General features: G+C 71.2%; 34 protein-coding genes. 19 read left to right on the top strand and 15 right to left on the bottom strand.

Annotated elements, in window-relative coordinates:
• The 3 genes from QFW96_RS27100 to QFW96_RS27090 form a co-directional block, all read left to right on the top strand.
• A partial coding sequence (locus QFW96_RS27100; RefSeq protein ID WP_281458572.1) for a type I polyketide synthase occupies positions 1-2,978 on the top strand: 2,978 nt, incomplete at its 5' end.
• Between the two features lie 57 nt (positions 2,979-3,035).
• The gene (locus tag QFW96_RS27095; protein WP_425524801.1) at positions 3,036-21,827 is read left to right on the top strand and encodes a type I polyketide synthase; all 18,792 of its coding nucleotides are present in this window, start codon (positions 3,036-3,038) and stop codon (positions 21,825-21,827) included.
• Positions 21,828-21,885: 58 nt separating this feature from the next.
• Positions 21,886-52,218, top strand: a complete 30,333-nt coding sequence (locus tag QFW96_RS27090) for an SDR family NAD(P)-dependent oxidoreductase (protein WP_425524800.1) — start codon at positions 21,886-21,888, stop codon at positions 52,216-52,218.
• Positions 52,219-52,900: 682 nt separating this feature from the next.
• Here the strand turns inward: QFW96_RS27090 and QFW96_RS27085 are convergent.
• The 5 genes from QFW96_RS27085 to QFW96_RS27065 are packed head-to-tail and all read right to left on the bottom strand — an operon-like array spanning position 52,901 to position 61,167.
• Positions 52,901-53,095, bottom strand: coding sequence for a ferredoxin (locus QFW96_RS27085; protein ID WP_281458569.1), 195 nt, complete (start codon positions 53,093-53,095; stop codon positions 52,901-52,903).
• Between the two features lie 37 nt (positions 53,096-53,132).
• On the bottom strand, positions 53,133-54,308 hold the full coding sequence (locus QFW96_RS27080; protein ID WP_281458568.1) for a cytochrome P450: 1,176 nt from the start codon (positions 54,306-54,308) through the stop codon (positions 53,133-53,135).
• Positions 54,309-54,313: 5 nt separating this feature from the next.
• Positions 54,314-55,693: a glycosyltransferase gene (locus tag QFW96_RS27075; RefSeq protein WP_281458567.1), complete on the bottom strand. Its 1,380-nt coding sequence runs from the start codon at positions 55,691-55,693 to the stop codon at positions 54,314-54,316.
• A gap of 28 nt (positions 55,694-55,721) precedes the next feature.
• Positions 55,722-56,744: an FkbO/Hyg5 family chorismatase gene (locus QFW96_RS27070; RefSeq protein WP_281458566.1), complete on the bottom strand. Its 1,023-nt coding sequence runs from the start codon at positions 56,742-56,744 to the stop codon at positions 55,722-55,724.
• Between the two features lie 25 nt (positions 56,745-56,769).
• Complete coding sequence (locus tag QFW96_RS27065; RefSeq protein WP_281458565.1) at positions 56,770-61,167, bottom strand: ATP-binding protein; 4,398 nt, start codon at positions 61,165-61,167, stop codon at positions 56,770-56,772.
• 562 nt (positions 61,168-61,729) lie between these two features.
• Here QFW96_RS27065 and QFW96_RS27060 point away from each other — a divergent pair.
• The 5 genes from QFW96_RS27060 to QFW96_RS27040 all read left to right on the top strand — a co-directional run bounded on the left by QFW96_RS27060 (position 61,730) and on the right by QFW96_RS27040 (position 65,107).
• A complete protein-coding gene (locus QFW96_RS27060) occupies positions 61,730-62,830 on the top strand; it encodes a 3-deoxy-7-phosphoheptulonate synthase (protein WP_281458564.1) in 1,101 nt (366 codons plus the stop codon).
• Positions 62,831-62,869: 39 nt separating this feature from the next.
• The gene (locus QFW96_RS27055; protein ID WP_281458563.1) at positions 62,870-63,142 is read left to right on the top strand and encodes an SH3-like domain-containing protein; all 273 of its coding nucleotides are present in this window, start codon (positions 62,870-62,872) and stop codon (positions 63,140-63,142) included.
• A complete protein-coding gene (locus QFW96_RS27050; RefSeq protein ID WP_281458562.1) occupies positions 63,135-63,413 on the top strand; it encodes an SH3-like domain-containing protein in 279 nt (92 codons plus the stop codon). The genes QFW96_RS27055 and QFW96_RS27050 overlap by 8 nt, the downstream gene beginning before the upstream one ends.
• Entirely contained in the window at positions 63,410-64,000 is a 591-nt protein-coding gene (locus QFW96_RS27045; RefSeq protein ID WP_281458561.1) for a nitrile hydratase subunit alpha, read from the top strand. The genes QFW96_RS27050 and QFW96_RS27045 overlap by 4 nt, the downstream gene beginning before the upstream one ends.
• 72 nt (positions 64,001-64,072) lie before the next feature.
• Positions 64,073-65,107 carry a zinc-dependent alcohol dehydrogenase family protein gene (locus QFW96_RS27040; RefSeq protein ID WP_281458560.1) on the top strand — a complete coding sequence of 345 codons (1,035 nt, stop codon included), beginning with the start codon at positions 64,073-64,075 and terminating at the stop codon, positions 65,105-65,107.
• Positions 65,108-65,111: 4 nt separating this feature from the next.
• Here QFW96_RS27040 and QFW96_RS27035 read toward each other — a convergent pair whose 3' ends face one another.
• On the bottom strand, positions 65,112-66,335 hold the full coding sequence (locus QFW96_RS27035; protein WP_281458559.1) for a cation:proton antiporter: 1,224 nt from the start codon (positions 66,333-66,335) through the stop codon (positions 65,112-65,114).
• Positions 66,336-66,614: 279 nt separating this feature from the next.
• Between QFW96_RS27035 and QFW96_RS27030 the strand changes: the two genes are divergently transcribed.
• The 4 genes from QFW96_RS27030 to QFW96_RS27015 are packed head-to-tail and all read left to right on the top strand — an operon-like array spanning position 66,615 to position 70,961.
• Positions 66,615-67,502 carry a hypothetical protein gene (locus tag QFW96_RS27030; protein WP_281458558.1) on the top strand — a complete coding sequence of 296 codons (888 nt, stop codon included), beginning with the start codon at positions 66,615-66,617 and terminating at the stop codon, positions 67,500-67,502.
• Between the two features lie 19 nt (positions 67,503-67,521).
• Entirely contained in the window at positions 67,522-69,090 is a 1,569-nt protein-coding gene (locus QFW96_RS27025) for a hypothetical protein (RefSeq protein ID WP_281458557.1), read from the top strand.
• A 4-nt stretch (positions 69,091-69,094) separates the two neighbouring features.
• Entirely contained in the window at positions 69,095-69,466 is a 372-nt protein-coding gene (locus QFW96_RS27020; protein ID WP_281458556.1) for an ATP synthase subunit B family protein, read from the top strand.
• Between the two features lie 19 nt (positions 69,467-69,485).
• Positions 69,486-70,961 carry a serine/threonine protein kinase gene (locus QFW96_RS27015; protein WP_281458555.1) on the top strand — a complete coding sequence of 492 codons (1,476 nt, stop codon included), beginning with the start codon at positions 69,486-69,488 and terminating at the stop codon, positions 70,959-70,961.
• Between the two features lie 71 nt (positions 70,962-71,032).
• Here the strand turns inward: QFW96_RS27015 and QFW96_RS27010 are convergent, their stop codons facing one another.
• Positions 71,033-71,254 (bottom strand): hypothetical protein, encoded by a 222-nt coding sequence (locus tag QFW96_RS27010; RefSeq protein ID WP_281458574.1) that lies wholly within the window; start codon positions 71,252-71,254, stop codon positions 71,033-71,035.
• On the opposite strand from QFW96_RS27010, the gene QFW96_RS27005 reads away from it, so the two are divergent.
• Entirely contained in the window at positions 71,156-71,527 is a 372-nt protein-coding gene (locus tag QFW96_RS27005; protein WP_281458573.1) for a GntR family transcriptional regulator, read from the top strand. The two genes, QFW96_RS27010 and QFW96_RS27005, sit on opposite strands and share 99 nt — an antisense overlap.
• 426 nt (positions 71,528-71,953) lie before the next feature.
• Here the strand turns inward: QFW96_RS27005 and QFW96_RS27000 are convergent, their stop codons facing one another.
• Both QFW96_RS27000 and QFW96_RS26995 read right to left on the bottom strand, forming a co-directional pair.
• Positions 71,954-73,411, bottom strand: a complete 1,458-nt coding sequence (locus QFW96_RS27000) for a carboxylesterase/lipase family protein (RefSeq protein WP_281458554.1) — start codon at positions 73,409-73,411, stop codon at positions 71,954-71,956.
• A gap of 110 nt (positions 73,412-73,521) precedes the next feature.
• Positions 73,522-73,869 (bottom strand): hypothetical protein, encoded by a 348-nt coding sequence (locus QFW96_RS26995; protein ID WP_281458553.1) that lies wholly within the window; start codon positions 73,867-73,869, stop codon positions 73,522-73,524.
• Here QFW96_RS26995 and QFW96_RS26990 point away from each other — a divergent pair.
• Together QFW96_RS26990 and QFW96_RS26985 are read left to right on the top strand one after the other, a co-directional pair.
• Positions 73,868-74,668 carry a DUF5753 domain-containing protein gene (locus QFW96_RS26990; RefSeq protein WP_281458552.1) on the top strand — a complete coding sequence of 267 codons (801 nt, stop codon included), beginning with the start codon at positions 73,868-73,870 and terminating at the stop codon, positions 74,666-74,668. The genes QFW96_RS26995 and QFW96_RS26990 overlap by 2 nt on opposite strands.
• Positions 74,669-74,690: 22 nt before the next feature.
• On the top strand, positions 74,691-75,080 hold the full coding sequence (locus tag QFW96_RS26985) for a DUF397 domain-containing protein (RefSeq protein WP_281458551.1): 390 nt from the start codon (positions 74,691-74,693) through the stop codon (positions 75,078-75,080).
• A 60-nt stretch (positions 75,081-75,140) separates the two neighbouring features.
• Here the strand turns inward: QFW96_RS26985 and QFW96_RS26980 are convergent, their stop codons facing one another.
• The gene (locus QFW96_RS26980) at positions 75,141-76,208 is read right to left on the bottom strand and encodes a glycoside hydrolase family 62 protein (RefSeq protein ID WP_281458550.1); all 1,068 of its coding nucleotides are present in this window, start codon (positions 76,206-76,208) and stop codon (positions 75,141-75,143) included.
• Between the two features lie 89 nt (positions 76,209-76,297).
• Entirely contained in the window at positions 76,298-77,284 is a 987-nt protein-coding gene (locus QFW96_RS26975) for a glycoside hydrolase family 10 protein (RefSeq protein ID WP_281458549.1), read from the bottom strand.
• Between the two features lie 947 nt (positions 77,285-78,231).
• Here QFW96_RS26975 and QFW96_RS26970 point away from each other — a divergent pair.
• Together QFW96_RS26970 and QFW96_RS26965 are read left to right on the top strand one after the other, a co-directional pair.
• Positions 78,232-79,104, top strand: a complete 873-nt coding sequence (locus QFW96_RS26970; protein WP_281458548.1) for a DUF3592 domain-containing protein — start codon at positions 78,232-78,234, stop codon at positions 79,102-79,104.
• 1 nt (position 79,105) lies between these two features.
• Positions 79,106-79,540 carry a DUF3592 domain-containing protein gene (locus tag QFW96_RS26965; protein ID WP_281458547.1) on the top strand — a complete coding sequence of 145 codons (435 nt, stop codon included), beginning with the start codon at positions 79,106-79,108 and terminating at the stop codon, positions 79,538-79,540.
• Positions 79,541-79,543: 3 nt separating this feature from the next.
• Here the strand turns inward: QFW96_RS26965 and QFW96_RS26960 are convergent, their stop codons facing one another.
• From QFW96_RS26960 to QFW96_RS26950, 3 genes are all read right to left on the bottom strand, one after another.
• On the bottom strand, positions 79,544-80,758 hold the full coding sequence (locus QFW96_RS26960; protein ID WP_281458546.1) for an acyl-CoA dehydrogenase family protein: 1,215 nt from the start codon (positions 80,756-80,758) through the stop codon (positions 79,544-79,546).
• A gap of 649 nt (positions 80,759-81,407) precedes the next feature.
• Positions 81,408-82,103 carry a DUF5710 domain-containing protein gene (locus QFW96_RS26955; protein ID WP_281458545.1) on the bottom strand — a complete coding sequence of 232 codons (696 nt, stop codon included), beginning with the start codon at positions 82,101-82,103 and terminating at the stop codon, positions 81,408-81,410.
• 219 nt (positions 82,104-82,322) lie between these two features.
• On the bottom strand, positions 82,323-83,450 hold the full coding sequence (locus QFW96_RS26950) for a DNA/RNA helicase domain-containing protein (RefSeq protein WP_281458544.1): 1,128 nt from the start codon (positions 83,448-83,450) through the stop codon (positions 82,323-82,325).
• Between the two features lie 264 nt (positions 83,451-83,714).
• Between QFW96_RS26950 and QFW96_RS26945 the strand changes: the two genes are divergently transcribed.
• Positions 83,715-84,143 carry a hypothetical protein gene (locus QFW96_RS26945; RefSeq protein ID WP_281458543.1) on the top strand — a complete coding sequence of 143 codons (429 nt, stop codon included), beginning with the start codon at positions 83,715-83,717 and terminating at the stop codon, positions 84,141-84,143.
• A gap of 121 nt (positions 84,144-84,264) precedes the next feature.
• The gene (locus QFW96_RS26940; protein WP_281458542.1) at positions 84,265-86,364 is read left to right on the top strand and encodes a tetratricopeptide repeat protein; all 2,100 of its coding nucleotides are present in this window, start codon (positions 84,265-84,267) and stop codon (positions 86,362-86,364) included.
• On the opposite strand, the gene QFW96_RS26935 is transcribed toward QFW96_RS26940, so the two are convergent.
• Positions 86,361-87,962, bottom strand: a complete 1,602-nt coding sequence (locus QFW96_RS26935) for a hypothetical protein (RefSeq protein ID WP_281458541.1) — start codon at positions 87,960-87,962, stop codon at positions 86,361-86,363. The genes QFW96_RS26940 and QFW96_RS26935 overlap by 4 nt on opposite strands.
• Positions 87,963-88,122: the final 160 nt, after the last annotated feature.

The following is an 88,122-nucleotide window of genomic DNA, read 5'->3' as shown; positions in this document are numbered from 1 at the left end:
TCCGGGAAGCGATCAGCGGGTTGGTGTTCCGCGAGCCTCGGATTCCGATCGCGGCTTCCGGGGACGTGACCAGCCCCGAGTTCTGGGTGCGGCACGTGCGGGAGGCCGTGCGGTTCGGGGACGTGGTCGCTCAGCTGGCCGCGTCCGGCGTGTCGGCGTTCCTGGAGGTCGGGCCGGACGGGGTGCTGTCGGCGCTGGTCGGCGAGCAGGCTCCGGACGCGGCGGTGGTCGTTCCGGTGCAGCGCAAGGACCAGGACGAGCGGGTGTGCCTGATCAAGGCGCTGGCCGGGTTGCACGTCGCCGGTGTCGACGTGGGCTGGGACGGGCTGTTCGCCGGGACCGGGGCGCGCCGGGTGGACCTGCCGACCTATCCGTTCCAGCACCAGTGGTTCTGGGCGACCCCGACCCAGCGCACCGGCGACGTGTCCCGGCTCGGGCTCGCGTCCGTCGGGCACCCGCTGCTGGGGGCGGCTGCGGAACTGGCCGGATCCGGGGAGTTCCTGCTCAGCGGCCGGGTGTCGCTCGACGAGCACCCGTGGCTCGGCGACCACGCGGTCATGGGACGAGTCCTGCTGCCCGGGACCGCGTTCCTGGACGTGGCGCTGCGCGCGGCCGATGAGCTCGGCTGCGACGGCGTCGAGGAGCTGACCCTCGCGGCACCGCTGGTGCTGCCCGAGCAGGGCGGCGCGGACCTCCAGGTGCGCGTGGGAGCCGAGGACGGCGACGGCCGTCGCTCCGTGACGATCCACGGCCGCCCGTCAGGAACCGCCGAGTGGACCGAGCACGCCGCAGGCGCGCTCGCCGCGCAGCGGCGGGGGACGACCTGGACGGCGGCGGAGTGGCCGCCGTCGAACGCCGAACCGGTCGACGTCGAGGCCCGTTACGCCCGCCTCGCCGAGCTCGGACTCGACTACGGCCCCCTGTTCCAGAACCTGCGCGCCGCCTGGAGGCGCGGCGACGAGGTGTTCGCCGAGGTCCGGCTTCCGGAGACCACCGACGGCTTCGCCCTGCACCCGGCGCTGCTGGACTCCTGCCTGCACGCCGCCGACCCCACCGAGACCGCGCTCCCGTTCTCCTGGCAGGGCGTGTCGGTGCACACCCCCGGCGCCACCGCCGTCCGGGTCCGCGTGACCCGCGACGGCGACGGCATGACGCTGGAGCTGGCCGACGGCACGGGCGTTCCGGTGGCCTCCATCGAGTCCCTGGTCACCCGCCCCGTCACGGCCCAACAGCTCGCAGGTCCGGGACCGGAGGACCTGTTCGCGCTGCGGTGGACCCCGGTGACTCCGGGGACCTGCCCCGAGCGCGACGCCGAGGTTCTGCACACGACACCGGCTGCCGACCCGCCCGGAATCCGCGCCGAGGTGCTGCGAGTCCTGGACCGGCTCCGCGACTTCCTCGCCCGCGACACCGACACGACGCTGCTCGTGACCACCCGTCAGGCGGTCGCGGTCGCCGGCGAAGACATCACCGACCTGGCGGGCGCGGCGGTGTGGGGGCTGGTGCGCTCGGCGCAAGCCGAGCACCCCGGCCGGATCGTGCTCGCCGACGTCGACGGGGACCTGGACGCCCACGCGGTCCTGGCCACCGGAGAACCCCAGGTCGCGGTGCGCGACGGCCGCTACCACGCCGCGCGGCTCGCCCGCGCGACCGACGACCCGGGCGCACCCGCCACGACCTTCGACCCCGGCGGAACCGTGCTGGTCACCGGCGCGAGCGGCAGGCTCGGCCGGCTGTTCAGCCGCCACCTCATCACCGACCACGGCGTCCGCCACCTCCTGCTCACCAGCCGCGGCGGCGACCCCGCCCTGCGCGCCGAACTGGAAGACCTGGGCGCCGAGGTCGAGTTCGCCGCCTGCGACGTCGCCGACCGCGACGCGCTGGCCGCGCTGCTCGACGGCATCCCCGTCGAGCACCCCCTGACCGGTGTCGTGCACCTGGCGGGCGTGATCGACGACGGCGTCCTGGAGACCCTGACCGGCGAGCAGGTCGAATCCGTGCTGCGGCCCAAGGTCGACGCCGCCCTGCACCTGCACGAGCTCACCACCGACCTCCCGCTGTCGGCGTTCGTGACGTTCTCCTCGGCGGCCGGAGCGATCGGCGGTCCCGGGCAGGGCAACTACTCGGCCGCCAACGCCTGCCTGGACGCCCTGATCCAGCACCGCAGGGCACGCGGCCTCCCCGGCCAGTCGCTGGCCTGGGGCCTGTGGTCGGACGGCATGGCCGGCGAGCTCGACGACGCGGCGCGGCAGCGCACCGCCCGCAACGGCGTCGGCGCGCTCACCGCCGAGCACGGGCTGCGGCTGTTCGACGCGGCTTGCGCGCGCAGCACCCCCGTGCTGGTTCCGATGCGCCTGGAAGCCCAGGCGCTGCGCGACTCCGGCGCTGTCGTGCCCCGGGTGTTCGCCGACCTGGTCCGGCCGGGCCACCGCCGCGCGACGGCCCCGGCCGGGCCGGTGCTGCCGGACCGGCTGCGCGCGGCCTCCGAGACCGACCGCGCGGCGCTGCTCGTCGACCTGGTGCGCTCGCACGCCGCCGCCGTCCTCGGCCACTCCGACGCCGAATCCGTCGACACCGCAGCGGGTTTCACCGACCTCGGCTTCGACTCGCTGACCGCCGTGGAGCTCCGCAACTCGCTGAGCAGAGCGACCGGACTGCGGTTGTCCGCGACGCTGGCCTTCGACCACCCCAGCGTCACCGCGCTCGCCGAGCACCTCAGCGCCGAACTCGCGCCGGTGGACGAGGACGCGGAAGCGCTCACCGAGAACCGCGTCCGCGACGTCCTGGCCGGTGTCCCGCTGCACCGGCTGCGCGACGCGGGACTGCTCGACGCGCTGCTGGAACTGGGCGGGGTGAGCGCGCCGGTCGAGAGCGACACCGGTGTCGGCGACGACATCGACGAGATGGGCGCAGAAGACCTGATCACGATGGCGCTGGAGGGTGCGAGCGCACCCGACGACGCCGCACGGGAAGCGTGAGGCTGAAACATGGCTGAGTCCGAGGACTTCGGAAACCAGGACAGGCTCGTCGGAGCCCTGCGGGCGTCGCTGAAGGAGACCGAGCAGCTGCGCGCCCAGAACCGGGAGCTCGTCGCCGCGGCCGGCGAGCCGATCGCGATCGTGGGCATGGCCTGCCGCTACCCGGGCGGGGTGAGCGGGCCGGACGACCTGTGGCGGTTGGTGTCCGACGGCGTCGACGCCGTATCGGAGTTCCCCACCAACCGCGGCTGGGACGTCGAGCGCCTCCACGACCCGAGCGGTGAGGAGCCGAACACCACCTACAGCCGCCACGGTGGATTCCTGCACGACGCGGGTGATTTCGACCCGGCTTTCTTCGGGATCAGCCCGAACGAGGCGGCCGCGATGGACCCGCAGCAGCACCTGCTGCTGGAGACCTCGTGGGAGGCGTTCGAGCGCGCCGGAATCGAGCCCGGAACGCTGCGCGGCAGCCGGACCGGCGTGTTCGTCGGCATGATGTACCACGACTACCCGGCCAACTCGAACTCCGGATCGGTGGCCTCCGGCCGGTTGTCCTACGTGTTCGGGCTGGAGGGCCCGGCCGTCACCGTCGACACCGCCTGCTCGTCGTCGCTGGTGTCGCTGCACGCGGCCGTGCGGTCGCTGCGCAGCGGCGAGTCCGATCTCGCCCTGGCCGGTGGTGTCACCGTGATGGCCACGCCGGAGGCGTTCATCGAGTTCAGCAGGCAGCGCGGGCTGTCCGCCGACGGCCGCTGCCGGTCCTTCGCCGACTCCGCCGACGGCACCTCGTGGTCGGAGGGCGTGGGCGTGCTCGTCGTCGAGCGCCTGTCCGACGCCCGCCGCAACGGTCACCAGGTGTTGGCCGTGGTGCGGGGGAGCGCGGTGAACCAGGACGGCGCGTCGAGCGGGCTGACCGCTCCGAACGGTCCCGCGCAGCGTCGCGTCATCCGCCAGGCGCTGGCCAACGCGCGCGTCTCGGCCGACCAGGTCGACGCGGTGGAGGGCCACGGCACGGGCACGTCGCTGGGCGACCCGATCGAGGCGCAGGCGCTGCTGGGCACCTACGGCACCGACCGGCCCGCCGACCGGCCGCTGTGGCTCGGCTCGCTCAAGTCGAACATCGGTCACGCGCAGGCGGCTTCGGGCGTCGGCGGCGTCATCAAGATGGTGATGGCGCTGCGCCACGGCGTCCTGCCGAAGACCCTGCACGTCGATCAACCCAGCACCCGGGTCGACTGGTCCACCGGCGCCGTCCAACTCCTCCGCGAGCCCACCTCCTGGCCGGACACCGGCGCCCCGCGCCGCGCGGGCGTGTCGTCCTTCGGCATCAGCGGCACCAACGCCCACGTCATCCTCGAACAGGCCCCGGTCGAGACCTCGGCGGACACCGAACGCCACCGGCTCCCGGCGACCCCCTGGCCCCTCTCGGCCCGAACCCCCGAAGCCCTCCGCGCCCGCGCCCGAAATCTCCTCGACCGCATCGACGAACACCCCCTGGACATCGGCTTCTCCCTCGCAACCACCCCCACCTTCGAACACCGCGCGGTCGTCCTCGACTCCACCGCAGAAACCCCGGAACACGACCACCCCCGCCCCCAGGACCCGGATCACGCCCGTAATCGGGTTCCGGAAAACGGGAGTAATCCGGGACCGGAAAACGGGAGTAATCCGGGGCCGGAAAACGGGAGTAATCCGAAAGCCGACAACGGGAGTGGTCCGGTGTTGTTGGCCGGGGTTCGGGCGTTGGCCGGGGGAGAGGACGTTCCTGGGGTGGTGGCCGGGCGGGTCGTTGCCGGTGGGACTGCGTTCGTGTTCTCCGGGCAGGGGGCTCAGTGGGCCGGGATGGGGGCTGAACTCCACGCTGCTTTTCCGGTGTTCGCAGCGGCTTTCGACGAGGTCGTCGACGGGTTGAGCCCGTTGCTGGGGCGGGATGTTCGGGAGGTCGTCTTCGGGGAGGCCGGGGACGAGCTGCTGGACGAGACCGCGTTCGCGCAGGCGGGCCTGTTCGCGTTCGAGGTGGCGCTGTACCGGCTGCTGGAGTCGTGGGGCGTGCGGCCGGATGCGCTGGCCGGGCACTCGATCGGTGAGATCGCCGCAGCGCACGTCGCCGGAGTGCTGTCGCTGGGTGACGCGTGCGCGCTGGTGGCCGCGCGCGGGCGGTTGATGCAGGAGCTGCCGCGCGGCGGCGCGATGGTCGCGGTCGGGGCGAGCGAGCACGTCGTGCTGCCGCTGCTGTCCGGTGACGTGGAGATCGCCGCTGTGAACGGCCCCGCCTCGGTGGTGATCTCCGGTACCGAGCGCGACGTCCTCGCGGTCGGCGAGCGGTGCGCCGAGAACGGCTGGCGGACCCGCAGGCTGCGGGTGTCGCACGCCTTCCACTCGCCGCTGGTGGAACCAGTGCTGGCGTCCTTCGAAGCCGAGATCTCCGGCCTGACCTTCGGAAACCCGCAGTGCCCGCTGGTGTCGGCCGTGACCGGCGAGCAGATCACCGACGAGATGTTCGGCCCCGCCTACTGGGTCCGTCAGGTGCGCGACACCGTGCGCTTCGCCGACGCGGTCACCACCCTGCGTCGCCTGGGGGCCTCCCGCTTCGCCGAGGTCGGGCCGGACGCGGTGCTGACCCCGATGGTGCTGGAGACCCTCGACGCCGAGGACGACCTCGGCACCTCCGCCCCGGTCGCGGTCGCGCTCGGACGGCGTCGGCGCAGCGAGCGGACCACCGCGGTCACCGGCCTGGCCGGGCTGTTCGTGTCCGGCGCCGACGTCGACTGGGCCGCGTTCTACCGCGACAGCGGTGCCCGCCGCGTCGACCTGCCCACCTACCCCTTCCAGCACCAGCGCTTCTGGCTCGACCCGCGCGAGCACCTCGCGAACTCCTGGCTCGGCGGCGACGTCGGCAGCCTGGCCGCTCGCGGCCTCGACCCGGCCGGGCATCCGCTGCTGGGCGCCGTCGTCGAGCAGCCCGACTCCGACGGCGTCACCTTCACCGGCACGCTGTCGACCAGCGCGCTGCCGTGGCTGGCCGATCACGTGGTGCTCGGCTCCGCGCTGCTGCCCGGCACCGCGTTCGCCGAGTTGGCCGCGCACGCCGCGCAGCGCGCGGACTGCGACGTCGTCGACGAGCTCACCCTGCGCGCACCCCTGGTCATCCCGCAGGACGGCGCCGTCGCCATCCAGGTCTCGGTCGCCGGTGCCGACGCGACCGGCAGGCGCCGGATCACCGTGCACGCCCGGCCGAACGGCGACGCGTCGTGGACGCTGCACGCCGAGGGAACCGTGGCGCCCGGCGGTTCGGTGCCCGACGTCGATCTCGCCGAATGGCCGCCGCCGCAGGTGGAACCGATCGACGTCGACGGCGTCTACGACACCCTCGCCGACGCCGGTTACGCCTACGGCCCGGTGTTCCGGGGCCTGCGCGCGGCCTGGCGGCGCGGCGACGAGCTGTTCGCCGAGGTCGCGCTGCCCGAAGGCGCGGGAGCGGAGGACTACGGGACCCACCCGGCGCTGCTCGACGCGGCGCTGCACGTCTCGCTGCTCGGCCGCGACGACGTGTCGCTGCCGTTCGTGTGGAACGGGGTCTCGCTGCACGCGACCGGTGCTGACGCGGTGCGGGTCCGGATGGTGCCCGACGGCAACGGCACCGCGACACTGCACCTGGCCGACGTGCTGGGCCGCCCCGTGCTGTCGGTGCGGGCCCTCGTCGGCCGCCCGGTCACCGCCGAGCAGCTCGGCCCGCAGCACCTCACCGACTCGCTGTTCGGCCTGGAGTGGGCCTCCCGGCCGCTCCCGGACCTCGAAACCGACTGCCCCGTAGTGGAAATCGAGGAGCTTCCCGCCCTGCTGGGCTCCGCCGACGTCCCCGAAGCCGTGGCCGCGCTGTGCCCGACCGGTGACGAGCCGCTGAGCGGTGTTCGCTCGGTCACCGAGGCCGTGCTGGCGGCGGTGCAGGCGTGGCTCGCCGACGACCGCTGCGCCGATTCCCGGCTGGTCGTGGTCACCGAGGGCGCGCTCGACGCCGAGGACGTCGACCTCGCCCAAGCCCCGGTGTGGGGCCTGGTCCGCGCGGCCGAAGCCGAGAACCCCGGCCGCTTCCAGCTCCTCGACGTCGACGACCGCGCCCGCATCCCGTCGGCGGTCGCGGCGGGCGAGCCGGAGGCCACCGTCCGCGCCGGAACCCTGCGCGTTCCCCAACTCACCCGCACCACCCCCGGAACGACCATCCGCCCGCTGGGCGAGGGCACGGTGCTGGTCACCGGCGGCACCGGCGGGCTCGGCGCCCTGCTGGCCCGCCACCTCGTCACCGCCCACGGGGCGCGTCGCCTGCTGCTGGCCGGCCGCCGCGGCCCGGACGCCCCCGGGGCCGAGGACCTGCGCGCCGAGCTGACCGAACTCGGCGCCTCGGTGTCGGTCGTGGCCTGCGACGTCGCCGACCGCGACGCGCTCGCCTCGGTCCTCGACGGCGTCGACGACCTGGTCGGCGTGGTGCACGCGGCCGGTGTCACCGACAACGGCGTGATCGAGTCCCTCACCCCGCGGCGCCTCGACCACGTCCTGCGGCCGAAGGCCGACGCCGCCTGGCACCTGCACGAGCTCACCCGCGACCGCGACCTCGCGATGTTCGTGCTGATCTCCTCGGCGGGCGGTCTCGTGCTCGCCGCCGGGCAGGCGAACTACGCCGCCGCCAACGTCTTCCTCGACGCCCTGGCCGCGCACCGCCGGGCCCGGGGCCTGCCCGCGCTCGCCCTCGACTACGGGGCGCTCGACATCGGTCTCAGCGCGGGCCTGGTGAGCACCGACTGGGACCGCATGCGCGAGCAGGGCTTCCTGCCGCTGTCGGCCGAGGACGGGCTCGCCCTCTTCGACGCCGCCCTGGCCACCGACACCGCCCAGCTCGTTCCGCTGCGCCTGGCCACCGGGACTCTGCGGGACCGGAACGGCGAGATTCCGGCGCTGCTGCGGGGTTTCGCGCGCGGCCCCGCGCGGGCCGCCCGGACCTCGCGGTTCGGCCGCGAGCTCGCCGGACTCGACGACACCGACCGGCGCGCCGCGTTCCTCGACCTGGTGCGCTCCACGACCGCTTCGGTCCTCGGGCACGCCACGGCCGAGGCGGTGGAACCCGACCGCGCCTTCCAGGAGCTGGGTTTCGACTCGCTGACCGCCGTGGAGTTCCGCAACCGGCTCGCCACCGCGACCGGCCTGCGACTGCCCGCCACGCTCGTGTTCGACCACCCGACGCCCCTGGCCGTCGTGCGGCACCTGGACGACGACCTGCGCGGGGTGGTCCGCCGTGACGAGATCACGCCGCGCAGCGAGGTCGACGACGACCCGATCGCGGTGGTGTCGACGAGCTGCCGCTACCCGGGCGGCGCCGCCAGCCCCGAGGACCTGTGGCGGCTGCTGGTCGACGGCACCGACGCGATGGGCGGGTTCCCCACCGACCGCGGCTGGGACGTCGAGCGCCTCTTCGACCCCGAACCCGGCAAGGTCGGCCGCACCTACGTCTCCACCGGCGGATTCATCGACGGCGCGACCGGTTTCGACCCCGGATTCTTCGGGATCTCCCCGGCGGAGGCCACCCAGACCGACCCGCAGCAGCGCCTGATGCTGGAGGTCGCCTGGGAAGCCGTCGAGCGCGCGGGCATCGACCCGCGCGAGTTGAAGGGCAGCTCGACCGGCGTGTTCGCCGGCGTGATGTACCACGACTACGCGCGCGGCACCGACGCCGCGACCAGCAGCGGCGGCAGCCTCGTCTCCGGCCGCGTCGCCTACACCCTCGGTCTGGAGGGCCCGGCGCTGTCGGTGGACACGGCGTGCTCGTCGTCGCTGGTGGCCCTGCACCTGGCCGTGCAATCGCTGCGCTCCGGCGAGTGCGACCTGGCGCTCGCCGGTGGTGTGACGGTGATGTCGACGCCGGAAGCCTTCACCATCTTCGGACGGCTCCGCGGCCTCGCACCCGACGGCCGCTGCAAGCCGTTCTCCGACTCCGCCGACGGCATGGGCTGGTCCGAAGGCGCGGGAATCGTCGTCCTGGAACGGCTTTCGGACGCGCGCCGCAACGGCCACGAGGTGCTCGCCGTGGTGCGCGGCAGCGCGGTCAACCAGGACGGCGCCTCCAACGGGCTGACCGCGCCGAACGGTCCCGCGCAGCAGCGCGTCATCCGCCAGGCCCTGGCCGCTTCCGGGCTGCAACCCTCCGACGTGGACGCTGTGGAAGCGCACGGGACCGGCACGCCGCTGGGCGACCCGATCGAGGCCCAGGCCCTGCTGGCCACCTACGGCCAGGACCGCGAGCAGCCGCTGCTGCTGGGTGCGCTGAAGTCCAACATCGGCCACGCCCAGGCCGCCGCCGGAGTCGGCGGGATCATCAAGATGATCCTCGCCCTGCGCCACGGGGTCCTGCCCCGGACCCTGCACGCCGACGAGCCGAGCAGCCAGGTCGACTGGTCAACCGGCGGCGTCCGGCTGCTCACCGAGTCGACGCCGTGGCCGGAGGCCGACCGCCCGCACCGGGCGGGGGTGTCGTCGTTCGGCATCAGCGGCACCAACGCCCACGTCATCCTCGAACAGGCCCCGCAGGCCGACGAACCTGCCGACGAGCCGACGACGCCCGAGGTGGTGCCGTGGGTGCTCTCGGCCCGCTCCGAGCAGGCGCTCCAGGCGCAGGCCGCCCGGCTGCGCGGCGTCGACGCGGCGCCGCTGGACGTCGGGTTCTCGCTGGTCACCACCCGTTCGACGTTCGAGCACCGGGCCGTCGTCCTCGGCGGCGACCGCGACGAGCTGCGCGACGCGCTGGACTCGCTGGCCGCCGACCGGCCCGACGCCCGCGTCGTGCGCGGCGAGGCCGGGCCCACCGGCAAGGTCGCGTTCGTCTTCCCCGGCCAGGGCTCGCAGTGGGTCGGCATGGGGCGTGCGCTGCTGGGCCGGTCGGCGGCGTTCGACGAGCGGATCGCCGAGTGCGCGGCCGCGCTGGAGCCGTTCGTCGACTGGTCGCTGCTCGACGTGCTCCGCGGCACCGACGGCGCACCGCCGCTGGACCGCGTGGACGTGGTGCAGCCGGTGCTGTGGGCGACGATGGTGTCGCTGGCCCACCTGTGGCGCTCGCTGGGCGTGGAACCCGCTGCGGTGGTGGGGCATTCGCAGGGGGAGATCGCCGCCGCCGCGGTGTCCGGCGCGCTGAGCCTGCCCGATGCGGCCCGCGTGGTCGCGCTGCGCAGCCTCGCCGTGGCCGACTCGCTGTCCGGGCGCGGCGGGATGCTCTTCGTCGCCGCCCCCGAGAGCTCCCTGCGGCTGGAGCCGTGGGGCGACCGTCTCGCGGTGGCCGTGGTCAACGCACCGCAGGCGACCGTCATCGCCGGTGACGACGCGGCGCTGGACGAGTTCGCCGCGCAGTGCGAGTCCGAGGGCATCCGCACCCGCCGGGTCTCCGTCGACTACGCCTCGCACAGCCCGCAGGTGGAGGCCGTCCGCGAGCGCGTGATCGACGAGCTGGCCGACATCCGCCCGCGCTCCGGCGACGTGCCGTTCTACTCCACGGTCACCGGTGAGCTGATCGACACGTCCGGCCTGGATCCCGAGTACTGGTACTCGAACCTGCGGCGGACGGTCCGCTTCGAGGACACCACCCGCGCCCTGCTCGCCGACGGCTTCGGCGTGTTCGTCGAGCCCAGCGCGCACCCGGTGCTCACCCACGCGGTCGAGCAGACACTCGACGACGCGGGTGCCGAGGGCGTCGTCCTCGGCACGCTGCGCCGCGACCAGGGGGAGTGGGAGCAGGTGCTGGCCTCGGTAGGCGAGGCCCACGTGCGCGGCGTCCCGGTCGACTGGACACCGCTGTTCGCGGGCGCCCGGCGGGTGTCCCTGCCCACCTACCCCTTCCAGCGGCGACGCCACTGGGAGGACCCGGTCGAACCGTCCGCGAACGCCGATCCGGTCGACGCCGCCCTCTGGCAGCTCGTCGACGACGGGAACCTGGCCGCCGCGCTCGACCTCGACCCCGACACGGCCGCCGTCGTGGCACCGGCGCTCGCCTCCTGGCGGGACCGCTCCCGCACCCGCGCCGCCCTCGACACCTGGCGCTACCGGGAGACCTGGGTTCCCGTCGCGTCCTCGCGAACGTCACCGGCCGGGACCTGGCTCGTGCTCGCCCGCCCCGAAGACACCGTCCCGGACCTGGGAACCGACGTCGTGCGGCTGGAGGTGGGCGACCGGACCGACCTGGCCGAGCGCCTGGCAGGGGTGGCCGTCGAGCCGGCCGGTGTCCTCTCCCTGCTGGGACTGGCGGATGACGCGCTGACCTCGACAGCGGAACTGCTGAAGGCGTTGGGAGAGGCCGGGATCGGTGCTCCGCTGTGGTGCGCGACCCGCGGCGCGGTGTCGATCGGGGACTCCGATCCGGTGCTCCACCCGGAGCGGACGGCGCTGTGGGGACTTGGCCGGGTCGCCGCGCTGGACCTGCCAAACCGGTGGGGCGGGCTGATCGACCTGCCCGCCGACCTCGACGAACGCGCCGCCGAGCACCTCGCCGCAGCCCTGGTCAGCGGCGAGGACCAGATCGCGGTGCGCCCCTCGGGGGTGTTCGGTCGACGCCTGTCCCGCGCCCCGCGCGGCAGCGCCGGGAGCGAGTGGCGGGCTCGCGGCACCGTCCTGATCACCGGCGGCACCGGTGCCCTCGGCGGGCAGGTGGCGCGCTGGGCGGTCGAGCGCGGCGCCGAGCACGTGCTCCTGCTGAGCCGTCGCGGTCCCGACGCGCCCGGAGCCCCGGCGCTGCGCGAGGAGCTGACCGCGCTGGGCGCCCGGGTCACCGTCGAGTCCTGCGACGTCGCCGACCGCGACACCCTGGCCGACGTGCTCGCGCGCGTGCCGGAGGACTGCCCGCTCACGGCCGTCGTGCACGCCGCAGTCAGCGGCGAGGGCGAAGCCCCCGTCGACCGGCTGACGGCCGAGGACCTCGACGTCGTGCTGCGCGCGAAGGCGACCGCGGCGCGCCACCTGCACGAGCTCACCGCCGGGATCGAGCTGGACGCGTTCGTGCTGTTCTCCTCGGGTGCGGCGAGCTGGGGCAGCGGCGGCCAGTCCGCCTACGCCGCCGCCAACGCCTACCTCGACGGCCTCGCGCAGCACCGCCGGTCCCTCGGGCTGCCCGCGACGTCGATCGCGTGGGGCGCGTGGGCCGGGGCGGGCATGGCCGGCGACCCCGAGCTGGCCGAACGCATGCGCAAGGTCGGCGTGCAGCCGATGGACCCGCAGCGCGCGCTGCTGGTGCTGCAGCACGCGATCGAGGACGGTTCGACGACCCTGACCGTCACCGACACCGACTGGCAGCGCTTCGCCCCCGGCTTCACCACCGGGCGGCCGAGCCCGTTGATCACCGGCATCCCGGAGGCCCGGCAGGCCCTCGACGATGCCGCCGACGACAACGCTTCCGACCTGCGACGACGCCTCTCCGGGAAGTCCGAGTCGGAGCAGGATCGGGTGCTGCTCGACCTGGTGCGCGCCGAAGCCGGGCGGGCCCTGGGCTACGAGAACCCCGGTGAGCTGCCGGTCGAGCGCGCCTTCCGCGAACTCGGCTTCGACTCCGTCACCGCCGTCGACGTCCGCAACCGGCTGCGCACGGCCACCGGCCTGGCGCTGCCGACGACGCTCGTCTTCGACCACCCGACCGCCAAGGCCGTGGCCGCGCACCTGCGGGAACGGCTGCTCGGCGAGACCCGGTCGGTCGCCGTGACGGTCATCGGCGCGGCCTCGTCGGACGACGAGATCGCGATCGTGGGCATGGGCTGCCGCTACCCGGGCGGGGTGTCCTCGCCCGAGCAGCTGTGGGACGTGGTGGCCGAGGGTCGCGACGTCATCGGCCCGTTCCCGACCGACCGCGGCTGGGACCTGGACCGGCTCGACAGCGCCACCGGCCAGGGCGGGTTCCTGTCCGGCGTGGCCGATTTCGACGCGGGCTTCTTCGGCATCTCGCCGCGCGAGGCGATGGCGATGGACCCGCAGCAGCGGTTGCTGCTGGAGGTCTCGTGGGAGGCGCTGGAACGCGCCGGCATCGACGGCACGTCGCTGCGCGGCAGCCGGACCGGCGTGTTCGCCGGCACCACCGGCCAGGACTACGGCGATCTGCTGACCGAGTCGACCGCGCGCGAGGACTTCCAGCTCTACGCCACCACCGCGTTCTCCGCGAGCGTGCTCTCCGGCCGCCTGTCCTACCTGCTGGGGCTGGAAGGGCCCGCGGTGACGGTGGACACCGCGTGCTCGTCGTCGCTGGTGGCGTTGCACCTGGCCGCGCAGTCGCTGCGCAGCGGTGAGTGCGATCTCGCCCTGGCCGGGGGAGTGCGGGTGATGGCGACGCCGAACGCGTTCGCCGCCTTCACCTGGCAGGGAGGTCTCGCCCCGGACGGTCGCTGCAAGGCGTTCGCCGAGGCCGCCGACGGCACCGGCTGGTCCGAGGGCGCGGGCGTGCTCGCCCTGGAGCGGTTGTCGGACGCGCGTCGCAACGGGCACCGCGTGCTCGCCGTGCTGCGGGGCAGCGCGGTGAACCAGGACGGCGCGTCGAACGGGCTCACCGCCCCGAACGGCCCGTCGCAGCAGCGGGTGATCCGCCAGGCCCTGGCCAACGCCGGACTCGAACCGTCCGATGTGGACGCCGTGGAGGCGCACGGGACGGGGACGACGCTGGGTGATCCGATCGAGGCGCAGGCCGTGCTGGCCACCTACGGCCAGGCTCGGGAGACCCCGGTGCTGCTGGGGTCGATCAAGTCGAACATCGGGCACGCGCAGTCGGCGGGCGGTGTCGCGGGCGTCATCAAGATGGTGTCGGCGATGCAGCACGGCGTCGTGCCGCGCACGCTGCACGTCGATGCCCCGTCGTCCGAAGTGGACTGGACGACCGGCGCGGTGGAACTGCTGGCCTCGCCGCGCGAGTGGCCCGACACCGGCCGAGCACGCCGCGCGGGCGTCTCCTCGTTCGGCGTCAGCGGCACCAACGCCCACGTGATCCTCGAATCCGTTCCCGAACTCCCGCCGTCCGAGGACTCGGACGTGACGCCCGCCGCGGTCCCGTGGCCGGTGTCGGCGCGCTCTGAGGAAGCCCTGGCGGCCCAGGTGGAGCAGCTCACGGCATTCGTCCGGGACAACCCCGACCAGGCTCCCACCGACATCGGCCGCACCCTGACCGAATCCCGCGCAGCCTTCGAACACCGCGCAGTCCTCCTCGCCACCCCCGACGGCACGACAGAGGCAACCCGCAACACCGCCCGCCCCCGCGCCCTCGGCGTCCTCTTCGCAGGCCAGGGCTCCCAGCGCGTGGGAATGGGCAGGGACCTCTACGACCGTTTCCCGGTGTTCGCCGGGGCTCTGGACGAGGTCCTGGCCCACCTGGATCCGATGGTCCGGGAGGTGATGTGGGGTGAGGACGAGGAAGCCCTGAACCAGACGGGCATCGCCCAACCGGCCCTGTTCGCCCTGGAAGTGGCTCAGTTCCGCCTCGCGGAGTCGTTCGGCCTCCGCCCGGACTACTTGGCGGGTCACTCGATCGGTGAGGTGGCCGCGGCCCACGTGGCCGGCGTGTTGTCCCTGGAGGACGCCTGCACGCTGATCACTGCCCGAGCGCGGTTGATGCAGGCCCTACCCGCGGGCGGCGTGATGGTCGCGGTCCGCGCGAGCGAGTCCGACGTCCTGCCGTTCCTGTCGGGTGATCTTTCCGAGGTCAAAAACTCCCATATTCAGGGGGACGAAAACTCCGGTATTCGACCCGCCGAAAACTCCGGTATTCGTCCCGATGAATTTGGCAGTTCTCGATCGGGTGTTGTGTCTTTGGCGGCTGTCAACGGTCCTGAGTCCGTGGTTCTGGCCGGGGACGAGGAGGCCGTGTGGGCGGTGGCCGAGCGGTGGAAGTCTAGGCGTCTGCTGGTCAGTCATGCGTTTCACTCGGCGTTGATGGACCCGGTGCTGGCTGACTTCCGCGAGGCGATCAGCGGACTGTCGTTCCAGGAGCCCAGCATTCCGATCGCGACCGACGGGGACGTGACCTCGCCGGAGTTCTGGGTTGCCCACGTGCGGGAGACCGTGCGGTTCGGCGACTCTGTCGCTCGGCTCGCCGACGCCGACGTCACGGCGTTCCTGGAGGTCGGGCCCGACGGGGTGCTGACCGCGATGGCCGCGGACTCCGCATCGCAGGACGCGGTCCTCGTGCCCGCGCAGCGCAAGGATCGCGACGGCGAGACGGCGCTGCTCGACGCGCTGGCGAAGCTGCACGCCAGCGGCGTCGACGTCGACTGGTCGCCGTGCTTCGCCGGGACCGGCGCGCGCCTGATCGACCTGCCCACCTACCCCTTCCAGCACGAGCGCTACTGGCCGGAGCGGCTGCAGCGCAACACCGGCGACGACCTGTTCTGGGACCTGGTCGACAACGGCTCCCTGGCCGCCGAGCTCGGCGTCGAGGAGCAGGCCGTGGCCGACCTCGTCCCCGCCCTGTCGTCCTGGCGCGAGCGCCGCCGCAACCAGTCCCGCGTGGACGCCTGGTCCTACCAGGAGTCCTGGACCCCGCTGACCCCGTCCACGACCCCGCTGACCGGGAACTGGCTGGTCGCGGTGCCCGCCGAGCTCGCCGACGACCCGTGGACCACCGCGATCGCCGGCTCTCTCGGCACCCGCGCCCGGGTGATGCGGATCGACGAGACCGAGACGCGGGGCGAACTCGCCGCGCGCCTCACCGACGAGCCGACCGGTGTCCTCTCGTTGCTCGGCCTCACCGGCACCGCTCTGCTGGTCCAGGCGCTCGGCGACGCCGGGGTCGACGCGAAGATCTGGGCGGTCACCCGCGCCGCCGTCTCGACCGGCGACGCCGACCTGATCGCCGATCCGACGCGCGCCGGCGTGTGGGGACTGGGCCGGGTCGCCGCGCTGGAACTGCCCGCCCGCTGGGGCGGCCTGATCGACCTGCCCGAGGAGCTCGACGCCCGCTGCACCGACCGGCTCGCCGAAGTCCTGGCTTCCGGTGACGAGGACCAGGTCGCCATCCGCGCGCACGGAGCCTTCGGTCGCAGGCTGCTGCCCGCCCCCCGCGCGCAGGCCGTCCCCGAGGGCCCGTCGGGGGCCGTGCTCATCACCGGTGGCACCGGTGCGCTGGGCGCCGCCGTCGCCCGCGACCTCGCCCGGCGCGGCGTCGACGAGCTGATCCTGGTGAGCCGACGCGGCCCGCAGGCACCCGGAGCCGTCGAACTGCACGCCGAGCTCGCCGAGCTGGGCGCGCGGGTGCGGATCGAGTCCTGCGACGCCGCCGACCGCGACGCGCTCGCCTCCCTGCTCACCGGCGTCGACCTGTCCGGCGTGGTGCACACGGCCGGTGTCGTCGACGACGGCGTGCTGGAGCAGCTCACCCCCGAACGCTTCACCGAGGTGTTCCGCGCCAAGGTCGACTCCGCGCTGCTGCTCGACGAGCTGGCCGGTGACCTGGACTTCTTCGTCCTGTTCTCGTCGGTGGCCGGTGCCGTCGGCAACCCGGGCCAGGCCAACTACGCGGCCGCGAACGCGGTCCTCGACGCCCTGGCCCAGCGTCGCCGCTCCACCGGCCGCCCCGCGACGTCGATCGCGTGGGGCGCCTGGGCGGGCGGTGGCATGGCCGCCCAGGACGAGGTGGCGCAGCGGCTGGAACGCGGCGGTGCCGGGACGCTGGACCCGGACCTGGCGATCACCGCCCTCTGGCAGGCCGTCGCCCGGCCTGCCGCCACGGCGATCGTCGCCGATCTGGTGAACCCGAAGACCCTCGGTGCGCTGCTGGAGATGCGGCCCCTGCCGCTGCTGTCGGAACTGCCCGAAGCCCGCGAGGTCCTGGCCCGCCGCGACACCGCCGAGCCGAGCGGATTCGCCGAGCGGCTGCGCGGCCTCGACGAGGCCGCGCGCACCGAGCTCGTGCTCGACCTGGTGCGCAGCCGCGTCAGCGCGGTGCTCGGGCACGCCGACCCGGCGGCGATCGGACTCGACAAGGCCTTCCGCGACCTCGGTTTCGACTCGCTGACCGGCGTGGAGCTGCGCAACCAGCTCGCCCGCGCCACCGGCAGGACCCTGGCCGCCGGCCTCGTCTACGACTACCCGACGCCGCGCGTCCTGGCCGAGCACCTGCTCGCCGACCTGCTCGGCGACCGCCCCGAGGTCGAGGTGGCGCAGCGCCGGGACCGGGTGGGCGAGCCGATCGCGATCGTCGGCATGGCCTGCCGTTTCCCCGGCGGCGTCACCTCGCCCGAGGAGCTGTGGCAGCTGCTGGTCGACGGCCGGGACGCCATCGCCGCGTTCCCCGCCGACCGAGGCTGGGACCTCGACGCGCTGCTGGGTTCCGGCGAGATCCCCGGTGTGGGCGGGTTCCTGACCGACCAGGCCGACTTCGACCCGCTGTTCTTCGGCATCTCCCCGCGCGAGGCGCTGGCGATGGACCCCCAGCAGCGGATGCTGCTGGAGACGTCGTGGGAAGCCCTGGAGCGCGTCGGCGTCGTGCCGGACTCGTTGCGCGGCAGCCGGACCGGCGTGTTCGTCGGCAACACCATGCAGGACTACGCCAACGTGCTGACCAGCTCCGACCAGGACACCGGTGGGCACGCGCTGACCGGTGTCGCGGGCAGCGTGATCTCCGGCCGGCTGGCCTACAACTTCGGTTTCGAGGGCCCGGCGGTCACCGTCGACACCGCTTGCTCGTCGTCGCTGCTGGCGATGCACCTCGCCGCGCAGTCGCTGCACCAGGACGAGTGCGACATGGCGCTGGCCGGGGGAGCGACCATCATGTCGACCCCGGCGACGATCTCGGAGCTGGAGCGGCAGGGCGCCTCCGCGCCCGACGGGCGCTGCAAGGCGTTCTCGGACGCCGCCGACGGTGCCGGGTGGGCCGAAGGTGTCGGCATCGTCGTGCTGGAGCGGCTCTCCGACGCGCGCCGCCGCGGCCACCAGGTGCTCGCGGTCATGCGGGGGAGCGCGGTCAACCAGGACGGCGCCTCCAACGGGCTGACCGCCCCGAACGGTCCCTCGCAGCAACGCGTGATCCGGCAAGCGCTCTCGTCCGCCGGTCTGTCCACATCGGACGTCGACGCGGTCGAGGCGCACGGCACGGGCACCGCGCTGGGCGACCCGATCGAGGTCCAGGCCCTCGCGGCCACCTACGGCCAGGACCGGGAGCGGCCGCTGCTGCTGGGTTCGATCAAGTCCAACATCGGCCACACCCAGGCCGCCGCGGGCGTGGCGGGCGTGATCAAGATGGTGCAGGCGCTGCGGCACGGCACGCTGCCCCGGACCCTGCACGCCGAGATCCCGTCCTCGCACGTCGACTGGGACTCCTCGGCGGTGCGGGTGCTGAACTCGGAGGTGGCGTGGCCCGAGGTCGGTCGCGCGCGGCGGGCCGCGGTCTCGTCGTTCGGCATCAGCGGCACCAACGCCCACGTCATCCTGGAGCAGGCCGAACCCGAGTCGCCCGCGGGGAAAACAGCCCCGAGCACGGCTCTGGGCGGGGTCGTGCCGTGGGTCGTCTCCGGCCGTTCCGAATCCGCCGCGGACGGACAGCTGGAGCGGGTCGAGACCTTCGCCGCCGAGAACCCCGAGATCAGCCCGGTCGACATCGGGCACTCGCTGCTGACCACCCGGGCTCAGTTCGAGAACCGAGCCGTGGCACTGCGTTTCGGCGGGGACGACGTCGGGGTCGTGCGCGGTGAGGTCGGCGAGATCGGCCCCGGCCCGGTCATGGTGTTCCCCGGGCAGGGAACCCAGTGGGCGGGCATGGCGCTGGAACTGCTCGACGCCGCACCGGTCTTCGAGCGGAGTATGCGCTCCTGCGACGAGGCCATCGCGCCGCTGACCGGCTGGTCGCTGCTGGACGTGCTGCGCGAGTCGGTCACCGACGCGGGCGCGGAGGAGCTGCAGCGGATCGAGGTCCTGCAGCCGGTGCTGTTCGCGGTCATGGTGTCGCTGGCGGAGTTGTGGCGCTCCTGCGGTGTCGAACCCGCCGCGGTCGTCGGCCACTCGCAGGGCGAGATCGCCGCCGCCCACGTCGCCGGGGCGCTGAGCCTGGCCGACGCGGCCCGCATCGTCGTCGTGCGCAGCCGGTTGTTCGCCGACGAGCTCGTCGGCACCGGCGGCATCGCCTCCGTCGCCGCCGGTCGCGAGGAGGTCGGCGCCCTGCTGGAGCGGTGGCCGGATCAGCTCTCGCTCGCCGGGATCAACGGCCCCGGCGCGGTCACCGTCGCCGGTGATCACGACGCGCTGCAGGAGTTCGTGGCCGCCTGCGAGGCGCGCGAGCTGCGGGCGCGGATCGTGGCCACCGTCGCCTCCCACTGCGCCCACGTCGAACCGCTGCGCGAGGTGCTGCTCGAATCGCTGGCCGACGTGCGGCCGAGCTCGACCGGCATCCCGTTCTACTCGACCGTCACCACCTCCCGCGTCGACGGCGCCGAGCTCGACGCCGAGTACTGGTTCCAGAACGCCCGGCAGCCGGTCGACTTCGCCGGTGCCGTCGGTGCGCTGTTCGCCGACGGTTACCGGGTGTTCGTCGAACCCAGCTCGCACCCGGTGCTCACGGTGAACCTGCAGCAGATGGCCGAGGACGCCGAGGTCGACGTCACGGCCGTGGGAACGCTGCGGCGCCAGCAGGGCGGACCGGTCCGGTTCGCGACCTCGCTGGCCGAGGCGCACGTGCGCGGCGTCGAGGTCGACTGGGCACCGCTGTTCGCCGGGACCGGCGCGCACCGCGTCGACCTGCCCACCTACGCCTTCCAGCGGCAGCGGTTCTGGCCCGAGGCGGCAACCGCGAGCCGGGCGGACCCGGTGGACTCGGCGTTCTGGGAACTCGTCGAGGACGGGAACCTGGCCTCGGCGCTGGGACTGGACTCCGAGACCGCGGCGACCATCACACCCGCCCTGTCGTCCTGGCGCAGCAGGCAGCGCGCCCACTCGCTCACCAACTCCTGGCGCTACCAGGAGAACTGGGTCCCGGTGGCCGGGCTCGCCGGGACCCCGACCGGCGTGTGGCTGGCGGTCGTGCCCGAAACACCGGACGCCTGGGCGGAATCGGCGCTCACCGCGCTCGGCGACGACGCGGTGCGGGTGGAGGTCTCGCCTGCCGCCGACCGCGACAAGCTCGCCGCGACCCTGGCCGAGGCCACCCGGGACGTCGAGATCGCCGGGGTGTTCTCGCTGGTCGGCGTGCCCGAGACGGCGCACCCGGTGTTCGGCGCGACCCCGGTCGGGATGCTCTCGACGCTGACGCTGCTGCAGGCGCTCGGCGACCTCGAACTCGACGCACCGCTGTGGTGCGCCACCCGGCGGGCCGCGTCCGTCGACGACACGCCGTGCAACCCGGCCCAGACCGCGCTGTGGGGGCTGGGACGCGTTGCGGGACTGGAGTTCCCGCGCCGGTGGGGCGGTCTCGTCGACCTGCCCGACGAGCTCGACCAGCCCGTCCTCGACCGGCTCGCGGCCGTGCTGTCCGGAGCCGGGGACGAGGACCAGCTCGCCATCCGCTCCGCAGGAGTGTTCGGGCGGCGCCTCAACCGCGCCCCGCGCGGGCCGCGCACCGACGAGTGGCAGCCCCGCGGCACCGTCCTGATCACCGGCGGCACCGGTGGTCTCGGCGCCGAGGTCGCCCGCTGGGCGGTGGCGCACGGCGCCGAACGCCTCGTGCTGGCCAGCCGTCGCGGCCCGGACGCCCCCGGTGCCGCGGAGCTGCGGGACGAGCTGGCGGCCTCCGGTGCGGAGGTCGCGGTGCGGGCCTGCGACGTCGCCGACCGCGACGCCCTGGCCGCCCTGCTGACCGACATCCCCGACGACCGGCCGCTGCGCGCGGTCGTGCACGCCGCGGGCGTGTTCGACAGCGGCGTCGGGCTCGGCTCGCTGTCCGGCGAGGACTTCGACGGGGTGCTGCGAGCCAAGGCCACCTCGGCCGCCCACCTGCACGAGCTCACGGCCGACGTCGAGCTGGACGCGTTCGTGCTGTTCTCCTCGGGTGCGGCGAGCTGGGGCAGCGGCGGCCAGTCCGCCTACTCGGCCGCCAACGCCTACCTGGACGGTCTCGCCCAGCACCGGCGGGCCCTCGGGCTCCCGGCGACGTCGATCGCCTGGGGCGCCTGGGCCGACGCGGGCAAGGCGGCCTCCGACGCCTCCGACGCCGAGCGGCTGCGCAAGCGCGGCGTGCTGCAGATGGACCCGGACCTGGCGATCCAGGTGTTGCAGCAGGCCGTGGCCGACGGCATCACGACCCTCACCGTCACCAACACGGACTGGCAGCGCTTCGCGCCCAGCTTCACCGCAGGGCGCCCGAGCCCGCTGCTGACCGGCATCCCCGAGGTCCGGGAAGCCCTGGCCGAGCCGGAAGCCGACGAGTCGGCGTTCACCCAGCGGCTGGCCGGTCTGTCCGAGGCCGAGCGGGGCCGGGTCGTGCTCGACCTGGTGCGCCGCGAAGCAGCCCAGACCCTCGGCTTCACCGACGTCGACGCGTTCCCGGCGCAGCGGGCCTTCCGCGACGTCGGCTACGACTCGGTGACCGCCGTCGAGCTGCGCAACCGGCTCAAGGCCGCCACCGGCCTCGCGCTGCCCGCGACGCTCGTGTTCGACCACCCCACGCCCGCCGCCCTGGCCGGACACCTGCAGCAGCAGCTCCTGCCCGGCGGCACCGACTCCGACGACCCGGACGCCCACATCCGGGAAGCCCTCGCGGCGATCCCGATCAGCCGGCTGCGCAAGGCCGGACTGCTGGACCTCGTCCTCGGGCTGGCCCACGACGACGGCGACTCCGCCGAACCCGCGTCCGACGAGATCGACTCGATCGACGAGATGGACGGCGAGAGCCTGCTGCGGCTGGTCAACGAGAACACCGCGAACTGAAAGACCCGGCGATCAAAGGAAACCGATGAGCAGCTCTGAGAAGCAGTACGTCGAGGCTCTGCGCTCGTCCCTGAAGGAGAACGATCGCCTGCGCAAGCAGAACCAGCAGCTCATCGCGGCCGCGGTGGAGCCCATCGCGATCGTGGGCATGGGCTGCCGGTACCCGGGCGGCGCGTCCTCGCCGGAGGAGCTGTGGGATCTGGTGGCCGAAGGCCGCGACGGCATCTCGGAGTTCCCGGACGACCGGGGCTGGGACGTCGACGGGCTCGCCAGCGCGACCTCCCAGGGCGGTTTCCTGTCCGACGTCGCCGGTTTCGACGCCGGGTTCTTCGGCATCTCGCCGCGCGAAGCGGTCGCGATGGACCCGCAGCAGCGGCTGCTCCTGGAGGTCGCGTGGGAGGCGATCGAGCGTTCGGGCATCGACGCCGCCTCGCTGCGCTCCAGCCGCACCGGGGTGTTCATGGGCACCACCGGCCAGGACTACAGCGAGCTGCTCGCCCGCTCCGCCGAGGACATCGGCCTGTACTCGACGACGGCGTTCGCGGCCAGCGTGCTGTCGGGCCGCATCTCCTACCTGCTGGGCCTGGAGGGCCCGGCCGTCACCGTCGACACGGCCTGCTCGTCGTCGCTGGTCGCCCTGCACAACGCGATGCAGTCGCTGCGCGGTGGCGAGTGCTCGCTGGCGCTGGCCGGTGGTGTGGCCGTGATGTCGACGCCGAACGCGTTCACCGCGTTCAGCTCGCAGAGCGGCCTGGCCTCCGACGGCCGCTGCAAGGCGTTCTCCGACTCCGCTGACGGCACCGGCTGGTCGGAAGGCGTGGGCGTGCTCGTGCTGGAGCGGCTCTCGGACGCCCAGCGCAACGGTCGTGAGGTGCTGGCCGTGCTGCGCGGTTCGGCGATCAACCAGGACGGTGCCTCCAACGGGCTGACCGCGCCGAACGGCCCGTCGCAGCAGCGGGTGATCCGCACGGCGCTGGACAACGCGGCCCTGACGGCCGGGGACGTCGACGTCGTCGAAGCCCACGGCACCGGAACGACCTTGGGTGACCCGATCGAGGCCCAGGCGGTCCAGGCGACCTACGGGCAGGACCGCGAGACGCCGGTGCTGCTGGGCTCGATCAAGTCCAACATCGGGCATCCGCAGGGCGCGGCCGGCGTCGCCGGTGTGATCAAGGTGGTGCTGGCGCTGCGCCACGAGCTGCTGCCCAAGACCCTGCACGCAGACAACCCGTCGTCCAACGTGGACTGGACGGCGGGTGCGGTGGAACTGCTCACCTCCGCCCGCGAGTGGCCGCGAGGCGAGCGCCCGCGCCGCGCCGCGGTCTCGGCCTTCGGCGTCAGCGGCACCAACGCGCACGTGATCGTCGAAGAGGCCCCGGAAGCGACCGAACCCGAGCGCGAGGTCACCGATCTCCCCGAGGTGCCGTGGGTCCTGTCCGGCCGCTCGGACACGGCACTGGCCGCCCAGCTCGACCGCATCGACACCTTCGCCCAGCGCAACCCCCACCTGACTCCCCTCGACATCGGCCACTCCCTGGCCACTTCCCGCTCCACCTTCGACCACCGAGCAGTCCACCTGCCCTCCGGCGACTTCCGAGACGTCGCCACAGACCGCACCCTCGCGGTCCTCTTCGCAGGCCAGGGCTCGCAGCGCCTGGGCATGGGCCGAGACCTCTACGAGCGTTTCCCGGTGTTCGCGCGGGCGCTGGACGAGGTCCTGTCCCACTTGGACCCGTCGGTCCGAGAGGTGATGTGGGGCGACGATCAGGAAGCCCTCAACCAAACGGGCGTCGCCCAACCGGCCCTGTTCGCCCTGGAGGTAGCCCAGTACCGCCTCGCGGACTCCTTCGGCCTCAACCCGGACTACGTCGCAGGCCACTCGATCGGGGAAGTCGCCGCAGCCCACGTAGCCGGCGTGTTGTCCCTCGAAGACGCCTGCACTCTCATCACGGCCCGAGCCCGGTTGATGCAGGCCCTGCCCACGGGCGGCGTGATGGTCGCGGTCCGCGCGACCGAGTCCGATGTCCTGCCTTACCTGACGGGTGAACCTTCTGAGACGGAATACTCCCGTATTCGGGGGGACGATTACCGGAGTATTCGTTCCCCCGAAAACTCCGGTATTCGGCCCCCCGAAAATGGCAATTCTCGATCGGGTGTCGTCTCTTTGGCGGCGGTCAACGGCCCGGAGTCGGTGGTTCTGGCCGGGGACGAGGACGCCGTGATCGAGGTTGCGTCTCGGTGGGAGTTCAAGCGACTCAAGGTTTCTCATGCGTTCCACTCGGCTCTGATGGAGCCGATGTTGGAGGAGTTCCGGGCGGCTCTTGGCGGGGTGACGTTCTCGGAGCCGAGCCTCTCGATCGTGGTGAGCGGGGAGGTGACGTCGCCGGAGTTCTGGGTCGAGCACGTGCGGAACGCGGTGCGGTTCGCCGACAACGTGACGACGTTGGCAGAGCAGGGCGTGGACGCGTTCTTGGAACTCGGGCCGGACGGGGTGCTGACCGCGATGGCGGCTGAATCCGCCGGTGAGGACGCCGTGCTGGTTCCGGCGCAGCGCAAGGATCGCGACGGCGGGTCCGCGCTGGTCGAGGCGCTGGCGCGGCTGCACGTGGCCGGTGTCGACGTCGACTGGTCGCGACTCTTCGCCGACACCGGGGCGCGGCGGGTCGACCTGCCGACCTACCCGTTCCAGCGGGAGCGCTACTGGCCGCGGCCCGCCACGACCAAGGCCGACGTGCGCTCCGCCGGGCTGGACTCCGTCGGGCACCCGCTGCTGGGCGCGGCGGCCGAACTCGCCGGGACCGACGGATACCTGTTCGCCAGCCGCTTGACGTCGCGCACCCACACCTGGCTCGCCGACCACGTGGTGCACGGCCGAATCCTGTTCCCCGGCACCGGTTTCCTCGAACTCGCGATCCGCGCCGGTGACGAGGTGGGCTGCGGTCACGTCGACGAGCTGACCCTGTCCGCGCCGCTGGTGCTGCCGTCGCAGGGCGACGTGCAGGTGCAGGTGACCGTCGGCGCCGCCGACTACTCGGGCCGCCGCCCGGTCGCGATCTTCTCCCGCCCCGCCGAAACGGGGCAGGGCGACTGGACCCAGCACGCCGGCGGCGTGCTGGCCGCGACGCCGTCCGAGCCGACGTTCGACCTCGGCGCGTGGCCCCCGGCCGAAGCCGAGGCGGTGGACGTCGCCGACTGCTACGAGCGCTTCACCGAGGTCGGCTTCGACTACGGCCCGATGTTCCGCGGCTTGCGCGCGGTGTGGCGGCTCGGTGACGATCTGTTCGCCGAGGCCGAGCTGCCGGACGACGCCGGAGCCGACGAGTTCGGCCTGCACCCCGCGCTGCTCGACGCCGGAATGCACGCCTCGGGCTTCGGTGACGTCGGCAACCTCAGCCGCGGAGGCCTGCCGTTCTCCTGGCAAGGCGTCTCCCTGCACGCCTCGGGAGCCTCGCGGGTCCGCATGCGGCTCGCCCCAGGCCCCGACGACACCACCGTCCTGTCCGTCGCCGACGCCACCGGTGCCCCCGTCGCCAGCATCGACGGACTCATCACCCGCGCCCCGCAGACCGACCGGACGCCGACCGTCACCCGGGACTCCCTGTTCCAGCTCGACTGGACACCCATCGCCCTGCCCGAGACCACCACGACGTGGGCACGACTCGACCCCGACGCCCGCGACCTGACCGGCGTCGACACCACCACCGTCGTGCTGCCGGTCTCCGGCGATGCCGACGACGTGGTGACCTCGGTGCACGCCGAGACCGCGCGCGTGCTGTCGCTGCTGCAGCAGTGGCTCGCCGACGAGCGCTTCGCCGATGCCCGCCTGGCGCTGGTCACCCGGGGAGCCACCTCCGGTGACGACCTGATCGGCGCCGCCGTGCGCGGTCTGGTGCGCTCCGCCCAGACCGAGCACCCCGGCCGCTTCGCGCTGATCGACGTCGCCCCGGGGACCGATCCCGAACCGCTGCTGGGACGCGCTCTGACCAGCGACGAACCCCAATTGCTGCTGCGCGGCGAGGAACTCCTGGCCGCCCGCATCGCCCGTACGACCGGGCAGGCGCCCGCCTTCGACATCGACGGGACGGTCCTCATCACCGGTGGGACCGGCGGTCTGGGCGCCGTGCTGGCCCGGCACCTGGTGACCGAGCACGACGCCCGCGACCTGCTGCTGGTGAGCCGCCGCGGCCCGGACGCCGAGGGCGCCGCCGACCTCGTCGCCGAGCTGACCGACCTGGGCGCCACCGCCCGGGTCGTGGCCTGCGACGTCACCGACCGCGCCGCGGTCGCCGACCTCCTGCAGCGGCACCCGGTGCGGGCCGTGGTGCACACCGCGGGCGTCGTCGACGACGGCGTGATCGCCTCGCTGACCCCCGAAGCCGTCGACACCGTGCTCGCCCCGAAGGTCGACGCAGCCTGGCACCTGCACGAACTCGCCGGTGACGTGTCGGCGTTCGTCCTGTTCTCCTCCGCCGCGGCCACCTTCGGCAGCGCCGGGCAGGGCAACTACGCGGCGGGCAACTCCTTCCTCGACGCCCTCGCCCACCACCGGCAGGAGCGCGGTCTGCCCGCCGTGTCGCTGGGGTGGGGCGCGTGGGACCAGTCGGTCGGACTGACCGGCGGACTCTCCGACGCCGACGTGCAGCGGATCTCGCGGATGGGCGTCCAGGCGCTGTCGGTCGAGCAGGGCGTGGCCCTGTTCGACGCCGCCCTGGGCTCCGGGCGACCGCTGCTCCTGCCGGTGCACCTGGACCTGCCGTCGCTGCGCTCCAGCGACGACGTGCCGCACCTGCTGCGCGGACTCGTCCGCACCCCGATCCGCCGCGCCACCGCCTCCTCGCGGGGCGAGACCGCCGCGCTGGTCGACCGGCTCGCCTCGCTGAGCGCGGAGGAGCGCACCGAGCGGCTGGTGGAGCTCGTCCGCGAGGAGGTAGCGGCCGTGCTCGGGCACGCCGGTGCCGGAGGAGTGGACCCCGGGAGGCCGTTCCAGGAGCTCGGTTTCGACTCGCTGACCGCCGTCGAGCTGCGCAACCGGCTCACGGCGGCGACCGGCCTGCGGATCTCGGCTACCTCGGTGTTCGACTACCCGACGGTCACCCGCCTCGCCGAGCACCTGCGCGACGACCTGTTCGGCGCGGCTCTCGACGTCGTCCCGGCGGTGCCGGTGAGCTCCGTCGACGACGACCCGATCGTGATCGTGGGCATGGCCTGCCGCTACCCGGGCGGGGTGACCTCGCCCGAGGACCTGTGGCGGCTGGTGAGCGAGGACGCCGACGCGATCACCGGGTTCCCCACCAACCGGGGCTGGGACCTGGACTCGCTGTTCGACTCCGACCCCGACAACGCGGGCACCTCGTACTCGAACTCGGGCGGATTCCTGCACGACGCGGGCGAGTTCGACGCCGACTTCTTCGCGATGTCCCCGCGCGAGGCCCTGGCCACCGACGTGCAGCAGCGGCTCGTGCTGCAGACCGCGTGGGAGGCCATCGAGCGCGGCGGCATCGACCCGACGTCGCTGCAGGGAAGCCGGACCGGGGTGTTCGCCGGTGTCATGGTGAACGACTACGGCACGCTGCTCGACGGCGACACCTTCGAGGGCTACCAGGGCACCGGCACCGCGCAGAGCGTGCTGTCCGGCCGCGTGTCCTACACCTTCGGGTTCGAGGGGCCGGCGGTCACGGTGGACACGGCGTGCTCGTCGTCGCTGGTGTCGATGCACCTGGCCGCGCAGGCGTTGCGGCAGGGCGAGTGCTCGCTGGCGCTGGCCGGTGGTGTGACGGTGATGTCGACCCCGGCGTCGTTCGTGGTCTTCTCCCGGCAGCGCGGCCTGGCCGCCGACGGGCGCTGCAAGTCCTACTCGGAGTCCGCCGACGGAGTCGGCTGGTCCGAAGGCGCCGGTCTGGTCGTGCTGGAGCGGCTCTCCGACGCCCAGCGCAACGGGCATCGAGTGCTGGCCGTGGTGCGGGGTTCTGCGGTGAACCAGGACGGTGCGTCCAACGGCCTGACCGCCCCGAACGGCCCGTCGCAGCAGCGCGTCATCCGCCAGGCCCTGGCCAGTGCTGGTCTGTCCACTTCGGACGTCGATGTGGTCGACGGTCACGGCACCGGAACGACTTTGGGTGATCCGATCGAGGCGCAGGCGTTGCTGGCGACCTACGGTCAGGATCGCGAGCGTCCGCTGCTGCTGGGGTCGGTGAAGTCGAACCTCGGCCACACCCAGGCCGCTTCGGGCGTTGCGGGCGTGATCAAGATGGTGGCGGCGATGCAGCACGGCGTCGTCCCGCGCAGCCTGCACGCCGAGGACCCGTCGTCCCACGTGGACTGGGAAGCGGGTTCGGTGCGGCTGCTGAGCTCGGCGGTGGAGTGGCCGGAGGCCGGCCGCGCCCGCCGCGCGGCGGTCTCGTCGTTCGGCGTCAGCGGCACCAACGCGCACGTCATCCTGGAGCAGGGTCCGGCCGTCGAGGAAGTCGCGTCGCAGTCCTCGGCGACGGTGGTCCCGTGGCCGGTGTCGGCGAAATCCGAGGCGGCGCTGGACGCCCAGATCTCCCGCCTGCGCGAGCTCGACGCCTCACCCCTCGACGTCGGCCACTCCTTGGTGACCTCCCGCTCGCTGTTCCAGCACCGCGCGGTCCTGCTCGCCTCGCCCGACGGCCTCGTCGAAGCCGCCCGCGGCGAGGCGGGCGAACAGCCCCTCGCGGTTCTCTTCGCGGGCCAGGGTTCCCAACGCCTCGGCATGGGTCGGGACCTCTACGACCGCTTCCCGGTCTTCGCGGAAGCTCTCGACGAGGTCCTGGCCCACCTGGATCCGATGGTCCGGGAGGTGATGTGGGGTGAGGACGAGGAAGCCCTGAACCAGACGGGCATCGCCCAACCGGCCCTGTTCGCCCTGGAGGTGGCTCTGTATCGCCTGATCGAGTCCTTCGGCATCACCCCGGACCACCTCGCAGGCCACTCGATTGGTGAGGTGGCCGCGGCCCACGTGGCGGGCGTGTTGTCCCTGGAGGACGCCTGCACGCTGATCACTGCCCGAGCCTCGTTGATGCAGGCCCTGCCCACGGGCGGCGTGATGGTCGCGGTCCGCGCGAGCGAGTCCGACGTCCTGCCGTTCCTGTCGGGTGATCTTTCCGAGGTCAAAAACTCCCATATTCAGGGGGACGAAAACTCCGGTATTCGACCCGCCGAAAACTCCGGTATTCGTCCCGATGAATTTGGCAGTTCTCGATCGGGTGTTGTGTCTTTGGCGGCTGTGAACGGTCCGGAGTCGGTTGTGCTGGCTGGGGACGAGGGTGCCGTGATGGCGGTTGCGGGGAACTGGGAGTTCAAGCGGCTCAGGGTTTCTCATGCTTTCCACTCGGCTCTGATGGAGCCGATGCTCGATGAGTTCCGGGACGTCGTTGAGGGTTTGTCATTCCGGGAGCCGGGGGTTCCGATCGCGGCGAGCGGGGATGTGACCTCGCCCGATTACTGGGTGCAGCACGTTCGGGAGGCCGTGCGGTTCGGGGACTCCGTTGCCGGGCTCGCCGAGGAGGGCGTGGGCGCGTTCCTCGAACTGGGTCCCGACGGGGTGCTGTCGGCGATGGCCGCTGACTCCGCGCCGGAGTCCGCGGTGATCACTCCGGTGCTGCGCAAGGACCAGGACGCGGAGACCAGCCTGCTCACGGCTCTGGCTCGGCTGCACGTCGCCGGTGCTGACCTGCGGTGGGAGTCGCTGCTGGAGGGCGGGCGTCGCATCGACCTGCCGACCTACGCGTTCGAGCGGCGCTGGTTCTGGCCCGACACCGCGGGCCGTGCGGGTGACGTGCGCGGGGCCGGTCTGGAGGCGGTGGAGCACCCGCTGCTAGGTGCGTCGGCCGAGCTCGCCGACGCCGACGGGTTCCTGTTCACCAGCCGCCTGTCGCTGCGGTCGCAGCCGTGGCTGGCCGATCACGTCGTGCACGGCCAGGTGCTCGTCCCGGGCGCGGCCCTGGTGGACCTGGCGATCCGGGCCGCCGACGAAGCCGGGTGCGAGCGGGTCGAGGAGCTGACTCTGTCCTCCCCGCTGGTGCTGCCGGAGCGGGGTGCGCTGCAGCTTCAACTGCGCGTAGGCCCGGAGGAGGACACCGGGCATCGCACGATCGCGATCCACAGCAGGCCCGAGAGCGACGCCGAACTCCCCTGGACGCAGCACGCGACCGGTCTGCTCGGCCGCGAGCCGCTGGCCCCGGCGTTCGACACCGCCGCCTGGCCGCCCGCAGGCGCCGAGCCGGTCGAGCTCGACGGGTTCTACGACCGCTTCGCCGCCGCGGGCTTCGACTACGGCACCGCGTTCCAGGGGCTGCGCGCGGCGTGGCGGTCCGGCGACGAGGTGTTCGCCGAGGTCGCGCTGACCGAGGACGTCGACACCAGGGGGTTCGGCCTGCACCCGGCGCTGCTGGACGCGAGCCTGCACGCCTTGGCGCTCGCGGGTCAGCGCGCCGGCGGCGTCGTGCCGTTCTCCTGGCGCGGCATCGCCCTGCACGCCTCGGGGGCCTCCGAGCTGCGGGTTCTGATGTCGGTCGCGGACGACGGGTCGATGGTCGTCGCACTGGCGGATGCCACCGGTGCTCCGGTGGCGAGCGTGGAATCCCTGGTCGTGCGCGAGTTCGCGCAGACCGAGCTCACCGACGCCCAGCGCACCCGCGACGCCCTGTTCGGCCTGGAGTGGATCCCGGTCGCGGGTGACGCGGTCGAGGTCGAGTGGGCGGTGCTCGGCCCGAACGCGTTCGGGCTGCCCGGCACGGTCCACGAAGACCTGAGCACGGTGACCGCGGACGTGGTGCTCGTTCCGGTGGTGGGCGAGGCCGACGCGGTGGCGTCCGCCCACGCCGCTGCCGCGTGGGCCCTGCTCCTGGTGCAGCGGTGGCTGAACGACGAGCGCTTCGCCGAGTCGCGCCTGGTGTTCGTGACCCGCGAAGGCGACGTGACCGCAGCAGCGGTGCGGGGTCTGGTGCGTTCGGCGCAGTCGGAGCACCCGGGTCGTTTCGGGCTGCTGGAGCTGGACACCGGTGACGTTGATTCTTCCGCTTTGGCAACGGCTCTGGCTTCCGACGAGCCGCAGCTGGCGATTCGCGACGGCGAGGTGCTGGCGGCGCGTCTGGCGCGGGTGATGCCGGAGGGTGAGCCGGTCAGCTGGGACGGCCGGGTGCTGATCACCGGTGGTACGGGTGGTCTGGGCGCCCTGGTCGCCAGGCACTTGGTCGTCGAGCGGGGTGTGCGGGATCTGGTGTTGGTGAGTCGCCGGGGTTTGGATGCCGCCGGTGATCTCCCGGCAGAGCTGGCAGGGCTGGGTGCCACGGTTGAGGTGGTCGCTTGCGACGTGGCTGACCGGGTTGCGGTTGCGAATCTCTTGGAGCGGCGCGAGGTTTCGGCTGTGGTCCACGCGGCTGGTGTTCTCGATGATGCCACGGTCGAGTCGTTGACGCCGGAGCGCGTGGATGCGGTTTTGCGTCCGAAGGTGGATGCGGCCTGGCACTTGCACGAGTTGACTGAGAATTTGTCGGCGTTCGTGGTGTTCTCTTCCGCTGCGGGTGTTTTCGGGTCTCCGGGTCAGGCGAACTACGCGGCGGGCAACGCCTTCCTCGATGCCCTGATCGAGCACCGCCGCTCCCTCGGCCTGCCGGGCACGTCCCTGGCCTGGGGCGCGTGGGAGCAGGGCATGGCCTCGGGCGTGGACGCCGACCGGCTCGACCGGTCGGGAATGCCCGCGCTGACCACCGAAGAAGGCGTGCGGCTGTTCGACGCCGCGCTGTCCACCGACCACCCGGTGGTGCTGCCGGTCCGCCTCGACCTGGCGACCCTGCGCTCGGCGGGCGAGGTGCCGCCGCTGCTGCGCGGGCTCGTCCGCACCAGGACGCGTCGCTCCCTGGCCGGATCACGCGCGGCGGAGTCCCTGGTCGCCCGGCTGAGCGGGCTCACCCCGGCCGAACGACGCGACGTGCTCCTCGACCTGGTGCGCGATGACGTCGCCGCGGTCCTCGGCCACGCCGACGGCAAGGCGATCGACCCCACCCGGGCCTTCCAGGACTCCGGCTTCGACTCGCTGACCGCCGTCGAGCTGCGGAACCGCCTCGGCGCCTCCGCCGGGCTGCGCCTGCCCGCCACGCTGGTCTTCGACTACCCGAACGCCCAGGCGCTGGCCGAGCACCTCGACGACGAGCTGTTCGGCTCGGGCGCGCAGGACGCCGCGAGCGTCCCCGCCCTGGTCAACACCGCTGACGACCCGGTCGTGATCGTGGGCATGGCCTGCCGCTACCCGGGTGGCGTGTCCTCGCCGGAGGACCTGTGGCGGCTGGTGTCCGACGGCGTCGACGCGATCTCGGAATTCCCCGATGACCGCGGCTGGTCGCTGGACACCCTCTACGACCCGGACCCCGACCACGTCGGCACCTCCTACACGCGCTCCGGCGGTTTCCTCCGGAACGCCGGGGACTTCGACGCCGAGTTCTTCGGCATGTCACCGCGCGAGGCGCTGGCCACCGATGCCCAGCAGCGCTTGCTGCTGGAGGTCGCGTGGGAGGCGGTCGAGCGCGCCGGCATCGACCCGATGTCGCTGCGCGGCAGCCGAACGGGCGTGTTCGCCGGTGTCATGTACAGCGACTACAGCGGCCTGCTCGACGGTGGCGATTTCGAAGGCCACCAGGGCCAGGGCAGTTCGCCGAGCATCGCCACCGGGCGCGTCGCCTACGCCCTCGGGTTCGAGGGTCCTGCGGTCACGGTGGATACGGCGTGTTCGTCGTCGTTGGTGTCGATGCATTGGGCGATGCAGGCGTTGCGCAGCGGTGAGTGCTCGATGGCTCTGGCCGGTGGTGTGACGGTGATGTCGACGCCGGGGCCGTTCGTGGAGTTCTCCCGCCAGGGCGGATTGTCCCCGGACGGCCGCTGCAAGTCGTTCGGCGACTCGGCCGACGGCGTGGGCTGGTCCGAGGGTGTCGGTCTGCTGGTGCTGGAGCGCTTGTCGGACGCCCGCCGCAACGGGCACGAGGTTCTCGCGGTGGTGCGGGGTTCGGCGGTGAATCAGGACGGTGCGTCGAACGGGCTGACCGCGCCGAACGGTCCGTCGCAGCAGCGCGTCATCCGACAGGCCTTGGCCAGCGCGGGTCTGTCCACTGCGGACGTCGATGCAGTGGAAGGGCACGGCACCGGAACGGCTTTGGGTGATCCGATCGAGGCGCAGGCGTTGCTCGCGACCTACGGCCAGGGCCGGGAGCACCCGCTGCTGCTGGGTTCGGTGAAGTCCAACATCGGGCACACGCAGGCCGCTGCGGGTGTTGCGGGCGTGATCAAGATGATCGAAGCGATGCAGCGCGGTGTCCTGCCGCGCACGCTGCACGCCGAGACGCCGTCGTCGCACGTGTACTGGGAAGCCGGTTCGGTCGAGCTGCTGAGCTCGCCGAGCGACTGGCCGGAAACTGGTCGAGCCCGTCGCGCCGCGGTCTCGTCGTTCGGCGTGAGCGGCACGAACGCCCACGTCATCCTGGAGCAGGGCCCCGCCGTCGAGGAACCGGAGGAGCAGCCGTCGGCGCAGGTGGTCCCGTGGGTGGTCTCGGCGAGGTCCGAAGCCGCGCTGGACGAGCAGATCACCCTCCTCCGCGCCCTCGACGCCGCCCCGGCCGACATCGGGTTCTCCCTGGTCAAGTCCCGTTCCCGGTTCGACCACCGCAAGGTCCTGCTGGCCACCGACTCCGACGTCACCGACATCGCCACGGGCACGGTCCGCGAAGGCGCACTCGCCGTGGTCTTCGCAGGCCAGGGCTCCCAACGACTGGGCATGGGCAGGGATCTCTACACCCGCTTCCCGGTGTTCGCCGATGCCCTGGACGAAGCCCTGAACCACCTGGACCCGTCGGTTCGCGAAGTGATGTGGGGCGAGGACGAGGAAGCCCTGAACCAGACGGGTGTCGCTCAACCGGCCCTGTTCGCACTCGAAGTCGCCCTGTTCCGCCTCGCGGAGTCGTTCGGATTGCGTCCCGACTACCTGGCGGGTCACTCGATCGGTGAGGTGGCGGCTGCCCACGTGGCGGGCGTGTTGTCCCTGGAGGACGCCTGCGCTCTGATCTCGGCCCGGGCCCGGTTGATTCAGGCCCTGCCCACAGGCGGGGTCATGGTCGCGGTCCGCGCGAGCGAGTCCGATGTCCTGCCGTTCCTGTCGGGTGATCTTTCTGGCACGGAAAACTCCCGTATTCGGGGGGACGAATACCGGAGTATTCGTCCCACGGAAAACTCCGGTATTCGTCTCCCCGAAAATGGCAATTCTCGGTCGGGTGTTGTGTCTTTGGCGGCTGTGAACGGCCCGGAGTCGGTCGTGCTGGCTGGGGATGAGGATGCCGTTCTTGAGGTTGCGGGGAACTGGGAGTTCAAGCGGCTCAGGGTTTCTCATGCTTTCCACTCGGCGCTGATGGAGCCGATGTTGGCGGAGTTTCGGGTGGCGATCGAGGGGTTGTCGTTCGCGGAGCCTGGGGTTCCGATTGCTGCGGCTGGGGATGTGACCTCTCCTGAGTTCTGGGTGGAGCACGTTCGGGAGGCCGTGCGGTTCGGGGACTCGGTGGTCGAGCTCGTCGATGCCGGTGTGACGGCGTTCCTGGAGCTCGGGCCGGACGGGGCGCTGTCCGGGTTGGTGGCCGAGTCCGTCGAGGACGTCGTGGCCGCTCCGGTGCTGCGGAAGGGGCGGGACGAGGAGTCCTCGCTGTTCACGGCGCTGGGCCGGTTGCACGTGTCCGGTGTCGACGTCGACTGGTCGCCGGCCTTCGACGGGGCACGGCGGGTCGCGCTGCCGACCTACGCGTTCCAGCACCAGCGGTTCTGGCCGGTGCTGCCAGCCCGCGGCGGGGACGTGTCCGGGTTCGGGCTGGTGGACGTCGAGCACCCGCTGCTCGGTGCGTCCGCGGACCTCGCCGGTTCGGACGGGGTGCTGTTCACCAACCGCCTGTCGGTGAGCGCGCAGCCGTGGCTGGCCGAGCACGTCATCCAGGGCCAGGTCCTCGTCCCCGGCGCCGCTCTGGTGGAGCTGGTGCTGCGGGCCGGGGACGAGGTCGGCTGCGACCGGGTCGAGGAGCTCACCCTGGCCTCCCCGCTCACGTTGCCCGAGCAGGGCGCCGTGCAGGTGCAGGTCGCGGTCGGCGCCGCCGACGAGTCGGGCGCGCGCACTCTCACCGTGTTCTCCCGCCCGGCCGAGGCCGTGGACGGGTTCTGGACCGAGCACGCAACCGGCACGCTCGCCACCGGGGAACGTCCGCTTGTCTTCGATGACGGCCTCCAGCCGCCCGCCGACGCCACCGAGCTCGACGTGACCGGCTGCTACGACCTGTTCGCCGACGCCGGGTTCCACTACGGCCCGATCTTCCGCGGACTGCGCTCGGCTTGGCAGCGCGGCGACGACGTCTACGCCGAGGTCGTCCTGCCCGACGGTGCCGACACCAGCGGTTTCGGCCTCCACCCGGCGCTGCTCGACGCGTGCCTGCACGCGGCGGGCGTCGCCGGTGACGGGGGAGCGGGCCTGCCGTTCTCCTGGACCGGCGTGTCCCTGCACGCGGCCGGCGCCACCCGCCTGCGGGTCCGCTTGTCGAAGCGGGCCGACGGATCGATGTCGCTGGCCATGGCCGACCCGGCCGGAACCCCGGTCGCCTCGGTGGAATCCCTGGCCCTGCGCCCGATCTCGACCGACGTCCTCGCCGAACGCGACTCGCTGTTCGGCCTCCGGTGGACCCCGGTCGCGGTGACCGACGGCGCGCCGGAATGGCAGGTCCTCGGCCCGAACCCGCTCGACCTGCCGGGCGAGGTCCGCGAAGACCTGAGCGCGGTCACGGCCCCGGTGGTCCTGGTGCCGGTGGCGGGCGGTGAGGACGTCATCTCCTCCGCCCACGACGAGACCACCCGCGCCCTGGGCCTGGTGCAGGAGTGGCTGGCTGCCGACCGGCCCGCCGACTCGCGCCTGGTGTTCGTCATGCGCAGCGCCGACGTGGTCGCCGCCGCCGTGCGCGGCCTGGTGCGCTCGGCGCAGTCGGAGCACCCGGGCCGATTCGGCCTGCTCGAACTCGACGCCGACGAGGCGCCGACGGACTTGCTGACCCGGGCGCTGACCAGCGACGAACCGCACCTGCTGCTCCGCGACGGCGAGGTGCTGGCGTCGCGTCTGGTGCGGGTGATGCCGGTAGGTGAGCCGGTCAGCTGGGACGGCCGGGTGCTGATCACCGGCGGTACGGGTGGTCTGGGCGCCCTGGTCGCCAGGCACTTGGTTGCCGAGCGGGGTGTGCGGGATCTGGTGTTGGTGAGTCGCCGGGGTTTGGATGCCGCGGGTGATCTCCCGGCAGAGTTGGCAGGGCTGGGTGCCACGGTTGAGGTGGTCGCTTGCGACGTGGCTGACCGGGTTGCGGTCGCGAATCTCTTGGAGCGGCACGAGGTTTCGGCTGTGGTTCACGCGGCTGGTGTTCTCGATGATGCTACGGTCGAGTCGTTGACGCCGGAGCGCGTGGATGCGGTGTTGCGTCCGAAGGTGGATGCGGCCTGGCATTTGCACGAGTTGACTGAGAATTTGTCGGCGTTCGTGGTGTTCTCGTCCGCTGCGGGTGTTTTCGGGTCTCCGGGGCAGGCGAACTACGCGGCGGGCAACGCTTTCCTCGATGCCCTGATCGAGCACCGCAGGTCTCTCGGCCTGCCGGGCGCCTCGTTGGCCTGGGGTGCGTGGGAGCAGGGCATGGCGGTCGACGCCGAGCGGCTCACCCGCTCGGGCATGCCGCCGCTGTCGCCGGAGCAGGGCCTGCGGCTCTTCGACGCGGCCCTGGCCGCGCCCGACCCCGTCGTCCTGCCGGTCCGCCTCGACCTGGCGACCCTGCGAGCCGGCCGCGAGGTCCCGCCGCTGCTGCGCGGCCTGGTCCGCACCCGCTCCCGCCGCACCCTGGCCGGATCGGGCGCCACCGACTCGCTGCTCGCGCGCCTGAGCTCGCTCGGCGAGACCGGCCGCGCCGAAGCGCTCCTGGACCTGGTGCGCGGTGAGGTCGCCGCGGTCCTCGGCCACGTCGACGGCAACGCCGTCGATCCGTCGAAGGCGTTCCAGGACCTCGGTTTCGACTCGTTGACCGCTGTCGAGCTGCGCAACCGGCTCGGCGCCACCACCGGCCTAAAGCTGTCGGCGACGCTGGTGTTCGACTACCCGACGGCCCACGCGCTGGCCGAGCACCTGCACGACGAGCTGTTCGGCGCCGACGACGTGGCGCTCCCGGCGCCGGTCAGCACGGCTGACGACCCGGTCGTGATCGTGGGCATGGCCTGCCGCTACCCGGGAGGCGTGTCCTCGCCGGAGGACCTGTGGCGGCTGGTTTCCGACGGCGTCGACGCGATCTCGGAGTTCCCCGACAACCGGGGCTGGGACCTCGACGCGCTGTTCGACCCCGACCCGGACCACGCCGGGACCTCCTACGTCCGCGAAGGCGGATTCCTGCACGAAGCAGGGCATTTCGACCCCGCCTTCTTCGGCATGTCGCCGCGCGAAGCGCTCGCCACCGACGCCCAGCAGCGGCTGCTGCTGGAGGTCTCCTGGGAGTCCCTGGAGCGCTCGGGCATCGACCCGACGGCGTTGCGTGGCAGCCAGACCGGCGTGTTCGCCGGTGTCATGTACAACGACTACGCCCAACTCCTCGCGGGTGACGCCGAGGGCTACCAGGCCACCGGCGGTTCGAGCGTCGTCTCCGGCCGCGTCTCCTACACCTTCGGGTTCGAGGGCCCTGCGGTCACGGTCGACACCGCCTGCTCGTCGTCGCTCGTGTCGATGCACCTGGCCGCGCAGTCGCTGCGGCAGGGCGAGTGCTCGCTGGCCTTGGCGGGCGGTGTGACCGTGATGTCCACGCCGAGCGCGTTCATCGGGTTCTCCCGGCAGCGCGGCCTGTCGCCGGACGGCCGCTGCAAGGCGTTCGGCGATTCCGCCGACGGCGTCGGCTGGTCCGAGGGCGTCGGCGTCGTGGTGCTGGAGCGGCTCTCCGACGCGCGCCGCAACGGTCACCAGGTGCTGGCCGTGGTGCGGGGCAGCGCGGTCAACCAGGACGGTGCCTCCAACGGCCTGACCGCCCCGAACGGCCCGTCGCAGCAGCGCGTCATCCGCCAGGCCCTCGCCAGCGGAGGTCTGTCCACATCGGATGTCGACGTGGTCGAGGCGCACGGCACCGGAACGACTCTCGGCGATCCGATCGAGGCCCAGGCGCTGCTGGCGACCTACGGTCAGGACCGCGACGAGCCGCTGCGGCTCGGTTCGATCAAGTCCAACATCGGCCACGCGCAAGCGGCCGCGGGTGTTGCGGGCGTGATCAAGATGATCTCCGCGATGCAGCAGGGCGTCCTGCCGCGCACCCTGCACGCCGACACGCCGTCCACGCACGTGGACTGGGAAACCGGAACCGTCGAACTCCTCGCCGAGCCGGCCGAGTGGCCGGAGGTGAACCGGCCCCGCCGAGCGGCGGTGTCGGCGTTCGGTGTCAGCGGCACCAACGCCCACCTCGTCCTCGAACAAGGCCCGGCCGTCGACGAACCGGTCGAGCAGACCCCGCCGTCCGCCGTCCCGTGGATGATCTCCGCGCGGTCCGAGGAGGCCCTCAACGAGCAGATCAACCGCATCCGCTCCGCCGAGGGCTCCCCGCTGGACATCGCCTACACCCTGGCCACCTCGCGCTCGCTGTTCGAGCACCGCGCCGCCCTGGTCGCCACCGGCGACGGCATCGTCCCGGCCGGACGTGGCGTCGCCGAGGCCCGGACGCTGGCGATCCTGTTCACCGGCCAGGGCTCGCAGCGACTCGGCATGGGGCGTGAGCTGCACCAGCGGTTCCCCGTGTTCGCCGACGCCTTGGACGAGGTGCTGGAGCACTTCGACCCCGCCGTGCGCGAGGTCATGTGGGGCGACGACGCCGAAGCGCTCGACCGGACCGGGACCGCTCAGCTGACGTTGTTCGCGATCGAGGTCGCCCTGTTCCGGCTCGTCGAGTCCTTCGGCGTGCGGCCGGACCACCTGGCCGGGCACTCGATCGGCGAGATCGCCGCCGCCCACGTCGCCGGGGTCCTCTCCCTGGAGGACGCGTGCGCGCTGGTCGGCGCCCGGGCGCGGCTGATGCAGGCGCTGCCGTCGGGCGGCGCGATGGTGGCGGTGCAGGCCGGTGAGGCCGAGGTGCTGCCGCACCTGGTCGACGGCGTGTCGATCGCCGCGGTCAACGGTCCGGCGTCGGTGGTGCTCTCCGGAGACGAGGCCGCCGTGCTGGAGGTGGCGTCGCGGTGGAAGTCGACCCGCCTGCACGTCTCGCACGCCTTCCACTCGCCGCTGATGGACCCGATGCTCGACGAGTTCCACCAGGTCGTCAGCGGCTTGTCGTTCCACGCCCCGACGATCCCCGTGGTCGCCTCGGGTGATGTGACCTCGCCCGAGCACTGGGTGCAGCACGTGCGCGAACCCGTCCGGTTCGCCGACGCCGTGGCCGACCTCGTCGACGCGGGCACCACCGCGTTCCTGGAACTCGGCCCCGACGGGGTGCTGTCCGGCATGGCAGCCGAGACGGCCGAGGACGCGCTGCTCGTCCCGATCCTGCGCAAGGACCGGGGCGAGGAGGAATCCGCCGTCACCGCCCTGGCGCGGCTGCACGCGAGCGGCGTCGACATCTCCTGGGACCCGTTGTTCGCCGGAACCGGTGCGCGCCGCATCGCGCTGCCCACCTACGCCTTCCAGCACCAGTGGTTCTGGCCCGCGGCCGCGGCCCGGCACGACAGCTCGCTGGGCCTCGGGCTGCTGTCGACGGAACACCCGCTGCTGGGCTCGGCGGTCGAGCTGGCCGAGGGCGACGGGGCGCTGTTCACCAGCAGGTTGTCCCTGCAATCGCACCCGTGGCTGGCCGATCACGTCGTCATGGGGCGCCCGGTCGTGCCGGGCGCGGCGCTGGTCGAGATGGTCGCCCGCGCAGGCGACGAGCTCGGCTGCGGCGGTGTGGAAGAGCTGACGCTCGTCGCTCCGCTGGTCCTGCCCGAGCACGGCGGCGTGCGGGTGCAGGTGTGGGTCGGCGCGGCCGACGAGTCCGGCCGCCGGTCGGTGAACGTCTACTCGCAGCCCGACGGCGACGACGAGCAGGTCTGGACGCCGTGCGCCAGCGGTGCGCTGGCCGTCGACGGCCGCGAGGCCGAGTTCGACGTGGCGGTCTGGCCGCCCGCCGGCGCCGAACCCGTCGCGCTGGACGACTGCTACGACCGGCTCGCCGACGCCGGACTGGAGTACGGCCCGATCTTCCAAGGCTTGCGCGCGGTCTGGCAGCGCGGGGCGGAGACCTTCGCCGAGGTCGCGCTGCCAGACGGGGTCGACACCGACGGCTTCGACCTGCACCCGGCGCTGTTCGACGCGTGCCTGCACGCGGCGGCCATCGCCGGGGACGGAGGAGCGGGCCTGCCGTTCTCCTGGTCGGGCGTGTCGCTGGACGCGTGGGAGGCGGTGGAGCTGCGGGTGCGGCTGCGCCGGGACGCCGACGGCTCGATCGAGCTCGCCATGACCGATCCGGACGGCGTGCCGGTGGCCTCGGTGGAGTCGTTGACGGTGCGCCCGGTGGCCGGGGACCAGCTGGTCCCCTCGGGTGTCGAGCGGCGGTCGCTGTTCGGCGTCGAGTGGACGTCGGTGCCCGCGCAGACCTTCACCTCCCCGGTGACGATCCTCGGCGCGGACGAGTTCGGTCTGGCCGAGGCGCTGCCCGGGGTCGAGACGCGGGTGGAGCCGGGGCTGCGGGCGGAGACCGGTGGTGTGGTGCTGGCCCCGATCGTGCCGGAACCCGGCGATGTTCCGGAGTCCGTGCACGCGACGGTGTCCCGCGCTCTGGCGCTGCTGCAGGAGTGGTTGGCGAGCGAGCGGGACGCTGATGCGCGTCTGGTGTTCGTGACTCGGGAAGGCGATGTCGCTTCGGCCGCCGTGTGGGGTCTGGTGCGTTCGGCGCAGTCGGAGCACCCGGGCCGGTTCGGGTTGCTCGACGTCCCCGACGACGTCGATGTCGCTCCTCTCGCGACGTCGTTGGAGTCGGCCGAGCCACAGTTGCTGATCCGCGACGGTGAGGTGCTGGCGGCCAGGTTGGCGCGCGTCGCCCCGGAGGACGAGCCGTTCACCTGGGGTGGTCGGGTTCTGATCACCGGTGGTGCGGGTGGCCTGGGTGCTCTGGTGGCTCGTCATCTGGTGGCGGAGCGCGGTGTTCGCGATCTGCTGCTGGTCAGCAGGCGAGGGGATGCGGGCGAGCTCCCCGATGAGCTGACCGAGCTCGGTGCCCGGGTGGAGGTCGTTTCCTGCGACGTGGCCGATCGCGAGGCCGTGGCGGAACTGGTGCAGCAGCACGAGTTCTCGGCCGTGGTGCACGCGGCTGGTGTGCTGGACGACGGTGTGGTCGAGTCGTTGACACCGGAGCGCGTTGATGCGGTGCTGCGTCCGAAGGTGGATGCGGCCTGGTACTTGCACGAGTTGACCGAGCACTTGTCGGCGTTCGTGGTGTTCTCCTCCGCCGCAGGCGTTTTCGGGAACCCCGGCCAGGCGAACTACGCCGCCGGGAACGCGTTCCTGGACGCTCTGGTCGAGCACCGCAGGTCTCTCGGCCTTCCGGGTGCCTCCCTCGCCTGGGGTGCCTGGGATCAGGGCATGGCGGCCGAGACCAAATCGGCCATGCCCGCGCTGGCGCCCGAGGACGGCCTGCGGCTGTTCGACGCCGCCCTGGCCACGGGACGGCCCGTGGTGCTGCCGCTGCACCTCGACCTGGCCGCGATCCGCGCTCGTGGCGACGTTCCGCCGCTGCTGCGCGGCCTCGTCCGCAGCCGGACGGTCAAGGCCGGGGCGGGATCGCGCACGGCCGAGTCGCTGGCGACCCGCCTGCGCGGCCTGAGCGAGACCGGCCGCGCCGAAGCGCTCCTGGACCTGGTGCGCGGTGAGGTCGCCGCGGTCCTCGGCCACGTCGACGGCAACGCCGTCGATCCGTCGAAGGCGTTCCAGGGCCTCGGTTTCGACTCGTTGACCGCTGTCGAGCTGCGCAACCGGCTCGGCGCCACCACCGGCCTAAAGCTGTCGGCGACGCTGGTGTTCGACTACCCGACGGCCCAGGCGCTGGCCGAGCACCTGCACGACGAGCTGTTCGGCGCCGCCGACGTGGCGCTCCCGGCGCCGGTCAGCACGGCTGACGACCCGGTCGTGATCGTGGGCATGGCCTGCCGCTACCCGGGAGGCGTGTCCTCGCCGGAGGACCTGTGGCGGCTGGTCTCCGACGGCGTCGACGCGATCACCGAGTTCCCGACCGACCGCGGCTGGGACATGGACCTGCTGTTCAACCAGGACCCCGATCATGCCGGGACCTCATCGGCTCGATCCGGCGGATTCCTCAGCGCCGCAGGTGATTTCGACGCCGAGTTCTTCGGCATGTCGCCGCGCGAGGCGCTGGCCACCGATGCCCAGCAGCGCTTGCTGCTGGAGGTCGCGTGGGAGTCGCTGGAGCGCGCGGGCATCGACCCGGCCTCGCTGCGCGGCAGCCAGACCGGTGTGTTCGCCGGTGTCATGTACAGCGACTACGTCCAGCTGCTCAGCGACGCCTCGGAGGGTCACCAGGGCACCGGGAACTCGCCCAGCGTCGTCTCCGGCCGCGTCTCCTACACGTTCGGGTTCGAGGGTCCGGCGATGACGGTGGACACGGCGTGCTCGTCGTCGCTGGTGTCGATGCACCTGGCCGCGCAGTCGCTGCGCCAGGGCGAGTGCTCGCTGGCCTTGGCCGGTGGCGTGACCGTGATGTCCACGCCGGGCTCGTTCGTCGAGTTCTCCCGGCAGGGCGGACTCGCACCCGACGGGCGCTGCAAGGCGTTCGGCGACTCCGCCGACGGTGTGGGCTGGTCCGAGGGTGTCGGTCTGCTGGTGCTGGAACGCCTGTCGGACGCTCGCCGGAACGGCCACCAGGTCCTCGCGGTCCTGCGGGGTTCCGCGGTGAACCAGGACGGTGCGTCCAACGGTCTCACCGCCCCGAACGGCCCGTCGCAGCAGCGCGTCATCCGGCAGGCCCTCGCCGGCACCGGACTCCATCCGTCCGATGTGGACGCGGTGGAAGCGCACGGTACCGGGACGGCTTTGGGTGATCCGATCGAGGCGCAGGCGTTGCTCGCGACCTACGGGCAGGACCGGGAACGGCCGCTGCTGCTGGGGTCGATCAAGTCCAACATCGGGCACACGCAGGCCGCGGCGGGCGTTGCGGGCGTGATCAAGATGATCGAGGCGATGCGGCTCGGCACCTTGCCGCGCACGCTGCACGCCGAGGTCCCGTCGTCGCACGTCGACTGGGAGGCCGGTGCCCTGGAGCTGCTGAGCGGACCGGCCGAGTGGCCGGACACCGGCAGGCCGCGCCGGGCCGGCGTCTCGTCGTTCGGCATCAGCGGCACCAACGCCCACGTGATCCTCGAACAGGCCCCCGACGAGGACATCCCGGAGCCGGAGGCGACGGTTCACCCGGCTGCGATCCCGCTGCCGATCTCGGCGAAGACCGAGGGTGCCTTGGTCGGCCAGACCGAACGCATCCGCGCCGCCGCTGAGCGCACCCCGGCCCTGGACCTCGCCTTCTCCCTGGTCGACTCGCGCTCCCGCTTCGACCACCGCAAGGTCCTCCTCGCCACGGACTCCGGCATCACGGACCTGGCCACCGGCTCGCCGCAAGACGGCTCCCTCGCCGTGGTCTTCGCAGGTCAGGGTTCGCAACGCTTGGGCATGGGCCGGGACCTCTACCAGCGTTTCCCGGTGTTCGCGGAGGCTCTCGATGCGGTCCTGTCGCACTTGGATCCATCCGTCCGCGAGGTGATGTGGGGCGGCGACCAGGAAGCTCTCGACCAGACGGGTGTCGCTCAACCGGCGTTGTTCGCTCTGGAGGTGGCCCTCTATCGCCTGATTGAGTCCTTCGGTCTCCGCCCGGACTACCTGGCGGGCCACTCGATCGGGGAGGTGGCCGCGGCCCACGTGGCGGGCGTGTTGTCCCTGGAGGACGCCTGCACTCTGATCACGGCCCGGGCCCGGTTGATTCAGGCCCTGCCCACAGGCGGGGTCATGGTCGCGGTCCGCGCGAGCGAGTCCGATGTCCTGCCGTTCCTGTCGGGTGATCTTTCTGGCACGGAAAACTCCCGTATTCGGGGGGACGATTACCGGAGTATTCGTCCCACGGAAAACTCCGGTATTCGTCCCCCCGAAAATGGCAATTCTCGATCGGGTGTCGTCTCTTTGGCGGCTGTGAACGGTCCGGAGTCGGTCGTGTTGGCTGGGGATGAGGACGCCGTGATGGCGGTTGCGTCTCGGTGGGAGTTCAAGCGGCTCAGGGTTTCTCATGCGTTCCACTCGGCGCTGATGGAGCCGATGTTGGAGGAGTTCCGGGACGTCGTTGAGGGTTTGTCGTTCCGGGATCCGGTGGTTCCGATCGCTGCTGCCGGGGACGTGGCTTCGGCTGAGTTCTGGGTGGAGCACGTTCGGGAGGCCGTGCGGTTCGGGGACTCGGTGGCCGAGCTCGTCGAGGCGGGGGCTTCGGCGTTCCTGGAGCTGGGGCCCGACGGGGTGTTGTCGGCGTTGGTCTCCGAGACCGCGCAGGACGCCCTGGTGGTGCCGATGCTTCGCAAGGACGGGCACGAGGAGACCGCCGCGGTCACGGCGCTCGCGCGGCTCGACGTGGCGGGCGTGGACGTGGACTGGCGGCCGTTCTTCGCCGGGACGGGGGCACGCCGGGTCGACCTGCCCACCTACGCCTTCGAGCACCGGACGTTCTGGCCGACGCCGACCGCGCAACCCCACGACGCCTCGGGTCTGGGCCTCACCGCTCTCGGCCACCCGCTGCTGGGTGCCGGGGCGGAGCTGGCGGGCTCGGACGGGTTCCTGTTCACCAGCCGCCTGTCGCTGCGCGCGCAGCCGTGGCTGGCCGACCACGTCGTCATGGGTCAGGTGCTGGTTCCCGGCGCGGCCCTGGTGGAGCTGGCGATCCGCGCCGGTGACGAGGTCGGGTGCGAGCGGGTCGAGGAGCTGACGATGGCGGCGCCCCTGGTGCTGCCGGAGAAGACCGCGCTGCGGCTGCAGGTCGCCGTCGGCGCCCCCGACGAGTCGGGACGTCGCTCGATCGCGGTGTACTCGCGGCCGGAGGACACCGACGCGCCGTGGACCGAGCACGCCGCCGGTGTGCTCGCCGGGGCGCTCCCGCACGACGGGACCGAACTGGGCGAGTGGCCGCCCGCCAACACCGAGCCCCTGGACCTGGACGGCTGCTACGACCGCCTCGCCGAAGCCGGGTTCGACTACGGCCCGCTGTTCCAGGGCCTGCGCGCCGCCTGGCGCCGCGAGGACGAGGTGTTCGCCGAGACCGCGCTGCCCGGAGACGTCACGACCGGCGGGTTCGGGCTGCACCCGGCGCTGCTGGACGCGAGCCTGCACACCGCGTTCGTCGCCGAGACCGGCGGCGAAGCGGGGCTGCCGTTCTCCTGGGCGGACGTGACCCTGCACGCGGCAGGCGCGACGGAGCTGCGGGTGCGCTTGACCCGCTCCACCGACGGCGCCATGACCCTCGACCTGGCCGACACCACCGGAACCCCGGTCGCGTCGGTGCGGTCGCTGGCGGTGCGCCCGGTCGCCCCCGAGCAGCTCGGCGGCGTGAGCCGCGACGCGCTGTTCGGCCTGGACTGGAACCCGGTGACCGCGGAGCCCGCTGACCTGGACTGGGCGGTGCTCGGCCCGAACGAGCTCGGCCTGCCCGGACCGGTCCACGAGGAACCGCCCGAGGCCGAGGTGGTGCTGGTGCCGATCACCGGCGGCGACGACGTCGTCGCCTTGGCCCACGACCTCACCGCACGCGCCCTCGGCCTGCTGCAGCAGTGGCTCGCCGACGAGCGCTTCGCCGAGTCGCGGTTGGTGTTCGTGACCAACGGCGACGTGGCGGCCTCGGCGGTGTGGGGTCTGGTGCGCTCGGCGCAATCCGAGCACCCGGGCCGGTTCGTGCTGGTCGACGTCGACGAACCCGACGACACCGCCCTGAGGCGGGCGCTGGCCACCGACGAGCCGCAGCTGCTCGTGCGCGACGGTCAGGTCCTGGCCGCGCGCCTGGCCCGGGTGGCACCGGAGAACGAGCCGATCACCTGGGACGACCGCGTCCTGATCACCGGCGGCACGGGCGGCCTGGGAGCCCTCGTGGCTCGCCACCTGGTCGCCGAGCACGGTGTCCGCGAGTTGCTGCTGGTCAGTAGGCGCGGCGACGCCGGCGAGCTCCCCGCTGAGCTGGCCGAGCTCGGCGCCCGCGTCGACGTCGCCGCCTGCGACGTGTCGGATCGCGACGCGGTCGCGGACCTGCTGGAACAGCACGACATCTCGGCCGTGGTGCACGCGGCGGGCGTGCTCGACGACGGAGTGATCGAGTCGCTCGCACCGGAGCGGGTGGACGCCGTGCTGCGTCCGAAGGTCGACGCCGCGTGGCACCTGCACGAGCTCACCGCGAACCTGTCCGCGTTCGTCGTCTTCTCCTCCGCCGCAGGCGTTTTCGGAACACCGGGCCAGGCGAACTACGCCGCGGGCAACGCGTTCCTCGACGCGCTGATCGAGCACCGGCGGTCACTCGGCCTGCCCGGCACTTCGCTGGCCTGGGGAGCCTGGGAACAGGGCATGGCGGCCCAAACCCGCTCGGCCATGCCCGCTCTCACTCCGGGCGAAGGGCTGGAGCTCTTCGACGCCGCCCTGGCCACGACGCGCCCGGTGGTCCTGCCGGTCCGCCTCGACCTGGCGGCCCTGCGCTCCGGCGGCGACGTGCCGCGGCTGCTGCGCGGCCTGGTCCGCACCAGGACGCGGCGGTCGCTGGCGCAGACCCGCACGGCCGAGTCGCTCATCGCCAGGCTCAGCGGGCTCGACGCGACCGAGCGGCCGGCGGCGCTGGTCGAGCTGGTCGCGGGCGAGGTCGCCGCGGTCCTCGGGCACACCGACGCGACCGCCGTTGACCCGTCGAAGGCGTTCCAGGAACTCGGGTTCGACTCGCTGACGGCCGTCGAGCTGCGCAACCGGCTCGGCACCGCCACGGGCCTGCGGTTGCCCGCGACGCTGGTCTTCGACTACCCGACGACGCGCGTCCTGGCCGAGCACCTGCGCGACGAGCTGTTCGGCGGCGACGAACCGGCCCCGGACCTGCCGGTCCTGGTCAACACCGCCGAGGACCCGATCGTGATCGTGGGCATGGCCTGCCGCTACCCGGGCGGTGTGTCGTCGCCGGAGGACCTGTGGAGCCTGGTGTCCGACGGGGTCGATGCGATCACCGAGTTCCCGGCCGACCGCGGCTGGGACCTGGACTCGCTGTTCGACTCCGATCCCGACAACCCGGGAACCTCCTACACCCGGTCTGGCGGATTCCTGCACGACGCGGGCGATTTCGACCCCGCGTTCTTCGGCATGTCGCCGCGCGAGGCGCTGGCCACCGACGCCCAGCAGCGACTGCTGCTGGAAACCGTCTGGGAAGCCCTGGAACGCACCGGCGTCGACCCGACTTCCCTGCGCGGCAGCCGGACCGGTGTGTTCGCCGGAGTCATGTACAGCGACTACAGCCAGCTGCTCAGCGGCAGTTCGGAAGGTCACCAGGGTACCGGGAACTCGCCGAGCGTCGTGTCCGGACGTGTCGCCTACACGTTCGGTTTCGAAGGGCCGGCCGTCACCGTGGACACGGCGTGCTCGTCGTCGTTGGTGTCGATGCACTGGGCGATGCAGGCGCTTCGGAGTGGTGAGTGCTCGATGGCGCTGGCCGGTGGTGTGACCGTGATGTCCACGCCGGGCTCGTTCGTGGAGTTCTCCCGGCAGCGCGGCCTCGCCGCCGACGGGCGCTGCAAGGCCTACTCCGATGCGGCCGACGGCGTCGGCTGGTCCGAAGGTGCCGGTGTGGTCGTGCTGGAACGGCTCTCCGACGCCCGCCGCCACGGCCACCAGGTGCTGGCGGTCGTGCGGGGCAGTGCGGTGAACCAGGACGGCGCCTCCAACGGACTGACCGCGCCGAACGGTCCCTCGCAGCAGCGGGTCATCCGCCAGGCCCTGGCCAGCGCTGGTCTGTCCACATCGGACGTCGACGTGGTCGAGGGCCACGGCACCGGAACGGCTCTCGGCGACCCGATCGAGGCGCAGGCGTTGCTGGCGACCTACGGGCAGGACCGCGAGCAGCCGTTGCTGCTGGGTTCGATCAAGTCCAACATCGGGCACACGCAGGCAGCAGCGGGCGTTGCGGGCGTGATCAAGATGATCACCGCGATGCAGCACGGGATCCTGCCTCGGACGTTGCACGCCGACACCGCTTCCTCCCAGGTCGACTGGGAAGCCGGCGCGGTCTCGCTGCTCACCGACGCCGCCGAGTGGCCCGAGGTCGAACGGCCCCGGCGGGCTGCGGTGTCCTCGTTCGGCATCAGCGGCACCAACGCCCACCTGATCCTGGAGCAGCCCGAGGCCGTGGACGAGCCGGAGGAGGACACCCAGGTCCTGCCCGGCGTCGTGCCGCTGCCGGTGTCGGCCAAGACCGACGGCGCGCTGTCCGGTCAGGCCGAGCGCATCCGCGCCCACGTCGACGAGGAGTCCTCCGTCGACATCGGGTACTCGCTGGTGGAATCGCGCCCGGTGTTCGAGCACCGCGCGGTCCTGCTCGACGGCGACACCGGCGTCGTCGAATCCGCCCGAGGCGTCGCCGAGGAGCGGACGCTCGCGATCCTGTTCTCCGGGCAGGGCTCGCAGCGCGTCGGCATGGGCTGCGAGCTCTACGACCGCTTCCCGGTCTTCGCCGAAGCCCTGGACGAGGTCCTGGAACACCTGGACCCGGCGGTCCGCGAAGTCATGTGGGGTGCCGACGAGGAGCCGCTGAACCAGACGGGCATCGCCCAACCGGCCCTGTTCGCCCTGGAAGTCGCCCTGTACCGGCTCACCGAGTCCTTCGGCCTCCGCCCGGACTACGTCGCGGGCCACTCGATCGGGGAAATCGCCGCAGCCCACTTGGCAGGCGTGTTGTCCCTGGAGGACGCCTGCACCCTGATCACGGCCCGAGCCCGCCTGATGCAGGCGTTGCCCCCGGGTGGGGTGATGGTGTCGGTTCGGGCGAGTGAGTCCGAGGTGCTGCCGTTCCTGACGGATTACTCCGGTATTCCGGAAACGGAAAACTCCCGTATTCGGGGATCGGATTACTCCGGTATTCCGTCGCCTGGGGACGGGAGTGGTTCGGGTGGTGTGGTGTCGCTGGCGGCTGTGAACGGGCCGAGTTCGGTGGTTCTGGCTGGGGACGAGGACGCTGTTCTTGAGGTTGCCGGGCGTTGGAAGTTCCAGCGGTTGAGCGTGTCTCATGCCTTCCACTCGGCTTTGATGGAGCCGATGCTGGCGGAGTTCCGGGAAGCGATCAGCGGGATCTCGTTCCGGAGCCCGAGCGTGCCCGTGGTGGTGTCCGGGGACGTGTGCTCGGCTGAGTTCTGGGTGCAGCACGTGCGGGAAGCCGTGCGGTTCGGGGACGTCGTCGCCGACCTCGCCGAGGCGGGGGTGAACGCGTTCCTGGAGCTCGGACCGGACGGCGTGCTGTCGGCGATGGCGGCGGAGACGGTCGAGGACGCCGTGCTGGTGCCGATGTTGCGGAAGGACGGGGCCGAGGAGGTCGCCGCGGTCACCGCGCTGGCGCAGCTGCACGTGTCCGGCGTCGACGTGGACTGGCGGTCGTTCTTCACCGGGACCGGGGCGCGCAGGGTCGACCTGCCGACCTACGCCTTCGACCACAAGCGGTTCTGGCCGATGCCCACCACCCGGTCCCGCGACGCCTCGGGGCTGGGCCTGCAGGCCGTCGAGCACCCGCTGCTGGGAGCCGCGGTCGAGCTGGCCGGATCCGACGGGTTCCTGTTCACCAGCCGCCTGTCGCTGCGCTCGCAGTCCTGGCTGGGCGACCACGTCGTCATGGGACAGGTCCTCGTTCCCGGCGCCGCCCTGGTGGAGCTCGCGGTGCGCGCGGGCGACGAGGTCGGATGCGACCGGGTGGAGGAGCTGACGATGGCCGCGCCGCTGGTGCTGCCCGAAGACGGGTCGGTCCAGCTGCAGGTCGCCGTCGGCGCCGCCGACGACTCGGATCGCCGCAGCGTCACCGTGTTCTCCCGACCCGAGGGCGACGCCGACGCGCCGTGGGCCGAGCACGGCACCGGCGTCCTGACGACCGGGGAAGACCCGGCCCGGACGGGCCTCGCCGCGTGGCCGCCCGCGAACGCCGAACCCCTGGACCTGGCGGACTGCTACGAGCGGTTCGCCGAGGCCGGGTTCGACTACGGGCCGCTGTTCCAGGGCCTGCGCGCCGCGTGGCGCCGTGACGGTGAGATCTTCGCCGAGGTCGCGCTGCCCGAGGACACCGAGACCGGCGGGTTCGGACTGCACCCGGCGCTGCTGGACGCGAGCCTGCACACCGCCTTCCTCACCGGCGGCGACGGCGGGGCCGGAGTCCCGTTCGCCTGGACCGGCGTGTCCCTGCACGCCTCGGGCGCCGCGGAACTGCGGGTCCGGATGGCGGTCGCCGACGACGGGGCGATGACCCTCGCGCTCGCCGACACCACCGGAGCCCCCGTCGCCTCGGTGGACTCGCTGGTGGTGCGCCCGCTCTCGCCGGAATTCTCCGGTCAGAGCTTGCGGGACCTGTTCGGCCTGGACTGGGCCACGGTCACCGCACCCGACGCACCCGAACCGGACTGGGCGGTGCTCGGCCCCGACGACCTGGGGCTCCCCGGACCGGTCCACGAGGACCTCCCCGAAGCCGAGGTGGTGCTGGTGCCGATCACCGGCGACGACGACGTCGTCGCCTCTGCCCACGCCCTCGCCGCGCGGGTGCTGGGCCTGGCCCAGCGGTGGATCGAGCGCTCCGCCGGAACCAGGCTGGTGTTCGTCACCGGCGACGACCTCGCCGCCTCCGCGGTGTGGGGTCTGGTGCGCTCGGCCCAGTCCGAGCACCCGGAACGGTTCGGGCTGGTCGACACCGACACCACCGACCCGGCCGCCCTGGCACGGGCCCTGGCCACCGGCGAGCCGCAGGTGCGCCTCCGCGACGGAGAGGTCCTGGTGCCTCGACTCACCCGAGTCGGCCCCGCCACCGAGATGACCTGGGACGCCGACGGCACCGTGCTCATCACCGGCGGCACCGGCGGTCTGGGCGCCCTGGTGGCCCGTCACCTGGTCGCTGAGCACGGCGTTCGCCGACTGCTGCTGGTCAGCCGGCGCGGGCGCGACGGCGACGGGGCCGACGAGCTGGTCAAGGAGCTCGCCGACCTCGGCGCCTCGGCGGAGGTCGAGGCCTGCGACGTCGCCGACCGCGCCGCCCTCGCCGACCTGCTCGAACAGCACCCGGTCTCGGCCGTCGTGCACACCGCGGGCGTGCTCGACGACGCCCCGATCGACTCGCTGACACCGGAACGCGTGGACGCGGTGCTGCGGCCCAAGGTCGACGCCGCGTGGAACCTGCACGAGCTCACCGAGGACCTGTCGGCGTTCGTGGTGTTCTCCTCCCTCGCGGGCACGTTCGGCAACCCGGGGCAGGGGAACTACGCGGCCGGCAACGCGTTCCTCGACGCGCTCGCCGCGCGGCGCCGGGAGCTCGGGCTGCCCGGAACGTCCCTGGCGTGGGGTGCGTGGGAGCAGACCGGCATGGCCGCCGACCACGCGGAACGCATGGCCAAGTCCGGGATGCCGCCGCTGCCGGTCGAGGAGGGCCTGGCCCTGTTCGACGCGGCGCTGGGCGTCGAGCGACCCGTGGTCCTGCCGGTCCGCCTGGACCTGGCGGCGATCCGGGCGCGCGGCGAGGTTCCGCCGCTGCTGCGCAACCTCGTCCGGCGGCGCACCCGCCGCGCCGTCACCGAGTCGGCGGCGGAGGCGCTCACCGCGCAGCTCACCGGCCGCTCGGCCGCCGAACGCGCGGAGATCGTCCTCGACGTCGTCCAGCACCAGGCCGCCGAGGTCCTGGGCCACGACGACAAGGACGCCGTCGAACCCGCCCGCCAGTTCCAGGAGATGGGCTTCGACTCGCTGACCGCGGTCGAGTTCCGCAACCGCCTCAGCGCGGCGGCCGGCACCCGCCTTCCCGCCACGCTGGTCTTCGACTACCCGACGCCGCGGGAACTGGCGGACCACCTGCTCGCCGAGCTCGCCCCCGACGAGGGCACCTCGCTCCTCGCCGAGCTCGAACGACTGGAGAGCGCGCTCGGCACCGCCGACATCGACGACGAGCTGCACAAGCAGGTCGCAGGGCGCCTCGACGTCCTCAAGTCCCGCTGGGACTCCCGCCGAGCCGACGCCCAGGAGGAATCCGCGGACATCGACCTCGACAACGCCTCCGACGACGAGATGTTCGCCCTCCTCGACAACGAACTAGGAGACGCCTAACCAGCCCCGCCCCCAGACCCCTGCTCCCGCCTGCCGCCAGGGCCCGGTCCCCAGAGCCCGGCCGCCAGGCCCCGGTCCCCAGAGCCCGGTCCCCGCTCCGGGTCCCGAGCCCTCCGAGCAACCCGGATTGCGGACGCGATCAACTCCCGATCGCGTCCGCAATCCCGACCCCGATCTCGGTCCCGACCTCATCTCATCTCTGTGGTCGGAGACTCGGGTGGGGACAGTTTTAGCCATAATCACCCATGATCAATGTCCCTTTTGTCCGGACAATTATGGCTAAAACTGTCCCCTGCCTCACCCCGCACGACCCGAGCCCGGGCACCCGGACCGGATTCACGCAGTCCACGGCTCCGGATTGGCGGTGGGGCGGTGCGCACAGCAGGATGCCCCGCACCTGGTGTGGTGCGGGGCATCTTCAGGCCTGGTCGCCTCGGGTGCTCGTGACCGGCAGGGGACGAGCGTCGCGCGCCGGCGACGCTCCGGTGAGCACCTCGACGGCCAGGAGCTCATCGCCAGGGGTGACGCGATTTCAATGGAAGTCGGACTCCTGATTTCCATTGAAATCGGGGACCGGATTTCCATTGAAATCGCGTCACCCGGGACCTCGCGGCGTGGCCTTGCGGACTGAGGTTGGGTTTTGCGCGCGGGCCGGGGTCGGGCTCGTGGTTCGGTCCCGGGGTCAGTCCTGGACCGTGATGGCTTGGGAGGGGCAGAGGGTGGCGGCCGTGGTGGCCGATCGGGCGAGCTCGCCCGCCGGGTTCTCCTCCAGGACGAGGACGAAGCCGTCGTCGTCCTGGTCGAACAGGTCCGGGGCCGAGAGCACGCACTGCGCCGCGCCGACGCACTTCTCGGTGTCCACGACGATCTGGGTCATGCTTGTTTCACCTTTCCGGGAGCGGGAGGGGATCGGGTCACCAGCGCACGGGCAGCGCGTGCAGCCCGAAGAGGATCCCGTCGTACTTGAACGGCAGTTCCGACATCGGCACGGCCACTTCCAGCGTCGGGATGCGCTCGAACAGCTTGGAGTAGGCGACCTCCATCTCCAGCCGGACGAGGTTCTGCCCGAGGCACTGGTGCACGCCGTAGCCGAACGCGACGTGGCCCTGCGCGGAGCGAGTGGGGTCGAACTCGTCGGGCCGTTCGAAGACCGTCGAGTCGTGGTTGGCGCCGGCGACCAGCGGCACCACGCCCTCGCCCGCCTTGATCAGCTGCCCGCCGATCTCGACGTCGTCGGTGGCGACCCGCAGCGCCACCATGTCGGCGACCGAGTAGTAGCGCAGCAGCTCCTCGACGACCCGCGGATCGTTGATCCACTCCGGGTGCGAGAGCAGCGTCAGCACGCCCAGCGAGATGTTGTTCGCGGTGGTCTCGTGCCCGGCGATGAGCAGCAGCATCGCCACGCCGGAGAGCTCCTGCACGGACATGCCGTCGCCTGCGCTGAGCTTGCTGAGCAGGTCGTCGCCGGGGCGCTTCCGCTTGATCGCGATGAGCCGGTTGAGGTAGCGCAGGATCTGCTTGCTGGCCTCGTCGCGCTGCTCGTCGGTCGAGTTGATCGTCACCAGGATCTTGGTCTTGGCCTCGAAGAACGCGCGATCGACCTTCGGCACGCCCAGCAGCGCCGAGATGACCAGCGACGGCACCGACAGCGAGAAGTCCTCGACGAGGTCGGCGCTGTTGCCGCGGGCCAGCATCGCGTCGATCGACTCGTCCACGATGGACTCGATCGCCGGCCGCAGCGCCCGGATGCGGCGCACGGTGAACTCGGGCAGCAGCTGCTTGCGGAACTTGCCGTGGTCCGGAGGGTCGAGCGCCACGAACCAGCCGGGGATCTCGCTGGCGGCCGGCACCCCGCCGGTGCGGCCGGGCGCGGGGAAGCCCTCGTGCGCCGGGTTCGAGCTGATCCGCGGATCGGTGAGGACCTCCCGCACGTCCTCGTGCCGGGTCACCAGCCAGACCGTGTCGCCGGTGGGCAGCGCCGCGCGGATCAGGCCCTGCCGCTGCCGGAACTCGGCGTACTCGGGCGGCGGGAACGACACGCCCGGCCTGCGCAGCATGAACGGGACGGGCTGCTCTTCGGTGTTGGTCACGCGGTTCACTTCCCTGCGAGCGCGGGCAGATCGAGGATCAGGTCGGCCGCGGTGGTGCGGCCCCCGGCGGTGCGCTGGAGCGCGGAGAGCTCTTCGGCGCGCTGCCGGAACGACGGGTCGCCGAGCACTCGGGTGAGCTTGTCCAGGACGTCGTCGGGGTCCATGTCGCGCGGCTTGTCGAGGGTGAGGCTGACGCCGACGTCGTGGCCGCGCACCGCCTGGTCGTAGCAGTCGACCCACAGCGGCCGCATCACCATCGGCTTGCCGAAGTGCACGCCCTCGGTGTAGGCGTTGCCGCCGCCGTGGGTGAAGAACAGCGTCACGTTCGGGTGCGCGAGCACGTCCAGCTGCGACGGCACCCACGACTCGATGCGCAGGTTGCCGGGCAGCTCCTCCGGGAGCCACTCCTGCTGGTCCTCGGGCAGCTTCCACAGCACGTCGTGCTGCCCCTCCAACCGCCGGACGACCTCGACGAACGACCGGACCTGCCCGGCGGTGAGCCGGGTGATCGTGCCGAAACCGGTGTAGATCACGGACTTCCGCTCGTCCAGCCACCGGGTGAGCTCGTCGGCGGGCGCCTGCGGCAGCGGCGGCACCATCGCGCCCACGGTGCGCAGCCCGTCGGGGAGCTCGAACGGGTAGTCCATCTCCGGGACCGCGTAGCACAGCACCATCTCGGCGGCCTCGACGCGCGTGAACTGGCCGTAGGCGGCCGGGTCGATGCCGAGCTCGGCGCGGACCTCGGTGTCGCGGGCGTTGCGCTCCTTCATCATCGAGGAGAACGCCAGGCTCAGCGTGCGCCAGCGGAACAGCCGGTTCGCGAGCCGCTGGCGCACGTTCATCTTCAGCGGCAGACCGGAGTTCGGCGCGGGGAAGTCCGGTGGCGTGTAGGACTTCCCGATCGGCACGGCCGAGGTGTAGAGGTAGCTGGGCACGAAGGTGTCGCTGAGCACGAACGGGATCTTCTCGGTGATGGCCAGCTCGTGCCCGAACTGGCACATGCAGTCGATGACCATCAGCGCCGGCTGGACCTTCGCCACGGCCTCTTCCAGCGCCCGGTACTTCGGCACCCGCTGCTCGGGCCGGTGGGTCTGCTCGATCACGGCGCGGTGGGCCTTGAACCGCGAGGACTGGGTGACCCGGCGGTAGACCTCGTCGGGCCAGGTCACCGACGACATCTCCGGCGTCACGTCTCCGAGGGAGAGGAACTCGATCGGTGACCCGACCTCGGCCGCTTCCACACCGGAGCGCGCCTTCTCGTCGGCGACGAACCACAGGTCCGGCACGCCCCGGCGCGACAGCTCCTCGACGAGCACCAGCAGCGGGTTGAGCAGGCCGGCCTCGGGGAGGCTGACGAACAGGATCGGCCCTTGGGTCGAGCTCATGGGAAACCTCTCGGCGTCGGGTGGGGGATCACGGCTCGTTCCGGGGTGCGTGGACGATTCCTTCCAGCTCCACGGAGAGGTCGGCTCGGCAGACGTCGACGTTGAGGTAGGCGACCTGGGCGTCGGGGGAGAAGTGCTCCTCGCAGATCCGCCGCACGGCCGGGATGTCCTCGCGGTGGCGGACGTAGACCTTGATGGTGTCGAGGTCGGCGAGCGTGTTGTGCTGCTCGATCCGGTAGTCCGCGGCGGTTTCCGAGCCGACGAGGTGGGCGATGTTCTCCAGCGCCAGCAGCGTCTGCTTCTCCACGTCACCGGCGAACAGCGTCTCGTGCCCGCGGATGCTGGAGGTGCCGGAGACGTAGAGCTGCCCGGCCGCCCTGTCCTCGGTGGCGCTGAGGTAGGTGGCGCGCGCGAACTTCGGCGGCCGGGGCCCGTACCGCTCGGGGTAGTTGTACGCCGAGACCTGCTTGGAGTTCTCGATCGGCGTCAGCGCGTTGGTGCGCGAGGCCAGCACGTAGAAGGAGATCCCGCCGCCCAGCGAGCCGATGCCGGTCGCGGCCGGGACCGAGGTGTCGCTGAAGTCGCGCGCCTCGAAAGCCTCGGCCCGGCCCAGGCAGAAGTCCCGGTAGACCTCCAGGCCGTCGGCGTTGTCGGCGTTGATGTCGTTGACGAAGTTCCACATCCGAGCGCATCTCTGGTAGCCGAGGGACTCCATCAGCTCCAGCATCGCGGTGTAGGCGGCGCGGGTGGCCTCGGCGTAGCGCTCGGACGGCGGGACTCGACCGGCGCAGAGCAGGTGCTCGCCGTCGTGGGCGTAGCCGATCCCGCCGGATTCCCCGGTTTCCACGGGCCGGTCGGTCGTCCACACCTCGGCGAAGCCCTCGGCGGTGCCGTGGGCCATGTGCAGGTCGAACCGCAGGTGCCCGGGCGAGATGTCGGGGTCGCCCGCGCCGGAGGTGTAGTTGATGACGCCGAGCACGCCGCTGAGCTCGTCGAGTTCGTCCAGCGGCACGAAAGCGGAAGCGGGCAGGGCGCTGATCTGCTGTGTCATGGGTGAAGTCGCTCCAGGGTCGAGGTCAGTTCGTGCCGCGCTCGACGGCCGCGATGATGCGCGACCGCAGCTCGGCGGGGCTGATGATCGAGTCCACCGAGCCCATCTCGACCGCGCGCTCGATGCTGTGGATCCGGTCGAACTCGGCGGCGACCTCGCCCAGCTTCTCCGCCCGCACCGCGGACCGGACGTCGGCGAGCTGGGCGGTGAGCGCGTCCCGCTCGGCGTCGTCGGCGTTCGCGAGCTGGTCCTGCAGCTTGGCGACGCGGGGATCGCCGGTGGTGCGGTCGCGCACGTCCCGGGCGAAGACCACGGCCGCTGCCGGGGCGCCGCCGATGACCGAGGCGTAGGAGCCTTCCACGGCCAGGACGGTCATGTTGGGGTTGAGCGCCTTGGAGAAGACGACGAACGCGCCGCCGTGGTAGCGGGAGATCACGCAGAACACGATGGGGCCGTCGAAGTTGACGATGGCGCGGCCGATCTCGGCGCCGTACTCCAGCTGCAGCTTGCGCATCGACTCCGGCGAGCCGTCGAACCCGGAGAGGTTCGCCAGCACCACCAGCGGACGGTTCCCGCTGGCCGCGTTGATGGCCCGGGCGGTCTTCTTCGACGACAGCGGGAACAGGGTGCCCGCGGTGTAGGCGTCGGGCCCGTCGGTGGGCAGGAATCCCCGTCGCGGCACAGAGCGGGACTCGATGCCCAGCAGGCACACCGGGTGGCCGCCGACGTGCGCGTCCTGCACGACGGCGGTGTCGGCGTCGGCCATCCCGGCCCAGCGCTCCAGCACCTCGTGGTCCTGGTCGGACACGGCGCGCATCACGGTGCGGATGTCGAAGGGCTTCTTGCGGTCGGGGTTGTGCTCGGGCGAGAAGATCTGGCCGACCCGGGTGAATTCGCTGCCGTCGATCTCGTGCGGGAAGTCGCAGATGTCGCGATCGACGGGGTCGCTGGTGCCCGCCGAGCGCGGTGCGGCCTCGCCGGGGGCGACGTAGGTGTGCTCGTAGTGCGCCATCAGGACGTCCCGGGCACCGGTGAGGTGCGGCGCCCAGTACTGGGCCTGCCCGTTCGGTCCCATCACGCGGTCGTAGCCGCCGATGCCGAAGTTGTCCTCGGCCGAAACACCACCGGAGAAGTCCAGCGATTGCTTGCCGGTGAGCACCATCGCCGAATCCGGCGTCATCACCAGGATCCCCTTGGTGTGCATCAACATCGTGGCCTCGGCGTTCCAATAGGGCTGAGCGCCCACGTTGATCCCGGCCACCACGACGTTGATCTCACCGCCGCCCTGGGTGAAGGTGATGATGCGCTTGAGGACCACCGAGATCCAGTCCATCGTCTCGGTGCCCGAGGTCATCGAGATCCTGGCCCCGGCCGACAGCGCGAACCACTCCAGCGGCACGCCCATCTCCTCGGCCAGGTCGATCGCGGCGACCACGCGCGCGCACTCCGGCTCGGCGAGCGCACCGAGCGAGCGGGTCGGATCACCCAGCAGCACAACGCGTTTCACGCCCTCGGGGTGCAGCGTCGTCGGCGTGCTGGCGACGCCGACGACGAGTCCCGCGTCGTTGCCGCCCTTCGGCCGCTCCACCGGTACCAGCGCGCCGTCGTGCAGGTCGTGCTCGACGAACGTCCCGTCGGCTCCGGCGAGCAGGCCGATCAGCTCGTAGGGGTAGGCGGTGCCGCGCCGCGCGGCCCGCAGCACCTTCTTCCGGTAGTCGTCGAGTGGCTGCTCCGGTTCGCCCGCGGCCACGTGCTCGCCGGAGATCGGGTCGCGGGTGAGGCGGGGGAGTTGCCGGGAGAACCACCGCTGCAGCACGTCGCGCGCCAGGTCCGCCACCTCGGGGAACCGCGTCCGGGCGGCTTCGACGAGGCGTTCCAGCAGGAGTTCTGCGCGTTCCCGCAGCGACTCGTCCGGCGGTGGCACGCCGAGGAACCGGGTCAGCAGCTCGGAAGCCAGCACGACGTCGTCGGGCATGCGCTGCAGCGCCAGGAACGTCCGGAAGACCGCGGCCTCCAGCTCCGGCGTGCGCACCAGATCGGTCACGCCGTGATGCGCGAGCACGCCGCTCAGCACGGCCTGGAAACCCGCGCTCGCACCGGATCGGTCGGGGTCGAGGCTCTGCAGGTAGCGGTGGAAGTGCTCGCGCGGGCTGTGCGGGCCGGCGGGGTCGGCTTCGTCGCGGGGCTTGTCGCGCGCGAGTTCGGCCAGGTCGGCGAACACGGCCAGCAGATCCAGCTCGCCCGAGCACGGGCGCGCGCCCAGCTCGGCCCGCGCGGTCAGGTAGTCGGTGAGCAGTCCGCGCCGGTCGTCGGCGTCGAACCCGAGCAGCAGGTCCCGCAGCTCGCGCAGGCCGCGCTCGACCCGCTGGGCCGCGGAGTCCGCCTCGGGTCGCGCGGGGAGGTCGATCTCGACGGGTTCGGCGGTCTTCTCGGTGGGTTCGGCGTCGTCGGCCAGCGGCTCCAGCCGCAGCAGCGGCGCGCCGGTCTCGACCTGGTTGCCCACGGCTGCGGGGCATTCGCGCACGCGGGCGCGGAACGGTGCGCGCAGCACCGTCTCCATCTTCATGCTCTCCAGCACCAGCACGGGCGCCCCGGCCTCGACCTCGTCGCCGACCGCCAGCGGAGTGGCCACCACCAGGGCCGGGGCGGGGGAGCGCACCACGCCGCCCTCGTCGCGGCTGATCCGGTGCGCCACCCCGTCGATCTCGACGAGGTGGTTGGGGCCGTGGGTGGCGGAGACGAACCGGAAACCGCGCCCGTTGACCCAGATCCGCCCGCTGTGGGCGTCGAACCGCTCGATCTCGACGTCGGCGGGCTGCGTCTCACCGCCGCCGCTGATGCCCACGCGGAAGCGCTGCGCTCCGATCCGGGATACGCTCACCCGGTAGCCCACGCCGCGCAGCTCCAGCGCCAGCGGTGCCCCGGCGTCGTGCCGGACCTGCGGATATCCGCCGCGCGCGGTCGCCAGCAGCCGCTCGCGGGCCTCGGCCTCGGCGTCGCCGTAGACGTCGATGGCGGCCGCCGCCAGGGCGATCGCCGAGTGCCGGTGGGTGACCAGGTCGCCTTCGGCACGGACGCGGTCGATCCAGCCGGTGTCGGCGGAGCCGTCGATGACCTCGGGGCGGTCGAGCAGGTCGAGCACGAAGCTCTTGTTGGTGGCGCCGCCCTCGATGACCACCGTCGTCTCGGCCATCGCACGGCGCAGCCGGGCCAGCGCCTGGTCGCGGTCGGCGCCGACGGCGATGATCTTGGCGATCATGGAGTCGAAGTCGGGCGGGATGGTGTCGCCCTCGCCGACGCCGGTGTCGACGCGGATGCCGGGGCCGGCGGGCAGCACGAGCCGTGCGATGCGGCCCGGTGCGGGAGCGAAGTCGCGGTCCGGGTCCTCGGCGTTGAGCCGCGCCTCCACGGCGTGCCCCACCTCTCCGGGCCGGGCACCTTCCAGCGGGCCGCCACCGGCTACGTGCAGCTGCAGCCGCACCAGGTCGGTTCCGGTGGTGGCCTCGGTGATCGGGTGCTCGACCTGCAGGCGGGTGTTGACTTCGAGGAACGCGAACAGCCGCTCGCCCGGGTGGTAGAGGAACTCGACGGTGCAGGCGCCGCGGTAGTCGACGGCGACGGCCAGCCGCTCGGCGGACTCCTTGAGCTCGCGGGCCTGCTCGGCGTTGAGCACCGGCGAGGCGGACTCCTCGATGATCTTCTGGTTGCGCCGCTGCACCGAGCAGTCCCGCACGCCCAGCGCCCAGGCGGTGCCCTGGCCGTCGGCGATGACCTGCACCTCGACGTGCCGGGCCCCGGTGACCAGGCGTTCCAGGAACACCGCGCCGGAACCGAAGGCCCGCTCGGCCTCCAACCGGGTGCGCTCGTAGGCCTCGGTCAGCTCGGCCTCGTCGTGGATCACGCGGATGCCGCGCCCGCCACCACCGGCGGTGGCCTTGAGCATCAGCGGGTAGCCGATGTCCTCGCCGACGCGCAGCGCCTCGTCCAGCGTGGCGACCTCGCTGCGGCTCCACGGCGCCACCGGCACTCCGACCTCCTCGGCGAGGAGCTTGGCGCCGATCTTGTCGCCGAGCCTGCGCATCGCCTCGGCGCTGGGGCCGACGAAGGTGACGCCGATGCGGTCGCAGAGCTCGGCGAACGCCGGGTCCTCGGCGACGAAACCCCAGCCCACCCACGCCGCGTCCGCGCCGGAATCGACAAGCGCGCGCTCCAGGACGGCGTGGTCGAGGTAGGGCCGGGCCGAGGCCGGGCCCAGCGGGATCGCCAGGTCGGCTTCGCGGACGAAGGTGGCGTCGCGGTCGGCGTCGGTGTGCAGCGCGACCGTCTCGACGCGTCTGCCGAGCTCGGAGGAGAGATCCCGGACTGCGTGGATGAGCCGCATCGCGGCCTCTCCGCGGTTGACGATGGCGACACGGCTGAACATCGGTCGAGCCTCCCGAGTACCCGCGTGCGGAAGGCGACGCCCGGGCACCGGAGCGCCGGTCGAGACCTGTCCACAATGGTCGATTGCTCCACGGGCGCACGGGCGTTCCGCATCGCCCGTGCCGGATCTGGCGCGAAGCACGTCAGCACCCTAAGTCCGGAACAACTAGGGAAATGCCGGATTCTCGCTGGAGATCAACACCGCCCCTGTGAACGCCGCCCGCCCGGGATGGCGTCCGCGCGTTGTGGATGCGCTCCGACGGTTCCGTGCGCTGCGCGAACGAGTCCCACGAGTCCTGTGTGGATTCCCAGTTCGGTGGTTCGTGAACGACAGCTGAAGAGACGCAAGGCTTGTCGTCGATGCGAATCCGCCGGTTGCGACGGGTGCTACGGTCCTGGAGCGGTAGCAACGCGGCTGTCGTTGTGGTTCGGCCGGTCACCCCGAGACGAGCCGGCCTGCGGAGCTTCACTCGCCGCACGCTGACGTCCCACCTCGCGCCGGATCGAGAGAGACCGGCCCGAGAACGCTGCGGCGGGCACGGTCACCGAAAGGACTCCCCGCCATGACTTTGACCGCAGGGCCTGCGGACATCACCCCCGAGCTGGACGATCAGCGGGTCACCGCCGTAAACCCGCTGATCTCACCCGCGCTGCTGCGCCACGAGCACCCGATGCCGTCGGACGTGGCCAAGACCGTCGCGCACGGCCGCGCCGCCACCGCCGACGTCCTGGCGGGCCGGGACGACCGCGTGCTGGTGGTGGTCGGCCCCTGCTCGGTCCACGACCCCGAGGTCGCCCTGGACTACGCCCGGAGGCTGGCGCGCAAGGCCGACGAGATCCGCGACGAGGTGCACGTCGTGATGCGCGTCTACTTCGAGAAGCCGCGCACCGCGCTGGGCTGGAAGGGCCTGATCAACGACCCGGACCTGGACGGCAGCTTCGCCGTCAACAAGGGCCTGCGCACCGCCCGCAAGCTGCTCCTGGACATCGGTGCCCTCGGCCTGCCGGTGGGTTGCGAGTTCCTCGACCCGATCCTGCCGCAGTTCGTCGCCGACGCGGTCAGCTGGGGCTCCATCGGCGCACGAACCGCCGCCAGCCAGGTGCACCGCCAGCTCTGCAGCGCCCTGTCGATGCCGGTCGGCATCAAGAACTCCACCGAAGGCGACGTGCAGGTCGCCGTCGACGCCACCCGCGCGGCCGCGGCGAGCCACGTGTTCACCGGAATCACCCCCGACGGCGTCGCGGCCCTGCTCACGACCACCGGCAACGACGACTGCCACGTCATCCTCCGCGGCAGCACCACCGGCCCCAACCACGACCCGGACGCGGTCGCCGACACCCTCGCCCGCCTGCGCAAAGCGGACCTGCCGGAACGCGTCCTGGTGGACTGCAGCCACGGCAACAGCGGCAAGGACCACCACCGCCAAGCCGAGGTCGCCACCGAGCTCGCGGATCGGATCGCCGACGGCGAACCCGGTCTCGTCGGCCTGATGCTGGAGAGCTTCCTGACCGAGGGCCGCCAGGACCTCGTCCTCGGCAGAGCCCACGACCTCACCTACGGCCAGAGCATCACCGACCCCTGCCTCAACTGGCCCACCACGGAATCCCTCCTCACGACCCTCGGCACAGCAGTCCGAACCCGCCGCGACCAGATCCGCCGCTGAACCGGTGCGGGAGGCGGTTCGCGGGGATAGCGTCGGGGTGTGAGCAGAGTCAACGACGTCGGCGGGCAGCAGGGGTTCGGTGCGGTCGACCCGGACGTGGACGAGGCCCCGGTCTTCCACGCGGACTGGGAGGCGCGCGTGTTCGCGCTGCAGCGGGTTCTGCTGGCGCGCGGTGCCTACAACCTCGACGAGTTCCGCGACGCGGTCGAGCGGATGCCGCCCCAGGACTACCTGACCTCCTCGTACTACGAGCGCTGGCTGGCAGGCATCGAAACGCTGCTGGCGGAGAAGGGGTTGCTGGACCGTGAGTGAACCGCGATTCGCCCCCGGCAGCCGGGTCCGCGCCGCGCCGGTCGACCCGCCGCACCACACCCGCGTCCCGAGGTACGTGCGGGGCCGCGTGGGTGAGGTCGTCGAGTGCCAGGGCGCGTACCCGCTTCCCGACGACCGGGCGCGGCAGCGACCCGACTCCCGCGTCGAACCGGTCTACACGGTCCGCTTCGCCGCCCGCGACCTGTGGGGCGACGGTGCGCACGACGTCACGGTCGACCTGTGGGAGTCCTACCTGACGGAGGAATCATGAGCGGTGATCACGCGAGCCTGCCCGTCGCGGCACGGGTGCGCAGGCTGGAGGAGCGGCTGATCGAAGCCGGTCTGACCAGCGACGCCGAACTGGACTCGGCGGTCGCGAACTTCCTCGACAACGCGTCCCCGACCAACGGTGCCCGCGTCGTGGCGCGCGCCTGGACCGACGACGGGTTCCGCGCTCGCCTGCTCGCCGACGCCAACTCCGCGCTGCACGAGCTCGGGCTGTCGATGGGAGGTGGGCTGCAGGACCAGCGGCTCAAGGTCGTCGAGAACACTCCCACCAGCCACAACGTCATCGTCTGCACCCTGTGCTCCTGCTACCCGCTGGCGCTGCTGGGGCCGTCGCCGAGCTGGTACAAGTACGAGGCCTACCGCTCGGGCGTGGTCCGCGATCCGCGAGGCGTCCTCGCCGAGTTCGGCCTGCACCTCGACCAGGACGTGAACATCACCGTCTGGGATTCGAGCGCCGAGACCCGCTACATGGTCCTCCCGCGCCGCCCCGACGGCACCGAGGACCGCGGCGAGGCGCAGCTCGCCGAGCTCGTCACCCGCGAAGGGCTGATCGGCACCGCCGCCGTGTGACGACCTGGGACCTCGGCGCCGCTGGTCCGCGGTTACAGTCGCCCGACGTCGTCGGTGTCCTGGGAGTGAGCAGTGCGAGCAGTCGTCTTCGATGCGATCGGTGCCGAGCCGGAGGTGCGCGAGGTTCCCGAGCCGACCGCCCCCGACGGCGGAGTCGTCGTCCGGGTGCACGCGACCGGCCTGTGCCGCAGCGACTGGCACGCCTGGGCGGGCCACGACGACATCGCCCTCCCGCACGTGCCCGGTCACGAGCTGGCCGGCGTGATCAGCGCCGTCGGCGCGGGCGTGGCGAACTTCGCGGTCGGTGACCGGGTGACGGTCCCGTTCGTCTGCGGCTGCGGTCGCTGCGAGTGGTGCGGCAGCGGCAACGCCCAGGTGTGCCCCGACCAGCAACAACCCGGCTTCACCACGTGGGGCTCGTTCGCCGAGGAAGTCGCCCTGCACGCCGCCGACACGAACCTCGTCGCCATCCCCGACGGCGTCGGGTTCGAGGCCGCGGCCGGACTCGGTTGCCGCTTCGCCACCGCCTACCGGGGCCTGGTCGGCCGCGCCCGGCTGGCCGAGGGGGAGTGGGTCGCGGTGATCGGTGCGGGAGGCGTCGGCCTGAGCGCGGTCATGATCGCCAAGGCGCTCGGCGCCCACGTCGTCGCCATCGACCGCAACCCGGGAGCCCTCGCGGTCGCCCGCGCCCTCGGCGCCGACCACACCGTCGAAGCCGGAACCGACACCCCCGCCGCCGTCCACGACCTCACCTCCGGCGGCGCCCACGTCGCCGTCGACGCGGTCGGCAGCGAGCGGACCAGCTCGGACGCGATCTTCAGCCTCCGCCGTCGAGGCCGCCACGTCCAGATCGGCCTCCTCCCACCGGTCGACGGCCACCCGCGCATCCCGATGTCCCGGGTCATCGCCTGGGAACTCGACCTCCTGGGCAGCCACGGCATGCCGGCCACCGACTACCCGGGCATGCTCGCGCTGATCGACCAGGGCCACCTCGCCCCGCAAGCCCTCATCGAACGCACCATCGGCCTCACCGAAGCAGCCACCCTGCTCCCCACCTTCGACCAAGCCGCGGTCGCAGGAATGACCATGATCAACCCCGCGCTGTGAGGGGTCATGGGTTGACCTGGTCCGTCGGCGTTGGGCTGCTGCGGGAGATGTGGGTGGCGATGAGGGGGAAGAGGAGGACCGTCACCGCTCCTGCGCAGACCATGACCGAGGCTGTTGTGCCGGTGATGAGCCGGGAGGACGCGGCGATCTGGGTGACCGCGACGATGATCGGCAGGCCGGTGGCCGCGTAGAGGCCGAGCGCCATCTGGTCGCGGGTGCCGGTGATGCCGGATCGGGTCGTGGTCCACGCTTCGCGCAGGAACACCGGCAGGCCGCGCACGAGCAGGATCACCGCGATGAACCCGAGCAGCAGCGGCCACTGCGAAGCGACCGCGGCGATGTCGATGGCCATCCCGCTCGTCACGAAGAACACCGGGATGAGCAGGCTGAACCCGACGATCTCGATCTTGTGCGAGATCTCCTCCGCGTGACGCTGGGCGACCGCCTGCAGCACCGCGTTCGACAGCAGACCGGCGGAGAACGCGCCCAGAGCGACGTCGAGTTCGAGCACGGCCGTCAGCAGCATCAACGTCACCAGCACGAGAACGGTGATGCGCAACGTGGTCTGCATCGTCGTGTTCGAGGCACCCATGACGGCTCGGCCCAGCAGCGGCAACCTGCGCAGGATGCGGGCGGGGAGCGCGACCACGATCACCGCCGCCGCGGCGAACGCGAGCAGCACGACGGCGGCCTGCCACGTCCCGCGCGTGGACAGCAGCACCGACATCGCCACGATGGGCAGCAGCTCGCCGTAGGCGCCGTGGGTCATGATCGCCCGCCCCAGCGGAGTGCCCATCCCGCCGGAGTCCTTCAAGATCGGAAGCAGCGTGCCCAGCGCCGTCGACGTCGAGGCGATCGCGATGACGACCGCCACCTGCACCTGACCGCCGGTCAGCAGCAGTCCCGCAGCGACGCCGAGAACGGCGCACACCAGCCAGGTCAGCGCCGCGTGCCTGCCCTGGGCCCCGTGCATGTCCGCGACCCGGACCTCGAACCCCGCCAGCAGGAACAACAACCCCAGCCCGAGCTCGCGCAGGAACCCCACAGCGTCGGTCTCGCTCGCCAACCCGAGCGCGTGCGGCCCGATCAGAGCCCCGAACACCAGCAGCCACACCACATCCGGCACCACCCGCCGGGTGACGAGCGCGAACACCGGCCCCAACGCCGCGGCCAGCGCGATCCACCACACCGACAGGAGATCAGCCACCAGCCCGTGCTCAGCACCCATGTTGACCAACGCTAACCGCACCCGGACCGGAACGCCGGGTCGACGAGCCGAGGACGTCCAGCGAGCGGCGGCGCGTGGAGCGTCGCGCGGTCGTTCCGGGGCTGTGACGACCGGGTGAGAACGCGCCGCACCGCCCGGAAAACGGTTGCGCCAACCGGGCGAAAAGTTCCGGAACCGGGTCGTCGTCCCCGTCGTCCCACTACGGTTCGTTCTGCTCGACGGTGGCTCCGGGTGATCTCGCTCGTCACAGTGCCGTCGCGCACCAGGTGGGGAGGCAGGTTGGCTGAGACGACGACCGGCGATCGGCCGATGCCCGCCGTGCTGGCGCTGGCCGAGTTGGGCGAGCTGTTCAGCTCCGGGGACGGCGCGAGCCACCTCATCGAGGCCCGGCCCGGCTGGTCGGCGAAGCTCTACGACGAACCCGGTGACCGCGCCGAAGCCGACCGCCTCGACGAACTCGTCGCCTTGCCCGCAGCCCTTCCGGCGGAGGACGTCGCGACGCTGCGCCGCCACACCTGCTGGCCGGTCGCGCGCATCACGACTCCCGAGAACCCGGCTCGCGGGTGCGTGATCCCGGAGATCCCCGAACCACTCGCACCGCTCCGGGGCGTGCGCGCGACGCGGGCCCAACGCCTGGGCGCGTGCCGGGAACTCGTGGCAGTGGCCGAGGTCCTCGAACGCCACCACCTGGTCCACCCGGACTGGTCGGAGGACACCGCTCGTTGGGGTCGGGACGCCTCGGTGCTCGTCCTCGACGTCGACAGGTGCGCGCGCGGCGCGGTGCCGAACGCGCGCCGGGACGGCTGGGACGACCCGCTCGCCCCGGCCGCGACGGACGCCGACAACGCCACCGACCGCTTCCGCGTGGCTCTGCTCGTCGCGCGCGTCCTCACCGGGAGCACCGAAAGGGCCGCTGTCGCCCACGACCTGGCCGACTCCGACGGCTTCGGCAATCGGGGGCTCCGCGAAATCCTGCTCGACGCGCTGCTCAGCACCGACCGCGAGCAGCGGCCTTCGATGGTGGAGCTCAGCTCGGTCCTGGCGGGCGAGGTCTACGCCGGACGCGGCTCGTTCACCGCGCGCGGTCCGCTGCCCGCCCGCGCCGCGGCCGCCGCGAGCACGCCGAGTCCCGGCGCCGAACCGATCTCCGTCGAATACCTGGATTGACCACGATGCGCTGGAAGCGGTGGGACCGATGAAGTGCCACTACTGCGGTGTCGACCACGCCGACGAACTCGTGCGGTGCCCGGAGTGCGGCCGGGACCGGGTCCCGGCCAACTCGGAGACGGTGCCGCCGACCCGGGTCGTGCCGGGAACGGGGTTCAACCGCGACGCGACGCGCTACCTGTGCGCGGCGTTGCAGATGAACGCGAGCCTGAACCACCAGGCGCACAAGAAGATCCTCAAAGCGCACTACCGCACGATCGCGTCCTCGCCCGGGGTCGATCTCGTCACCGTCCTCAAGTACGGGGCGGCCGCGCGGTCCAGGCAGATGATCCGGGACGTGGTTCTGGTGGCGCTGCTGGTGATCGGTCTCGTGCTCCTCGCGAGTCCCGAATCCGAGTGGGTGCTGCTGGCGTTGTTCGCCGGATGGGCCGTGCTGCTGGTCGAAACGCTGTCCACCCAGTACGGAGTTCTGGCCAAGCGCCTGCGGCGCGACGTGTTCGACCCCGCGCACGCGCCCGCACCCGGCAGCGGTGCGATCCGGGCCCGGCTGGACGCCATCGAGCTCCAGAACCGGGGGAACGTCACGGTTTCCGCGCAGTACGGCCCGTTCTCCGGTTACGGCGACTCGTTCGGGAACTGGTCGTTCACCCTGAACGTGGCGAAACCGGCCGAGGGCTGCGCCGACGTCATCGACTTCACGACGGGCGAGCTGCGGGACCACATCGCCGACGCCGTCCGCGAGATCGGGCTGCCGGGACTGGTGGTCGAGGACCGGGTCTTCGTCAGCGGCCTGGACCTGCTGCACGGCCTCGATCCGGCGGTCAAGCGCGCCGTGCTGCCGAACGAGCTCGCCGCCCCGGCGGCTCGGGTCGACGAGGACGTGATCGCCCGGATGCGCGAGGACGCCACCAGCAGGGCGCGCCCGTACCTGGTGATCCGCGTGGGCGGGTGGAGCGGTGATCTCGTGGTGACGCTGTTCCTGCGGTTCTCGCTGCTGCCGCGCGGGGATCAGCTGCACGTCGAGGCGAACTACTCCTTGCTGCGGCCGATCCACGATCGCTACCAGCAGGTGGACCGCCTGCTGGACGCGCCCACGCCGCTGCAGCTCGCCAGGGCGACCCGTTCGTGCCTGCTGCGGTTCGTGCCGGTCACCTTCGGGGCGGTGACGCGGTTGTCCTCGGTCGTGCTCGCACCGCTGGAGGACGTGCTCGGGCGGATGCGGGAGGCCCGTGCCATCAAGCACGGCCGCAGCTTCAACTACGGCGCTGAGATCTGCCTGCGCGAGCTGGCCGCCGAGAAGTGGTACCACCGCTACTTCCAGGCCCTGGACAAGGAGATGTACTCCAAGGTCGTCGAGCGGCGCGTGGTCGACGCGCTGGAGGAGTTCCTGGACGAGCACGACATCGACACCCGGGACCTGCGGGAACGGCAGACCACCATCCTCAACAACGGTGTCTACGTGTCCGGGCAGGGCAGTCTGACCGCGGGAAGTCTCGCCGTGGGCACCAATCCGATCGCGAAGGTCGTGTCGCGAGCGGGAAGCACCTTCACCCGGCCCCGTTCGGCGCCGGCGGGCAGAGGGAAGTGATCGCATGGCGGAGAACCACGGGATCAACATCAGCGGATCGGGTCAGCTCAACGCCGACGCGGTGGCCGCGGGGCCGCACGCGCGGGCCGTCTCCTACGGCAACTCCCGCGAGCTGCGGGAGTTGCGGGAGCAGATCCAGCAGCTGCGGGCGGAACTGCGGCGCGCCGTCGACGACGGCGAACTCGATGACGGCGAACTCGCTGGCGGTGCTGTGCGCGAGGCCGACGAGCTGGTCGCTGCTGCGGAGGAGGACACGCCCGACAGGGGCAGGATCTCGCGGCTGCTGGCCGGGATCTCGTCCTCGGCCGGACACGTCGGTGAGCTGGCGACCGCGGTGACGAACGTCGAGGGTGCCGTGAGCGCCTTCTTCGGCTGATCGGGGAGGGCGCGTCGGGATGGCACAACCGCAGGAAGGCGACCTCGTCGGCGGGCGCTACCGACTGCTGCGCGCGTCCGGAGCTCGATGGCGAGCCCGCGACGAGGACAGCGGCGAGCAGGTGAGCCTGGAACGGACCCGGGTGTCCTCGGCGCAGGACGCCGCCGACCGGGTCGCCGCGTTCGACCGGCGGCGCACCGAGCACGCCCGCCGGCGGGCCGCCGCGCAGCGCTCCAGCGCGAACCTCGTCCTCGCCGACGAGCTGGTCGCCGACCAGGACGTGCTGTGGTCGGTGACCCGCCTGGTGGAGGGCCGCACCCTCGAAGAGGACGTCGCCGCGTACGGGCCGGTGCCCGAGACGACCGCGACACCGATCGCCGAGGACCTGCTGCGCGCGCTGGCGGTCGCGCACCGCGAGGGCATCGCGCACGGGGGAGTGTCACCGCAGGTCGTCCGGCTGACCGGCAGCGGCGAGGCCGTGCTCACCGGCTTCGACACGCCCCTCGGCGATCCGGCCTACCGCGCGCCTGAGCACGACGAGGAAGCGCCGACCGCGGCCGGGGACGTGCACGCGCTGGGCACGACCCTCCAGCACGCGCTCACGGGCAGGCAGCCGGGCCAGGCCGATGACGCTCCCGCGGGCGAGCTCGGCAGGTTGATCGCGCGGATGCGCGGAGCCGATCCGGCGCGCCGTCCCAGCGCGGCCGAGGCGCTGCGGTTGCTGCAGGCGCCCGCCGCCGAACCTCCCGCGACGATCGCGGAACCGACCGAGACGACCCCGTACCGGGTTCTGCCGGTGGTCGGGGTGCTGGTGGCGATCGGGCTGCTGCTGGTGTCGATCATCGGTATCAGCCAGGTCGACACCTCCGACGACTCGACGTCGGATTCCGACGAGGCCTCCACGACCACCTCGTCCTACGACAGCACCTCGTCCTACGACTGGGACGAGAGCGACAGCTACGAGTACGACAGCACCGAGACCACGACCTCGACGACCGACTCGACCGAGGAGGCGTTCGAGGACGTCGAGGAGGGCAGCTGCCTGCCCGTCTACCAGGACGGCGAGGGCGAGTGGAACACCTCGACGCCGCCGGACGCCGTGCCCTGCAACGACAAGACCGCCGGCGTCTTCAAGGTGATCAGCACGTCGCTGGACAGCTCGGAGTGCACCAGCGGCTCCTCGGACTACGTCCCGTGGAGCTACACCGGAGATTCCGGGTACACCACGACGCTGTGCCTGGACCGGGTGTGGGTGCCGAGGTACTGCGTGCTGGCCGAGACCACGCCGGACGGCGGCGTGCAGATCGGGACGACCACCGCCGTCGACTGCGACGAGACCGAGCTGCCCGGCCACTACAACACGGTCCTGGTCGTCTCCAGCGTCAAGAACGACCCCAACGCGTCGTGCGCGAGCAGCTCGTCCGACACCACCCGCTACTTCTCCCTGCCGGCCGACGAGGGCGCATCGCTGGTGTGCCTGACCTTCCCGGCCTGAATCGTCAGGTCGTTCCCTTCCCTGTTCACGGCCGGTTCGCGAACCGCGGTTGGCGATCTCTCATCGATCCATCAACCCAGGGATCTAGAGTAATGGGGAGATGGGTGATCGAGTTCCGCGTTGATGCCGGCTCCGGCGTGCCGCCGTTTCGGCAGCTCGTCGACCAGGTTGAACACGCGGTTCGCCTCGGTGAGCTGTCCGCGGGTGACCGTCTGCCCACGGTCAAGCACGTCGCGGCTAGTTTGGTCATCAACCCGAACACCGTGCTCAAGGCGTATCGAGAGCTCGAACATCGAGGGCCCGCGAAGGGGCGTCCTGGTCAGGGGACGTTCGTCGAGCAGGGCCGGATCGGCCCGGGTCGAGAAGCAGGAACTGCTGCGCGAGGAATTGCAGCAGTGGCTCGACCGGGCCTACGGGGCCGGAATGGACACCGGCGGGATCGCCGCGCTCGTCGCGACGGCCCTGCACGACGGTGCAGTGCAACGCGATTCGTGAAGTCTGGGGGCCTGCACTGGCGGCGGGAACGCTACGACAGGCACGCTGCCGCTGTTCGGCGAGCCGGGTGAACCCTGAGGCTCTGAGTCGAGTCGCCTACTTCGACCAAGAGCACTGCGACGAGGGGCTCGCCGATCGAGCTCAACGCGGTCGTGCCGATCAGGCGCGACGACCTCTACGCGGCACCGATCGCGTTCCACGCGGGCGGTCAGGCTCCCGGTGACTGGCGTTACGTGGGGATCGGGTGGCCCGGACTGCTCGATCTTGTACTACCAGTCATCGGACCGGTTCCGGCTCTTCCAGTTCATCGAGGCGGGAATCCTGTTGGGACGGACCGCAGCCTTCCTTCCTCGCAACCACCTGGTGGTGGCCGCGCACCCGATTCAGCTGAGTCGAGCCGTGCAGTGGGCGCGGCCGAGGAATTCCACGCCCACTGCACGTGCCGCGCTGCGCTCGGCATCGATTTCGTGCCGAGGTGCTGCGCTCCCTGGCATCGCTCAGGCGGGGTGGCCTCCGCGGTGCCTGCGATCCCAGATCTCGGCCGAGGTCGTGGTCGGGTCGCTGGCGAGGGATGGGGGAGTGTCCCAGATTCGGGCGGACCAGTCGTCGGCCTGGTATCGCGGCCAGCCGGGGTCGCCGGTGACGGCGAACGAGATCCAGGCGCGGCGCATCGCCGTCGACAGCACCTCGAACTCGTCGGGACCGGCTGGGAACGGCTCGTCGAGCAGGGGGCCTCCGGGCGTGGGGATGCCGAACACGAACGGGACCTCCAACCCGTGGTAGGCGCCCAGAGGGCTTGCGGACCAGGCGAATTCGTAGAGGAACGTGCGCCCGCCGCTCTCGGCGTGGGCGCGGGCGCTCCAGCGTGACGGCAACCGGAACATGCCGTCGGTCGCCAGTGCTGACGACACGTCACCGTCGCTGATATCGGGTCGATCATCGCGATAGTCCTGCACCGCGGCGGCATCGAGACCGTAGTTGTGGGCGTCCTGGACCGGGTTCGCCTCAGACCGGTCGAGCGCGGCGGTCCAGATGTTCGCCTCGTCCCGAGTGGCCCCGCAGATCAGATCGATCGCCCGCCCGGAACCGGTGCTGCGCATCGCTTCCCAGGGCCGTTCGTCGAGCAACGCGCCGTCGAGAATCACCGCGTAGGGACTGTGCGGGTGGCTCCACGCGCTGGGGTCCTCCTGCATCCTCGTCACCGGCGTCCACTGAGCGGCGTGGATGGCCTCCGCGGGCAACGACGCCAACGCCTCGGCCGTCTGCGGCACGCCGAGCTCATCGGTGATCATCGCCGAGACCGTGCGTCCCTCGTCGTGCGGGACGAACAGGCCGCCGGGGCTCTGCGCGATCGCGCGTTGGAACAGCCCTTCGGTTCCCCGGCCCGCCACCAGCGCGATGAGCGAGGTCGCGCCCGCAGAATGGCCGAACACCGTCACGCGGTCCGGATCGCCACCGAAACGGAAGATGTTGTCGCGCACCCACCGCAGCGCGGCGAGCTGATCGAGCACGCCGCGATTGCACGGGGCGTCGGCAACCCACCCGAAGCCCTCGTAACCGACCCGGTAGTTGACCGACACGAACACCACGCCGGCCTGGGCGAACGAGGTTCCGTCGAACGCGGGCGAGGCCGCTGACCCGGCGTAGAAACCACCCCCATGCAACCACACCATCACGGGCAGATCTCCGCCTCCGGTCTGCGGGGTCCAGACGTTGACCGTGAGGCAGTCTGGATCAGCAACGGGCATCGGAATCGCCGGATGCGCGGGTTGCGGAACCCACGCACCGAACTCCCGGGCTTCCCGGACCCCGTCCCACCTGGGTGCCGGGGTCGGGGCCTGGAACCGCCGCGGCCCGAGCAACGGGCCCGCGTAAGGGACCCCGCGGAACGCCGTCACCCCCGCTGCCGACACCCCGCGAACCGCGCCGGATTCCGTTGAGACGACCTCACTCATGTTCTCCCCACCACCTGAGCTGCCGGGTTCACTCGTCGGCTGTGATCTTCATCGTTGCCGGCACCCAGAACAACCCGAACGGGCCCCGGAGGCGCACGGGTCGAGGACGGTCACTGTTCGTCCTGGTGCTGGTCGGTTCGGGTCGCTGCTCGGGGATCGACCCAGACCAGGTGCTCGGTGAAGGCGTCACCGGAGCGGAACGCGACCAATGCTCGTTCCGGTGTCTCCAGGCTCATTCGGAGACCGCCGTCGACGTCCACGACTTCGGCTCGGTCGTCGAAGGCGATTCCCCAGGCGATGATCTCGGCGTCGACACGGTCGCCGTACTCCTGCACGATCGCGAACACCTTCGGTGCGAAGTCCGCGACCAGGCCCTCGATCAGTTCGGTGAACCGGGCGCGGCTGCATATGGGGCTGAGTCCGGATTCGTCCGGTGAACCGTCGATCGCGCTGGTCATGGGCCCTCCGAGGAATGTTGATCTCATCGAGACGAGCCAGTCGCGCATCGCCCTGCTCGTCAACGGCGGCGGCAGCAGCTCGCCCGGTGACCTGGTGCTGCTCGCCGACAAGCTCGGCTTCGACGACGAGGGCTACAAGGAATCCCTCCGCGAACTCCGCCGCGACAACCACAAACGAGGCTTCTGGACCACAGGCCACAACCGCGCCTACTCCGAGGACCTGCGGCTGCTGGTGGACCTGGAAAAGCACGCCGACCAGATCCGCGCAGCGCACGTCGAGGTGATCCCGGGCCTGCTGCAGTGCGAAGCGTATGTCCGAGCCCAGCACGTGGAGAGGTCCGGAGCCGGTGATTTGTCGCTGGACGAACGGGTCGAGGCGCGATTGGCGAGGCAGGAAATCCTCGGCGACTCCGAGCCGCCGGTCGTTCAGTACGTCATCTCGGAGTCGTGCGTGCGACGCACCTGCGGGGATGCCGAGGTCATGCGGGAGCAGATCGATTTCCTGATCAAGCTCTCGAAGCGGCCGAACGTCATGCTGCAAGTCATGCCCTTTGACCAGCCGGTCGGTCGTCGTGTGCCCATCGAGAGCCCGTACACGCTGATCCACGTCCCCTCGCCGGGCGCGGCAGGTCCGTTGGAGCTGGTCTACGTCGAGGGTGAAGGCGAGATCAGGTACCTCGACGACAAGAAGGCGCTCGCTGCGCACGAAGCAGCTTGGGCCCGTGTCTCGAACGCCGCGCTACGGTTTGAAGAAACTCGAAGGTTCCTGAAGTCGGTATCGCAAGACTTCAGGAAGTGAGCGCACGAGGGAACCGAGGACGATGACGACGCTGCCCACTTTTGCTCAGGATGACTTCCACAAGGCCACAGCCAGTCATGCGGACAAGGAGTGCGTCCGCGTCGCTCGCCGGGATGGCTGGGTCGAGTTACGCGACGACAAGAAGTCCTTCGGTGCCACCGACGACCTGCGGATTCGCTTCACCGAGGAGCAGTTCGACGCCTTCCTCGTCGGCGTGCGCTCCGGGAACGTCGGTGGCTTGTGCCTGGCGATGACGGCCCGCTCCGACGGGACCTACACCCTCCGCAGCACCATTACGCCGACCCCAGGTCCGGAGCTCGAATTCACCGAAGCCGAGGTCGCTGCCTTCCTCGACGGCGTCGCCCGAGGCGAGTTCGACCGAGACGTCATGTCGCAACTGATGTCCGCGTAGAGACAAACCGGCACGGGACGGCCCGGCGTCGTCGGCCGGGACGTCCCGCGGGGTGTGGGGTCAGCAGTCGGAGTTGGTTTGGGTGGCCTTGCTGATCTTGTAGGGAAGGTCTTCGTAGGCGCCGCTGGAGGACGGGTCTTGGCCCTGGTAGACGAGTTCGAGGTTGCAGGGGTCGATGGTCATGGTCTGGTCGTTGGTGCTGCGGATCAGTTCGCCGTGGCTGATGTCGGCCGTCCAGGCGTTGCCGTCGTCGAAGGTGACGTTGTTGCTGCGGGCGAACGGGTTCTCCTCGGTGTCGGCCAGCGGTTTCCACTCGCCGTCGAGGCCCTCGGCGGTGAACGACCGGTACCAGCGGCGGTTGTCGGAGCCGATGGCCTCCCACATCAGCAGGTAGGTGTTGGTGTCGCGGACGCGGTAGACGGCGCCGCCCTCGAAGAGGTTGTTGGCCGTGTCCTCCAAGACGATCTGGGTGTTGCCGAAACCGTTCGGGAAGTTCTGCAAGGTCGTTTCGGAGCGGTAGACGTGGCCGTTGTCGTCGGCTGAGAACAGGTAGCAGTTGGTGTCGTCGCAGGTGACGAAGAAGTCCAGCCAGAAACCGTCGCCGATGTTGTCCTGGACGACCTGGGGGACGGAGTCCATGAAGTTCCTGGGCGCGGACCAGCTGGTCGGATCGTCGGGGTTCTTGGTGGTCGAGTACGACGGCAAACCGGTCTGGTAGACGAGGTACCACTCGTCGGTGGGCGCGAAGTAGAAGGCGTGGGGCGCCGCGCGGTAGCCGGGGCCGATCGCCGACGCGGTTTCCAGATCGACCTGCGGCGCGGTCGAGGCCTGGGACCAGTCGCGGAAGCTCGTGTGGGCCAGGCCCCAGTCGCCGTTGTCGACCCTGGTGAAGAACACGTGCCAGGTGCCGTCCTGATCCTGGACAACGGACGGGTCCTTGGCGGAGGCGGAGTTGAGGTCCTCCGCCGGCGAGATCACGGGCCCGGTGGAGGACCACTCGAAACTGCTCGGCAACTGCGATGTCTCGGGCGCCGCTGATGCCGGACCGGCGAGCAGCACCGAGCCCAGCGCGGCGACGGTCATCACGACGACGGGACGAGAGCGCTGACGACGTGCATGAACATGCATGGCAAGACTCCCTCGTGATTCGGCTGGAGGGCCAACCTGGGAGTTGGCCCTCCAGCCGGGAAAACGGGTGATGCGCAGGGGCTGTCGGGCTACGCGCCCGCGCTGTTCAGGGCTTCGAGCACGGCGCCGTAGGCTTCCTTCTTCTGGTAGTTCCCGTCGAACAGCAGCGGGGTTTCCTCGGCGCGCCAGGAGTACGCGTCGGTGATGCCCCAAACCGTGATTCCCTTGCAGCGTTCCACCGCCAAGCAGGCTTCGGTGACCGTGCGGTACGCGTCGGCCTGCGCGGTGCCCGAGCCACCGACGTCCAGCTCCGTGACGTGCACGTCGACCCCGAGGTCGGCGAAGCGCTGGAGGTTCTGCTGGTAGGTGCTCAGATCGGTGTCGGTGCTGAGGTGGGTTTGGAAGCCGACGCAGTCGATCGGCACCCCGCGAGCCTTGAAATCGGCGACCATGTCGTAGACGCCGTTGCTCTTCGCGTTGATGCCGTCGGTGTTGTAGTCGTTGTAGCAGAGCTGGGCGTTCGGGTCGGCGGCGTCGGCGGTGCGGAACGCCTCCTCGATGTAGCCGTCGCCGAGCTGCTGCTGGAAGTGGGAGTCGTCGCGGCGAGTGCCGTCCTCGTCGAACGCCTCGTTCACCACGTCCCAGGACGCGATCTGGCCCTGGTAGTGGCCGGCGACCCCGTTGATGTGATCGATCATCGCCTGGTTCAGCGCGTCCCCGGTGAGCTGTTGAACCCACGGCGCGAGCTGCGAGTGCCACACCAGCGTGTGACCGCGCACCTGCATTCCCTGGCTCTCGGCGTGACCGACGACCTGGTCACCGCCGCTGAAGTCGAACTGGCCCTGTGCCGGTTCGGTGGTCTCCCACTTCATGTTGTTCTCGGCGACGACGCTGTTGAACTCCTGGTTCAGCGTGTCGACGTACGGCTGCTCGCCGAAATAACCGGGTTCGATCGCGGTTCCGAAGTACCGCCCGCTCTGGGCGGCCGAATCGCCCAGCGTCTCGGCGGCGTGGGCCGTACCGGTGAAGAGCCCGACGCCGCTGGTGGCGAGAACACCGGATGCCAACAGCGCCAACGCCGTCCGACTTCGGGGTCGTCGAACGCTCGAACTGTGCTTCACGAGAACTCCTTCTCTTGTTTTTCAGGGGAAATCTCTGCGGCGCTCACGGCGCGCGGAACATGCGGAATCGCTTGCGGGTGTCACCGCACTGCGTGAAAGCCGTTGCTGCGGAACGCGGAGTCAGCGTTCGTGACGGCCCGAGTCATCTCGTGGCGCGGTCGCCGAATCGGCAGCCAGTGAAGAACTGCCCATCGGTCTTCATCGCCGCGGCGGCACTCGCGGTCAGAACACTCCGGCGGGTGTGGGCACGACTGGGCCAGAACATGAGAACACCATCCCGGTGAAGCAAGGAAATGCCTGCTGACAAGGGGAGACCGCGCACAGCGACGCCCTGAACGGGGCGTTCGCGTGGTCGGACAGTGTTCGGGCCGTGTTGGTTTCGCATGTTACGGCCCCGCGTCCCGTTGTCAACGGCTCGTGACGCGGATCCGCCGCATGGGCGCGTTCTCGCTGCTCCGATCGTTGCTGGTTCCGGTGGTTGACCTGAAATTTCGAAACTTTCTGCCGCGAAACGGCTGAAGTTTCCGCTTCACCAGCTGTTCCTGTTGACTCCGGCGCACTTCCGTGGGTTACTATCCTGAAAGTTTATAGATAGTTCCGAAAATTTCGGGCTCGTGTTGCTCGGCAATGTGCCTTCCGCTTCGACGATGAAGAGGGGAGTTTCCGTGCCCATCCGCGCTGGTGCACGATGCTTTTCGCAGAACCTCTCGCCTCCGACGGGTGGCGTCGACCACTGCCGAAAGTCGGCGCACCCCGGGTCTCGCCCGGACTGAGCCCGAGCGGGTTCAGGGGTGCCGCAAACGGGAGCAACCTCGCGCAGGTCTCGCACGTCCTGTTAGTGGATGCGCCGCGTTTGCCCTGGCTGCGAACGTGGTTCAGCCCGACGAGGGGAACGGTGCGGGATGACCGAAGTCGAACGCGTGAGGGCCTTGATCGACCGCCTGCCGGGCAAGGTCGGCATGGTGATGGCTCCGTTCTACCTCCTGGTGTTCGGGTTCAGGGAGCTCTTCCTCGTCGCCCGCTTGCGGCGGCGTGGCCTGATCGCGGAAGGCACTGTGGTGGACAACGTCCGCACCGGCGACTCGGCGTACGGGCCGGACCTGTCTCCGGTGATCGCCTTCACCGACCACGCGGGCAATCTCGTCGAGTTCACGCCGGTAGCGCGAGGAAACGGCCTGGAACTGGCCACCGGCAGCGCCGTCGAGGTGATCTACCTGCCCGAAGCGTCTCCGGACGCGCGGGTCAACACCGCCGCGCACCTCCTCGTTCCGGGGCTGTTGGCGGTCGTGGCCGGAGGGTTGGTCCTCGCGCTGGTCCTGACACTCATCCTCGCGTTCACGCCAGGCACCTACTCGGTGGGAACCGCGGTCGGCCGATGGCTGATGCCCGCAATCCTCCTGGTCGGCGGTGGCGGCATGTTCGCTGCGGGAATCCAGGAATGTCGTGCGGTCAACCGGGTTCGCCGCCGAGGTCTGCGAACGCGGGGACGTGTGATCGACGGCGTGACCTCGGACAAACGCACCTACTACGTCGTCGGCTTCACCGATCATCGCGGTCAACCGGTCGAGTTCACCCGTCCGGCCAGCACCCGCCGGCTGGCCCGCACGGGCCGAGCGGTCACCGTGATGTACCTACCCGACCAGCCGACCGAGGCGCGAGTGGCTTCGCGTGCTTGGTGGGTACCCGCGACAGCCCTGCTCCTGGGAGGGACCGCCATGATCATCACCGCGGTGGGTGTTGTCGTCTCCGCGATCAGCAACCCCGGCGGGATGTGACATGGCCGGGCAGAAGCGCGAGAAGAACGCGATGCAGCGAGTTCCCGGCAAAGCAGGCCTGGTCGTCGGCGGTGGCGCCGTCCTGGGCTGGGGGAGCGGTCAGATCGCCGCCGCGTGGCGGCTGCGGCGGAGCGGTCAGATCGCCGAGGGCACCGTCGTGCGCAACGTGCGCCTCGACGATTCGGAGTACGGGCCCAGGTGGGCCCCGGTCATCGCTTTCACCGACATCGCGGGCAACCGAGTCGAGTTCACGCCGCTGGCGCACGGCCCGGGCAAGGGAATGACCACGGGCAGGACGGTCGAGGTGATCTACCACCCGGACGCGCCCCGAGAAGCGCAGGTCAACAGCTTCTCCCACCTGCTGCTGCCCGGTCTGGTCGCCTGCATCGGCGGCGTGGGGTTCCTGATGTTCGTCGCCTACCTGCTGCTCCGGTGAGGCTCAGGCCAGCCCGAGCTGCTCGTTCGCGATGAGTCGGTAGGTGGGCTCCTTGAGCTGCGGATTGCGATGCCCGACGGCCTGGGCCAGGTCGCGGAACACCCGCTCGAACCGCTCGCCGCGCCGGGACGCCGAGGCTCCGACCGTGCGGTAGAGATCGCGGTCCACCGCCTCCCACGCCTGCACGACGAGCTCGCGCCCGATCCCGCCGAGCAGGTTGTCGGTGGCGGCCGAGAACGTCTCGGTGCCCGCGACGTTGGCGCGCGCCGCATCCATCCAGCGGTCGAGCGCGTGGAACAGCGCCGACTCGGCGACCTGGAGCTTGACGAGCGCGCTGCCGTACCAGCGCAGGAAATCTGGGTCCTCGGTGCGCGGCGCGAAAGGCGGTAAGGGCGCCTTGCGCGTGCGCATGACGTTCTCGTACTCGTCGAGGGCGTTGTAGCCGCCACCGATGGTGAGCGCGGCGACGCCGATGCCGAACGATGACATGTGACGCCCCGAGTACATGGGGTTGCCGTAAGCCAGCGAGCCCGGGCTGTGCCCGTCAAAGCCGTAATCGGCCAGGTTCACGTCCTCGACCATGAACCGCTCCGGGAGGAACGCGTCGTCGAACACGATGCTGTGCGAGCCGGAACCGTTGAGCCCCAGCATGTTTCCCCAATCGTCGAGACGCCGATACGCGTCCTTCGGCGCGACGTACAGACCGAGCCGCGGACTCCCGTCAGCGTTCGTGCCGGGCAGCACGCACTGCCCGATGAAGTGCGTGGAGTAGGGGATGCCCGAGCAGTAGTTGACCGTCCCGTCGAGCGTCCACCCACCATCAACCGGAGTCGCCCGCGTCGTCGGCGCGTACATAGAGGCAGCGATCAACCGCCCCTCGTCGTAAACCTCGTCGTGGATCTCCCGCGGAAACCAGTTCCCGAACATCAACGCGTGGTTGGAGGACAGGCAGAAACACCACGCCGTCGACATGTCCGCCCGCGCCAGTTCGATGACCACCCGGTAGAACGTCGCCAGGTCGACCTCGAGCCCGCCCTGCGCCTCGGGAATCAACATCCGGTAGAAGCCGGCCTCCTGAAACCACCGATGAACCTCACTGTCGTAGAACGTGTCCCGCTCGACGCGCTCAGCACGCGCGATGAGCTCGCCCCGCATCTCCCTCGCCGCCTGGACCAGCCCTTCGCGGACCTTCACCTGCTGGTCGTCGGCGGTGTTCAAGACGGTCATACGTGCCCCGATTCAGCGAAGATGAACGGCATGCGCGTATACGTACTACCAGCAGCACGCAAACCCACCGCCCTCGGGGCCGACTCGAAAACTCCCAAATACGGTATTCTGCAGGAAAAAAGCCCATTTCTGGCGACCGTCGAGCTGCTGAACGTCCCCGGTGATCCCTGCTTGGCGCTCGGCTGCGTTGCCAGGGCGCATCGTCCTCGCGGAATATGAGATCCATCAGGAAGGCCGAGTCTTCGTGTCCTTCCGGCCTTTGGGAGTCGTAGGTCGGGATGAAGGCGAGCCACAACGGCACCCGCGAGGCCCTTGTCGTCGCCTACAGCAACACGCCCTGGTAGAAGCTCCAGCTCACGGCCTTGTGGAGGCTCGACAAACTACCTCCGGTACCCGTCATCGATCGATATCAGCCCCTCGCCGCAGACCCGATGCCTGTCTACCACTTGATTGGCTTCTGCCTGGAAAATCCCGAATGCGTGGGTGAACTCGGAATCAAGGCTGTGCTGCGCCGGGTTCGCGGACACGTCTGATGAAAACCGGTTCTGGTCCTTAATCGTGGACAGCCCAGGTAGTGCCAGTTCTTGGGTGGCCAGGACCAGTCTTTCCTATTGCGGCGCTGCCACAGCTGTTGTCACATTCAGCGTTGGTCGAGGCCCCGTTCGGCATGTGAAGGGCGTTCATCGGCGCTCGGTGGTGGCGCAACCGTGATTCCCGCGTCGGTCAACATGCTCAGGTTGAGTGACCAGGTGTACTTGGAACGGTGGCGCCACAGTGCGAAAGCCGCGTCGATATGTTCATCGGCATGGCGCGCTGACATTCCCGTGACCTCGCGCAGGTGAGCCAAGGCCTGCGCATCGATTCCTCTGACCTGCGCAAATCCGAAGTGCGTTGTGGTGTGGCAGTCGGTGCACAGGCAGATCAGCCGTCGCAGGCTCTGGGTTCGGGTGTGATCGTCGTAGTGCCAGCGTTCGTGCGCTTCGAGCCAGCGGCGACGTTCGCGGTCTTCACCACGGCCGCAGATCTCGCAACGCTGACCGGCGCGGCGGGTGATCATGCGTCGCAGGCGTTCCCAATCGCGCTTGGCAACGCAGGAGCGGACGTTGGTGAACCAGCATGACGAGGGAACGAGGTCTACGAAAAGTCCTTCGCCGAACGCGCGGTCCTCGCCCGGCAGCAAGTCCGGCACTTCGGGCAGGGCCGCCCACTTCTGCAATTCCGTCATGCCGGGCTTGGGTGCGTACCATCGCTTCGCGGACGGATCCCAACGCGCTCCTAGGGCTTTGGCCTCGTCCTTCTCCGAAAAGGGAACATCCAACCAGTTCTTCTGCGCCATGCTTTCATCACCGTCCGAACGTGAAGGTGGTGCGGGTTGCCGCAAGGTCCAGGCCGAGAGCCAGTCACAGCCAGTGACTTAGCGAAGTCGACCACGCGATGACGTATCGAGACGTGATCGCGCACTACGCGATCAACAACTCTTATCAACACGCCGTATCCCGTGAGTGACGTTAAGGTCGCACTGACTTGAGCCGGGCTGGTTTCGGTGATCATCCACCTAATGGACCAACGGTCTAAGCTGAGCTTGCGCTTTCCACCGGTTTTGCTGGTCGTTCGATGCGATCTGCCCCCTGGAGGATTTGTCCCCTTCTCGAAGTGGACGTACGTCGAGCTCGTCTTGGCGTCCGACCACGGTGTTGAAGTACGCGAAGACGTTCACATGTCGGGGATTCGCCTGCGCGACCTGCTCTCGGAGGGTCTCGGTGAAGGCCTTCGAGCCGGTGGCGTGCATGACCCGCTTGTGCCTCCGGGCGAGTGTCGTGAGCAAGGTTGTCGCGATGGCGCTCTTGCCCGATCCGGGGCCACCACGCACGACCACCACGGTCTTCCGTTCGCGACGAGACACCGCTGTAGCGCGTTCAGCCTGTGCCACAGCATTCGTGACGAGGTTGTAGGCGACCTGCTGCTCGTCCAGGAGGACGAAAGCGGGCCTCTCTTCGAAGGAGGTCGCCACGGTCTCCATGAGCTTGCGCCCTGGTGCGATCGTCGCACCGAGGAGCTCGTCCGCGGCTGCGCTTGCGGCATCCCGGGACCTGGGGTCCGTGGAGAGCGCACTCCGCAAGCGTTCGACGAGCGCGTCGGCCTCATCGCGCGCGTAGAGGTCGACGAGACCGTGGGACTCGTAGTTGTAGAGATCTGAGATGGCGTTGCGGTCAGCGTTGTGGAGGTAGACGACAGCCTTCGGCAGCTCACCTTGGCGGGCGAGGGAGGGGGTGAAATCGAGCAGGTGCTGCTGGTAGCGCCGCACCTGGGCGACCGGAGGCAGGGAAGGTTGTTTCAGGCCCGGAACACGTACTAGACCATCGGCGATGGCCTCAGCTTTGCTCCACTGCTTCAACTCGACGAGGACGTACGAATTGTTGCCGGTGTCGGGATGCTTTCCGCACACGAGGGCGTCGATGCGCTTCGGGCTGTAGGGGAGCGAGTGTTCGAGCACGACCTCCACATGCCCGAGGCCCGCATTGACGAGCAGTCGGAGCAGTGCGGGAAGGCTTTCCTGCCAGGAGTTGACCTCACTCCGGTTGGGCCTGCGTTTCCCGTACACGACCTTCGCCAGTGCTTTGGCGAGTCGTCCCTGCTCTGCATCCTCGAGCAGCTTCGAAGCCTCACCCCGAACCTCGTTCACCCGACCCCCACCAAGATCCCACGATCGTGATCAGCTGGCGGGCGATCATAACGGTCAGCGACGATGCTGTCCCTCGAAATGGTGATCTTGCTATAGCAATTCGCCGTCGCGGCTGACAACAGTTCGCATGTGCTGCGAATTGGCTGGGCTGTTCGGGTGATGGGTGGTTCGGATGAACAGAACGTCGACTGATCGTCGGTGCTGTTCGTTAGCGTCGGGTCGGAGCGATGCTGCTGGACCTGTCCCGACCGGGAGTGAGTTGACGTGCAAGCGCTGGAGGCATGGTCGTGGGTGGCCGGCATCGGCTCGTTCTTCGTCTCGTTCGTGTCGTTGTTGCTCGCGGGATACACGGCATGGCCCACGTTCGTCGCGCGCCGTGAGGCGAAGCGCAGCAAGGAGAAGGCTGAGCTGAGGGCCGAGATCCGAGCGGCCGTGCGGGAGGAACTGGCCGCGCGTGCCGCCGCCGAGGCTGAGGCGGAGAGGCGACGCGCGGCGGTCGAGGCGGGCGAGCCCCCTTATGGCCCGCCCCGCCCCAGCACCCCGAGCCCCGGTGTTCCGCCCGGCCAGTTCGGGCAGCCCGCTAGCGCTGGCCAGGCAGGGCAAGGCTGGCCGCGAAGCACCAAGGTTCTCGGCCTGGTCGCCGTGGTGGCCAGCGCCCTCGGAGTGTTGATCTTCATGGTCCCGATGCTGTGATCGATCGCGGCCCAGCCTCGGGTCGTGATCGCGTAGGGTGGGCGGTCGATCACGGTGTGGATGGTGTTCGCCCTGGGGGAATGGGATGAGTGATCCGGGACGTAGTGATGATCTCGGGCGGGTGACCAACGAGCTGTCGGGGACCGTGCGTGGGACGGTGTTCCAGATCGGCCAGGTCAACGGGTCCGTGGGTGTTGGTGGCCACGACGTGATTCCGCATGACGTTCCGGTGCCGACGGGGTCGTTCTTCAACCGGGTCAAGGAGCTGCGGGATGCTGCCGCGTTCCTGAAGCCCGCGACCGGTCCGGCGCGGATCGCCATGTTCACCGGGCTTCCCGGGGTGGGCAAGACCTCGGTCGTGCAGCGTGCGGTGGACGCTTCCAACGACGGTGCTTATCCCGGTGGTGAGCTCTACGTCGACCTCGGGTTCCTGCGGGAGAACGGGACGACCGCGGTCAACGACGGGCTCGCCGACTGCCTGCGGTCGTTGGGCGTGGACGACAAGGTGATGCCGCCGACCTTCTCGGGCCGGGTGAACCACTACCGCTCCAAGACGCGTGACCGCGCGATGCTCGTGGTGCTCGACGACGTGATCGAACCCGCCGAGGTCGCGCCGTTCGTCCCGTCCGCCCCGGGCAGCGCGGTGCTGGTGACGAGCAACCACCAGCTCAGCGAGCTCGTCGTCGACCAGGCCGAAGTCGTCCCCGTGCATCCGCTGTCGGACGAGGACGGGGCCAAACTGCTCGCCTCGTTGTGCACCGAGAACCGCGCGGTGGAGGAACCGGCGGCGATCCGCGAACTGGCGGGACTGTGCGGGGGCCTGCCGATCGCGCTGCGAGTGGCTGCGGCCCGCCTGCTGAGCCATCCGAGCCTTTCGGTGAGCGACCTGGTCGCCGAGATCCGCGCTGAGAACAGCGGTTTGGCCCCGTTCGGCTCTCCCAAGACGAACCGCGTCGCCTCGGTGTTCACCGCCTGCTACAACGAGCTGCCCGACGCCGCGGCCCGGCTCTACGAGATGCTGGGGCTGTTCCCGGGCGTCGACTTCGACAGGGACCTGATCCTGTCCCTGGGCGGTGGCACGCCGACCGAACTGCGCCGGGCGCTCGACGCGCTGCTGGAAGCGAACCTGGTGCTGGACAAGGGCCGAGGGCGCTACGGCCTGCACAGCCTCGTCCGGCGCCACGCTCGGGGAGCCGCGGACGCGGCGCACGACGCCGCCCGGCTCCGGCACGACGTCCTGCGTCGCTCCATCGCCTACTTCCTGCGCCGATGCGCTCACGCCGATCTGGCCGTGATGACCAAGAAGCGGCTCCGCATCACGTCCCACGACGAGGTGCTGGCCGGCGAGCCCAGCCCGTTCACCGGTGAGGACGCCAAGAAGGACGCGCTGCGGTGGATGGACAGCGAGCGGACCAACCTCATGGCGGTCCTTCGCGCTGCGCTCGACACGGGTGCCCACCGCGCGGCGTGGCAGTTGGCCGAGGCCATGACCGCGCTCTACGTGAACCGCCGCTACCTGGAGGACTGGGTCGAAGCGACGAGGATCGGAGTGCGCGCGGCCCAGCTCGACGACAACCGGCAGGCCGAAGCGCGCCTGCGCAGCTTCGTGTCCCGAGCCTACAGCGACCTCGGTGACCTCGACGCGGCGCAGGCCGCGCTGGACGAATCGCTGCCGATCGCCGAAACGACCGGCAACCAGCGCCTGGTGGCTTCGGTGTGGGAACTCATCGGCCGGGTCCACGACGTGCGCGGAGAGCACGAGAGCGCGGTCGCGGCCTACCGGCGCACCATCGCGCTGTTCGAGGCCGCGTCCGATGGGCGCGGAGCCGCGTTCGTGACGTACTTCCTCGGCACCAGCCTCCTCGAACTCGGTCAGCCCGACGAGGCCCTGGAAACCCTGCATCACGCGATCGGGCTCATCCAGACCGTCCCCGACCAGCGAATGGAGGGGCGTGCGCTCACCGCGGTCGGCCTGACCCACCACCGGCTCGGTGACATCGAGCGGGCCGTGGCCGTGCTGCACCAGGCCGTGGACCTGCTGTCCCGGGGCGATGACCACTACTACGCGGCGCACGCTCACGAAGCCCTCGCCACCGTGGCCGAGACCATCGGCGATGCCGCGCTGCGCCGGGACAGCCTGCAACGCGCGATCGAGATCCACGCGAGGTTCGGCACTCCACGCCTCGAAGCGCTGCAGGCCGAGTTCAACGAACTCGGTTAGGAGACGGTCAGGCGGACCCGCAGCGACGTCTCGCCCGCGTGCACGGCGATGTCGCGGTCGCGGAGATCGCCCTCGAGCCAGCAGGCGTACACGGTGGAGGCAAGCAGCATCGCGTCCGCCGACCCGCTCACCTCGACGACAGGTCCACGCCGGACCGCGGCGACGCAGCCCGATTCGGTCGCCGCCGCGGTGACGCGAGCACCCGGAAGTGACTCCAGAGCGCGGGCCGCCCACGCGCGAGCCCCCGGAGCCGGGGAAGGGGCGCGTCGAACGAACACCGAAGCCTGGTGCGGGCGGTGCAGATCGCGTTCGTCCTCCTCCACCGCGAGGTGCCGTATCGAGCCCGCCTCGGCAGCCACGTCGTGCTGCCGGGCCGAAGCCGGAAATCGCCGGATCCTCAGATGACCGTCGGCACTGAGATCGGTGAAGGTGTCGTAGGCGGTGACCGGTTGCGGCGTCACGTCCACATCCGGAGGCCGCAGCAGCGGCGGCTCACCGGGCGGGGGAGCCAGGTTCAACTCGCTGTAGAGGAGATCGCGCAGCCTGGTCTCGGCGTGACCGACGTGGGCGAAGATCCCATCGGTGAGACCGGAGAACCGCTGCGGGTCGTGGTGGGCGAGAGCGCGCTCCACCTGTTCCCGCAGGCCCGTTCCCGGAACCAGGTGCTCAGCGGTGCGGCCCAGCTCTTCGACCGGGGTGCCGGGCACGTGCTCGGCACCGAACGCGGACAGCAGCAAGGGCTTTCCGAGCGCCGCGCTGTAGAGGCTCAGCGAGCCGTGGTCACCGACCACCACGTCGGCGGCCACGAGGGCCGCGTGCCAGCCGCGTTCCGGGGGAATCAGCAGCAACCCGGCGTCGAGGGCGCGGTCGAAGAAGTTCCGCACCACCCGGGATCCGTACCAGGCCCAGATGTTGGGGTGCATGACCAGCGCGACCTGGTACTCGTCGCTGGGCAGGTCGGCCAGCATTTCCAGCGGCAGCGTCCGCCACGCTCCCAGCTCCGACTCGCTGCGCCAGGTCGAACTCAGCAGCACCAGCTTCCGGTCACCGAGCCCGAGCTTCCTGCGGTAGCGGTCGCGCAGCGGCAGGCTCGCCCGCAACTGGTCGTAGGTCGGGTCGCCGGTCACGGCCGTGGAACCCGCGATCTCGGGACAGGCTTCCAGCAGTTGCCGCTCCTGCGAGGGGTGGCTCAGCACCAGGCGCACGCGGCCGGTCCGCAGCGCCTCCACCGGCGGAAGCCCCGCCAGCCGGGTGCCGCGGGTGGTCGGATCGGGCACCCACTTGTTGAAGCCGATGCCGTGCGGCAGCACCACCGTCGTGCCCCGGAGGCGGCTGAAATCGATGTTCTCGCTGGCCGACAGCGCCAACGCGTAGTCCAGCTCGCCCACCCGGTCCCACGGCACGATCTCCTCGACCCCGGACGCGGTGAGCAGCTCGTGCGCGCCGGCGCTGTAGCGGGAGGTGTCGTTGACGGTGAACACGGGCTTGACCCGGAAGTCGTCGCGGAAGAACCGCAGCGCTTCGAGCAGGCGACCGGTCGAGGTCACGGTCCGCGCGACGACGAGAACCGTGCGCTCGCAGTTGAACGTACCCTGCACGGGTTCCTCGGGAGTGACCGGGAGCAGCGGGCGCGAGAGATCAGCCCTCATGCTCGCCGTCCACGCTCGGTCTCGCACCCCGGTCGGGGCACGAGCCCGTTACAGCTCGGGCCTCGGGCCTCGGGCCTCGGGCCTCGGGCCTCGGGCCTCGGGCCTCGGG

The organism is Saccharopolyspora ipomoeae, from assembly GCF_029952525.1.
GTDB lineage: Bacteria > Actinomycetota > Actinomycetes > Mycobacteriales > Pseudonocardiaceae > Saccharopolyspora > Saccharopolyspora ipomoeae.
This window is presented reverse-complemented; position numbering and strand designations above follow the sequence as displayed.

Bases quoted from the DNA above. Each gene is read 5' to 3' on its own strand.
- QFW96_RS27070 (WP_281458566.1), bottom strand. From the start codon at position 56,744: ATGACACAGCAGATCAGCGCCCTGCCCGCTTCCGCTTTCGTGCCGCTG.
- QFW96_RS27085 (WP_281458569.1), bottom strand. From the start codon at position 53,095: ATGACCCAGATCGTCGTGGACACCGAGAAGTGCGTCGGCGCGGCGCAG.
- QFW96_RS26970 (WP_281458548.1), top strand. From the start codon at position 78,232: ATGACCGAAGTCGAACGCGTGAGGGCCTTGATCGACCGCCTGCCGGGC.
- QFW96_RS26980 (WP_281458550.1), bottom strand. From the start codon at position 76,208: ATGCATGTTCATGCACGTCGTCAGCGCTCTCGTCCCGTCGTCGTGATG.
- QFW96_RS27010 (WP_281458574.1), bottom strand. From the start codon at position 71,254: ATGTTCGAGCTCTCGATACGCCTTGAGCACGGTGTTCGGGTTGATGAC.
- QFW96_RS27035 (WP_281458559.1), bottom strand. From the start codon at position 66,335: ATGGGTGCTGAGCACGGGCTGGTGGCTGATCTCCTGTCGGTGTGGTGG.
- QFW96_RS27015 (WP_281458555.1), top strand. From the start codon at position 69,486: ATGGCACAACCGCAGGAAGGCGACCTCGTCGGCGGGCGCTACCGACTG.
- QFW96_RS27045 (WP_281458561.1), top strand. From the start codon at position 63,410: ATGAGCGGTGATCACGCGAGCCTGCCCGTCGCGGCACGGGTGCGCAGG.
- QFW96_RS27060 (WP_281458564.1), top strand. From the start codon at position 61,730: ATGACTTTGACCGCAGGGCCTGCGGACATCACCCCCGAGCTGGACGAT.
- QFW96_RS27075 (WP_281458567.1), bottom strand. From the start codon at position 55,693: ATGAGCTCGACCCAAGGGCCGATCCTGTTCGTCAGCCTCCCCGAGGCC.
- QFW96_RS26955 (WP_281458545.1), bottom strand. From the start codon at position 82,103: ATGGCGCAGAAGAACTGGTTGGATGTTCCCTTTTCGGAGAAGGACGAG.
- QFW96_RS26985 (WP_281458551.1), top strand. From the start codon at position 74,691: ATGACGACGCTGCCCACTTTTGCTCAGGATGACTTCCACAAGGCCACA.
- QFW96_RS27000 (WP_281458554.1), bottom strand. From the start codon at position 73,411: ATGAGTGAGGTCGTCTCAACGGAATCCGGCGCGGTTCGCGGGGTGTCG.
- QFW96_RS26990 (WP_281458552.1), top strand. From the start codon at position 73,868: ATGGGCCCTCCGAGGAATGTTGATCTCATCGAGACGAGCCAGTCGCGC.
- QFW96_RS27065 (WP_281458565.1), bottom strand. From the start codon at position 61,167: ATGTTCAGCCGTGTCGCCATCGTCAACCGCGGAGAGGCCGCGATGCGG.
- QFW96_RS27020 (WP_281458556.1), top strand. From the start codon at position 69,095: ATGGCGGAGAACCACGGGATCAACATCAGCGGATCGGGTCAGCTCAAC.
- QFW96_RS26995 (WP_281458553.1), bottom strand. From the start codon at position 73,869: ATGACCAGCGCGATCGACGGTTCACCGGACGAATCCGGACTCAGCCCC.
- QFW96_RS26965 (WP_281458547.1), top strand. From the start codon at position 79,106: ATGGCCGGGCAGAAGCGCGAGAAGAACGCGATGCAGCGAGTTCCCGGC.